The sequence below is a fragment of the Rhizobium sp. F40D2 genome, assembly GCF_051810745.2.
In the GTDB taxonomy this organism is placed as follows: domain Bacteria; phylum Pseudomonadota; class Alphaproteobacteria; order Rhizobiales; family Rhizobiaceae; genus Rhizobium.
The window spans coordinates 278,686-393,390 of the sequence record NZ_JBPWQX020000004.1; the positions used below are offsets into that span (position 1 = coordinate 278,686).

Genomic DNA, 114,705 nt, shown 5'->3' on the forward strand with positions numbered 1-114,705 from the left:
TGGTGATCGCGCCACCAGCCTCAGCCATGGAGAGACGCTCAGGAATGCGATCGATGGCCAGCACCTGCCTGGCGCCCAGAAGCACGGCACTCCGGATCGTCATCTGGCCAACCGGGCCGCAGCCCCAAACCACCACTGTGTCGGTGGGTTCGATGTCGCACTGGGCGGCGGCCTGCCAGCCTGTCGGGAAAATGTCGCCGAGGAAGAGCACCTGCTCATCGGTAAGACTCTCGGGAACCTTGATGTGGGTCTTGTCAGCAAACGGCACCCTCAGATACTCGGCCTGACCGCCAGGGTAGCCGCCGGTGAGGTGGGTATAGCCGAAGAGCCCGGCCGTGGCGTGGCCGAACGCCTTGTCGGCTAGGTCCTTCTTGCGGTTCGTTCGTTCGCAGATGGAAAAATTGCCGCGTTTGCATTGATCGCATTCACCACAAGTGATTGTGAATGGGACGACGATCCGGTCGCCCTTCTTGAGACTGCCGCTCGTTTCAGTGCCCACCTCGACCACTTCGCCCATCATCTCGTGCCCCATGATGTCGCCCGACTTCATCGCCGGGATAAAATTGTGGAACAGGTGAAGGTCGGATCCGCAAATCGCGCAGCTTGTTACCTTGATGATTGCATCGCGCGGATGCTCGATTTCGGGGTCGGATACTGTGTCGCACCGGATGTCTTCCTTGCCGTGCCAGACTAAAGCGCGCATGGGTCTCTCCTATCTGCGTTTGATGGTTTTGCCAGTGAGACGGCGCCAGAACGCGGAAGGGTTGGGTATGTGAGCGACTCACCGATCACCAAGCGAACTGGCGTCGGCAGCAAAGGTTCCGAGCGACGCTTCGAAATGGCAACTGAAAGTCGCCGGCGCCCAGACCTTTGCATCGGACTAGGACAAAGACGCACCTCCCGACGATCGATCTATGGGCGGCGAAATAGACCGACTGTCAGATATTCAAGGACCCTTTTTTGGGAGCTCAGGCCGTAGGCGCGAAGGCGGGTACGTCGATTTTTGCAAAAAAGACAAAGTCCTTTAGTGAATAGTGCTGATCGGAACCCAGAACTGCGACGCTTAGGTATTCATAGGTTTCGCCGAATACGGTCGAGATCTGAACGATCTCTAGTTCGTCGGCGCCATCCGAGAGGAATATATCTCGAAGCGCCCAATAGTACCCACTAGGCTCGAGGTCTGCGAGGTCGATCGGCTTCATGATTGCTCCGTTTGCGCCTGAACAGCCGCCTACATGGATCCGACCTGGACGCAAATGCGGCGACAGCGCGGTGCCCCTGTTTGGTACGATATCGCACGATGGGACATTGCCATATTGGTTGGCTCCGCGTCATAGGGGTCGAGTGTCGCCGAAACGCATTCAGCGTTCAGCGTCCCTGACCGTCGTTCAAGAGGCCTTGGCAATTTCGACACGACTGCAAGGCGATTTCAACGAATACAACACTTTCGATAACAATAACAAAACCCGGCATGTGGCTCGATGAGCGTGGCGCGATCCAGTGGCAACGTAGCTTCCGTCTATCCCGTGGTCTTGGCATTCGCTGGTTGAAGTAAGCAGCCCTTCGACCGACGCTAGTGCTAGCGATGGGAAATTGGGACCGCCCAAGTCGGTTCAAGCCTGCCGTCGCAGTCGCGACCATTGATCGGATAGATCCGGCTTGCTCCCGGGGCAACATCACCGTCATTTCAACGCTTGGCAGCGCAATATTCAACGCGCCGTAACAGCGAAGTCTAACTGGCCGGATGCCAGGCTGCGACCACCGCTCAGCGTATCGGACCAAGGTCTTACCTATGGAACACGCGGCGAGTTTGGCCGTTGATTGCCCGCGGTCAAATGCGCGTATTCAGATGGAGGTTCAAATGCTTCGCAAGATTATCGCAGGCGCGGCTGTTTCTGCAGCGCTCATGTCAAGCTCAGCGTTCGCCCAGTCTTCAACAGTTAACGGTGCTGCCGGAGGTGCTGTTACGGGTGCAATCGTCGGAGGTCCGGTCGGAGCTGCCGTTGGCGGCGTCGCGGGCGCAATCGTCGGCACGGCCATTGATCCGCCGCCACAGAAGGTAGTAACCTATGTTCGGGATGCCCCCGCTCCCTCGACCCGCGTCGTCGTCAAGGAAAAGGTGGTGGTTGGTCAGCCACTCCCCGAAACAGTTGTCGTGAGGCCCATCCCCGATGATCCGACCTATGCCTATGCGGTTGTGAACGACGAGCGGGTAATCGTCGAGCCGTCCTCCAGGAAGGTAATCCAGGTCATCAAGTGAGTCAGTAAGTTGCGGGCGCGGCGCTCGACGCGCCTGCATCTCAATGTCGACAGCGCATCTAGATTGGTGCGCTGAACATTATCATTCATTGATCCTGCGACCAACAGCTACCGCTCCTACGGCGGTGAAACACATAGCTGCAGGTCGCCATATGTCGCATGGCAACCCCGTTGGGATAGGCGCACAGTGAAGATCGATGCTCCCATTAACGAACCCGCCGCCGCAGACCATGCCACAACTGCCTGGTGCGCCGCCCGGTATACATCCGATAGAGAAGAGGACAACAGTTATCAGCCCTACGCAGGTCCGCGCCACAGACGCTTTCTGCTTCGCATGCAGATATCGCATCGGCTCAAAGCGAGAATGGTAACCGTTAGCCGGTTGGACAAGGTCGTCGCGGCTGAGACTATTTCTTATCGTCCTCTCCAATCAAGGATCCGAAGCGACGACGTCAGGGCTCTGCATTCCTGGGACTGGCCGCAAGAGGCTCTCCGTTTCCGGTTACAGTTGGCGTTCAGAAATATGAAGTGCGTCGGCGAGGCGAGAAGGTCGTATTTCCCGAGATCAGGCCAGTTCGAAAGCCTTGACTCAATTTGGGTTTCATCATTCAAAGTTGCGCGGCGTCCCGCGCACCGAGACGGACTAAGGAAAATTAATGTCGGAACTGCTTCAACCATCCTCCAATATCTGGCGGGCGGAGCGGGCTGACGAGTTCGCGATAATAATTGACGCGGACGACTACTTCGCCGCCGCCCGGACGGCGATGGCGTCGGCCCAAAAGTCAATTTTCCTCGTCGGATGGGATTTCGATGCGTCGATTACCCTCGGCCGTCCAGGCGACCATTATGAAGGACCGAGCCATGTCGGAGATTTTCTTCTGTGGCTGACCAAGAAAAACCCGGACCTTGAGATTCGGCTTCTCCTCTGGAACCCCGGTTTCCTCTCGAGCTGGGCGAAACTGTCGAACCTTCCCTATCTCCTTCGATGGAAGCTCCATCGCCAAATAACCGTTCTTCTGGACGGCAATCATCCGATCGGCAGTTCGCACCACCAAAAGATCCTTGTGATTGACGATGCGATTGCTTTTTGTGGCGGCATCGACGTCACGGCAGGGCGCTGGGATACGCGTAAGCACCTGGATGACGATCCGCTTCGCAGGCGGCCCAATGGAACGTCTTATGGCCCTTGGCATGATGTCTCGAGTTTCTGCGCGGGGCCGGCCGCAGAAGCGCTTGGCGATCTCTGCCGTTCAAGATGGCGATCTGCGGGCGGTGAACAGCTGGCACCGGTCGATTTCCCACATGAGCCCCCGTTCATCAACGGCGCCATTTCGTTCGGACCCGTCACTCTCGCAATTTCTCGCACAATGCCTGCCTATGGAGATCAGGCAGGTGTTGCGGAGATCGAGCGGCTCTATGTAGATATGATAATGTCAGCCGAGCGGTTGATTTACGCGGAGAGTCAATATTTCGCCTCCCGGGTTATCGCCCAGGCTCTTGCCAAACGTCTCGAGGAAAACGACGGTCCGGAAGTTATTCTCATCAACCCGGTTAAAGCAGACAACTGGCTGGGCGAGCTTGCAATGGACACAGCACGAGCGCGCCTGAGGGAAGCTCTGCGCCCGCACGATCGCCATAAGCGATTTCGAATTTATCATCCGATAACAACCGATGGTGTGCCGGTTTACGTCCATTCAAAGTTGATGATCGTAGATGATAAAGCGTTACGCGTCGGATCATCAAACTTCAACAACCGATCGATGCGGTTTGATAACGAATGTGACGTTGCCTTTGAGGCCGGGCAAACCAAACGACTATCGAGCCGACTGGTCGACCTACGCAATATTCTCTTGGCGGAACACCTCGGCGTTGATCCGGATGAAGTGGCTCAGACAATTAGACGCTCGAAGTCAGTTATTGCAGCCATCGAGGAATTAAGACATACGCCCAACGGGGATCGATCCGGAAACAGGCCAACCCTGGTCCCCTATGACACCCCGGCGATATCGGACCTGGAGGAATGGCTGGCGGATAACGAGATCCTCGACCCCGAAGGTCCTGAGGCGGTGATGGAGCCGATGGAACGGCGAGGGCTATTCCGTGGGTTCCTGACAACCCCGTTAAAAAGAAAGTCCAGATTGAGATCGCGTTAGGTTTACCTTGAAGGTGGGGTTCGCGCCGCCCCAGCTCAACAAAAGCGTCCTGTCGTAACGTGAAAAAGGCGATCGAGCCGGAAACCCGCCGACGTATCGGCGGGTTGTTTAGTCCCGGTAGCGTGGCGACGCTCAAGGTGTTCCTCAGATACCGGTGCTGCGGTCATAACGACGACGTTCTTGCTCGACTTCCGCCGGCGTATAGGGATCAAGCGTAGGATCGAACGATTTCCAGCCGCCTTCTGAATAAGCGTTGCGGCGAGCGGCAATATCGACACGGGGCGACTTTGCCAGGATGTCCTCTGCCGCACCGATTAGCGTATCGGGAACGCGAGCCGTGACCAAGGTACCGCCGCGACGAACTCCTTCAGCGTAAACATGAGCGTCTCTCTCATCGACGCCGGCATCCGTCAGGGCACCGATTAGACCGCCAGCAGCGCCCCCGACGACCGCGCCGGTTGCAGCACCAGCTAAGGTCGCTGCCAGCCAGCCTGCGGCGACCACAGGGCCGACGCCCGGAATGGCCATGATGCCAAGGCCGGTGAGGAGGCCGCCGGTGCCGCCGAGCACGGCGCCGATTCCTGCGCCTTTACCAGCATCTTCTGCGACATCATTACCGTCGGCATCGATTTTGTGGCGGCTATCGCTGTTGTTGGAAACGATACTGATCTCGTCGTGATCAATGCCGAGGGATCGAAGCTCTGAGACAGCGCTCTCGGCATCGGCATAAGAGTCGAAAAGTCCTGTTACGGTTCTCATGGGAAGTCTCCTTCAAGTTTCTCTAAGCGGTGCGCTGGCTACTTCGCGACGATGTTGCCCTGGTAGTCCAAACCGACCATGACGGACCTCGCACCCTTCTTGGCGCTGGCCTGCCAGATGCCCTTGTCATTGAGCTTAAGCCCCTTAACGTCGGAATAGCCGGCGTCTTCGATCCGCGACTTGGCCTGGCTTTCGGTAAAGCTGTTAGCTCCCTCGACCGGGGCAGTCGGGTTTTTCTCCGCCGGCGTCGCAACCGCCGGTGTTTTCGGATCCGTCGCCGGCTTGGGGGCGGTCTGGGCAAGTGCGGATGAGGCAGCAAGCGCGGCAGTGAAGGTCGCGAAAATTAACCTATTCATTGAGGTTCCTCCTGATTTCTTGAGATGATGACAGGGAGGGAACTCAATGCAGCTCTCTAGGTTCCACCAGATAAGGGGTCCCGGACTTTGGTCTGAGTGCGATGAATTTCAAGAAGTTAGCCATTTCGCCGGCGCATGGCATGTTGATCGCGGAGGGGCCGTCGGGGGGCTACGCAGAACCAAAAAGGACTGTCATCTTTCGTGGCACCCAGGGAGGTCCTTCTCAGTGACCTACAGATAGTGTTCCGTCAAAACACCCCGGGACTTGCCTAACCGTCAAATGCCAGTTGCCAAACAGCCAAACTTAGTCGGCGGCATACTGCGTCGGAATTTCGTGTGTTTCCGACCAAGCAGACGGGAACGTCGGCCTCGCGCTCATTTCGCTCGTCGAGCTGCAAAACGTCGGCTTTGTCTTGGCCTTCCCGCGAGCCCTTGTAGGATCGATGGCGCAGTTACGGTCCGCCGTCCAGACTGCTCACAAGGCATTAGCTGTGATCGCGTTCAGAACAGCCATTGCGGGTTGATCACACCGAATTGGTGCGGTTCAGAAGGGCAGTTTGAGGCAAACCTCCTTCGTATGGGAATTGATCAGTGATCAGGCCACGGGGATCAACTGTTCAAAGATGGACTAGCAAGGGCCTCGAACGCGGGCGATGCCGGTAGCGATGCTTGCGACATGGCCGTCAAGGCTTTTCGCCTGGCCCATCAGGTGGATGGATACCTTGTCGCCGGGGTGGATGCGCTGCAGCTTGGTCTCTTCAAAATAACCTTCGACGCGGAGCGAATCCGTATCGATCAGCGCGATCTTGGCGGTTCCGGCGCTGACATAATCGCCCGGACGCAAGCTGAGATTGGAGACCGTTCCATTGACCGTCGCTTTGATCTCCGAGCGTTCAAGGTTGATTGAAGCGAGGTCGCGGTTGGCGGTCGCCTGACGAAAGGCGGCCTCGGCCTGCTGTTCGGCCGTATGAGCTTGTTCCTTTTGCTGCAGCGAGGCGGCTTCGCCAAGGCGCTCTTGGCGCTCGCGCTCACGGTGTGCCTGATCGAGTGCGGCCTTGCTGCCTTCGAGTGCCGCTTCGGATTGTGCGAGCGCGATCGAGAAACGTGCGCGATCGACGCGGAAGAGGATATCGCCCTTCTTCACCGCCTGATTATCTCTGACGAGCACCTCGCTGACAAGGCCGGAGACATCGGGCGCCAGGCCGACGACATCTGCGCGCAGTCGCGCATCGCGCGTCCAGGGTTCGTCCATGTAGTGGCCCCAAAGACCGCGGCCGACGAAAACCGCGGCGACGACTACGGCAAGAGTGACTATGATGCGACCAATGAATTTCAGAAAAACGTTCATGCAAAATATCAGCGTGTGAAGGAGGAAACGGCTCCAAGGACAAGCACCATTCTCACAGAGATTGACGAGCTTTCCAGTTCTGGTTCCGTGGACACTGCCGCCTGCACGCTCGCAAGCCGATCGTGGGCGAGGCTTTCCGGCTCAAAAGTCATGACAGTCCTCCTTCGTATTGCGAAGGAAACAGCGGGAAGTTAATTTGGTTCGGAAGCCGGGACTTAGGTCCTAGCGACGGAATTACACAAGGACGACTTACACGTAGGCGGGTGAACCGTTCGTCGGCCCGCTCTGATGATCGCTCGGCAGATCGAAGGCCGCGGACGAGATGACCGACGGGAACCCGACGCCTCGTGATGAGTTCGCTCTGGCATCGCCGCCTAGATCGGAAGCGGGTTCGAGAAACACCGCCGCATGAAGGTTCGAAGATGACAAGCCAGTACAACGAGACGACGACACCCGCGCTCACTGGGATCAGGGGGCTCTGCCCGCGTTGTCAGCGGGGCCATCTCTTCAATGGCCTGCTGACCCTGGCCCCGGCCTGTGAAGTTTGTGGCCTGGACTATTCATTCGCGGACCCCGCTGACGGACCAGCATTTTTTGCGATGAGCATTGTCGCCGTGCCTGCGCTCGCATTTGCCTTGTGGCTCCAACTCACCTTCGATACCCCGCTTTGGGTGCATATCGTGTTGACGTTGCCGCTGTCGGTTTTGGCATGCGTTGCGTTGCTGAGGCCTTTGAAAGGCTGGTTGGTTTGTTCCCAGTATTTTCACAAGGCGGAGGAAGGAAAGATTGATAGGGAATGGCGAGGGTAGGAGGCGTTGCCAACGTAGCTGTCAAGGACGTCGGCAACACCTGCACGAGTGTCGCGGCCGTCCGACGTGTGGCTCTGTATTTGACCTGCAGGAATTTACTCCTGCTTGATGCCCATGACGGGCAGCGGAAACGGGTCACCTGTTCAAGGCTAAGGGCATTTCCCCCAAAGGATCAGGGGTCTGCCAATTGAGGTGAACGGGGAAGTCATAGGCGCGTCCGGCATAGCCTCGGGTACGGACGATGAGGACTTTGCCCTAGCAGAAGGGGCGGCTAGGGATGCCAGTTTGACCGGGGTAAGTGCCCCAGCGCTTGCCCCAGACAATCTTCCGGCCAAGCCAATCAGGGCCTCGGCGGTGGAACGAAATGCGCCTCCATGCCTTTCTCCCCGACTGAACCGAACCGAGAGATCGATCATGGGAAGCGCGTCCGACCAGTTCAAGGGCAAGGCCAACGAAGTCGCCGGGCAAGCGCGACAGCCGTTGGCAAAGCAGTAGGCAACCACCAAGTGCAGGCAAAGGGCAGCTCCAGGAAGCCAAGGGCAAGTCCCAAGTGGCAAAGGCGACGCCAAGGACGCCGTCAGGACGGTCGTCGATAAAACCTGATCTGACTAGGAAGCCCGGCGATCGCGCGGGGATTGCTGTTTTGGGGGACCCGATGAAGACCATACTGATGACATCAGTTGCTGTGCTTGCGTTTTCGATTGCCGCAGGAAGCGCGCCCGCGCAGGCGCCGGCCGATCCCGCTGTCGACGCCTGCAAATCGACAGGACTTCTTGCCCTTCAGGAACGATCACCCGATATTACCGATCTCGTCATGGATATGGAAAGCCTGGCGGTTACCAAGGCGGACACCAAGGTTGGCGACGTGCCCGTGAAGATGGTGGTGCTTGGCGAGGCGTACATAGCCCGCAAGGAGAAGACCGGAACGCCCGATCGCTTCGTGTGCCTGCTCGGCGAAAAGGGCAAAGTCCTTCTAACCTTCTTCACAGCACAATGAGCGAGCCCCCAATGAGTAGCGGCGACCTGATCGGAAAGCAGACCGGGGGCTGGCCTGCAAAGAAGCGATCATTCGACCTGAACGAGGCCAACGCCACCAAGGCGCCCGATAATTACTCGTTCGAAGGTGCCCCGCCCAGATCGATCCCTGCGCCGGAACTGCCCTTCGATCTCCACCCAGTTCCGAAGGTGATCAGGCGCTCCTGAATTCCAGCGATGCCGATCTTGCGTTCGTCGATGTAAATCTCGAGGACGGACCGACTGGACCGATCATCGGCCGAACGCTGGTGGACGCAAACGTTTCGGTGCTATTCATGACGAGTGATCCCGGGGCGATCAGAGGCGGTGTACCGGGCGCGTTGGGTGTCATTCAGAAGCCGGTCCTAGACCTCGACCTTGTAGAAGCGCTCCAATATGTTGCCGATCGGCGGGCGGGAAATACCAACGTCCCGCCGCCGAGATGCTTAATCGAGTTTTCGAGGGTCGACCCAGGCGCAAGCCCGTCTCGGCTGTAGAAAACATGCGCTGCTCCCGCATGAGCCGTAATCGCTCAACATCCAGGGGAGCATCGGGGGCAATGAGGGGGCGTAGCAGGTTCGGATGGGGCGACAAAGTCGCCGACGATCGCTGCAACGTCTAAGTCAGCAAAGCCCGCTTCTTCGAATTTTGGGCCAGGACGCATTAGGGGAAGCGAGTGGTCGAGTTTTGTAGGTTTACGGGGAATAGTGGCTAAACACGAAATCCGCTGATTGGTTCCAACTTGGAATGACAGGCAAAGCAGGAATTTAACAGAAGTTCGCTTGGCTTGCGATGCCGTTCTCGAACTGTCCGTATCCCCAGCCGCCGCGTCAGCATAGGCCTTCGAGTCCTTCACGCTGATCTGCACGTTCGTAGGGTCGCCCGCCACAAAGGACTGTGGCGCCGGGAACACCGCGTCGGTTTGGGGAGACGACTTGTAGACGTACGCCAGGCGGGCGATCACGGACCCATCGGGGAAAGGTCGCGTCCCGTCGCGAAATGCCTTCGCCGCGATGTACTTTGAACGCCTTCTGTTTGGTACCAAGCATCGGAACCATTTCGACGATGGCCGAACCGGGTGCGTCGTTGCTCAAAAGATATTCAAAGGACTGACTCCATCGACAGCACATCGCCGAATTGTTGGTATTTTATTAAAGATGTCAGTAAATACTCCCACCGAGGGGCGATCTAAATCTGGGCACGCGAGTTCAACTCGTAACCAGAACGGAGACGGCCATGTACAAGCGTACCGTACTTATCGTCGAAGACGAGCTTTTGATCCGCATCGTGCTTGCAGACACTCTTGCCGACGAGGGATACGACGTCATCGAAGCAGGAAATGTCCTCGAAGCTGTTGCAGTGCTTGGTCGAAGGAAAATCGACGCTGTCATCACAGACGTCGACATGCCGGGCGGACTGAGCGGCCTCGATCTCGCGCGCATGATATCGTCCTCCGACATGAAAGTACCTGTGATCATCACTTCAGGCGGCAGCATCGTTCGACCCGAGGAACTGCCCTCTGATACGGTCTTCATGCCCAAGCCCTATGGAATGAATGTCATCTCGGCGATGGTCAGAGAGATGACTGCGGCCGAAACCCGTAAAATGGCTAGCTGACGAAGGCACAGGGCAAAGCGGCCGCGAGCGATCTGTCGCCTGCTCACGATGACGAGGCGGCACCAATCATTTTCCTTGTGGGCTTACCCGCATTTTGGCAGCTTCGCGCACAAGCCGAAATCGCTCAAGTTCCAGCAGCGAGTCCGGGAGGGCGCGGTGAGCGGACGTTGCAGGCTCAGATTGGGCGATGACGTCGTCGACGAGGGCGGGAACGTCGGTGTCAGCCATACCCGCTTCTTCGAAGATGGCTTTAGCAACCTCGATGAAAAGATCGTCCGACTTCCGAACGCGAAGCGCATGGCGAGGTATGCCGCCGGCTCGGAGTAGAACGCTCAGCCACTTTCCATCCCAAGAGGGGGAGCTTGCGTAAAGGTCATGACCGGAAAGCGCCATCATCATTTCTTTTACGACGAAAGCGACTGAGACGCCTTGGCGAGCCAGTTGTTCGCGAGAAATGCCGTGGATCCTTTCCGCATCGGACGACCAGTCCGTCCAATTTGCGGCCGGCCGTATCAGTAGCGAACGTGACCGGCCGTCTTCGAACACCCAGGCAATTTCGACCGGGTAGCTGTGCTTGCCGAGCGACGAGGCTTCGAAGTCCAGAAATACAATCATCTTTGCTATCTCTAGTCGAAGTCGCCGGTCTTCCCTAACCGGAAGATGATTTCAGGATCGCCTTCCTCTCCGACCGAGGGCCTTCCGTCTCGCCGGACGCCGAGGACACCTGCATGATGGGTAGCGGCGTCTTTCGCATCTGCGATTGCTTCCGCTTCCGTCTCGCCGACTACGGTTTCCCACGTCCGAATCGGATCGCCGTGTTCGTTGAGATCGTAAGCGAATACGCTGATCGAGGAAAACGTCCCTGGCACCACCCGGTGCCGTGCTTCGGACGGGTGATCTGCTTTATAAAGTCGTCAGCGTCAGCCTTCGCATTTTCGTCGGCCATTCGCTCGAGCTTTGCCCGAATTTGCAGCGCTTCCTCTTCAGTTGCTTCGATGGGTTGGTCGGAATCGTCCGGAAGGCTGGGACCGGGTTGGCCTATCGTGGTGTCCTTGGGAGCGTCGTTGAGACCTGTCGCTATCTTTGTCATCTGGATGCTCCTATTCGGAAATCACAGGCCGAGGAGCGCGCTGGGCTTCCTCGTCTGCGTCGCCAGAAGCGGCGTCGCTGGTCGAAGTCCGGCGCTCGTCCTTATTGTCCGAGGATGGTCGCGGCAACAGGCGATCGTCAGCCTGTCGCTCAGCCGTATTCACTCTCGATTTGACGTCACCGGGGCCGAGACGCGATCTTGTGCTCCGCGACGTCCTGTCATCGGATCAGCCACCGAATTCGCGACTATTACCCCGTTGATCGGCAGAGAGCGCGGCGGTCGTCTAGGTTCGTTTAAGGGTTCGCCGTTCTCCATGTGTTTGTCGACGGACCTCGGAGGAGGCTTTGCAGAGCTGGGGACAGGGTCCTTCGCCATGGAGGCCCTCTTTCTTCGAAAAGAACTCTTAGGCACGGAGACAGCCCGCCGCTTGGGCCGGATACGCCTGAAATGGGCTCGCAGATCTCCAGCGCGACCCGATCCGTAGCGCCCGCGTAACGTGTTCCACGCCGAAACGCCGTTGAGTAATTAGCGACCCCTGAAATTATATTTACTCCAAATGCTTAGGCGGAAGGCTGCGGTTTCGTACCAAGCAGCCGGTCACCATGCAGTTTCTTATATTACTCTGTTCGCCGCTCAACGATCTGCTAGACCCTCGGCATTTACTTCTCCTGTGCGTTGGGCGGCCGCTGATCTTTAATAATTACCTCGCGGAAAGAGGGCGACGATGGCTCCGTTTCAAACCGCGCAAAAGAGACGCCGAGCGTGAGGAGTTGGCGAGCCGGATTATCCAGTCATTTCGACATGGAGAGAAGGACGAGGAATCCTTGGTGCGGCTCTTTATAATGATTCCAGCATGGTGCGGAACCCGTGGGACCTTAGCCGGTCAGGACTTGGATCGATCGGCCTTCCATACCAGAGCCATTTTAGTTCCTGCTGCAAGATGCGCTTCAACTCTCATATTTCCCCCAACTGCCCCTCTTCGGTGGGCCTTTTTTAACTGCCGGTAGCCTGACCAAGAGGATTGGATTTCTCGCAGGAGAAGCGTTAGCTAGAGGTATCGTCAGCAACCGAGAACGTGGGCGCCGGCGGCTGAAGGTGCTCATGTGCCTCCGCCTGCAAGTAGCGGGGTGCACCTATGGACAAGGGCCTTTTTCCAAGCTCCGGTTTCATCCTGACTTTCTCGACTGGGAAATCATCCAAACTGCTGAAATCGACCGGAAGGGACTGACTTCACCCTTAGATTTCAGCGAAAGGCAACTCCGCTGCACTTGGTTCAGAGCAACCAGATACTGGGTCTCGCGAAAGGCGACGCTCCCCGGGAAGAGAGGTGCAGACGAGGGGCCGGCACGCCTGGACGCGCTATTACTGTCGGCGGATCAGTTGCCGCTTAGGTCTAAGGCCGCGATGAGCCCCTTTCGCGGCAACCTTTTGCCTCGACGGAGTGGAACTGCGGAAGCAAAACTCCGTTTAGCTAGCTCTCGGAGGGCAGGCGATGCTGAAATTCCACTTCAATGTAAGGAGGGGCGAAAGGCTAGAATTGGACGAGGAAGGCGCTGAGTTTGCCAGTCTTGAAGAAGCATACGAGGATGCCTTAGAGGCCGCGCGCGAGATACTTGCTGAAGCGATCATGACTAGGCAGTCTATCGATGGTGACTCTTTCGAAATCGCATCCGAGGATGGCACGCTTCTGGCGATAATCCCTTTCACCTCGGTTATCCCGAACGGCTGAGTGCGCACTCAGGCCCAGTCCGTCTTGCGACGCGAGGACGCGCAACAGATCTCAGCTACACCAATCCATTCCCACTCTTGGCTGCCACTGCCGAACGAAACTCCAGAGGCGGCGACGCCGTGGCAGAAGCGCATCGGAACAAATTACCGCTGCTTATGGTTTATTAAGTGATTCCGGCTGGCCGGATGTCTCGAACCCAATCCTTTAGGGGGAAGTCTTTATGGAAGACGCAGGTATCGGCTGGATTGCAGCAATCATTATCGGAGGCATTGCAGGTTGGCTTGCCGAGATGTTCATGAAGAGCAACATGGGCGTCGTCATGAACATTCTCCTAGGCATTGTCGGCGCGATCATTGCCAATTTTATCCTGTCGCTTTTCGGCGTCGCGCTCGGAGGATGGGTCGGCTATCTGATCGCCGGCTTTATCGGCGCATGTATTCTGATCGCGCTTGCGCGAATGGTGAGGCGGACGACCTGACGGCCGCTCCGCTTTCGAGGCCGGTACGGTTGAGTTCGGCGGTCTCTCACCACGATCTTCACTCATAGCGAAACCTCGGTGATGGAGGGGAATAGCCTCCATCCACCAAAGCTTCCCCCTTGGTCGTATCTCTTACGGCACATTCGGATTTGCTCCTTCTTCTTCATGAGGACCGCATCGCGCGCTACCTCGCGGCTGGCAACAAATGCGAGCAAGTGGTCAGTTCGACGAGCGCCGTCGCCACTGAAGACTGCTGTAGTCTCTGAGAAGATGCCTGTCACCTTGAATGCCGACGTCATCAGCCAGGCTACTTCAGCGCTTGCTCGATCCGCTCGAGGTGATGCGCCGGAACGTCGTCACCGCGCTCAGCCGCGGCGATCTCGGCGGTCGTCAGGCCAGTGGTGATCGCCAGCTCTTCCATGCTGTATCCCTTGGCAACTCGTCCCTTCCGCAGGGCATTTGCCGGCTCGAAATTCTTCGATACGTGATCCATTTCATTCTCCGGTGTTTGAGATTGCATTGTTGAACGAGGATTTCTCTCTCGACGCAGCCTCTGATTGCTTCTGCGGCGTCGCCCCGGCCGCTGCTAGCCTAAGTCTGCGCAGCCGTTCGGTCTTCTCCTCGCGGCGGCAGCGTTCTTCGTCTGTTGCCTCTTGCGCGATTGTGTTCGTGCGCTCGACCGCGGCCGCGCGCTGGCCGACGGTCAAGGTTCGTTTGATCCTTGAAACCATGATGTTCATCTCATGTGAGTGGTTCCCAAAATATGGTGATCCGCGCCTGGATTCACAACGCATGGCTGCCCTTCGCTGCACGCGTAGATCGGCCTCTTGAAGCAATCGGCGATTCTCATCATCTAGGGTTCACACCCCGTATTGATGACCGTGCCGCCACGATCCCCTCTGTCGAACGTGCGCAGTCGTCCGGGTTGGGAGGGCGCTCCCCCGCGACGGGTCGAGCGCCCTTTGTGTTTCAGTGGGCCACGATGATCGGAATACGCCGTGATGAACGATCCATGTTTGGCAGTTGCTTCGCGTTCAAGCGGGCGCGCGGATTGCAGTATGGGTTGAAGAAGCTCGACGGCAATCTCGATGCCAGTGTGAGGAATGCCGAGCGCTTCAAGCGAGGAAGGCGCGCCAAGCGGCTGCCGAGATTCTGCAGGCAGCTTGCGGCGTCCGGCACTCTGAGCGCCCGCGCAAGGCAGGCATGGCGTCCAGCGCGGATCGAGCGTTGTAGGGCGGCGGCAAAGGGCAGCACTGCAGCAATGTTTCGGCATGCGGCAGGTTGAAAGCGCCGCCAAGGACATGACAGGCATTGTCGTGCAGACCCGTCGAGACGTCGGCCAAGCAGTAGAGGCGTAGCAAGGAGCCGTAGAGGGCTTGCCCGCCTGCACCTGCGGCGTCCTCCGCCGTCATTGCCGGCAGGCCGCCGCCCTGGGTCTTGATCCTTGCTGTCGCTATGATCGCGATAATAGTTTGCGTCCGGCTCATAGATTGCTTCGACTGCGGGAGCGATCGCATTGCCGAAATCGTGTGTCGGGCGTTCGATCCATCGAGAATGCGAAACGCTGGCTTGCGCCGAATTGAACCGTTTACCGCGATTGCTTCGAGTCTTTCTCGCAACACCTAAGCAGGAACTTTGATTCTGGACGGATTCGGCTGGATTAGAGCGTTACAGTTACGGTATCCGTGCGAGGGCAAAGCGATTTTCGCGAGCGGGACAGCTAGAGATGGCACGTCCTTATCTCCTAAAGCAGGACCTTGATGAACGCGGATATGATAGCCGCCTGGGCGGTTGAGAATGGATTCCAAGCAATGGATTCCGGAAATTATCGTCGCCATGACAATGCAGGCGTGATCACGATAGAGATAAAAAGGATGTCATTCCTCCTGATCGATGAGAGGCAAGGATTGCGACCGCGCCTCATATCGCGGTTGTTCAATGACATATCGCTCACAAGCGCGAGTGGCCGCTTGCAGAGTCTTCTTGATCGCAAATACAACCACTGAGCGCTGACGTTATCCGGCAGACCAGCCAATACAAATGGTGGATCGTTGTTGGGGCCGATGAGCACCGTCGCAGATTTCCGACACTTCAATATTTCTTCATGCGAACGATCTTGTTGCCGCGCGTCCGCTCACGACACGTGTTCGGTCGCGGTTTTCGCCAAGCAGGTTCCACCAGCGTTCCAAGCGATCAGCGCCGAAGGCACCGCTTGTGACCGCCGCCATGGCGGCGGGTTCAAACGCGCTGACTGCGAAGCTCGCATCGGTATAATTGTCGAAATACCCCGTTGATTTTCATAGTCATTCTCTTAAAGCGCGGTGTCTTTGCCTGATTTGCTGTTGAACTCATAGATCCAGCGCACGGGTTGATGCGTCAATTGTAGGTAGGATCGGGCGGCGATATCGGATAGAAAACACCCGTCTGTCGATGGCGGAGCATGCCGGGGGAACGCGTCGAGGACGTCTTTGAAAAGGGCGTATCGATGAAATTCAAGTTCCCGAAATCCTTGTCGCAAATCCTTAAATCGCAAAAGAGACTGCGCCGGATCCTGGAGAAAAATCTGCTTCAGCCGTCAATAGGACCCAAGAAAGCGCGGCGCCCTTCTGCAAAAATTGGACTAATTGAAGTTAAGGGTTTCGGCAGCAATCCGGGACGGCTCTTCATGAAGCTCTACGCGCCAAGTCGGATGGCCGCCAAGCTGCCTCTGGTGGTGATATTGCACGGATGTCGGCAGACACCCGAAGGCTTCGATGCCGCGAGCGGGTTCTCCGCACTCGCGCGCCAATGCGGATTTGTCCTCCTCTATCCGCAACAGAGCGAAGGAAACAACCCGCAGCGATGCTTCAATTGGTTTCGTCCGAGCGCGATTGCCCGGGATCGGGGCGAGTTGATGTCGGTGCGCCAGATGATCGAATTCACTTGCGACCGGCATCGGATTGACCGTTCCCGGATCTACCTCGCGGGATTGTCGGGAGGAGGCGCGCTTACCTCTGCCTTGGTTGCTACATATCCCGGACTTTTCGCGGGAGCCGCGATTTTCGCGGGCATGCCACTGGGAGCCGCCAGGGATGCGATGTCGGCCCTGCGTGCAATGAAATCCGGTGTGTCGCGCTCGCCCAGTGAATGGGGTGATCTCGTTCGCAACGTCTCGCCCGACCAAAAAGCGTGGCCGCCAATTTCGATCTGGCATGGAACTGATGACAGGGTGGTAAACTCGTCAAACGCGCGGGCGTCCGTCGCTCAATGGCTCACGGTCGGTGGTATCAACGAGGATGCCGGCCAAACGACGTTAAAGCCATGGGGTGAGCTCACCCACTGGAAATCTAAAAATAAGGTCCAGGTCTCGTTTTATTCGTTGAAAGGTTTCGGGCACGGATTGCCGGTTCGCCGTTCAGCGAAGGAGGGTCAAACAGCGCGGTTCGATCCCTATATACTCGATGCGAGCATTTCCGGGCCGCTGACGCTGCTGCGGACATGGGGGTTGAAGAAGCGACCTGGCCAGGCCCCTGAATGATGCCTTCGAGTCCCAGCTCGCAGGTATTCGCCAAATTGCTGCAGCATCCCCCTTGACGCGGCGAATGCCATAAACGTCGGGCATGAGAGTCCGTTGTGCGGGGGGAGTGCAAGCTGTCGGGATGCAGCGCGTATGACGTGCAGGAGTTTTAAGTCGATCAGGCACCAGTCCCTGAGATCTGATTTTGATGTCAGTACGGGGCGAGCGTGAGTCTTAGCGAATAAATGTCGCCCCTCGACGCTTTACTTGAAAGCCCTACGTTTCCGCGCAATGTCCACCTCGTCGGATTTCCATGGCACGAATTAGATCAGTCGTTCTTTTAGCGCTAGCGGCGACTATGCCCGTCGTTCTGCTAGGCGGCTTTTTCGGACAATATCTTCTAGAGCAGCAGAAGGCTTCATTCGATCAGGAGGTCTCGGGTAAGGCGACTGCGCTTGCCGTCGCCCTGGAAAGGGAGCTGGCTACGAACATCCAGCTGCTGGCAATCCTTTCTGAGTCTCCTCGCCTCGACGGCCCGATCGACGTCGGCGCGTTTGCTGAAATCGCCAGGCGCCTTCAAATACGGGTTCCTAATTGGTCACTTCTTCGCATAACCGACCTCGACGGATCTATTATCGCCACAGTACCCGCGCGCGACGCGAAGACTGTTGCAGAAAAGAGCAGCCTTCGTCGGTTGAAGCTGACGGGGGAGCCTGTTGTTGGCAATCTCGTTAAAGGCCCGGTTGGGAATTTCGGATTTCCAGTGAGGGTTCCTATCACCCGCAATGGCAAGGCTTCTCTTGCACTAACCGCCGTGGTCCGGCCCGGCGCGCTATCGGCAGTTCTCTCCAAAGTAGGCCTGAAGGAGGGCCAGATCGCGTGGGTTACCGACGGTGCCGGGCTCATCGCAGCGTCGTCAGATGGTGCAAAGTCGGTTGGACTGCCCGAAGCCGCCTACGGCCTGCGATCCAATGACACTTCGGATGGACACGAAACGTCCGTGGCCGGCACTCTTCTCCGAACCCATTCCATGGCCATCGGCGATTATCCGTGGCGGGTCACCGTCGGAATGCCGCTTTCCCAGTTTAGCACATTATCTGAGATGACAACCGGGCTGCTCTGGGCCACCATTCTTGCGACAGTCTGCTGTGCCGGCTTTGCCTACCATCTCTTTCAGCGGGAGCGCACAAGCCTGAGGGAGCAGGAGAATACGGTTGCAAACGCCCAGCGAATGGATGCGCTTGGCAAGCTGACCGGCCAGGTCGCGCATGATTTTAACAATCTGCTCATGGTATTCCAGGCGGGCACCAGCGCCATACAGCGCGTGCCAGACGACGTCGCCCGCCGCGACAAGGTACTTGAATCGATGGCTGATGGCGTCGCGCGAGGCAGGGAACTGACCCAGAGGCTGATGTCCTTTTCAAGCAAGTCCAATAAGGCTGCCGAAGTGGCTGACCTCGTGCGCGCGCTTCAGGACGTCAAGCCCCTGCTGAGGCAGGCCGTCAACGACCTCATAACCTTTGAGCTCGCCGTGGATTCAGATCTCTGGACCTCGAAGATCGAGCGAAAGTCGCTGGAGATCGCGCTGATCAATATCGTATCGAACGCGCGCGACGCCATAACTGGGACGGGCCGCATCACGCTGCAGGCGAGAAACGTGCTTGACGGGGCGCGCGAGGCTGCACTCCCAAAGGGCCAGTATGTCGCGCTGACAGTCGTAGACACTGGAAAGGGAATGGAGCCTGCAGTGGCGGCTCGGGCGGTGGAGCCGCTTTTCTCTACCAAGGCCGGCTTGGGCGCGGGCCTTGGGCTGACGCAAGCATCGCGCTTCGCGGAGAGAAGCGGGGGGCGGCTTATCATATCGAGCGTCAACGGAGTCGGCACTTCGGTCACCATCTACCTGCCGCGCGCTCGCGATCTGGAAGGCCATAGCTACCCTGCGGAGGCAGGTACGATGCCACGGCGGCTGCTTGTCGTCGACGACACACCGGCGTCTCTGGAGTCCGCCAAGCTTTCGGTGGAAGGGGAAGTTGAGGAAGTGATCACCGCGAGCAACGCGCAGGACGCGCTGGTGCTTCTTCGGACACGCACCGACATCGATGGCCTGCTGAGCGACGTGATGATGCCCGGCATGTCCGGGATCGAACTTGCTGAGATTGCGCGGCGGATCCGGCCGTCCCTGCAGATCGTGCTGATGACAGGCTACAGCGACAAGATCGAAGACGGGCAGAAGATCGACTTTCAGCTCGTCGGAAAGCCGTTCACGCTCAGCGAACTTGTCAGCACGTTCGCAAATGCCAGTCGGGAACGTCATGCTCATACCTAACGGCGAACTTGATCCTGACACCTGCTAGGTGTCATCGGTGCGACGCTGTACCCGGAAACAGTTCCGCCGGGACGAAACGAAACGGTCGTTATACTTCGCGGGCGTCGCCCCGAATCGCCTCTTTCTCACACTCGGCGCCTATCGTCATAGTGATATGGTCATAGACCAGCTGACGCAGAGCCAACTCGACTTCGTTCACGACGTTTGCGGCGTTTGAAGCAGGAAGCAATCGTAGCCTCTTCCCCGCCGGCTGTTTAGCGCTGAATGTGGGCAGGTGACCCCAAATGGGCCGCGCAGAGGCGTGGAGAAGGAGTGGACCATTGACCTCCGCGCGGCCCGTACCCTTGGAAAGGGTAGATCGCGAACAGTGCAGGGCATACGCTATCCAACGATCCGAAGAGCCTAACCACTGTCCGAGGCTGCAGTTCCTTGTACGGTTCCGAACCAAACGTTTCGCCGCTTTGGTTCCATCGTGATCAGCGTTAATTTGCCTAATCCCTCTTCGTTTCCCTAACCCGACGGTGTCCGAGTTCGTGCGACGTATTTTGGTGCAAGAGGCGGATCGTCGCGATTGCGATCCCGAATTATCAGTCGAAACTGACCCCATCGTGAAGATCAGTTGACCCCAACTCTTTCCGCGCGCCCGCACAAGCAGTCCACCTTCGGAAAGCCAGCCAAGTTCTATGGGCCCGAAACCGAGATTTTCCGCAAGCGCCCCAATCTCCGCCGCGGCGCCGCCATCGTCGCTCGCCAGGAACAAGACTTTCCTGCCACCGTTAACGGCCAGGTCTTGGGCAGGACGGCAGCGGCCAGATGGTTGAAGCCCTAAACAAAGGCGTCCGTCAGAGAAGGCCTGTGCTACAACTGCGCTCGAGCAACAGACGTTCCACCCCTCGAGACACATGCCATCTGACGTTTCTGTGGCAGATTGATCTTCGACGTTACACGGTTAGACGGAGTTGACATGAATTTTCGGACAAAAGCCAGTCCTGAAGCCGGGATCTCGACTATAGGCAGCGCAATTCCTCGCCCTATCGCAGACCATGGAATAATTGGCGATCTCGCCACGCTTGCCCTCGTCGCCAAGGACGGTGCAATTGACTTCATGTGCTGGCCGAACTTCGATAGCCCGACGATTTTCGCAGGGCTTCTCGATCCAGAGCGCGGGGGCGCCTTTGAACTAGCCCCCGATATCCCCGATGCGCGGGTGGTCCAGCAATATCTGCCGGACACGAACGTACTTCTCACACGCTGGATGGGCGATCACGTAAGCGCTGAGCTGATTGACTTCATGGTCGTCAAAGAAGGCAGGGCGGATATTCCGACAACGGTAGCCAGAAGGCTGAGGGTGACCCGTGGTGAGGCAAGCTTCATCATGCGCTGCGCCCCGCGCTTTGATTACGCCCGGGAAACCGTGACTGCGCATGTGACGGCGAACCAGGCGGTGTGGCAGCCAGTCAATGCACATGGAATCCGATTGACGTCGAACATACCCCTTGCCGGCGACACCGACGGCGCTCGTGCGACCGCTCGCCTCGCAGCTGGCGAAACCGCTGATTTCCTCCTCGCGGGAATTGATGAAGAGCCGATCGAGCTTCCGGATATTCACGAATTTGAGAAAGCGACGATCGAATACTGGCAAGATTGGGCGGCGCAGTCATCGTACCAAGGTCGTTGGCGCGAAATGGTGACGCGGTCTGCGTTGACACTCAAGCTCATGACATCCCGTCGGCATGGTTCCGTCATCGCGGCGGGAACGTTTGGCCTGCCGGAAACGCCAGGCGGCGCGCGCAATTGGGATTACCGCGCGACATGGATCAGGGACGCATCTTTTACAGTTTATGCTCTCATGCGCCTTGGCTATCAGCAGGAAGCCCAGGCATTTACCACATGGATCGGCAAGCGCGCCACGAAGTGCCAGGGCAGCGGAAAGCTCGACATCATGTATACGGTCGACGGACGAAGGGTGCCCGACGAAGTCGCCCTTGAACACTTCGCTGGCTACGGCGGTGCCCGCCCGGTCCGCATCGGAAACGACGCGGTGGAACAAATCCAGCTCGATATCTACGGCGAGCTCATGGACGCGGTCTATCTCAGCAACAAATATGGCCATGCCATCTCTCACGATGGCTGGAACGGCGTGCGTGACGTCATCAATTATGTCTGTGATCACTGGGAAGAGTCAGATGCTGGGATTTGGGAAATGCGCCGCGAGCCTCAGCATTTCCTGCATTCGCGCTTGATGTGCTGGGTCGCAGTCGACAGGGCGATCAGGCTTGCAAACAAACGATCACTCGCGGCGCCGTTCAGTCGATGGATCGATGTCCGAAACCTGATCTACGAGGACATCTGGGCAAACTTCTGGGATGAACAGACCGGGCATTTCGTGCAGACAAGGGGCGGGAAGAGCCTCGACGCCTCCTTGCTGTTAATGCCGCTGGTCAGGTTCGTCAGCGCAACTGACCCCCGATGGCTCTCTACTCTCGAGGCAATCGGGATGGCTCTCGTAGATGACGGCCTTGTCTATCGTTATAGGAGCGACGATGGATTACACGGTCAGGAGGGCGCATTCTCGGCCTGTTCTTTCTGGTACGCGGAATGTCTGGCGCGGGCTGGCGATATTGCGAAAGCCCGACGCGTTTTTGAGGCCGTACTGACTTATGCCAACCATCTCGGCCTTTACGCAGAGGAGTTCGACACTCGCGCAAGCCTGTCGGGAAACTTCCCACAGGCCTTCACGCACATGGCGCTGATAAGTGCAGCCTACTATCTCGATCGCGAGTTGGACGGGAAAAAGGCTCAGGAATGGCGACCTTAATTTCGGCGGGCCGCTAGACGGGCAGAGTTGTGCACAACCACCTACGTGGGGTCTATAAGGGCCGGGCGGAAATGCGGTACTGTCTCGGCGTCATTCCCGTCTGTTTTTTGAAGGCGTCGTAAAACCGTGCGGTCGATCCGAACCCGCAATCATTCATGATATTCAAGATTGGATCGTCTGTTTCAGCCAATCGTTGCATGGCTCGCGCCAGTCGATAGCGACCGAGGTACTCCATAACCGAGATGCCGAGCACGGAGCGGAACGCCCGATTGGCGGTGGTCGGATGAACATGCGCGTGCCTGGCAATCGAGGGAAGCGTCAGCTCTTCGCTATACTGTCTGCTGATGAGCTCCGTTAGAACCTGCGCGTACTTTACCTCTGGACCTGATAATTTTGGAACGGGGGGAGGAGCGGCCCTTTTTCTGACGTGGTCAAGCATCAATCGCCGCACAACGATTGATGTCTCGTCCTTGACGAGTTGTCGGCGCGCGTTATCGCCTTTCAACCAATCATCGACCCAACGCTCACGCGCGGCAGAGGTGGAGCTGAAAGTTTCCACTTCGCTGATGAATGCGCCTTGCAGCACGGCTTGCCTCGAAGCCGCGTCGATGGGTAAGGCCAGGAAATCCACGAGAGGCAGGTAGATGCAGATCAGCGGTGACTCTGGAGTGACGAAGATTGTCTGATGGGGGATCGCTGCCCAGAAGAGGACGAGGTGACCCGCCTCCACGAACTCTTGCTTTCCGTTGAAAAGATAGGTCATCGACCCTTCCAGCAACAAATTGACCTCTATGTGGTCGTGCCAGTGGGCGGAGGCCATCGTGTCCGCGACGTGTCGCTCGACAGTGAAGGCACGGGGTGACCCTAACCACTCGCCTTGGCTGACGTCCAGGTTGTTGTCCAATGCGGTGCTCCGCTTCGATTCCAGAATTTTTTTCGATATAACAGGAAGAAATTCTCGGTGAGAAGAGGCAATCAGGCATCGGCAATCAACGCTGGAGAACCACATGCCGAAAATTTGCCTTATCGGGGCTGGGAGTACCGTCTTCGCCCAGAACATTCTGGGAGATGTGCTGTCCACGCCCTCAGACCATGACTACATCATCGGCCTTTTTGACATCGATCCAGAGCGCCTCAAAACATCCGAGATCGTCGCGCGGCGCATATGCGCGTCGCTGAAGCTCGACACGGTTCGGATCGAGGCAACGCTCAACCGCCGGGAGGCGCTGAAAGGTGCCGATTTCGTGATCCTGATGATGCAGGTTGGCGGCTATAAACCGGCAACGGTCACGGATTTCAACGTGGCGAAGAACTACGGCTTGCGCCAGACCATTGCGGATACGCTTGGCATCGGCGGCATCTTCCGCGGTCTCAGGACGATCCCAGTCCTCGAAAGCATCTGCGGCGACATGGAAGAGGTGTGCCCGAATGCATTGCTAATGCAGTATGTAAACCCGATGGCGATTAATTGCTGGGCGATCAAGGAAATCGCCCCGAGCATTCGCACCGTCGGTCTCTGCCACAGTGTTCAACATACGGCAGATCACCTTGCCAGGTGCCTCGGCGAGAAAATCGACAATATCAATTACCTCTCAGCCGGCATCAACCATATCGCTTTCTTCCTTAAATATGAAAAGCTCCATGGCGATGGCAGCCGCGAAGACCTTTATCCCAAGCTGAAGGCGCTGGCCGCGGAGGGCAAGGTTCCCGCAGATGACCGTGTCCGCTTTGATGCCCTGAAAAGGCTCGGTCATTTCGTGACCGAATCCAGCGAGCATTTTGCGGAATATACGTCATGGTACATCAAGAACCACCAACCGGAATTGGTAGACCAGCTCAACATTCCACTCGACGAATATATTCGCCGTTGCGAGCTGCAGATCTCACAATGGCATGTCCTGCGGCAGGACCTCGAAGGGGGAAGACCGATCGAAGTCTGCCGCAGCAATGAATATGCTTCAGGCATTATTCATGCTGCGGTGACCGGGAAGCCGGCGCTGATTTATGGAAATGTGCCGAACAACGGCCTGATTGAAAATCTTCCGCCAGAATGCATTGTCGAAGTTCCATGCCATGTCGATCGCAATGGCGTCCAACCGACGCGGATCGGTAGGATCCCTTCTCAATTGGCCGCCGTCATGCGGCTGAGCATTTCCGTGCAGGAGCTCACTGTCGAAGCGGCGCTGACAGGCAAGCGTGACCGCATCTATCAGGCCGCGCTGCTCGATCCGCACACCTCGGCGGAACTTTCGCCTGATAAAATCTGGCATATGGTCGATGACCTCATCGAGGCACATGGCGATCTGCTGCCGAACTACCACTGACACACTCTGCAACGTATTGGGGACGCGGCGCTTCTTTCGAGAGGCGCCGTTCCTTTTGGACACTCAGACTGAATTCGATCAGCAAAAATCAGATTAATGATTGACATTGATCTTTTTAAGTGAAAATCTGACGAAACGTAAACCTAAGGAAACAAACGTGTATCAGAGCGGCGGCCTAAAAACAGATCGGCTGGACCTCATCCGCAGCCATCTCTATGCGAACGGTTTTTCGACAATTCAGGACATTGCCGATGCCGTAGGCGCGTCTCTGGCAACCATTCGCCGCGATCTTCAGGTGTTGCAGGAATCAGGCGCGATTGATCGTGTCCACGGTGGAGCACGCATTGCCGACGGATCGTCAGTCGAGCTAGCGTTCCAGGAACGTGAAAAGCGTCAACTTTCCGCCAAGCGCGCAATCGCGAACGTTGCATACGAGCAGCTTGCTCCTCGGAGCGCGATTTTCCTGGATGCCGGAACGACCGTGCTTCAGCTCGCCAAGCTGATCCGCATCAACGCCATGCCGCTGCGAATTTTCACGAACGGCCTGATCGTGGCGCAGGAATTCATGAACGTCCCTAATCTGGAGGTCGTTCTTCTGGGCGGCCAGCTTCGCAGCGAAAACGCTTCTTTCGTCGGCCCGCACGCGGAAGCGATGCTTGAGACGATCTGGTTCGACCAACTTTTTCTTGGAGCCAGTGCTGTGAGCAACGATGGCGCGATCTACAGTGTCGATAGCGCAGAGGCGAGCCTCAACCGGAAAATGCTCGCTCGATCTGCCGATCGGTTCGTGCTGGCGGATTCTTCAAAGTTCGGCATGCATGCGACCCACAAGGTTGCACTTCTCAGCAGTGCCAAGCTGATCACCGACGCGGAGCTGTCGAACGATTGGCGCGCCATGCTCACCGAGTTTGCCGTTGAAACCTTATTTGCCGATCAGGGAGCGAAGTCTTGAGCGACGATCTGATCCTTGGCGTCGACGGCGGCGGCACTAAGATGATCCTCGCGCTTGCCGACAAGAACGGCTGCATCCTCCGGACCGCGCTGGGCGGCGGCATCAACCCGATGGGTAATCCAGGTTGGAGGACGGAACTCGAAAAATATATCGAGCCTTTTCGGAGTGAAAAGAAACTAGCAGGCGTCGCTGCGGCCCTGCCGGTGTATGGCGAGGTTGCTCACCTCTCGCGCCTGCTTGAAGAAACCATCAGGCAGGCCTTTCCGAAGGCGCAAACACGCGTTCTCAACGATGTCGATGCCGCTCACCTTGGCGCATTGGCAGGCAAGCCCGGTATTCTCGTCCTTTCCGGAACCGGATCCATGGCCTGGGCTCGGAATGCCGACGGCACGCCTGCGCGGACCGGCGGCTGGGGTGATGTTATTGGCGACGAAGGCAGCAGTTACTGGGTCGGCAGACGGGCGCTCAACCTCGTCAGCCAGAGCCTTGACGGCCGCTTCTTTCCGACAGCCCTGACCGAGGCCATATTCGCGTATCTGCAGCTCGATCCAGGCGATCCGATGGACAGTCTCGGCGGGTGGGCCACCTCGTCAGCGACGCGCTCAAGCATCGCAGCTCTGTCGGCAGTGGTCGATCGAGCCGCAAGGGAGGGCGACGAGGCGGCTATCGGTTTGTTTGAGCTCGCCGCAGACGAACTCGCAAAGCACTATCGCGCGGTTGCAGGGCACTGCGAGCCGGAGGCGGACTGGACATACGCCGGCGGCACCTTCCGGAGCAGCACTCTTCTGAAGGCGCTCGAGCACCGCATTGGCCGCCCCGCGGCTGCTCCGAGACTATCACCGATCGGCGGAGCGCTCTTGGCTGCCGCCCGACTTCTCGACTGGCCCATTGACGATGGCTGGATCGGGCACGTCGCCGCCTCGTCACAAGCGGCGTTTGCGCAATAATTCACGGAAAGCATCGATAACAAAGAAGGATGGGAACATGCGTAAAAAATTCTTATCACTGCTTGCCTCCGCCGCACTGGCTGTCGCACTTCCTGCCGCCGCCCAAGACAAGCCGCTCGCCGGCAAGTCGATCACCGTATTGATGCCATCCCCGCAGGGGCCGGACATCGCGTCCGCGTTTGAAGCCGAGACCGGCATTCATGTCGATCTCCAGACACTCTCCTGGGACGACATCCGCCCGAAGTTGGTGACGGCGCTTGTCGCCGGCACCGCGCCTGCTGACGTAACCGAATTCGACTGGTCCTGGACCGGTCAGTTCGCGGCGGCAGACTGGTATATGCCGCTGAACGATTCTTTCGATGCGGATACACTCAAGGACATCAGCGTTGCCAAGATCTTCACCGTCGATGGCAAGCTGCTGGGCATACCCTACACCAACGACTTTCGGGTGATGCTCGTTAACAAGAAGCACTTCGCCGATGCCGGCATAACCGAGATGCCGAAGACACTTGAACAGCTTGAAGCTGCCGCAAAGCAGATTAAGGAGAAAGGCGTCGCCACCTATCCGATCGGTCTGCCGCTGTCGGCCACGGAAGGGGCTTCCACAAGCTGGTATCTCCTGACCAAGGCATTCGGAGGCGAGCTGTTCGACAAGGACTTCAACCCACTCTTCACCAAGCCCGATTCCGCCGGCTACAAGGCGCTCGCCTTCGAACTGAAGCTGCTCAAGGAAGGTCTTGTTGATCCCGCGTCGACCGGCCTCAAGGACAGCCAGATCAACGAAGGCATGTTCTCCCAGGGCCTGACCAGCATCATGATTTCGGGCGAACCGGGCCGTCTCGGTCAGATGAACGATCCCAAACAGTCAAAGGTTGCCGGCCAGGTCGAGGCGATCCTGGTTCCGACCGAAAGCGGCCAGACGCGCAGCTTCGGTCTACCGGAGGCCCTGGCGATCCCGAACGTCTCGTCCAACAAGGAAGCGGCCGTCGCCTTTGTCAAATGGTTTACGAGCCGCGAGTTCCAGAAGAAGAACGTCGCCAATGGCTTCCTGCCGACCAGGACATCCGCCTTGTCTGAACTAAATTCGGAAGGAAAGCTGAACAGCGGCGATGCGCTCGTGGCGCAGTCGAAGACCGTTGAAGCGCTCTTTCCGCAGGGCACGCCCCCATGGTACCCACAATTCTCGAGCGGCGTGAACACCGCGATTAACAGCGCTGCCAAGGATCAGATGACGGTTGACCAGGCGGTCGAGAGCATTGCCTCTGCAGCAAAGCAGGCGATGGCACAATGACCGCCGTTGCCTACAGGGAGGCTCCAGCAAAGAAGGGTGTCGGCTTGAATGCCGACGCCACCCTCGGCGTGCTACTCGTATCGCCAATCCTTATGACCATGACAGCGCTCGTCTTCTATCCAATGGTGCGAACGCTGTGGGATAGCCTGCACCGGGTCAACCCCATGCAGGCTGGCACCCCCTTCGTCGGATTGGAAAACTACACGCGCATGCTTTCGGACGGGCAGCTCGCTGCGACCTGGGTCAATACCCTGATCTATGTCGTACTCGCCGTGCTGGCTGAAACGGTATTCGGCGTGCTTGCCGCCGCGTTGATCAACCAGTTGAAAGTGGGCCGGCAATGGGTTCTGGCGGCCGTCATCCTGCCCTGGGCGTTGCCTGGTGTGGTGAATTCCGTCATCTGGCTGTGGATCTATCAACCGGGTGCCGGTCTTTTGAACGGTATACTGTCTTCATTCGGCCTTCCTTTTGAAAATCACGTCTGGTTCAACGATCGGACAAGCGCAATCATCGCAGTTACGGTCGTGCATGTCTGGCGCATGATGCCCCTGACAATCGTGATCGTCCTAGCGGCCATGCAAAGCATTCCCGCGGATCTCTATGAGGCAGCGCGCATCGATGGCGCGTCGCGTCCGCAGATGTTCGCACTAGTCACACTACCCCTGGTGCGCAGCGCCCTTGCCGTGGCGATGACCAACGCGACCGTTAACGCCTTCAACCTCTTCGACGAGGCCTGGGTTCTTGCCGGTTCCAGTCTCGAGACACGGCCGATCCTCGTCCAGATCTACCTTGAGACCTTCCAGAACCTGCGGTTTTCATACGGCATGGCGCTTTCCGTCGTCATTACATTTGTCTCGCTGCTCGTTTCGCTCGTCTACGTCCTTCGGGTCTATCGCAACACAAGGTTCGACTGATGAAACCCACGCTGCTTCATCGCCTGTCGATATGGACCGGTGTCGTCGTGCTGCTAGTCTGGTCGCTTGGCCCGATCTACTGGACGGTCATGAGTTCCGTAACGCCGACCGACGATTTTTCCGTAAGGCCGATCCACTTCTTTCCGCAGCATTTCACCTTTGATCACTATTCCCGCCTTCTCGGGATCGATGTCGCTCGCATCGGCGGCGTCGAGGTGTGGCGTCAGTTTCGCGCAGCTCTTGTGAACAGCGTCATCACGTCTGCCGGGGCGACGCTGCTATGCGTAGCAATTTCCGCCTTGGGCGCCTATGCTTTCGCTCGTATCCGCTTTCCCGGTCGCAATGCCTTGTTCGGTCTGGTCGTCGCAACCCTCGCGATCCCCGCCTATGCCGTTTTGATCCCGCTTTATCAGATCATGATCAAGATGCATCTCGTCGATACGTATGTCGGCGTCGCGCTAATCTATGTCTCGGCCTATCTGCCGCTTTCCCTCTGGCTGCTGCGAAGCGTCTTCGATGCCTTGCCGCTCGCGCTGGAGGAAGCAGCACAGCTTGATGGCGCTGGACGGCTTTACATCTTCTTCAAGATCGTTCTGCCACTGGCCGGCCCTGGTCTGACGGCCGCAGCGATCCTTACTTTTCTGGGAGCCTGGGGCCAATACCTCGTGCCCCTCATCTTCTCGCCGCAGGCGACCAAGCCACTGACAGTTCTCATTCCTGAGTTCGTCACCAAAAACTTCATCGACTATGGGCTGATTACGGCCAGCGGATCCATCGCGATCGTCATCCCCGCTGTCGTCGTCATCTTTCTCAACCGATACCTTGTCAGCGGATTGCTGGCCGGCTCGGTCAAGTAATCGGAGCTGATATGAACACCACCGAAAAAGTAATCCGCGAACAGTTCCCATTTTGGGAAAAGGCGCTGAGCTTAAACACCACGACCACCCGCGATGCCGTCCTCGTCTACGTCGGCTGCGGAACGTCGTACTATCTCGCCATGTCGCTTGCCGCATACGCCAACGGCGCCGGCCGCCGTGCAATCGCCGTGCCCGGCGCCGAGTGGCTGAACCGCGCCGCCTTCTTCTGGCCCGACTGGAAGAACACCCATGTTGTCGCAATATCAAGAAGCGGTGAGACGACTGAGACCGTTGCTGCCGCGAGAAACAGCCAGGCAAATGGTGCCTTTGTCACAGCTCTGACCGTTGAAGCGGACAGCTCACTTGCGAAGGCCGCCGACGCGGTCGTCGCTTCGGCGACGCATGCCGAAGAAGGTATTGTTATGACCGCCTCGGCCAGCCTCATGTTGCTGCTTGGCTTGCAGATGATCGGCAGTCACATTCCGGCATCGATCGTGTCTTCGGCTAAAGTGCTAGCGGAGAAGCTTGACGCTGCGCTCGATAAAAATGTTTTGCGGCGCAACCACTTCGTCTTCCTTGGCGGCGGCCCTCTTTTCGGCATCGCTTCTGAGGGCGCCTTGAAGCTGATGGAAATGAGCCAGGTGCTGACCCAACCCTTTCATCCGCTCGAATATCGCCATGGTCCGATCAGCCTCGTGGACGAAAACACGGCGGCGGTCATGCTCTACAGTACCGATCAGAAGGATGCGGAGACCAAGCTTGTTGACGAACTGCGCGACAAGGGAGCGGTCGTCATCGGTATCGGCGGTCCAGGTGATATAGAACTGGCGGTAGACTTCGATCTTTCGCTCGCTGGCCTCGCTCTGCTTCCTGCGCTCCAAATTCTCGGAGAGCGCGTCGCGCAGTCGAGAGGTATTGATACTGTTGAGCCACGGCACCTCACAAAGGTCGTTAAACTGGCATGAGCGGAATTCATCAAAATCGCGCCGTGGCTTTTTCCAAGCTCTTCGGAGAACGCGAGCGCCAGTTGCCTCGTGGGATCGTTTCAGTTTGTTCCGCGCATCCGTTCGTCATCGAAGCGGCCCTGCGGCGGGCGTCGAGAGAGGACAGGGTCGCTCTCGTCGAAGCAACCTGTAATCAGGTCAATCAGGAGGGCGGCTATACCGGCATGACGCCCACGGCCTTCAAGCGTTTTATCGAGGCAATCGCCGAAAAAGCGGGCTTGTCTCCTAAAGATATCATCTTCGGCGGCGATCATCTCGGACCCAATCCTTGGAGAATGCTGCGCGCCGAAGAGGCCATGTCGAGAGCGGAGCACATGGTGAAAGCCTATGTCGAAGCAGGCTTCGAGAAGTTGCATCTCGACACGTCAATGGGATGTGCGGGGGAAGCAACATCCTTGCCCGACGAGCTGACCGCTGAACGAGCAGCGCGGCTGGCCAAGGTCGCCGAAGACGCGGCGCGGCGAACGGGCCAGCGACCGCCGGTCTATATCATCGGAACGGAAGTTCCGCCCCCCGGCGGCGCAGCCCATGCGATCAAGGCGCTCGAAGTGACGCATCCAGACGCAGCTCTGAAGACTCTCGCCGTGCATCGGTCAGCCTTCGACAAGGCGGGCGTGCCGGAGGCGATGACCCGGGTGGTAGGAATGGTTGTGCAGCCCGGGGTCGAGTTCGGCAATACGAACGTGGTCTTCTACCACTCCGAAAAGGCCCGCGCACTGGCATCGACACTCGATCGGATGCCAGACCTGCTCTTTGAAGCTCATTCGACGGATTATCAAACCGCTCGTGGGCTATCCGCTCTCGTCAATGAGGGGTTTGCAATCCTCAAAGTCGGGCCAGGTCTGACATTTGCGCTGCGCGAGGCACTGTATGCTCTGGACGCGATCCGCACCGTTCTCGCCGCGGGGAACCCAAAAGACAGTTTGCCAGCCGAGATGGAGACGCTCATGCTGAGCCAACCGGAGCATTGGTCGGACCACTACCACGGCTCGGGTGATGAAGTGCGTCTGCAGCGCCACTTCAGCTACAGCGACCGCATTCGCTATTACTGGCCTGAGAGCAGGGCGCTGAGCGCAGTCGATGCTTTGTTGGACCAGCTTCCCGATCCCATCCCCGAAACCCTCATCAGTCAGTATCTTTCTCGCGTTTATCCCGAAGTTATTGCTGGCCGGGTCGCCCCGCGAGCCCGCGACCTTTGTTTGGCCGCGATCGATGCCGCACTCGATCCTTATTCTGTGGCGACGGCCAACCAACCCTAATGTCCATAGCGTCAGCCGCCATCTGCGGACAGTATTCAACTTAGTTCAGCCGGAGAAACCTATGGCGTCGGTCAGCGTCGCGAATGCCCGCAAAAATTACGGTCACCTGGAGATCCTGCATGGCGTCGATATAGAAATCCACGACGGCGAGTTCGTCATTCTCGTCGGGCCTTCAGGCTGTGGAAAGTCGACGCTTCTGCGGATGATCGCCGGGCTTGAGGAAATATCGGGCGGACGAATTTCAATCGGCGCACGTGTCGTCAACGACGTCGCTCCCAAGGAGCGAGACATCGCTATGGTGTTTCAATCGTATGCTCTCTACCCGCATATGACTGTCAGAGAGAACATGGGCTTCTCTCTCGGACTCGCGAAAGCGCCAAAGGAAGAAATCGCGGCGCGGGTCCGCGAGGCAGCGCAGATTTTGAGCCTCGAACATCTTCTCGAACGCCATCCTCGCAATCTTTCGGGAGGGCAACGACAGAGGGTCGCCATGGGCCGGGCGATCGTTCGCAACCCGCAAGTGTTCCTGTTCGACGAGCCTCTTTCTAACCTCGATGCAAAGCTACGCGTCCAAATGCGCTCCGAAATAAAGCAATTGCACCAGCGCCTCAAGACCACGACGATCTATGTGACGCACGACCAGATCGAGGCGATGACCATGGCCGACAAGATTGTCGTCATGCGCGATGGCAACGTGGAGCAGATCGGATCGCCGCTCGACCTCTACGATCGCCCAGCCAACCTGTTTGTCGCAGGGTTCATCGGTTCACCGGGAATGAATTTCATCAAGGGAAAGTGTAGCGCCGGTAACTTTGTCTCCGACAGCAACGTGAGCATGCCCCTCCCGGACGGCGTCTTTCTTGAAGATGGACAGAAGGTCACGTACGGCGTTCGGCCTGAGGATTTAGCTGTCGACCGTGGCGGTGTGAGGGGTGAAGTCCTACTTGTCGAACCGACGGGCGCCGAAACACAGGTGACCGTGAAAGTGGGATCCGACCACATCGTCGCAAGCGTTAGGGAGCGACTTGATCTGCGAGCGGGTGACAACGTCCAGCTGTCGCCCAACCGGGCAAAAGTGCATTTGTTCGACTACGCGGGCGGAAATAGGCTCTCGTGGTAATTTAGAGCGTCGTCGGGTGCCTTCGGGAAGCGGGGCTTAAACCTGTTCTCGGTGACACGCGGCTAGAGCCCGATCTCGAAGACCTACCTTTGTCGATCCCCAATCTCTTCCACCGCACCGGCGAGCGCATCCAGCGTGAGGTCGATCGTAACGAAGAGGCGCAACGGAGCGGCCAGCGCGAACAGGATGGCTCGGAGGTGAGGAGCGTGAACTCGAACGTCACGTCGCCGAGGGCATCACACTACTGGAGCGGCGCAACCTCTTTGAATGTATGCGCGATTATTCATCCGAGATGTTCGAGGCCCAGACCGGCTCTTCCTGGCGCCCGCGCACTGGTTCCAAAGTCAGCCACGCCAACCTGACGGCGGCGATGATCGACTCCAGAGATCTCCTTTCGGCCCGCCGCCGCGCCGAAACCGAGGTCTTGATCCCTGCCGGCACCAAGATCGCCTTGTCCGGCGGCATGGACTATAACGACCATGAACGGATCTCGGCAAAGCTCGAGGTCCATGCCAAGCATCCCGATATGGTCCTCCGGCATGGCGCATCTCCAAAGGGCGCCGAGCGCATTGCCGCCTGCTGGGCCGAAGCCCGCAAGGTGACGCATATCTCCTTCAAACCGAACTGGACGAAGCACGCCAAGGCTGCCCCGTTCCGAAGCAACGACGAGACCTTGTCGGTGATGCCGACCGGCGTCATCATCTTTCCCGGTTCCATGGATCAGCGGGAATCTGGCCGATAAGGCGCGTCGGCTAGGCATCCCGGTTTGGCGGGCAAGTCAATTCGGCTGACTCGTTGCTTGACCATCGAAAAACGCCCTGGCTGCCGCGCAGCGGCAGCTGGTTTGCACCCGGTTTTTCAGATCTAGTCGATGGCGGCATTGTATCGCAGCGTCGAATGCATTTGTACACACAGATGATGTACATCAAGAAGGAAGGTACCATGCACAGGACCAAGGTATTCAAAAACGGTAACTAGCAGGCTGTGCGCATTCCCGCGGATCTGGCTTACAGTCAGACCGAGATGGACCTTGAAATCGAGCGGATCGGTGACGAGCTTCGCATCCGCCTGCTGAAACCGTCTCTGGAAGGCATCCTCTCGCGTTTCGCGAGGTTTGACCGCTCATGTGCGGGACTTTTCCGTCTACGACGGGTTGCGGATCGAGAACTGGTTGTTGTCTTGAGCGTGAAAGCGCGACCGATGAACAGTTGGGGATTCGGCCAGGCCGGCTCTGTGCACTGGCTATGATTTAAGCACTCGACCGGCGGCCGCTCATCGTGACGCCCTCTTGCTCCGCTACACAATCCATGCCTCTATTTAACCTTAGAGGGGTGAGCTTCAACGTCATGGCACTACGCACCAAGATGGCCGCTTCGCGGCAGCGCAGAACTGGGGTCGACCTCCATCCCCAAGCGACAACGGAAGACTTGAGGATGAGTGTTTTGCGCAAGAATTCAACTCGGGTTGGCCCCGGCTATCCACAGGTCGTTGTGCTCGTCGGCGCGACGGGCGATCTTTCAAGGCGCAAGCTACTAACCGGGCTGTTCCATCTCACCAATGCGGGCTTCATCCCGGGATGTCGCATTATCGGCGTCTCGCTCGACGACATCGATGCCGATGCTTTCCGCACCATCGCCCGTGACTCACTAGACAAATTCTTGACTCGCAAGTTCTCGCAGTCCGAATGGGAAGCGTTTGCCGCATCGCTCGACTACGTTCCTCTCGCTGCCGGCGCCAATGCTCTCAAGCAAGCGGTCGACAGGGCCGAGGAAGCACTGGGCGCCGAGACGCGGCGCGTGCATTATTTATCCGTGCCACCTGGTGCTGCTCTTCTGGCCGTACAACTCCTCGCCCAGGCTAAGCTGACTGAACGCTCCCGTATCATCATGGAAAAGCCCTTCGGCACTGATCTTGCCAGTGCCGTTGCACTGAACAAGAAGCTGCACGAGGTCTTCGACGAGAAGCAGATATTCCGCATTGACCATTTCCTTGGCAAGGAGCCGGCGCAAAACATCCTGGCCTTCCGATTTGCCAATGGTCTGTTCGAACCAATCTGGAACCGCAACTTCATCGACCATGTGCAGATCGACGTTCCGGAGACGCTCGGCCTTGCCACCCGCGCCGCCTTTTACGAGACCACCGGCGCTTATCGCGACATGGTGGTGACCCACCTCTTCCAAATCCTCGCCTTCATGGCGATGGAGCCGCCCACTGCCCTTGAGCCTGCGCCAATCTCGGAAGAGAAGAACAAGGTGTTCCGTTCCATGTTGCCGATTGAGCCGCGCGACGTGGTGCGCGGTCAATACATCGGCTACCGTAGTGAGCCTGGCGTCGATCCCGAAAGCGACACTGACACCTTCATCGCCCTAAAATGCGCCATCGACAACTGGCGTTGGGCTGGCGTGCCCTTTTACCTGCGTACCGGCAAGCGCATGGCCGAGGGGCAGCGCATTATTTCGATCGCATTCCGCGAGCCCCCGAAATCGATGTTCCCTGCGGGCTCTGGCGTTGGGGCACAGGGCCCGGACCACCTTACCTTCGACCTTGCTGATGCCTCCAAGGTCTCGCTTTCCTTCTATGGCAAGCGCCCTGGACCAGGCTTCCGGCTCGACAAGCTCTCGCTGCAATTCGCCATGAGCGAAACCGGACTGATTGGCGAAGTTCTGGAGGCCTATGAGCGTCTGATCCTCGACGCCATGCGCGGCGACCACACGCTGTTCACTACGGCCGAGGGTATTGAGCGGCTTTGGGAGGTTTCCCAATCTCTCCTCGATAACCCGCCGCCCGTACGCCTCTACGACCAGGGCGGCTGGGGGCCGAAGTCGATCCACCAACTCATTGCCCCGCACGCTTGGCGCCTACCGTTCGAGCGCGCTTGGAGGGACGCGGCAAAGCGTGATTGAGGGTCAACAATTGGATCGGTGCCGGCCTCCCTTTGCCGGCGGCTTCCGTCCTTCACGTTGAGAGAGGTCGTCACGGCGGATCGCCGCTATAGCCGACGGAGATGCTCCTCATTCGCGGATCGCGATGAACGGTTTGTGGCGAGCCATTGCCGCGTGCGGGCCTCGGGATCCGGGTTGCGGGTGATATCGGTGACTACGGCAGCACTATCGGCGCCCTTTTCCAGCACTGCGGCGCGCGTTCGGCGGTAATCCCGCCAATGGCGACGAGCGGTATCGCGCCGACGCGCCGCCGCCAGTCCGCAACACGTTCAATGCCTTGCGGCGCCCATTTCATCTGTTTGAGAATCGTCGGCCGGACCGGTCCGAGCGCACGCAGTCCGGCTCGGCTGCCACCGCCGTCTCCAGCTCCGATATGTCGTGCATCGAAAGGCCGAGCTTCGGACCAGCACGACGAATGGCATTCCCGTCGGCGGCCATCAGGTCTTCCTGCCCGGGATGAGTGAAATCGCATCCTTCATCGATCGCCAGCTTCCAGTAGTCGTTGACGACCAACTGGGAACCTGGCGCCGCACACGCAGTCTTCGACGCCGGATCTGCTCCGAAGCCGGAGTCCGGACAATCCTTGATGCGCAGCTGGACGAGCCTGACGCCGAGCGGCACGAGATGCTCGGCCCATTCGGGGCGCTATCGACGATGAGATGGAAGGGATCGAGCTTCACAAGAAGACTGCCTTTCCGATGACGGGAGTAAAGATCGCTGTTCATGATCGAATAGTACTCAAGTCCGGCACTCCGGCGGAGATGCCAAGCCGGTCTCAGCAAGGGCGAGGCCGCCCACCTGGTGGAAGGCCGCCGCTGAGCCTCCGGTCGCAACTGAACGAAGCCTGTCTGCTTCATGCCGAAGCGGACAGGCTGTCCGGGCCGAGGCCTATCGACCCGTGCTTTGGGCTGCTGGTCGGTCGCCCATGCTGCCCAATGTCTTCAGGTAGATCGATAAAAGCTGCGTCTGCGAGGAGATGCCGAGCTTGCGGTAGACGTTGCGGCGATGGACCTTCACCGTGCCCGTCGAGATGTTGAGCCTGAGGCCGATCGATTCCGACGAATGTCCCTGCAATACCAGATCGACGATCGCGGTTTCGCGGCTCGTCAACTTGAGGTCGCGCCAGACAGTATCCGCCGGCTGCAGCGCCTGCGCCGCCGCACCGCTTTTCCTCCCCTTTCGCAAGCCGGCATCGCGTTGCGCGTCGAAGCGGGTCCCGAGCCCCGGCCAGAAATGCCGGACAAGGCTCGCCACTAAGGGTTCGGCCTTTTTCAGAAGCGCGAATTCGGCCGGCGGAAACGGACCAGTCTTTTCCCGGCGCATCAGCGACAGCACGACGGTGATGTCGTCGTCGAGTGTCACGAAGAAGCCGATCTCCTCGGCAAGTCCCGTCTGGACATAATAGCTCCGATAATATTCGCTGGAGAAGAAGCGGTCGGGCGCCAGCTCGCGCATGCGGAAGACCCCCGGGCGGCGCGCGCGAGCGGTATGGTAAAACGGATCGAGCAGGTAGGGACCGACCTGATAGAGGGTGACGAAAACGACATTTTCATCTGGATCGAAAGTGCTGTAGAGATCGATCGGGCGTTCTTTGCCGCGATAGGCAAAAACCACGACATAATCGAAGCGCACCAGCGCTGCCATCATCCCGCGGAATGCCTCTCCAAACTCCGCATCCGCCATGGCGGGCTTTCCAACGGTGACGTCGAAAGCCTGAAACAGCGCCTCGAGATCGATGCTCATCGATAGCCTCCCCAAACCGTCTCAGCAGGAATACGCCGAGTTTCATATACACCTTCCACGAAGAGATGTGAGGCAGAATACCTCTTTCGGGGTATATACCGCGCTGAGGGCCCGGGCTTACTCTTTGTCAAACGACGGTGGCAAAAAGGCAGCGCTAGACTGCCCATACCAACCAACCGCAGGGAACAGACGCGTGGCATCCGCTTCGACGAACGATATCGAATTCCGTTCGGTCACCAAGAATTATGGCGCGGTGACCGCCGTGACCGACATAAACCTGAATGTACCGAAGGGCGCTTTCCTCGCTCTGCTCGGCCCTTCTGGCTGCGGCAAGACCACGTGTCTGCGCATGATCGGCGGGTTCGAGCAGCCGAGCGAGGGCGTCGTGCTGATCGACGGGCGGGAGATGAACGGCGTTCCGGCCTATCGCCGCCCCGTCAACATGGTCTTCCAGCATTATGCTCTGTTTCCGCATTTCAACGTCGAACAGAACGTCGCCTATGGCTTGCGGCAGATGCGACCAAGGCTTGCGGCGGCCGAGATCAATCGCCGCGCGGCAGAAGCGCTCGAGATGGTGCGGCTTGGCAGTTTCGCCAAGCGGCGCATCCACGAGATGTCCGGTGGCCAGCAGCAGCGGGTGGCCTTGGCGCGCGCGATCGTCAACCGGCCTTCGGTGCTGCTGCTTGACGAGCCGCTGGCAGCGCTCGACAAGAAGCTGCGCTCGGCCATGCAGATCGAATTGCAGACGCTGCAGCGCGAGCTCGGCATCACCTTCGTGCTCGTCACCCACGATCAGGAAGAAGCGCTGTCGATGGCGGACGTCGTCTGCGTCATGAGCGCCGGGCGCATTCGTCAGCTCGGCACGCCGCAAGAGGTCTATGACCGCCCGGCCGATCTTTTCGTCGCCGATTTCGTCGGCAAGACCAACCGGATCGATGCGACGCTGGAACCCGATGGGACGACGCTGCGCCTTGCCGACGGTTCGGCGCTTGCCGCCATCGCCCGTCCTGGCCTAGCGGCGGGGGACGTCATCGTCGCGATCCGTCCTGAGGCAATCCGGCTGACGCGGGCTGCGGTCGGCAGCACGTCATTTGCCGGCACGGTCACACACCGCATCTTCCTCGGCTCCTCGGCCGAATATGCCGTCACTGTTCCGGGTCTCGGCGATTTCCTCGTCACCGCCGACCGGCGCGGCATGAATGAGAGCCATCTGGTCGAGCCAGGTGAAGCGGTCTTCCTCGGCTTCGATCCTGATGTGGCCCACGTTTTTCCAGGCGAGGCCTCTTCGCCCCAAGTTTCTTCAGCATCGAATGCAAAAACCAGAACAAGGGAACAGCATCATGAGCAAGGACTACAAGGATCATCTGCCTATTACCCCTGAAGGCTTCATGGACGAGTTCATGCGCCTGAAGCGCGGCTCCGTCAGCCGCCGCCACTTCCTCGGCGTCACCGGCCTCGGGCTTGCGACCGCCGTGTTGTCGCGTTTCCCCGGTGCGCTGTCGACGCCCGCCTACGCCGAGGACCTCGGAACCCAGATGTCGATCGCCACCTGGCCGAATTACCACGACCCTGCGACCTTCGAGAATTTCAAAGCGGCGACCGGCGTTGCCGTCGAGGTCAACGTCTTCGGCTCCAACGAAGAAATGCTGGCCAAGCTCCAAGCGGGCGCCTCCGGCTGGTCGCTTTTCGTGCCGACCAACTACACGATCTCCACCCACCACAAGCTCGGCCTGATCGACGAACTCGATCTCTCCAAGATCCCGAATTTCAGCCAGGCGACGGAAAATCCGCGCTTCACCAAGGAAGGCATGATCGACGGCAAGACCTACGCCGTGCCGAAGAACTGGGGTACGACCGGGTTCTCGGTCAACACCGCAAAGATCAAGACCAAGCTTTCGAGCTGGAAGGACTTCTTTGACATCGCCCAGACGGAAGCCGACGGCCGCGCCATGGTGCATGACTATCAGTTGACGACGATCGGCAGCGCGCTGGTTTCGCTCGGCTACGATTTCAATTCGATCAAGGCGGACGAACTCGCAAAGGCCGAGGAACTGCTGATCAAAGTCAAACCGCACCTTTTCGCCATCAATAGCGACTACCAACCGGCCATGCGCGCCACCGACGCCTGGCTCACTATGTGCTGGACCAACGACGGAGCGCAGCTAAACCGTGACGTCCCCGAGATCGCCTATGTGCTTGGCACCGACGGCGGCGAGATCTGGACCGACTATTACGCCATTCCGAAGGACGCGCCGAACAAGGCGGCGGGTTACGCGCTGCTCAACTACCTCATGGATCCGGCCAATGCCGTCAAGGAGCACGTCGCCAATGGCGCACCGACGACCGACAGCCGGGTCATCGCACTGCTGCCGAAGGAGATCACAGCGAACAAGATCGTCTATCCGGACGAGGCGTCATTGACGCCGCTGGAATTCGGCGCGGCGGTGACGTTGACCGACCCCGGCCGGGCAGAACTGATGGCGCGTTTCAAGTCGGCTTGATCGCCGTTCCCGACTCCGGCCCCGCCGCCTTGGCGCGAGGGGCCGGTCTCATGCTTAAAATCGGGGGATAAAGAACCTTTCGATGCGTTTTACTCCTGCCATCAATCGGCGCCTTGTGACTGCGGCTCTTGTCGGCCCGGCCAGCATCTGGCTGTTCGTGTTCCTGGTGCTGCCCTTCATCGCCATCATCGTCTTTGCCTTCGGCGAGCGGGCGCCAGAAGGTGGTTATCAGGCGGCTTTTACCTTCGCGCAGTTTGCCAATCTCGGTTCGCGTACCGCGGCCTTCAAGAACACGCTGATTCTTGCGCCGATCGGCGCCTTCGCTTGCCTGCTCGTCGCCTATCCGGTTGCTTATTACTTGGCCGTCAAGGCGAGCGCCAAATACCGGCTGCTGCTGGTCTCCCTCGTCGTCGTGCCCTTCTGGACGAGCCTTCTCGTGCGCACCTACGCTTGGATGTACATCTTGGGCGCGCGCGGCATTCCGCATCTCTTGGAGATGGTCGGCATCGAAAATGTCAGACTGCTGAACACACCGGGCGCCGTGCTGCTCGGCATCGTCTACGGTTACCTGCCGCTGATGATCATGCCGATCTATGTCAGCCTCGAAAAGCTCGACCGCCGTCTTCTGGAGGCCTCCGCCGATCTCGGCGCGCGGCCGCTTTCGACCTTTTTCGGCATCACGCTGCCTCTGTCGCTTCCGGGTGTGATGACCGGCATCGCCCTCGTCACCATCCTGCTGCTCGGCGAATATCTGATCCCGCAGTTGCTTGGCGGCGGCAAAGTCTTCTTCATCGGCAATGCGCTGGTCGATCTCTTCCTGCAGTCGCGCAACTGGCCGTTCGGCTCTGCAATCGCCGTGACTCTCGTCGTTGTCGTCGTCATCGTCCTGTTGATCGCCATGCGCATCGCCTGGCGTGTTGCCGGTACCCGCCAAGTGGATCTCGTCTGATGCGCGCGCTGGTCACCGCAGTCTATCTGTTCCTCTACACGCCGATCGCGCTTGTCGTGCTGTTCTCCTTTAATGCCGGCCGTAATGCCAGCGATTTCACCGGCTTCTCGACGCAATGGTATGGCAAGGCGATTGCGAACACCTTCCTGATGGAAGCGCTGCAGAACAGCCTGACCATCGCCTTTACCAGTGCCGGGCTGGCGGCCATTTTCGGCACGATGGCGGCGATCGGCATGGAGCGGCTCGGCTCCCGGGCGCGCGCGGTCTTCGACGGGCTGTTCGCCGCGGCGATCGTCGTCCCGGGCGTCGTCATCGGCATTGCAACGCTGGTGGCGCTGGTCGAGGTCTTCGGCTTCGTCAATCCACTGATCGCCGCCGTCTGGCCAGGCGAACAGGCGCCGAAGCTTTCACTCGGCTATGGCTCGATCATCGCCGCCCACGGCCTTTTCACCATGGCGCTGGTGACAATGATCGTCAAAGCACGCATCGCCAGCCTCGGCCGTGACATCGTCGAAGCGTCGAGCGATCTTTACGCCACGCCTTTCACCACTTTTCGCCAGATTGTGCTGCCGCAGATCCTGCCGTCAATCCTGGCCGGTTTCCTGCTCGCCTTCACCTTCTCCTTTGACGACTTCATCATCGCCTTTTTCGTCGCAGGTTCGAACACGACACTGCCGATTTATGTCTTCGCCTCGATCCGTCGTGGCGTGACGCCGGAGATCAACGCCATCGCCACGATGGTGCTTGTCGCATCGCTGGGACTGATTCTCATCGCGCGCTTTCTGATGCGCGAGAAAACAACAAACTGAACGGGAAGCACCAATGATTCTTGAAAATCGCGTCGCGATCGTCACCGGAGCGGGCTCGGGCATCGGCCAGGCCGGCGCGCTGATCATGGCAGGAGAAGGTGCTTTCGTCGTCGTGGCCGACCTAAATGCGGCCAGTGCCGCCGAAACCGTCGACCGAATTGAGGCGGCCGGCGGCAGGGCTGAGTGCCTTGGTCTCGACGTCACCGATGACACGGCGCTCGAAGCCGGCATCGCTGCGGTCGCCGAACGTCATGGCCGGATCGACATCCTCCACAATCATGCCGGCGCACAGGTGGCGGGCGATCTGGAACAGGTGGCTGTCGAGGGTTTCGATAGGTCCTGGAGGCTGAATGTCCGAGCGCATTTCATGGCGGCTCGCTTCGTCATGCCGCTGATGAAGAAGGCCGGCCGCGGCGTCATCCTCAACACCTCTTCCTCGTCGGGCGTACTCTACGATCGCGAGATGATTGCCTATACGACGACGAAACATGCGGTCATCGCGATGACCCGGCAGATGGCTGGCGACTACGCCAGGTTCGGAATCCGCGTTAATGCGCTCTGCCCGGGCTGGGTGGATACGCCGTTCAACGAACCATTCATCGCCCAGATGGGCGGGCGTGGCGCGATCGAGGCCTATGTCGCCGAGAAGGTGCCGCTCGGACGTTGGGCTGATGTCTCCGAAATCGCCGAGCCCATTCTCTTCCTGGTCTCGGACCGCTCGTCCTACATGACCGGGCAGATTCTCGTCGTCGACGGCGGCGAGACGATTGTTTAACGGGGTGGAAGGGGTTTTCCCCTGGGTCGGATCGGCTGACCCTCATCCGGATCCGAGATCGAATATCGGGGCGTGGACGCATGACGGCAAGCTGCGCCATGCGTCTTATAAGGGTCGCAGGAAAGAGCATGGGTGGTGCTCCGATCATCAATCATCTGCCCAGGCAATCAGCCAGTGCTCCAATATGATCGCGTCCCCGGATCCTCGCGCCTTTTTCAAGCGCACAATGCTCCGATCATCGACGTCGTCGGTGCGATCGATGTCCTTGGACTTATCAATAGGTTTTCCGATGCGCCAGGAAGACAGTGATGATCCAAGAAGCCGATATCGCCTGTGGGAGGTTGCTGGCGCCTCACACTCCTGGCTCTATCAGAATGGCTTCAACGTGACAGCATCAGGCGTGACCGAAAACCAAACCATCGAAAAGCACATCGCCGCCTGTGCTGGGCCGCATGTCATCCTTCGGACGGGAAAACTACGAGCGCGTCAGGGGCTCATTCGTTGAAACTTTGAATCCTGAATACGACCTGATCCGTGCAATAGGATCACGGGCTGTTCTGCGCGGTCCAGTCCACGGGAGTCGCTTCATGCGTCCTTAAGAAAATGATGGCAGCTTTAGTTCAAATTTGGGAGTGCATTCATGATACATGGTTTGATGTCGCGGGTTCGCATTCAGACGAAGGTGCTCGTGCTTTTGGCGCCATTCGTCATTAGCTTATGCGCAGTAGGATTGACGGGGTACTACGCGTCGAGCCTTCTCGAGGGACGGATGGAGATCTCCAACCATGTTTTGCAATCCCTGAACGGGTTCAAACATGTTTCTTCAAGCATGACAGGTTTTCTGATGAAGCCGTCGCAGGAAGCTCGTGATACTGCGCTTGCGGACGCCCAAGAGCAATTGGCAAACCTGAACGAGACGATTGAAACTCTAAGGCCGACGACCGATGTGGAGCTTCTCGAACGGGCGCTCGATCAGTCCCAAATCATCCCGCAAAAGATCGAAGCGATCTGGCAAATCGAAACGGGGCAGCACAAAATTCTCAGTGATGTAGACGCTGCTTCCGCGGCACTTCTTGACCTGCAAGGGGAGGTTGGCAAGCGCTCGTTCATACTGATGGCCAGTGCGAAAAAGATGGAAAATGCCAACAAGAGCGGCCTGAGTAATTCCGTCTCCATCATCGCGGCCGCCAGTGTTGCGACGAAATTTCGCAATGATTATACAAACGCTACAACGCCGCCTGACAAGCTTAGCCTTCTAGCAAAATATGCGCCCGATTTGCAGAACGCAAAGGAGCAGCTTTTGCCTGCGATAGGGACCGACAGACAAGCCCTCGCCACGCAGTATGCCGCTGCTGTAGAGGCCATCGCCAACGCTTCGAAGGCGTCGCCGGACACTTTGGATGTCTCGGCAACGGATGCCGCCGTCTCAAATCTTGCTGCAACTGGCGACATTCTCAAGACGATTGGCGACGACCTGATGCGGGCCTCCGTACTCGCGCTTGCCGCGTCCGATAAGGATATCTCTCAGGCGACGAATGTCGGCAACGAACTGCGTGCTATCGTTAACAGCAATAACGAGATCCGCGTCGGCTTCGCCGAACTCGCCGGCAAACCAGACGACGCGCGCGTGAAAAAAGTCCAGCAATCGATCTACATGTATCAGACCGAGCTCGGCCGTCTCGCCGGCGTTGTCACCGACGATCCGGTTTTTGCCGAAATTCCGAAGAAGGCTCAACCCGTTCTCGATCTGCTTGCGGCGAACGCTGCAGCGCTCTCTGAGGGTGCGGCGCGCAAGCTGGCTGAATTCGACAGCGCTGCGGGGCAAATCGACAACACTTGGAACCTTCTTGCGCAATTCGCCGACACGCAGAGGCAAAATGCTGGCCAGGATCGTCAACAGGCCAATAGGGTATCTGGCGGCGCGATTGTAATCGGTATTCTGATAGCTATGACCGCGGGTGCCGCGCTCGTCGTTACCCTGAAGGGACCGATCACCCAGATTACCGCAGCGATGCGCAAGATCGCAGAGGGAAGGCTCGACACAGCGATCACCGGCGAGAAACGGGGCGACGAAATCGGGGAAATGGCCCGCGCGCTTTCCGTCTTCAGAAAGAATGCGCTATCGAAGGTCGAAATGGAACAACAAGCCGAGATCGCGCGTAGCAACGCGGAATCCGAGCGCGTCCGCAACGAACTCGAGCGACGTAGCGCCAAGGTCCAGGTTGACGCCGCGATCGAAGCGCTTGCAGAAGGGCTAACACGGCTGTCGCGCGGGGACTTGAATTTTGCGATCGATACGCCCTTTGCCCCCGAACTCGACCGGATCCGCATCGATTTCAACATGTCTGTGGCGGGTCTCAGAGAGACGCTCTGCGAGATCCGCGAGACGTCTTCCCTCATCAGCGACAATGGCCGCCAGATGGCGGAAGCCGTCGATGACCTTGCCAGTCGAACGGAGAAGCAGGCGGCTGCCCTTGAGGAAACCGCAGCGGCAGTGCAGGAGATTTCTTCCGCCGTCAACACCTCTTCAGGACGGGCCGCTGCAGCACTTGCGCTTGTTCAACGGGCCAAACAGGGCGCGGACGCCTCGGCTTCAGTGGTCCGAAACGCGGTCTCGGCCATGGGGCGGATTGAGGACGCGTCGGGCAAGATCGTTCAGATTGTCAGCGCGATTGACTCCATCGCTTTCCAGACCAATCTCTTAGCCCTGAATGCGGGAGTCGAAGCGGCGAGAGCGGGCGAGGCCGGCAAGGGCTTTGCTGTCGTGGCGCAGGAAGTGCGGGAACTGGCGCAGCGATCGGCTCGCGCTGCCAAGGAAATCGACGAACTCATCAACAATTCCGTCCAAGAGGTTGCGTCGGGCTCGGAGTTCGTCGGTCGCACGGGCGATGCGCTGATGGAAATTTCTAGCGAGATCGTCCACATCGTTGGCCATATTGAACTGATTGCCTCCTCAAGCCGCGAACAGGCAACAACACTCCAGTCAATCAACGCGTCGGTGAACGATATTGATCGTATGACGCAACAAAATGCGGCGATGGTGGAAGAGACGAATGCTGCCACCCAACAGCTCTCATCAGAGACGCTCGCACTTACTGACATGATCGCACGCTTTCGGCTTGAAGGCCGCGAGAACCCGGCTTCAGCACGCTACGAGGCCGCGGCATGATGGCAGCATACATTCGCAGACCTGGTAACTTGATGTCATGAGCGCCTGCGCCAGTCGTGATCCGCGTGAGCACGGTGTACGGAGATTTCCAGTATTGCCACATGGCGGCGGGCGATCGCGATTTGGCACGATCTTTAAGCATTGAACAGTCAATCTACTGAACGCTCACGGTTATAGATTGATTGCTAGCCTCCTGCGCATCACGAGAGACGTGGCAAGGAGGAGCCACGAGTGTGAGGCAGGCGCCCGACAGGAAAGGCGCCCGAAGGAAAATCAGGCATTTAATCCGACCGAGGATGCGAGCGGCAGGTGATGCTGATATCCGCCGTCGAGAGGACAGCTGTTCCGCTACTTTGGAAGCGCTGCGCGTTGCAGGGATCGAGACGCGACCAGATGCCGATGAGTATTCGCGCAAAGCAGCAAGTGGGAACCGCTCGTTCATCGGGCTGCCCCGATGTGGGGTCACACGTCCGAAAAGATCGACTGCCGCCGTGCCTTCGGGCAATTAGCCAATTTTCATAGTCTTGATCCTAACGGCCCCTAAACCGTATTCGCCCTCATCCTTGCCTCATCCGCAGTGCGCGAACTGATCATTCGCAAATGCCGGATGGTTATCGGTTCTGCCAGCAATCTGTCGATCTGGCCCATTAGCGGCGCCAGATGCGGCATCAGCATATGGGCATCGAGGTCGGCTTGACTGGCCCAGTTTTCGTAGAAGATAAAGATGCATTCGTCATTCGCGTCAACGTGGAAATCGTAGTTGATACAGCCGGGCTCACTGCGCGTCGGCTCCACTTGAGCTGCCAGCAGCCTCTCCAGTTCATCATGCGTATCCGGACGGCCGACGACTGTTCCTATTATGGTGATGGTCATGTTCAGCTCTGCTTCTGGCTCAGGGCAACGGCCAGGATGATGATGGCGCCGCGGGCGATCAGCTGCTGGCTGAATTCGAGGCCCATCAGAATCAAGCCGTTGTTGATGAGACCGATCATGAGCGCGCCGACCACCGTCCCTATGACCGTTCCCTTGCCCCCGAACAAGCTGGTGCCGCCGAGAACGGCTGCAGCGATTACCGAGAGCTCGTCGCCTTCACCGAGTTGGAACCGGCCAGACTGCAGGCGTCCCGCGTAGAGCATGCCGGCAAGCGCTGCGGCGCAGGACGATATCACCAGGACCTTGAACTTAATGTCGCGTGTGTTGATGCCCGAATAGCGCGATGCCGTCTCGCCGCCGCCGGTCGCCAGCACACGTCGCCCGAAACCTGTACGGCGCAGTATAATGTGGCCGATCACCGCGAGGATGGCCATCCAGAAGAGCAGGACGGGAATGCGGCCGATATTACCGCCGCCGAAGAACCAGGAATAGCCGGGTGACAGTATCGGCACGGCCGCGGTCGCCGAAATCCACATGGCAACGCCCTTGGCGATACCCATCATCGCAAGGGTCGTGAGGAAGGAGGGAATGCCGACGCGCGTGGTCAGCCATCCGTTGAAAATGCCGACGGCAAGTCCTGTTCCGATACCGGCGAGAACGCCTGCGGATGGGCCGCCAACCGCAATCGCCATCGCAACGGTGACCGTCGACAACCCCGCAACGGCGCCGACGGAAAGGTCAATCTCTCCAGCCGAAAGGACAAAAGTGATCGCAATCGCCATCACCGCGATCATTGCCGTCTGCCTGACAATGTTGAGCAGGTTGTTGATGTTGAGGAAACCCTTGTCGTTGAGCGCGATGGCGAAAACGATGAAGATGACCACGAAGCCGATATAGATGATGTTCTGGCGCCAGTTCGACAGGAAGGCGTTAGGCATCTGAAGTCTCCTGGAGCCTCAAGGCCCGCTGAATCTCGATTTGAAGGCGCTGCTCGGCGGCCTGGAGCCGGTGTGCAAGATCGGTGGCGGGGAGGGACGGATCGTCGAAAGCCTCCCGTGGCAGGTCCTGATGAACACGCCCCTCAGTCATGACGAGGATCCGGTCGCATGCCGTGAGCAATTCCGACAGTTCGGATGAGACCATAATGATCGCTTTGCCCGCGGCCGCGAGTTCGCGCACAAGTTTTATGATCTCGGCCTTGGAGCCGATATCGATGCCGGCGGTCGGTTCATCCAGGATCAGGATATCCGGGTCGGTCGCCAGCCATTTGCCGATGACCACCTTCTGCTGGTTGCCGCCAGACAGCGTCGATACGGCATGATCGCGGCTTGCCGTCTTGACCGCCAGCCGCTGGATCTGGTCGTCCGTCAGCTTCCGTTCCGCGGCTGCGTCCATGAAGCCTGCCCGCGACAGCCGTCCGATCACCGCCATCACCATGTTTGCGGAAACGGAATGGGCAGGGATGATACCCTGGGTGGCGCGCGCTTCCGGAACAAGTGCCAGCCCGGCGTCGATCGCTTGTTTGGGCGTCCTGATGGAAGCGTCGGAGCCGTGGACGCGGATTGTACCGCTCGAGGCCGGCTCTATCCCGGCAAGCACTCTCGCGAGCGAAGATCGGCCGGAGCCGAGGAGCCCTGCCAGTCCGAGAACCTCGCCGCTATGCAGTGCGAACGATACGTCCCTCGGTTTGTGCGTGCCACTCAGATTCGTAACCTCGAGCACCACGTCGCCGCGCGATGCAGTCCCGCGCAACACATCGGACAGTCCCATTGAGCGACGTCCGACAATGTGTTCGATCATCGTGTCGATCGGCAATTCGCTGATCGGCGCCGTGATCACGTGCCGCCCGTCGCGCAGGATCGTGGCGCGATCAGAAATGCGGGCGATCTCGTCCATGCGATGGCTGACATAGATTATCGCGACACCCTTGTCCTTGAGCTTCCTTAGGAAGGCGAAAAGGCGTTCGACGTCGGACACGGCCAGGGCTGTCGATGGTTCGTCCAGGACCAGAATCTTCGCGTCCTGCGAAATCGCCTTGGCGATCTCCGTCAGCTGCTTCTGCCCCGCACCGATATCGCCGACAATGGCGCGCGGGTCGACGGAAACCTCCAGCATCGCAAACAGCTCGGCGGCCTTACGTTCGGCCTCGCCATCGTCGATCAGGCCCATACCGTTGCGGCTTTCACGCGTCAGGAAGATGTTCTGTGCCACCGTCAAGGTCGGTACCAGGCTCATTTCCTGGTAATTCATCGCGATCCCCGCCGCACGCGACTCCTCCGGCGTATGGGCGCTCAGGTTTCGTCCCGCGACCTCGATGTTTCCCCTATCCGGCTTGTGCACGCCGTTGAGGATCTTGAGGATCGTCGATTTACCCGCGCCATTGCCGCCGAGAAGTGCGTGGATCTCGCCTGGCCGGACTTCGAAATCGACGCCTTCGAGCGCGCGAACGCCGCCGAAGGCCTTCGATATTCCGGTCATCCGGACGGCTGAGACGCCGTTGTTCATCCGACTTTCTCCCACGTGCCGCTTTCACCGGAGCGCAGAAATGCATCCGCCACGAGTTCCGTCAGCAGGCCATCGTCAAAGTTAGGACTCGGCTGGCGGCCCTTGGCGATTGCGGAGAAGAAATCGTAGCACTCGACGATCTTCGTTTCGGAATAGCCGATGCCGAGGCCGGGGATCGGCCACAGGCCGCCGCCATAGGGATGAGCAGGACCGGTGTAGACCGTCCGGAAGCCGCGTGCATCGGCCGGATCGTCGGCAAACATCACCTGCAGCTCGTCGCGGCGTTCGTAATTGAAGTGGATCGATCCCTTGGTGCCATGGATCTCAAGCGTGATGAAGTTGTTGCGGCCATAAGCATTGCGCGTCGCCTCCAGGCTACCGATCGCGCCGTTTACGAATTTCAGCATCGACACCACTTCGTCGTCGACATCGACTTCGCCACGTTCGGCATCGGCCGCCTTTTCAGCTGCCCCCAGCTTGTCGACGCCGCCCTGCTGCAGGGGCCGCGTCTTGTTGTAGGTCGAGGTCAGCGCGATGACTTCGGCAATCGGGCCGACGAGATAATGTGCGAGGTCAACGACATGCGTGCCGATGTCGCCGACAGTGCCGGAGCCGGCGATCTTCTTCTGGAAGCGCCAGGAGAGCGGCGAATTCGGATCGGCCGACCAGTCCTGCAGATAGGTGCCGCGGAAGTTCAGGATGCGGCCGATGCGGCCCTCTTCGATATATTTCCTGGCAAGCGCCACGGCTGGCGTGCGCCGGTAGTTGAAGGCCACCATGTTGATGACGCCGGCCTTCTTGACGGCCTCCGCCATGGCGCGGGCCTCTTCGACCGTGCGCGCCAGTGGCTTTTCGCAAATGATGTGCTTGCCGGCTTTGGACGCCTCGATGGCGATCTCGGCATGGACGTTGTTCGGAGTGCAAATGTCGACGACGTCGATATCGGCGCGATTGACGACCGAACGCCAGTCGGAGGATGCTTCCTCGAAACCGAAGCGTTGACGGGCTTCGTCAGCCAGTCCGTCCGTGACGTCGACCACCACCTTGCGGCGGGGAATGGCCGGTGCCGGCCAGAAAAACATCGGCATGGAAGCATAGGCCATGGCATGCGCCTTGCCCATGAAGCCACCCCCGATCATGGCGACGTTCATAATTTTCGTCATGGGTCTGTCTCCTGAATACTGGCGCTGAGGCGCCATGTCGTCATCGACCAGTGCGGAGGAAGGCCTCCGCACTGTCATCCGTTGGCGCAGCAGGCTGCGGCGCTCATTGTAGAATTATTGGCCGAGGCTGGTCTTGATGTTGGCCGTCGCCTCGGTGGAGTAGACGGTCTTCCAGGCATCGAGCAGGTTGTCGCGGGTGACTGGTAGGGCTGGCAGCGCCACGAAGGCGGGTGCTTCCTTGCCGACGAGGGCATAGCCTGCGAGTTTCGCTTCGACAACGCCGGCATCGAACGGGCGTTGTGCTCCGAGGCCCTTGACGAAACTGCCCTGCGCCATCGAGATCGCGACATTCTCGCCGAGGTCGATCGTGGTGATAACGAGATCGTCACGGCCGGCATTGCGCGCCGCGGCGATCACGCCTTCTGCCGGTACATCCCAGACGGCCCAGATGCCCTTGACGTTGGGATTGGAGGTCAGAATTGCAGAAGCCGCCTTTTCTGCGTCACCTGAAAAGTCCGGGCCGCCGATCCCCTGTTCGGCGACGATCTTGATCTTCGGATAGTCGGAGGCGATCGTCGCCTTAAAGGCGTCGTAGCGCTGCTTCGTGACGAAGAAGTCGGCTGCGTGGAAGACCACGCCGATTTCGCCTTCGCCGTTCAACGATTTTGCCATGAGATGGGCGGAGGCGACGCCGTTGCCGTAATTGTCTGCGGAGACGACGGAAACGTAGTCACTTCCCGCCTTGAAGCCCGCCGGGACGTTGTCCATGAACACCAGCTTGACACCGGCATCGGCTGCGGCCTTGTAGGCCTTTGCCGTCGCTGCCGGGTCGGTCGGGATTGAAACGATGATATTGGGCTTCTGCGCCATGATCGTTTCGAGGTCGGCCACCTGCTTTTCCGGCTTGAAACCGGCATCGGTGACCGCGATCACCTTGATGCCCATCGTCTTGAACTGCGTCTGCAGACCGTTGATCTGCGCCCGCGACCAGTCGTTGCCGCCATAATGCATGACAATGGCCGCCGTGGCGTTCATCGCCTTGATCTTGCCGAGTTCCTCATCGCTCAAACTGATGCCTGAGGCCGGTGACGGGCTTTCGCCCGACGGTCCCTTCGACAGGACGCTTTCCTGCAGTTTTGCCAAGGCCGAGTCCGGATCGGCAAAAGCCGGTCCCACCAGGCCGATCGTCAACACGGCGGCAGCGCCGCACATAAACATTCGTCTATTGGTCATGTTCTCCTCCCAGAGTTTAGGGCTCTTGCCCCAGATCGTGGCCCTCAGGCCGATTTGAGATAGGTCATGCTGGCCGTCGCGCCCTCCAGCGGATCGGCCCAGGCATCGAGTTCCGCGCAAACCCAGCCCTTGAAGCCAACGTCGCGCATGGCAGCGATGATGCCCTCGGTGGGAACGTCACCGCGATCGAGCGGCGTGAACGCGAACGGTTCGCGCTGCAATCCCTTCAGGTGGATGTAGCTGATGCGGGTAGAATGGTCCCGGATGAGCTTAGCAGGGTCGCCGCCTGCGGCAGCGAGGTGCGCCGTATCGGGGCAGAAGTCGATCGACGTCATGGATAAAATCTTGGCAACCTCGCCAGGACCTTCGACGATTGTCGACAGGTGCGGGTGATAGTGGGCGCGAAGTCCCCTGCCGTCAGCGATCTCCTTGACGCGATCGAGCGCCGCGGCGAGCTTGTGGTAATCGGCCTCTCGCACGCCATCGAAGCGCCTAGCTCCACCGCCTACGACAAGATGGGGAGCGCCGAGTTCGGCAGCCCGATCGGCAGCGCGCGTCACGCGCGCCAGCTCTTCAGGCAAAATATCGTCGAAGATGAAGTTGCCACCGGCGTAAGTCGCAACGAGCGACAGCCCGTGATCCGTCAACAGCGAGCGCATGTCCGAGACACTGAAATCGAGCAGGTTTCCGTCAAACAGCTCGACGCCCTCATAGCCCGCGCGGGCAATGTCTTCAAATGCACGCCGCATGTCGCCGAATGTCCGGTAGGAAAGCTGGGTGATCGACGTCACACCGGCAGCGTTGCCCCCCAGGTCTCCCCAGCAATTCGCATGATACGCGAGCTTGAAGTCGGTCATCGCTGTCCTCCCGAATGCCTCCGATGCGCAAACAACTACGCAGCGAAAAAGCCGATGTCAATATATATTCAACATAAGCTGGCTATCTTTTGCTGATTTAATACAAAAGTTTGTTGTTGCGCCCCTTAAGAGTGCGTCCTATCTAGGTTGCTCGACGAAATTCAAAAGGAAGGCTGGATGTCCTCCATGGCAGATTTGGACGCCGGCACACTTGCACGAAAAAAGGGCCGTCCGAGAACATCCGAGACGGCGGCGCCAAGCTTGGTCGAGATCCTCAATCTCGTCCGCACCGAGCGCTCGACGACGCGGCAAGAGATCGAGCGCGACAGCGAGCTGGGCCGCGCCGTTGTCGCCGACCGCCTCGGTACCTTGATTGACTTGGCCCTCGTCGACGAGAGCGAGCTCGGCGCCGCGACTGGCGGCCGTGCACCACGTCTGGTCCGCTTTTCCACTGATCGCGCGAGCATCTTGGTTGCGACCCTCGACCAGACGGCGTTGGGAGTTGGCATCGCCGATCTTTCGGGACGGCTCATCATGGAACATCACGAAGAGGCGGACCTGACCGAACCAGTTTCCAGCCTGTGCGATCGCCTGACCGCCCTGTTTCGCTGGATAATAGAACGCCAAGGCGCTCAGCACGATCTGTGGGGCATATCGATTTCGACACCCGGTGCGGTGGCCGATGGACGGGAAGCATTTTTTCAAACTTCGACACCTTCCGCCTTGCCGGGCTGGGAGAGCTTTCCGATCGTCGAGCGGCTCGTCGAAACCTTTGATGCGCCGGTGTGGCTGCGTTCCAGCGTCGAGACGATGACCATGGGTGAATTGCGCGCTGGTGCCGGCATCGGCCATGAAACGATGCTGGTCATCAAGGTCGGAAAGCGGATCGGCGCCGGATTGGTCGGCGACGGCAGTCTTTTTCGGGGGGCGCAAGGGGCCGTGGGCTTGATCGGTGCGGTTCCCGTCGTCGTTGGCGACAGAACAGGGACGCTCGAGGAGATGGCGGGTTCGGACGCAATCGCCAGGGAGTGTCGGGCGGCGGCAGAACGCGGCCACAGCCCGATCATTGCCGACTTGATGCGGCGCGGTCAGGAAATAACCGCGATGGAGGTCGCACAGGCCGCACAGATGGGAGATCGCGGCGCGATCGATACCCTCTCGCAAAGTGGCCGGTTGATTGGCCAGGTCATCGCCACGCTGGCGAATATGTTGAACCCTGAGATTATTGTTCTTGCCGGCTCCATCGCCCAGTCCAATGACATTCTTCTCGCCTCCGCGCGCGAGGCAATTTACGGTGCATGCCACCCGCTCGTCAGTCGCGACCTGCAGATCATCCGCTCGCAGATGGGTAGCTCGTCAGGCTTGGTCGGCGCCGCCATCACCGCCGCCGAAGCCCTGTTCGCACCGGCGATTTTGCGGGATTGGATCATGGCAGGCAGGCCGCAGGCCCATCCCCGCTTCATCGATCTTAAAAGACGGATCTCCGCAAGAAATGGAGAAGCCGAAACACCTCACCCGCCTGGAACGAAAAAGGGGAAACGATGACGATCACAGGTCTCGGACCCCATGGAGAGCGTGCGGCAGCACCCGAACGGGTCCTCCTCTTGCCAGAAGACATGGCGCGCGCACGAGCTGGAGGGCTCCGCGTCGCGGTCGTCCTGCACACGACCGCCAGCGACTGGGCAAAGCAACTGCTAGCCGGGCTGGTCGGCACGCTTGGTGCATGTGGGGTTGTGGTCATCGACGTCGCCGACTGCGCCTTTGAACCAGACACGCAAATCCAAGCACTTGACCGGCTGGTCCGCGAAGCGCCCGATGCAATAATCTCCCTGCCCGTCGCTAACGCCAAAGTCGCGGAAGCCCACAAGCGTGTCGGCGCCGCCGGCATAAAACTCGTGCTGCTAGACAACGCGCCAACTGGCCTCTTGCCGACTAAGGACTACGTCTCACTTATTTCAGCCGATAATTTCGGCCTTGGAAAAATGGCTGCTGAGAGCCTGTCTCCCCATCTCCAAGTCGGGGCACAGGTAGGCGTTCTCGGTTATGCCGCGGACTTCTTTGCTACAAATGAGCGGGAAATCGCCTTCGTGAAATGGATGGGAATTAATCGCCGTGACCTGAAGATTACGATTCGCCGGTTCTCGGCACTGTCGGACGCCGCATCCACCGCAGAAGGGCTCCTGAGGCATATCCCCGAGCTCGATGGCCTCTTTGTGGTTTGGGACACGCCTGCCATTGCAGCGGCAAGCGCGATCGTGGAAGCTGGGATGACGATTCCGATCGCGACCATCGATCTTGGCCGAGATGCGGCCATCGAACTTGCTGCCGGCGGGCCCATCGTAGCGATAGCGGCCCAGCAACCCTTCAGACAGGGCCAGACTGCGGCGTCGACAACGGTGACTTCACTACTTGGTCGGCTTCCACCAGCGTGGGTGGCGCTACCGGGTTTGGCGGTTACGCCAGACAATGTGGTGGAATCCTTCCAGACGGTCTGGCAGACATCCGCGCCGCGGGAGCTGCTGCGTCGCAAGAAGCTGGTGCGATGATGGTTCGGTCCACTGGGCTTTGACAAGACGACAATCCACTTCACGTGCTAGGCAATCCCCATCAACCGGACTAACTCAGGTTGACCAGCAGCGGATTGGCGGCGATTTCAGTGCATCACGGATTCACGAACGACGCTTATTCGGTGGGCTCCCGCGCCTTGAAGAGATACGAACCGCTGACCCCATAATGAGTTGCTAATCCAGCGAGGCACAAATTTCGGCGCATGTCGGAGCCTATTGCTGGGGCGGGGCGGCAGGCACCTTCTTCTGGGTAAGCCCTGTCGACGACATGGTTGCCATTCTCTTCACGCAACTGCTGCCCCTCAAGCGCCATTCCGGTGCGCAAAGAGCTGCGGGCACTCGTCCACGGTGCGTTGACAGGGCCTGAAGAGCTGCTGCCCATACAAGAAGCGAAAGCAGCATTAGCGTTACGATGCCGCGAAAGCTCGCGCTACGAACCCGTCAGCCTCCTTCACCAGGTATTCCGCGGAGGCGTACGCGGAACCTTTCCACGAACATCTCGACGATGGCCGGCCGTTCTTCGACCGGGTCGGAAACAGCGCCTCACCTGCCAACGTCGGCTAGACGCCGGTCGTCTCCGTAGGTCTACAAGATTAAGGTTGGTCGCTACACGGCCCACCGGTCTGACCTCGGCTTTTCCACTGGACCATTTTTCGCCGCATAGCTGAGTCTGTCTCTTGGTCGAGGCCCCAGGCTTCACCGCCATGCACACAACCCGCGCACGGCATGCTCTCGCGGTCGAGGCCAAGTTTAACGGTTCAAGACGTAGAGGCAATCATCCCTCTCGGTGCTGGCAGCGAGCAGCGTTCGTTCGTCGCCTTTTGAACGGGTGGAAGTTACCTATCGAACATTGGGAACGAGAGTTGGGAGGGAAAGATTGGACATCGACAGTGGCTCGCTTCACAAAGACTGTCCTCTACGCTTGACGGCAAATCAAAGTTACTTAATCTAAGGGCCGTCAGGACCCGCTGGGAGGAGGGGCGGGCGATAGCGATCTCTGTCGCACCATCTTCATCTCCCAAAGCCATGATCCCGAATCGTTTGCCGCCGATTTTTCAACAGGATAAGCCATGCCTCTCACCATTGCCCAACGCCTCGACCGCCTGAAAGTCCGTATCACCGAGCTGGCGCATTGGCGGGATCGGCAGAGTAGCCCGATCGACGGCTGGACATTCGAGGGTGAGCCGATCGGCCATCAGCAGGACTGGCCGCATCGCCAAGGCGTCGTGCATTTTGCCGTAAGTGCCGCAGCGCCGGAGGGCTGGCCCCTCGAAGATATCCGTCTGCAGCTCGATCTCGGCGGCGAGAGCCTGATCACTCTGAGCTATCCCGATGGCAAAAGCGAAACATTCGGTCTCGACCCCTATCATCAGGAATTCCCGGTAAAGGGCCGCCGTTTCTCGATTGCGACGGAAAGCGTCGCGCGCTTTCCGTTCGGCGAGCCGAACCGGGCCCCGCGGCTGAACAAGGCCCGGTTCATCTGGCTCGACGGCCCGGCCCATCGCCTGCACCTTCTGTTGAAGCAGGTTTCCGAGGCGATCGACGTGCTCGGCGAGCATGAAGTCGTGCCGCATCTGATGGATGCCGCCGAACAGGCCCTGCGCAGCCTAGACTGGCCGTCGGATACGGCGGCTTACATCTCCCGCACCGCCGACGCCGCGATGCAGCAGAAAATCTGGGAGCTGCCGGAGCTTGCGGCAAACCCGGCAGGCCTGAGCGTTGAGCAGAGCGCCTCGGCAGCCTCGGCCTTCGAGGTTTTGACGGCGCGGTTGAAGGAACTGCAGAAGCGCTTTCCGCCGAATGGCGAGTTGCTGCTGACCGGTCATGCGCATATCGACCTCGCATGGCTTTGGCCCTATCGCGAGACGCGGCGCAAGATGCGGCGCACCTTCAATACGGCGCTGTCGCTGATGGAGCGCTCCGACGATTTCCGTTTCAACCAGTCGACCGCCCATTATTACGCACAGATGGAAGAGGAAGACCCGGAGCTTCTCGAACGCATCAAGGAGAAGGTCGCGGAAGGAAAATGGGAAACCGTCGGCGGCATGTGGGTGGAGCCCGATACCAATATGCCCACAGGCGAAAGCCTCGTCCGCCAGGTTCTCTACGGCCAGCGTTATTTCGAAAAGACCTTCGGCACGCGCCATACGGTGTGCTGGCTTCCGGATTGCTTCGGTTTTTCCGGCGCGCTGCCGCAGATCCTGAGACAGGGCGGCATCGACAGCTTCTTCACCATCAAGGTCAACTGGAGCGAGACCAACCATATCCCTTCCGATCTCTTCTGGTGGAAGGGCTTCGACGGCAGCCAGGTGCTGACCCACACTTTCGACAATCCGATGCAGGGATATAACGGCTTCGTGCAGGCCGATTGTTATGTGCCGACATGGAAGAATTTCCGCGGCAAGGTGCAGCACGATACTTCGCTTCTGGCGGTCGGCTATGGCGACGGCGGCGGCGGCGTGACGCCCGAAATGGTGGAGCGCGAAGTGCAATTGCGCGATTTCCCGGCCATCCCGCAGGCGCGCTGGGGCACCGTCAAAAGCTTCTATGAGAAGGCGCATCGCACCGCTAGGGAAAAGAACCTTCCGGTCTGGGACGGTGAAATCTATCTCGAACTGCACCGCGCGACGCTGACGAGCCAAAGCGGCGTCAAGCGCAAACATCGCCAGGCCGAACGGGCGTTGATCACCGCAGAAACGCTTGCTTCACTTGCCCATATGCTGGGTGCCGACAAGCCGAAAAGCCTCGAAGCGGATTGGCGCGTGGTGCTGAAGAACGAGTTTCACGATATCCTGCCGGGATCGAGCATCCGCGAGGTCTATCAGGATGCGGAGCAGGAACTCGGCGGCGTCATCGACAATGCCAAGTCCGAGCAGGCAAAGGCCTTGCAGGCGCTCTCGGCCCATCTGCCGAAGGGTGGGGTTGGCGATGCGCTCGTCGTCGTCAATCCGTCGCTTGCGCCGCGGCCGGTGAGCGCCACGCTTGCCGACGGCACGGTCATCTCGGCCGGCGATATCGTCGCTCCTCTGTCCGTGGCGGTCTTCGACAGGCAGTCCCTGCAGCCGGCCGGCGGGCTGAAAGCAAGTTCCGATCGTCTCGAAAACGATCATCTCGCCGTCGTCATCGGCAAGGACGGGGCGGTTTCAAGCCTCATCCACAAGGCGAGTGGCCGGGAAGCGGTCGATGGTTCGGCCAACCAGCTCTGGGTCTATCCGGATGACAAGCCGCGCAATTGGGACGCCTGGGATATCGATGCGGATTATGCCGAAAAGGCCGTCCGTCTCGAGGCGCCGGAGAGCATCTCGCTCGTCGAAAGCGGCCCGCACCCCGCGGCAATCCGCGTCGTTCATCGCTACCGGAATTCGAGCGTTACCCAGACTTATGTGCTGACCGCCAATTCCAAGCGGCTCGATATCGAAACGACGATCGACTGGCACGACCGCCGCACCTTGCTGCGCACCCTCAACCCGGTCGATGTAAAGGCCCGGAAGGCAACGTTCGAATGCGCCTTTGGCATCGTCGAGCGGGCGACCCACACGAACACTTCCTGGGAGCAGGCAATGTTCGAGGCCGTCGCCCATCGCTTCGTCGATATCAGTGAGCCGGGTTTCGGCGTCGCACTGCTCAACAATGCCAAATATGGTCACAGCGCCCGCGGCAATGTGATCGGCATGAGCCTGGTGCGCGGGCCGATCTATCCGGATCCGCTGGCCGATGAAGGCGAGCAGAGCTTCACCTATGCGCTGATGCCGCATGACGGCGCCTGGCATGAAGGCGGTGTGCTCGACGAGGCGATCGATCTCAACCAGCCGCTGGTCGCGGTGGAGGCCAAGGGCCTCTCCGCCGGCACGTTCGCGCCGCTTGCGGTCGCCGGCACTCCCGTCGCCTTTTCCGGTCTGAAACCGGCGGAAGCGGGCGACGGCCTGATCCTGCGCCTCTACGAACCCGCCGGCCGGCGCGGCCGCCTCTCGCTTGCCCTGCCGTCCGGATGGTCGACCTCGCCGCCGCTCAACATTCTGGAGGAACCGATGGAGCGGAAGGGGCCGGCCGAGATCATGCCATTTGAAATCAGGACGTGGCGGCTGCAAAAGGCCTGACGGTTCATTCTTGAGAGAGCCCGTCATTGCCGCTCCGATGCGGGGGCGCGGACAAGGCCGGACGACAGCGCGGCACATCGGCGGCGCGTATAGGTCGTCAGAGTACAAGACATACGGGTTGGCTGGTCGGGCAGAGGTACCGCGAAGCCGTAAGCGGCATCGTCAACCGGTTGGCCGGCTTCGCTGGAGGTATACGCGATCAGTCCTTCAAGCCGAGGCTTGCCAGCAGCCGGCCGACATAGGCCTCCAAGCCGCCGACCATGTCGAAGCGGTCGGGATCGCGCAGCCAGAGCATCTGCAGCCCGTCCATCACCGCGATCAGTTCGGCGGCCATTGCCCTGCTGTCGGTCTTGGCGTCAATCGTGCCGTCGGCAATCGCCCGTTCGAAGGTCGCGGCGACATCCTTCTGCATCTGGGTGGCGCGGCCGAGAAACCATGCTTTGGCGGGGTGGTCCTTCATCAGGCTCTCCGCATTCAAGATGGCGAAGGCCCTGACGACCTCGATCATTTCGGCGTTGCGGCGGAAGATGGCAACCATGCCCTTGAGCAGGCCGCTGAGATCGGAGCAATAGTGCTCGATGAAATCAGCACTTTCGAGGTCGCGTTGCGCGAGGATCGCCAGTAGCAGATCGACCTTTGTAGGAAAGTGGTGCAGCAAGCCGGGCAGCGACAGGCCGACATCCCGGGCGATGTCGCCGATCGCGGCATTCTGGTAGCCGTCCTCGGCAAAGCGCCGCATCGCCGCCGTCAGGATTTCCGCGCGGCGTGTTTCTCCCTTGCGGGATCGGCGCGGTCGTTTTTCCTCTCCGGCCTGATGTTCCGACAATTCTGCCATCGTCTCTTGTCTGCCTCTTGGAGCGGCGGTCGGCCGGTCCTCGGCCGATTTCTCCCATGCTTTCCATCCATACATCAGGCTTGTCCGATTGACATCTTAAAAATACCGAGTAATCGGTAGGTTTAAGGATTTCCGTGGGAGGTTTGCATGATCGATTCCATTCTCGACCAGATGACACCCGAGGAGCAGGTCTCGCTGTTATCCGGCGCCGATTTCTGGACGACCGTCCCCGTCGAGCGCCTCGGCGTGCCGAAGATCAAGGTGACGGACGGCCCGAATGGTGCGCGCGGCGCGGGTTCCCTGGTCGCCGGCGTCAAGGCCACCTGCTTTCCCGTCGGCATCGCGCTCGGCGCCACATGGAATCCCGAACTCGTCTCGCAGATGGGCAAAGCCCTTGCGCGTCAGGCAAAGAGCAAGGGTGCCGCGGTGCTGCTGGCGCCCACGGTGAATATCCATCGTTCCGGTCTCAACGGCCGCAATTTCGAATGTTATTCGGAAGATCCGATGCTGACTGCCGAGCTGGCCGTTGCCTATATCGGCGGCGTGCAGGGCGAGGGGATCGCCGCGACGATCAAGCACTTTGCCGGCAACGAGTCCGAGATCGAGCGGCAGACCATGTCGTCCGATATCGACGAGCGGTCGCTGCGCGAAATCTACCTGCTGCCCTTCGAACAGGCCGTGCGCCGCGCCGGTGTGATGGCGGTCATGTCCTCCTATAATCGCCTAAACGGCACCTATACGAGCGAACATCACTGGCTGCTGACCAAGGTGCTGCGCGAGGAATGGGGTTTCCAAGGTATTGTCATGTCCGACTGGTTCGGCTCACATTCGACTGAAGAGACGATCAATGCCGGTCTCGATCTCGAAATGCCGGGTCCGGCGCGCGATCGCGGTGAGAAACTGGTTGCGGCCGTGCGCGAGGGCAAGGTCGAGGCGGCGACGGTACGGGCTGCGGCGCGGCGGATGCTGCTTCTGCTCGAGCGGGTCGGCGCCTTCGAGAGCAAACCCGATCTGACAGAGCGGACGGTCGACCTGCCGGAAGACCGGGCGCTGATCCGGCGCCTCGGCGCGGAAGGCGCGGTGCTCCTCAAGAATGACGGCATCCTGCCGCTGGCGAAAACCTCGCTGGACCGCATCGCCGTCATCGGCCCCAATGCGGCAAGCGCGCGCGTCATGGGCGGCGGCAGCGCACAGATTGCGGCGCATTATACGGTGAGCCCGCTCGAAGGCATTCGCGCCGCCCTTGCCAATGCCAACAGCATCAGCCATGCGGTCGGCTGCCGCCATAACCGTCTGATCGACGTATTCAAGGGCAAGATCACGGTCGAATATTTCAAGGGCCGCGGCTGCAAGGGCAATCCGCTGCATGTGGAGACCGTCGACAAGGGCGAATTCTTCTGGTTCGAGCTGCCGTCGGGCGAACTCGACCCTGCCGATTTTTCGGCCAGGATGACCATGCAATTCGTGCCGGAGGAGAGTGGCGATCATGTTTTCGGCATGACCAATGCCGGCTTGGCGCGGCTCTTTGTCGACGGTGCGCTGACGGTGGACGGCCATGATGGCTGGACGCGCGGCGAAAACTATTTCGGCACGGCCAATGACGAGCAGCGCGGCACCGTGGCGCTCGAGGCCGGCCGGGCCTATGCGATGACCGTCGAATATGAGCCGTCCACCGCGAGCGGGGAGGGCATCAACCTGATCGCCGTCCGTTTCGGCGTGGAAAAGCCGCTCGGCGAGGCCGATATCGAGGCAGCCGTCGAGACGGCCCGCAATGCCGATCTGGCGCTTCTCTTCGTCGGCCGTGACGGCGAATGGGATACGGAAGGTCTTGATCTGCCCGACATGCGGCTTCCGGGCCGGCAGGAGGAACTGATCGAGCGGGTGGCCGCCGCCAATGCCAACACCGTCGTCGTGCTGCAGACCGGCGGCCCGGTGGAAATGCCCTGGCTCGGCAAGGTCCGCGCCGTGCTGCAGATCTGGTATCCGGGGCAGGAGCTGGGTAATGCCGTCGCCGACGTGCTGTTCGGTGATGTCGAGCCGGGCGGCCGCCTGCCGCAGACCTTCCCGAAGGCGCTCACCGACAATTCCGCCATCACAGGCGATCCCGCCGTCTATCCCGGCAAGGACGGGCATGTGCGCTACGCCGAAGGCGTCTTCGTCGGCTACCGTCATCACGATACTCACGCCGTCGAGCCGCTCTTTCCCTTTGGCTTCGGTCTTGGTTATACGCGCTTCAGCTGGGCTGAGCCGCGGCTGTCGACCGGCGAAATGGGATCTGAAGGGATCACCGTGAGCGTCGACCTGACCAATATCGGCGACCGGGCGGGCTCGGAACTGGTGCAGCTCTATGTGCGGTCGCCGGAGACCAAGGTGGAGCGGCCCGACAAGGAACTGCGCGCCTTCGCAAAGCTTTCGCTGCAGCCCGGCGAGACCGGCACGGCGGTGCTGAAGATCCTGCCGCGGGATCTCGCTTATTTCGATGTCGAGACCGGCGCCTTCCGCGCCGAACCCGGCAACTATCAGCTGGTCGTGGCGGTGAATGCGGCGGATATCAGGTTTGTCATTGATCTGTCCTCACCACTCACCCACGTGCTGTCGCCTTCGCATTAGAGCGGGATGATTTTAGGTGGAATCGCAATTGGGATTGAACGAAGCCGCTTTCGCGGCATTTGGAGGATCTGATTGCATGAAGCGCTCCTGATTGAAGGAATGGGCTGTTTTGCCCAACCTTCAATCAGGAGATGACGATGACGGAGATGAGCCCTCTACGCCGGCGCATGATCGATGACATGACGATCCGCAATCTTTCGCCAGCAACGCAACGATCGTATTTACATGCGGTAACGAAGTTCTCGCGCTATTTCGGGCGATCGCCAGACCGTCTTGGACTGGAAGACGTGCGCGCGTTTCAGGTGCATCTGGTTTCATCGGGCCTATCATGGCCAGCCTTGAACCAGACAGTTTGTGCCCTGCGGTTCTTCTTTGGCGTCACGCTTGGTCATGGCGAGATACCGGAGCGCATTGCCTATGCCCGGACACCGGCCAAGCTGCCGACGATCCTCAACGGCGACGAGATCGTGCGGTTTCTGGAAGCCGTTCCAAGCCTGAGGACCCGTACCGCACTGACGACAGCGTATGCGGCGGGGCTGCGCGCCTCGGAAGCTGTCCATCTCAAGGTCCGCAACATTGATGGCGAACGCGGCATCATCCGCGTCGAGCATGGCAAGGGCGGAAAGGATCGCAACGTCATGCTGTCAGCGCAGTTGCTCGCGATCCTGCGGGTCTATTGGCGGCTGGCGAGACCCGAGGTCTGGCTGTTTCCGGGTCGGGACGAGACCAAGCCCATCGACGTCCAGGTTCTGTATTCTGCCTGCCGTTCGGCGTGCGCCGCGGCCGGCATCGACAAAAGGGTAACGGTGCATACGCTGCGCCACAGCTTTGCCACCCATCTTTTGGAAAGCGGAACCGACATCCGCATCATCCAAGTTTTGCTCGGCCACAACAATCTGTCCACCACGGCACGCTACACGAAGGTTTCCAATACCCTGATCCGCAGCACGACCAGCCCGCTCGACCGACTGACGCTGGAGGTGGTGCCGCCAAGCTGAGCAAGTTTCGCCATGGCGGCGGGACTGGAGGTGGCGGATATTTTTCGCCGCCACGGGGAAAGATATCGTCAAGCCCACGACACCCATCTCGGGCGTGTCGAACGCCGGGTCATGAGTGCGGTCGAGATGTGCCGGACCGCTCGCCTGGGCGGGCATGTCCAGCAATGTCAGGACTGCGCGGCGTTCCGCATCGCCTATAATTCCTGTCGCAACCGGCATTGCCCAAAGTGCCAGGGACAGGCGAGCCGTGACTGGCTTGCTGCCCGACAGGCCGACCTTCTGCCTGTCGGCTATTTCCACGTGGTCTTCACCCTACCGCAGCAGATCGCCGCAATTGCCTTCCAGAACAAACATGCCGTTTACACGATCCTGTTTCGCGCCGTCGCCGAGACGTTGCGCAAGCTTGCTGCCGATCCCAGGCATCTGGGTGCAGAGATCGGCTTCATCGCGGTGCTGCACTCCTGGGGACAGAACCTCCATTTTCACCCTCATATCCACTGCATCGTGCCGGGCGGCGGATTGTCGGCGGACCAGTCCCGTTGGGTTCCCTGCCGGGCAAACTTCTTCCTGCCCGTGCGCGTTCTGTCATCCCTGTTCAGGCGGTTGTTTCTTGAAGAGCTGAAGCAGGCCTACGACCTGGACCAGCTTCGGTTCTTTGGCGATATCGCCGGCCTGGCCAATCCGGCGGCGTTCAATCACATTGTCAAAGAAACGCGGCGTGTCGCCTGGGTGGTCTATGCCAAGCCGCCATTTGCCGGACCCGAACAGGTGCTGGCCTATCTCGGGCGCTATACCCATCGCATTGCCATCTCCAATTCCCGCCTCGTCAGCATCGATGGCGATCGAGTCACATTCCGATGGAAGGACTATCGAACGGGCGGCAGGCAAAAGGTAATGACGCTCGATGCCCACGAGTTCATCCGCCGTTTCCTGCTTCACACCGTTCCGGACGGCTTTCACCGCATTCGTCATTATGGCCTGCTTGCCAATGGCCATCGGCAACTGAAGCTGGACCTGTGCCGAAGCCTGCTCGACGTCCCGCCGCCGGAACACCCGGTCGAAGAACCGGACACAAAGCCACCACCTTTGCTGCACCGCTGCTCCTGTTGCGGCGGAACCATGACGATCATCGGCGCGTGGACCCCGCTCCAGCCGGTACGTCGGCCAGCATGGAACGACAGTTCATGATCATACCACGCGCGCCATCATTGCAACGATCAGCGTCGGCATGCCGAAGAGCCGCGGTGCGAGTGCTTTGGCCAATCGTGCCCGAGCGACGTTTCGGTCGATGCAAACCAGCCGACAGGCGCGTCAAAGACACCGCAAATACCGGCAAGAATCTCCTTCCATACCTGTCCACGGGCTCCGGCAAGGCTCAACCCTGCAAAACGCCATCCACCGCTTCGGCTAAATCCCCATAGCGCCAAACAACCCGCGCCTTCGCTCAATCCGGCTTCAATGAGGTCCGATCAGTGAATGCCGCACGCACAGCGCCCGGACCTCACAGAACCCTCCAGATTCCCTTTTGGACGCAAATCAGATTCATCCTTCAGGCCGGTAAGGAGGCCGGTCTGGATGGCGAGACCTTTTTCGAATGATCTGCGAGAGCGTGTTGTCGGGGCGGTGACGCAGGAGGGGCTGTCGTGCCGGGCTGCGGCCAAACGGTTCGGCATTGGCATCAGCACCGCGATCGATTGGGTACGGCGGTTCCACGCAACGGGCAGCGCAGCACCCGGCCAGATGGGCGGCCACAAGCCGCGGGCGATCTGCGGTGGCCACCGGGAATGGCTTGTCGAACGCTGCCGCGCGAGTGCGTTCACGTTGCGCGGGCTGGTCGCGGAATTGGCGGAGCGGGGTCTGGACGTGGATTACCGGTCCGTCTGGGCCTTCGTCCGGGATGAAGGGCTGAGTTATAAAAAAAGACGCTGGTCGCCAGCGAACGGGAGCGACCCGACGTCGCCGCCAGGCGGGCGCGCTGGCTGAAGCATCGCCATCGCATCGATCCGGCCCGTCTTCTCTTCATCGACGAAACCTGGACGAAGACGAACATGGCGCCGCTCAGAGGCTGGGCGCCGCGTGGCGAACGGCTCTTGGGCAAAGCTCCTTTCGGCCATTGGAATACGATGACCTTCATCGCCGCGCTTCGAACCGACCGCGTCAGCGCACCATGGATCATCGATGGCCCCATCAACGCCGAGCGCTTCCTCATCTATGTCGAAAAGGTGCTGGTGCCAGAGCTCAAACCTGGCGACATCGTCGTGATGGACAATCTCGGCTCGCATAAAGCCAAGGCGATCCGGGTCGCCATCCGTTGGGCCGGCGCCCGACTATTCTTTCTGCCGCAATACTCCCCAGATCTCAATCCGATCGAGAAGCTCTTCGCCAAGATCAAACACGGGCTGCGACAGGCACAGGCCAGAACCCGCAACGCCATCGACGACGCACTGGCAGCCATCCTCCAAACCGTCTCGCCAAAAGAGTGCCTAAACTACTTCAAGGAAGCCGGATATGAACGGACGTAAAATCATCCCGCTCTAGCGGAGAATGCTGAGGCCCGTCGCTCGATCTGCGGTCAAACCGCGTCGGGCTGGGTGCGGAGATTGGTGACGACCCGCCGGTTCTGCACTTTGCAGGAGCGCTCGGTGCAGTCGCGGACTTCGCGATCGTTGCCGTAGCCCTTGGCCCACATGCGCTTGGTGTCCACGCCCTTCGAGGCGAGATAGGCCATCGCCGCGTCGGCGCGCTTCTGCGACAGCGTCTCCATCTTCGACGCGGAACCGGAATCGTCGGCAAATCCCTGCAGCTTGAGCAGCCAGGTCGGGTTCCTGTTGAGCCAATTGGCCTGGTTGTCCAAGGTTGCCATGGCGACGGAATCGAGCGCGGCCGAGTCCTGCTTGAAGTAGATCCGCCGGCCGACATTGAGGATAAAATCCTCTTCGCTGCCCGCCGCGACGTTTTCGAAGCCGGGCGCGGGATCGTTGGTCTGGCCGGTCATTGGCGCCACGGTGGGTTCTTCCAGGGAGGCGATCTCCGTGGTGGAGCAGCCGGCCAGCGCCAGGAGCATGGCCGCAGCGAGAAGGCGCCTCGTATATCCGGTCGTAGCAGACATCAGAGTTATTTTCCTCATTCGACCGGGGTTGTTTGGCTGACCTGCGTGGTGCTTTCGGCCTGGTCGGCGATATGCGGCAGAACCTGCACAGCCGTACCGATCGGGCAGCGCTGGTAAAGGTCGATGGCATCCTCGTTGAACATGCGGATACAGCCGCTGGAGGCATCCTTGCCGATGCTCCAGGGCTCAAGCGTGCCATGGAAGCGATAGCCCGTGTCGACGCCGTCGCGATGCAGGTACATGGCGCGGGGTCCGAGCGGGTTTTTCGGTGAGCCTCCCGCCACGAATTCAGGCAGTTCGGGATGGCGCTTGCGCATCTCCGGCGGCGGCGTCCATTGCGGCCAAAGCGATTTGGCATCGATCGTAGCGCGGCCAAACCATTTGAAGCCCTCGCGACCGACGCCGACGCCGTAGCGGATGGCGGTCTTGTTCTCCATGATCACGTAGAGGAAATGGTGCCTCGTATCGACGACGACGGTGCCGATCGGCTCGCTGCTGAAATATTTGACGACCTGGCGTTGCCACCGTCTGTCGATCTTGGCGAAGTTGGTCCTTCGGAACGTCACGCCATTGTCGACGGTGGTGCCGTCAAAAAAGGAAGACGCCGCGGCGAAGGCCGATTTGCCGACTGCGCCGGCGCCAAGTAACGCCAAACCACCAAGCAAAATATCCCTGCGGGTCCCCACCATCGGCAATATCCCCCTTAAAGCCAAAGCAGCGAATGTCAGTAAATCAGATTTTTCATTTGCGACAACAGAAAATTCTTCTCTTCCTTCAAGACCGGGATCGCGTCTGCGGTCTCATGATCTGTATTGCTCCGCTCATTACTCCAGGGGCCGTTCGCCCAGGGCAACCTCAGGGGAAAAGATCGGGAAGTTCGGAGAGGGCGATGCGCCGCAACCTGACCGCTTCCGCCATGTCAATCGACCGATACGGAAACCGTAAACGCGTGCCCACGGGTCCCCAATTGCCGATGGCGCTTAGAAGTTTGTCGAGAGCGGCGTTCGAATAGCCGAATTCCTGGCGAAATGGGACGATATGCGCGTCCATAAACGTGCAGATGCGTCTCTCCAGATCGAGAGCGGCGTCAAGTTCGTCTCGCATCGACACCGTCCAGGCCTGAGCACCGCGTGGACTGAGACAGGCCACGTTGGAAAAGGAGCCTGTCGCAACGCCCTCCTTGATGCCGGTTGCGAGATGATGGCCGGGGACGAGGAGCGAAAGTCCCGATAGATGCCGGCGGGCTTCGGCATACCAGGAAGCGTCGCCATCGGCGAGCTTGATGCCGATCACCGCAGGCGCTGCCGCGCAGACCATGCCCAGTTCCTTGGGCGCCAGCACCCGTTTGGCATGCGGCGGATTGTAGAGGATGAGCGGAATTCCCTCGGCGGCCTCGGCCGCCCGTTTCAGGAAGTCGACCGCTTCGGCATCGGTAAGTGGCCACCAGTCCGGCAAGATGACCTGAATGGCGCGGGGATTGAGCGCGGCGGCGCGGCTGATGCGATTGAGCATGATCAGCGGGTCGGGCTGGCAGGCGCCGATCACGAAGGGCATGGAGGAAGCCTTGCAGCGTTCGGCCAGCATCGCCTCGATCCTGTCGAATTCCTCCTCCGTCTGATTGTGGAATTCGCCGGCGGTGCCGTTCGAATAGATGCCGTCGACGCCGGCATCGATGAGGATGTCGATCTCTTCGCCGAGCTTATCGAATTCGATGCTGTCATCGGCTGCGATCGGCAGAAGCAGGCTCGCCCAGTTTCCGCCGATGGCCGGATGCGGCGTCTTGACGTTCATCTGTTTTCTCCGGTGGATGGCGGATCAGTCGAGGTCGTCGCGAATGCAGGCCTTGAAATGGCCGGGCGCAATCTCCCGCAATTGCGGAACAGCGCGGGCGCAGGCTTCGAGCGCACTCGGACAGCGCGTGCGAAAAACGCAGCCGCTCGGCGGATTGGCCGGGCTTGGAATATCGCCTTTCAGGATCTGCCGGTTCCGGCGGGCATCCGGATCGGGCGATGGAATGGCCGAGAGAAGCGCGCGCGTATAGGGATGCTGCGGTCGCGCGTAGAGATCGGCGCTCCGAGCGATCTCCATGATGCGGCCGAGATAAAGCACGATCACCCGGTCGCAGATATATTCGACGACGGCGAGGTCATGCGAAATGAACAGCATGGTAAGGCCAAGCCGCTGTTGCAACTCGCGCAGCAGGTTGATCACCTGCGCCTGGATCGACACGTCGAGTGCCGAGACCGGCTCGTCGGCAACAATGAATTCCGGCGACAAGGTCAATGCCCGGGCGATGCCGATGCGCTGGCGCTGCCCGCCGGAAAATTCATGCGCATAGCGATTGATCGCCTCAGCGGGCAAATCGACCTGGGCCAACGCGGTTTGCGCCCGTTCGAGCCTGTCGCGTGGCGATCCGATCCCCTGGATCTTCAGGCCCTCCGTCAGGATTTCCCCGATCGTCAGGCGTGGCGACAGACTGGCGAAAGGGTCCTGGAAAATATACTGCATGCGCGGCCGTTGCCGTCGGAGCGCCGAGGCGGAAAGTCCGGTGAGTTCCTGTCCGTCGAAACGGACACTGCCTGTGGAGGGTTCGACAAGCCGGAGGACGGAACGCCCGATCGTGGTCTTTCCGCTGCCGGATTCGCCGACAAGCCCGACGACTTCCCCCTTGCCGATATCGAAGGAGATACCCTCAAGAATGTTCAGCCGCGTGCCGCGGGACGTATAATGTTTCGAGAGGTCGCGGACGGAGAGCAGCGGTGCGTTCATCTAGATCTCCTGCCATCTGAGGCAGCGGCTGGCGTGCTGCGGATTGACCTGTTCGAGCACGGGGATCGCGGCGCGACAGGCATCGATCGCGAATTGGCAGCGCGGGGAAAAGGCGCAACCGCTCGGCATGTTCATCAGGCTCGGGACCATGCCGGGAATGGCAGAGAGTTTTTCGCCCGCCTGTTTCATCCGCGATGCGTCGCCGAGGCGCGGCATGGAGGCAAGAAGACCCATCGTGTAGGGATGCTTCGGATTACGGAAAACCTCCCCGACCGGCCCTTCTTCGACAATCCTTCCGGCATACATGACCGCGACGCGATGGGCGATTTCGGCGACCACGCCGAGATTGTGGGTGACGAAGAGCATCGCCATGCCGCGTTCGCGCTGCAGCTTGAGCAGCAGATCGAGGATCTGCGCCTGGATCGTCACGTCGAGCGCCGTGGTCGGCTCATCGGCGATCAGCAGCGCCGGATCGCAGGCGAGCGCCATGGCGATCGTGGCGCGCTGGCGCATGCCGCCCGACAGTTCGTGCGGGTATTGGTCGGCACGGCGCCGGGCGTCCGGTATGCCGACGCTTTCAAGCAGCGTGACGGCTGCGTCCATCGCCGCCTTGCGGTTTGCACCGCGATGGATGCGGATCGGCTCGGCGATCTGATCGCCGATCGTGAAAACGGGATTGAGGCTCGACATCGGCTCCTGGAACACCATGCCGATATCGTCACCCCGGATCCTGCGCATGCTCTCTTCATCAAGGGCAACAAGATCCCGAACCGCGCCGGAGCGCGTCGTCAGGCGAATGCTGCCGGCGGCGATCACACCGATGTTACGGGTGAGCAGCCGCATGACCGACAGGCTGGTGACCGACTTGCCGGAGCCAGATTCGCCGACGAGCGCCAGCGTCTCGCCGGCGGCAACGGTCAGGTCGATATCGTTGACTGCCGTGATCTCGCCGCCGCGGATGCGGAAGATCGTTCGCAATCCCCTGATGTCGAGTACCGGTCCGGCTGACTGTTCCATCGGCTCGCTCAGTTCAGCAGGCCGGTTGCGCGCAGGATCTCGTCGATCCGTGCCGTTTCCGCATCGTTGAGCGAGGCGCGCGGCCGGGGCATGACGGCTGTGTCGATAATGCCGAGGCGCTGCATGGCAGCCTTGAAGGCGCCGATGCCCGATGCGCCGCCGCTGACCCGGCCCTGGGCGACCCAAACGATTTCGAAGAGGCGGCAGAGGCGCTCCTGCTCCTTCCTAGCGGCGGCCCAGTCGCCGCGCTGGGCTGCATCCCAAAGCCTGATATAGCCGTGCGGATCGACATTGGCGATGCCGGGAACGACGCCGTGAGCGCCCATCAGAAGGGCGGTGTCGACGACGATCTCGGACCCGGTCATCAGGAAGACGTCCTTGTGTTCGGCGAGATCGAGGAGCGCATAACGAAAGTTGCTGTCGTCGCCGCTGGAATCCTTGAGGCCGATGATTGTGCCTTCCCTGGCGAGCGTGACCACGGTCTGGCGCTGCAGCTTGACGTGAACGCAAATGGGAATGTCATAGGCGACCAGCGGAACGTCCACGGCGTCGTGGATATAACGGAAATGGTCGAGAATCTCGGACTGGCTGGTGACCGTGTAGAAGGGTGCCGTGACCACCACGGCGTCGGCGCCGGCGGCCTTTGCGACCTTCGAATGGGCGATGACCCGATCCGTGGTCGGATCGATGACGCCGACGATCAACGGCACCCGGCCATTCACCACCTTGGCGGAATGCTCGATGATTTCGCGACGGGTTTTTTCGTCATGGAAGATCACTTCGCTCGTCGAGCCGAGCACGAATACGCCGTGGCAGCCCGCATCGATCAGATGATCGAGCACGCGGGTATAGGAGGGGTAGTCGACGGTGAAATCCGGATTGAGCGGGGTTACGACGGGGGGGACGACACCCTTGAATTTGGTCATTTTCGCTTCTTTCGATTGTCAGTTCAGTTCGGCACGCGGGTCGAAGGCATCCCTGAGGCCATCGCCGATGAAATTGATGGCAAGCACGGCAAGGATCAGCGCGCCGCCGGGGAAGAGCCATTGCCACGGATATTGTTCGAGCACGGCGGTGGAGCGGGCCGCATTCAGCATGTTGCCCCAGCTTGCCGCCGGCGGCGCGATGCCGAGACCGAGGAAGGACAGACCCGCCTCGAGCAGGATGGCATTGGCGATCTGCACCGTCGCGTAGACTACGAGAATATCGATCGAGTTCGGCAGGCCGTGGCGGAAGAGCAGATGCCCGATGCCGGCGCCCATGCCGCGGGCAGCCATGACGAAGTCGCGCTCACGCAATTCCAGCAGCCGGGAGCGGATCATGCGGGCAAGCAGCGGCCAGGAGAGCAGCGAGATGACCAGCACGGTCGGCCAGATGCCGGTACCGGCAATCGAGGCGAGCACAAGCAGGAAGATGACGGGCGGCAGGGTCATCACCAGATCGACGAAGCGCATCGAGGCGGCGTCCGCCCACCGGCCCGCAAGCGCGGAGATCGCCCCGAAGAGAAAACCGATGACGGCGGACAGCGCGGTCGAAGCGACGGCGACCAGCAGCGAAATCCGGCCGCCTTCGAACACACGCGCAAAGACATCACGGCCGACGCCGTCGGTTCCGAACCAGTGGGTTGCCGTCGGGCCGCTATTCATCGCCAGAAGATCGATGTCGTTTGGCTGGAAAGCCCACCATAGCGGATAGGAGAGGATCAGCAGCAGCATCGGCACGGCGATGCCGACGCCGGCCACGGCTGCGCGGTTGAGCAGGAAGCGGCTGAAGGCGCGGGCCAGCGGCCCCGGGCTGCGGCTTTGAGGGGAGCGTGCCAGCATGGTCAGACCACCTTGATGCGCGGGTCGACGACTGCATAGGTGATGTCGGTCAGAAGATTGACTGTGATAACGCAGATGCCGATGACGAGCGTCGCGCCCATAATGACCGGGTAATCGCGGGTCTGCACGGCATCGACGAGCAAGAGACCCATGCCCGGCCAGTTGAAGACGCTCTCGATGAAGATGGCGCCGCCGATCGCAAGCCCGATGGTGGAGCCGATCAAGGTGACGATCGGAAGAAGCGCATTGCGCAACGCATGTTTGGTGATGACCCAGAACTCGATGACGCCCTTGGCACGGGCCGTGCGCACGTAATCCTGGTTCAGGACTTCAAGCAGCGAAGCGCGCATGTAACGCATGATCAATGCGGCTTGAGCGACGGACAGAAGGGCGGCCGGCAGGATCAGATGGTGAAGGAGATCGCCGATCGAAAAATCCTCGCCCGGCGTCAGCATGCCACCCGACGGCACCCAGTGCAGCCGGACGGAGAAAATATAAAGGCCGATCAGCGCACTGAGGAATGCCGGGCTCGAAATGCCGGCAAGGGCAACCACCGACAAGGAGAGATCGGCAAGCGAATTGCGGCGGACGGCGCCGATCACCCCGCAGGCAATTCCGGCGACGATGGCGAAGGCAAGTGCGGTGCCCATCAACAGCACCGTCGGCCCGACCCGCGACAGCACCAGACTGAGAACCGGCTGGTCGAGACGCTTGATCGAATAACCGAGATTGCCCGTCAGCGCCTGCTGCAGCCAGCCCAGATACTGAACGGGCAGGGGCTGGTCGAGCCCGAGTCTTCCACGCAGATCGGCAAGATCCGACGGCGACATCGGCAGGTTCGGATCGATATAGGCATCGATCGGATCGCCGGGCGTCAGGCGCAGCAACAGGAAGATCAGCATGCTCAGGGCGACGAGCATGCCTACCCCTATGATCAGGCGTCTGAGACTGTATCGGAGCATCGTCAATCCGTTTTGTCGGGCCGTTTTGTCAGTCTGTCTTGCCAGGCCGTCCTGTCAGGGTGGCCGAAGCCACCCTTAAGTCTTTGCGGAAAACGCTATTCGGCGATCGACCATTTCTGCGGGTCGGCCTGGTAGGGGCCGCCGCCCGGCGCCGGCGTCCAGACAAAATCCTTCGCTTTGGTCGAGACGATGCCGTAACGGTTCGCCACCCAAAGCGTCGCCCAGGGCAGGTTCGTGTTCATCACCTTGCAGACATTCTGGTAGGCCGCATCCCGCTTGGCGCTGTCGGGCTCGGCAAGCGCGCTGTCGAGCGCCTTGGTGAGATCGGGCATGCGAACTCTGGCGACGTTCGGCCCGGCCGGAGGGATCTGCTTCTCGTTGAGGCCGACATTGATGCTTCCCGCATCTGGCCCGTTCTGCAGCCCGGCGTAAACCATCTGGAACTGGGCGATATCCGGCGTCGCATTGAGGACGATGCTATTATAGGTCGGCGCATCGACGGCGCGCGGCACGATGTTGATGCCGACCTCCGCAAGCATTGCCTGGACGGCTGCAAGGACGTTGGTGGCCAGCGGCGTGGTGTAATAGGTCAAAAGCGTGATCGGCTTGCCGCCGTTGATCTCATCCCAGCCGGCATCTTTCAGCAACTTCTTGGCCTTCTCGGGATCGTAGGCATAGGTGTCGATTCCCTGGGGTATCAGCTGTTCGGCGACATAAGCGCAGTTGGCCGGCTTGGCCGCGCCGCCATAGAGGCTCTGGATGATGGCATCGCGATTGATCGCATACATCACCGCCTGGCGGATGCGCACATCCCTCCAGATCGGGGAATCATGGTTGAAGCCCAGATAGTTGACGACGAAAGAGTTGCCTTCGATGACCTTGAAGTCCTTGTTATCCTTGAAGGTCGGCACGTCGTTGGAATCGACATAGGTGAACTGGATTTCGCCGGATCTCAGCGCCGCGATCGCTGCCGCCGGGTTGGCAAAATAGCGATTGATGATGCGCTCCAGGGCGGGTTTGCCACCGCGATAATCGGTGTTTGCGGCAAGCTCGACATATTGATCGGAGACGTATTTGGTGAATTTGAACGGCCCGGTGCCGATCGGCGCGGTGGACCACCACGTATTCTTTGCCAGCTGGTCGGCCGGTATCGAGGCGAGCGCATGCTCGGGCAGCAGCATCACCTTGGTCATCGTGTCGAGGAAACTGCTGCTGGGTGCGCTGAGCTTGATGACGACGGTGTGATCGTCCGGCGTCTCGACGGATGATATGCCCTTCAGCCGGGCAGCGAGCACCGAGCCGGTCTTCGCATCCATCGCAAGGCCTATAGTGAATTTCGCATCCTTGGCGGTGAAGGGCTTGCCGTCATGCCATTTGGCGTCAGCCAGCTTGAACGTGTAGGCCATCTGATCCGGGCTGACTTCGTAGGAATTCGCCAGTGCGCCGACGACCTTCTGCAGCTTCTCGTCATAGGTGATCAGCGGTTCGTAGTAGATGCTGAGCCAGGTGAAGCCGGCGGTCGCCGCCAGCGGATTGAAGTTGCCCTGGAAGCCTCCCGGGCCGACATCGAAGCCGCCCGACAGCGTGGCTGCCTGCGCCTGGATTGCCGCGCCCGAAACGACAAGAGCCGGAACGGCGGCCGTCGACAGCAGAGCGCCAAACGCGATGGCGGATAATCTAGACAGTCTTTTCATGCGTTCCTCCCATGTTTGAACTTGTCTTGTTGTTGGCAATCACCCGGGCAATTCCCTCGTAGTGACGATCCAGGCGCCGGCGCGCCTCCTCCAGATCCTTTGCCTCGACCGCATCGACGATCGCCGCGTGATCGCGCCACGTCGCCATCGGATCGGTATTTTCGAGGTTGACGAAATCCGACGCCTTGTAGAAGGCGAGCCAGAAGACATCGATCAGCCGTACGAGCGTCTCATTGTCCTGGCAGCGAAACAGCAGCCGGTGGAACAACTGGTCGTCTGCCGCAAAGGTTTCACCCCGCTCGGCATGGGCGCGCATTCGATCGACGGTGGCGCGCAATTCGGCCATGTCCGCCTCGCCGATCACATCGATCGTCTTGCCGATCAATCCCACTTCCAGGGTCCGCCGGATTTCGAGCACCTCCTCGATCTGGCGCAGGGCGCCGCCGAGGCCGTAAGCGAGGTTGTCGAGAAGCGGCTCGAAGGAAAAGGCCTTCACGAAGATGCCGACGCCGCGCCGCGTCTCCAGCACGCCGAGCGATTCCAGCGCCTTGATGCCCTCCCGCAGCGAATTGCGGCTCACGCCGAGCTGGGTGGCAAGCTCTCCTTCCGCTGGAAGCAGGGTTCCGGGCGCAAGGCCATTGTCGTCGATATAGGCGCGCAGGCTTTCCTGCACGGAGACATGCAGCAGCGGCGCGCGCGTCAGCGGCTTCATCGATTTCAATGTCATGCCGGGTCGCTTTCTCGCATCGTCGATAAAGGATGTCTGCTACATATATACTTGTAGGATATCTGTCAATTGGTCAGGTCGACCGCGACGGGTCGGGCGCCGCCGTTGCCGCCGCAAAGGCTTCTGAAAACAGCGTCCAGTGAGAGCAACTTCCGCCTCTATGTCTGGGTTGGGCGATTGAAACACTAGCCAGGGCGCGGTCTGCGCCCGGTGATGCGCACAACCTTTTCGGGAATGTCGAAAGCCGTGAATTTCATCGAGTAAAAGGTGACTAAAATTATCATCTTATGTTGACAAGAGGCCCCCCGCTCCATAGGTTCCGTCCACATCCGTGAGGTAGGGACCAAGTATGGCGCGTGTTTTTTTGAACGTTTCTAATATTGTATCGCAAGTTTACAGAAATAGCCTGTTTGCCACGACAGCTTTGGTTGCGATCGGCATTGCAGCCTCGCCGGCTGCCGCCCAGAGCGCGTCGACAGGTGACACCGCGACGGCACTGGAGCCGATCGTCATTCAAGGTGCAGCCTCTGATAGCAAGACGGACCGGACCTCGGTTACGGCCAAGAACAGCTCGGGCGCGACCAAGATCAGCGCGCCGCTCGTCGAGACGCCGCGTTCCATCTCGGTCACGACCGAGAAGGAAATCGAGCAGCGCGGCGCCCAAAGCATCATCGAGGCTGTGCGTTATACGGCCGGCGTGACCACGGGGCCGAACGGCTTCGATCCACGTTTCGACCAGATCTACATTCGCGGCTTCAACATCACGACGGTCGGCGACTTTCGTGACAGCCTGCGCCAGCCCTATATCAATTATGGCATGTTCCGCACCGATCCCTATCAGCTTCAGCGCGTCGAGGTGATCAAGGGACCGGTTTCCGTTCTCTACGGTGCGGGATCGCCGGGCGGCCTCGTCAACAAGATATCGAAGCTCCCGACCGAGGAGCCGATCCGCGAAGTCGGTATTACCTACGGCACCAAGGATCGGGTGCAGGGGATGTTCGATTTCGGCGGGCCGATCAGCGAAGGCAACGACGATTTCCTCTATCGCATTGTCGGTCTCGCCCGTCGTGGCGATACCAATTTCGACATTGCCGACGACCGCTATTTCCTGGCGCCGTCGTTCACCTGGAAGCCTGACGAGGGCACGACTTTCACGGTGTACGGTCTGGCGCAATCGGACGAGACCGACTCCAACGTTGGTGCGATCACGACCTTGGACGGCAAGATCCACGAGCTCAGGGCGAGCGATCCCGACTACGACTACCAGAAGGTCAAGCAGCAGCAGGTCGGCTATCAGTTCGAACACGAATTCGACAATGGCCTGACCTTCCGGCAGAACCTGCGTTATTCGCATCTCGACCTGGAGGCCCGCTATCTCGGCGTGACCAGCTGGACCGGGACTGTCGCGCATCGCGGCACGAATGCGATCCGCGACGAAATGAACGTTTTCCAGGTCGACAACCAGCTTGAAGTGAAGTTCGACACGGGCCCGTTGGCCCATACGATGCTGTTCGGGCTCGACTACACCAATCTCAAGTCGAGCTTTGGCTACGGGGCCGGTGCTGCTGATCCGGCGTTCGACTTCGATATCGCCAATCCGACCTATGGTGTCTCGGGCGCCACGCCGGACTATAGCATCTTGGCTTCCGATGCCGACATGCGGCAGGCCGGCATTTATGCGATGGACCAGATCGAGGTCGGAAACTGGCGGCTCAACCTCGGCGGCCGGCAGACCTGGGTGAACCAGACGCGCGATGCGACCTTGCCCGCGGTCAGCTCGGAGGAGGTCGACAAGAACGCCTTCTCCTGGCAAGCCGGTGCCCTCTACCTCTTCGATAATGGCATTGCTCCCTTCGTCTCCTACGCTACCTCGTTCGATCCGGTGACCAACCGTTCGACCTCAGGCAAGATCCTGGCGCCGACAGAGGGTGAACAGTACGAGGTCGGCGTGAAATACCAGCCGCCGGGCTCCGACATCCTCCTGTCGGCCGTTGCCTATCACATCGTCGAAAAGAACAAGCCGGTGCTGGTCGATCCGCTGTTGTTTGCCTATGGATCGATCGGTGAAGTGACCGGGAAGGGCATCGAACTCGAAGCCCGCGCGGCGGTAGCCGATGGCTGGGATCTTATTGCGGCCTACACTTACAACCAGTCGGAAGTGACGGGAGGCGCCGAAAACGAGGGCAATACGCCAGCCTTGACGCCCTCGCATGTCGCCAGCCTCTGGGCCAACTACACGTTCCAGGAAACCAACCCCTTCCATGGCCTGTCTGTCGGCGCGGGCGTTCGTTATCTCAGCGAAAACTGGACGGATACGGCCAATACGTCGAAGAACCCCTCGAGCTTCTACGTCGACGCATCCGCCTCGTATGATTTCGGCGCGGTCGACAAGAAATACGAAGGCCTGACTGCGGCCTTCAATATCCGCAACATCGCCGACGAGCGCGACACCGTCTGCAACGAAGGCTTCTGCTACCTCGGCCAGGGGCGCAACATGACGGGGACGCTGAAGTATCGGTGGTAAGGTATGGCTGCAGAGCCGAATAGGCGTCTCGGCGCCCGACTTTGATTATCCTTCATCCTGTCTCGCACCAGGCCGTTGACCTTGACGGCCTGGTGGGTGATCAAGCTCTCGAAACAGCCAAGCAGCGATTTTTTTGACCGGCCGGAGCACTGCAAAAATCGACAAACAATCGGCGGTCAACCGAGTTACGCGGCGGCGTTCGCGAGGGTCCGTGCCTGCTCGGCATATCTCGAGGGCGGCAATCCGACGAAGCGAGTAAAGGCCGTGCTGAACGCACTTGCGGAGCCATAGCCGATGCGTAGCGCTATCTCCTGAATTCCGATCCCGTCCTGCCTCAGCAGATTTTTGGCGAGCGCCATGCGCCACGATATGAGATATTCCATTGGCGCCAGGCCCATAGCGTGCCGAAAGCGATTGAAAAACGCCGACCGCGACAGGGCCGCCTCATCGGCAAGCTGTTCCACCGTCCATTCCCTGGCTGGGTCTTCATGCAGTCGACGGATGGCCAGGGCCAGACGTGCATCTCTGAGGCCTCGCAGAATGCCGCGCGGCGCCTCCTTCCCGGCATCCGAGCGCAGCGCCTCGACAAGCAGGACTTCCAACAGCCGGGCAAGGATCATGTCCTTCCCTGGGCGCTCAGCACGGGCTTCGTCGGTTACGAGATGAACGATCGCCGACAGCCTGTTTTCGCCGCGGATAGGGATGATTTGCGGCAGCAGCGAGACCAGCAACGCCGCATCAGGCGAGCCGAAAGAGAAATGGCCGACAAGCAATCGTGCATTCGGTGCACTGTCGGGGTCACCGTGGCGGGTCTCGTCCGGGAGCATTGTCACGGTAAGGGGATCGATCCCGGGCGACAACTCAGCGCCCAGACTCGACATCGTGAAGGCATGAGCCGCCGGGATCAGTACGAAGTCGCCTTCGCGCAGAATAATCCGATCGTCCTCTGCGCTGAGCTGCGCGGCACCCTCCAGGACCACGCAGTAGAATGGCTGGCCCGTCTCCTGGCGATCCACGCGCCACATCCCTGCGCCGCTGACCAGCTTTGAATAGCGTGCAGCTGGCTGCAGAAGCGTGACGATGTCCGCCAAAGGGTCGCTCATCGATACTCCTGATAATGTAATATGGACGATGCATGATATGCAGTATCGACACTGCCGTCTACATCTATGGCGGTCAACATGGACAGGAGACACATATGAAAACCGTTCTCATCACCGGCTGCTCATCAGGTTTCGGGCTGGAAACTGCCAGCTTCTTTCTTGCGCAGGACTGGAAAGTGGTTGCCACCATGCGAGCGCCGCGCCAAGATCTTTTCCCGCCGTCGCAAAATCTGAAGATCGTCGCGCTGGATGTTACGAGCCCTGAAAGCATCGATGCTGCGCTTGACGCCGCCGGTCCAGTGGGCGTGCTGGTAAACAACGCCGGCATCGGCTGGCTGAACGCGGTTGAAGGAACGTCGATGGAGACGGCCCGCGATCTTTTTGAGACGAATACGCTCGGAACCATTGCGATGATGCAGGCGGTTTTGCCGCAGATGCGGGAGCGGCAGGAAGGGGTCATCGTCAACGTCACCTCAAGCGTAACGCTCAAGCCGCTTCCGCTCCTCTCGGTCTATACGGCCAGCAAAGCCGCGGTGAATGCTTTTACTGAGTCTGCCGCGCTCGAGCTCGAGCCCTTCAACGTGCGTGTGAGGATCGTCCTTCCCGGACGTGCGCCGCAGACGCGGTTCAGCGATACGGCGCGCTCGCGGCTTCAGAAACAGGGCGGTTTCCCTGAGGCCTATTCATCGGTCGTTGCGGGCGTATTCGCGTCGTGGGACAACCAGTCTGAATCGGCCCTGACACAGCCCGGTGACGTTGCCGAGGCGGTATGGCGTGCTGCGACCGATCCTTCCTCTCCGTTGCGCATTCCCGCAGGCGCCGATGCCGAGGCAATGTCGGGCTAAGACATCCGGCGATACTGCGGCAGTCTATCGCGATGCGGAACGGTGCTGCGGACGGCGGTCAGTTTCTCACGATCGCCGGCGCAGAACGATCAGCAGCATCGGGGCTCCCACAAGGGCCGAGATCAACCCGGCGGGGATCTGATAGGGAAAAGCGATCATGCGCCCCGTCCAGTCGGCGATGACGAGAAGAGCCGCCCCAATGAGGGCGGCGGCGAGGAGCTGGCCGGCGGACCGGCGAAGGCCGAGCCCGTGGGCAAGGTGCGGCGCCATCAAGCCGACGAAGCTCAAGGGGCCGACGACCAGCGTCGCCGCCGCCGTCATGATCGCCGAGAGACCGAACAGCACCGCGCGTGCGGGAACGATTCTGAGGCCGAGTTCGCTTGCCGTCTCGGGTCCGAGCTGCAGGAGAGCAAGCCAACGGCTGGCGAGAAAGGCTACGGCCAGGCAGCCGAGCGCAATCAGCAGGGCGCTTGCCGCCACCGCATTGTCGACGAAATAGGTCGAGCCCGCCATCCAGCGGATGAGCGCCAGGCCGCGCGGATCGCCGCTCGCGGCAAGCACGCCGATCCCGGCGTCGAGTATCGCGCCGAGGGCGATTCCCGCCAGCAGCACACGGTTCGGGCCGAAGCCGGAACGCGCGCTCAACAGGAAGATCAGGGTCAGCACGACAAGGGCGCCGCCGCCGGCAAAGGCAAGCTGGATCGTCAGGCCGGGTGCCGCAAAGGCGAACATCGCGGCGGCAACGCCGAGCGTTGCGCCTGCCGATACCCCAAGCACCTCGGGGCTTGCCATTTCGTTTCCGGTCAGCCGTTGCAGAATGAGGCCCGTCACGCCGAGCACGGTGCCTGCGCCAAACGCGGCGGCGACCCGCGGCAGCCGAAGGGGAAGGATTTCGTCCCACGCGGCGGCCGGCAACCATGTCCAGGCGCCGTCGGGTGCGCGGCCGAAGAAGATTGCGGCGATCGCCAAGGCGATGACCAGGACGAGCAGGGCAGCGAAGGATGCCGTTTTGTTGTTGACTGCATGTTGGGGTGATGCCACGCCGGGCAGCGCGCGCGAGGCTGTGGCGAGGCGTGGGAGAAGAGCAATCAGGATCGGGCCGCCGAGCAGTGCCGTCACCGCCCCCGTTGGCACGAAGTCGCCTGGAGCAACAAGCTTGATCGCCTGATCCGTCAGGAGCAGAAGGCCGGCGCCTGTAATGGGCGACCAGATCAGCTGGCTGAGGATGCGCCTGGCGCCGGCAAGCCGGACGATCTGCGGAGCGACCAGCCCGATGAAGCCGATGACGCCGACGGCGCTGGTGACGAGGGCGCTGAGCGCGATGGCAATCGCCAGCATCACACTCCGTGCCCATTTGATCGGCAAGCCAAGGCTTGTCGCGCCGGCATCGCCGATCTGGCTCAGCGTCAACGGTCTCGTGGCGAGAAGGGCAAGAGCGGTGAGCAGCGCCACCTTCGGCAGCAGCGATGCCGGGATCGCCCAGCTCTGCTGCGACAGCGATCCGGCGCCCCAGATGAAGATCCCCGAGAGATATTGATCGTTCATCAGCACCAGGATGGCCGCCGCCGCCCCGCACCAGAGGCCGACGATCATGCCTGACAGGATGAGAGAAAAGGGCGAAAAACCGTGCCGGGCGCTGATCGAAAAGATGGCGAAGGCGGCCGCGGCACTTCCGGCAAGCGCGACCGCATCCCGGCCCCATCCCGTCAATGAGGGAACGGCGAGCATGACCGACACCAGCGCCAGATTGGCGCCGGTGGAAATGCCGAGCGTTGTCGGCGAGGCCAGCGGATTGCGCAGCACCTGTTGCAGGATCGTGCCGGAGAGTGCGAGTGCTGCGCCGGCGATCAGGGCTGTCGCCATGCGCGGCAGCGTCGAATAGAGGAGCAAAAGACGCTCGGCATCATAACCGCCGGTCGCTGCCTTGAGATGCGGCAGCGCCGCCCAAACCTCCAGCACGGCAAGGGCCAATCCGGAAAAGAGCAGCAGGCCCGCAAGTGCGGGCGCCCCGAACTGAGAAAATCTGGCTTTCATCGGGCTGCGGTCTCCAGCGTATCGACGACCAGGGTCGAAAACCGCAGCGCCTCCTGCACCATTCCGAACATCAGAACGCCCGGGATGACCGAGATCCGTTTCCGCTTGACGAAGGGAAGGCTGGTCCAGAGCGGACTCTCGGAAAGCTGCGTCAGCACGTCGGGTGGAAGCAGCGGCGAAACGACGATCAGATGCGCTTCCTGGTCGAGTTCGGCGAGCTGTTCCAGGCCGACCGTTTGAAATCCCCAGTAACTGGCCTCGCCCTTCCAGGCATTCTCAAGGCCGACGCGCTTCATGGCGCCGCTGAAAAGCCCCGGGCCGCCATAGATGCGTGCATGCCTGCTGTCGATGAAGTTGATGACGGCAACCGGAGGCGCAGACAGGTTTTTTGTCCGGTCGCGCAACCGATCGAAAGCGGCATCGGCATGAGACAGAAATGCCTTTGCTTCCTGTGCCCGTCCGATCAGCGCGCCGAGCCGCAGCGTTTCGGCGTAGGAACAGTCGAGCGCCTCGTTGTGTTCGGTGTAAATGGTGAACCGCTCCACCGGCGCGATCTGCGACAGTTTATCGTCCAGTGCCGCAAGGAAAGGGGTGCTCAGAATGAGCGACGGCCGGATGCTGGTGAGGACCTCGAGATTGATCTCCGACGTGGTGCCGAGATCGACGACGCCGGCCGGCATCGTCGGCGCGACCACCCATTCCCCCCAGTTTCTCAAGGAAACGACGGCACGCGGCGTCCGGCCGAGCGCAAGCATTGTCGACGCCAGCCCGTAGTCGAGCGAAACGATCCCGCCGTCTCCGGCACGCACGATTGCGGGTGCGCCGGTCATTGCCAGCGCGCCAAGCAGAAAGTCTCGTCGTCTCAAAGCGTCGTCTCACGTGCCTGAACACCGGCGAGCGGCTTGACCATGAACAGGCACGGGTGATCCTCGTGCCACAGCTTTGCTAAGACCTCCGCCCTGATAAAGCCGTTGCGGTCATAGAAGCGCCGCGTCGCCTCGAATTGCGGTTCCTCGCGGTTGCGCGGGGCGAGCGTCTTGACCGTCAGCAGCCGGGCACCCGCTTCATGGCTGAAACGTTCGGCTTCATCGAGGAGATGACGTCCGGCGCCGCGGCCGTGATGTTCGGGCCGGGTCGCGATCAATGCGATTTCGACGGCGCCGGGCAGGTGCGGCTTCAACGCCATCAGCGCGGTGACGACATCGGCTTCGATATAGCCGAAGACCGGCAGCTCTTCGATCGCCTGGGCGCTCGCTTCGATGACCTCGGGTTCTGAAAACCAGTCGGGCAAAGCCCCCATGATCGATCGGCAGAGCTCCGCCTTGCCCGTCAGGATCTCAACTGTCCTTCCCATTTTTCTCGCTTTCACTCCGTCGATTTAAACTTGACTCCTGTTATCACCTTAAAATAGACACTGCAATCAAATCGTGTACTTTTCCTGCAAAAAGGAGCGCCACGACTACGTCGACCAGTAACGACAAAGCCTGATTTTCCATTTGTAAAAAGGGTACGGGACAATGCAAGCATTGCATCGCGATGTGAATGGAAATGCCGTTGTCAACGCCATGATCGAAAACAAGGATAAGCTCCTTAAGACGATTGAAAGTGTTGTCAAATCAAGGTCATATTCCGAGGATATCTTTCAGGATGGTGTTATTAAAGCTTACGGGGTCAAAACCGATGGTATTCGTTGCCCGATCGGTTACGCCTTTCGGATGGTCTACAATCTTGCGCTCGACGAAAGCCGCCGCCGCCGTCAGCAGATGAACAACTATAGGTCGATCGACCAGGTGCAGGAGATCACGGCTCCCATCCCCACCGTGCTCGACCAGCTTGTCGCTGCCGAGACCCTGCGCGATGTGCTTGCCTCGCTCGAGGCGCTGCCGAAGCGCACCAACGATGCCTTCATTCGCCACCGCCTCAACGGCGTGCCGCAGAAGGATATTGCCGCCGAACTCGGCGTCTCAAGGACCCTCGTCAACTTCATGATCAAGGCGGCGGAGGAGCATTGCCATCTGGCGATGGCCGAACCCCTCCTGCGCCCCGATCATGCGCACCGGCAGGTTGTTAGCGTCTCGCCGCGTGCAGCGCCTGCTGCAAATCGTTCCACAGCAATTCCGGCTCTTCCAGGCCAACGGCGAAACGAACCGTCTGCTCGCTCACGCCGAACCGGATGAAAGAGGTCATCCGGTCTGGGATTTGCAGCGCCACCTTGGCGGGGACCACCAGCGTTTCCGGTCCCCCCCAGCTGACGCCGAGGCGGATGTCGCGAAGGCTATTCACAAAACGTGCGACATCGATGTCGGGATTGAGGTCGAAGGCGAACAGCCCGGCATAACCCGATAGCGTCGCCCGCCCGGGATGATCCTGAAAGGCCGGGTGACGGACGCGCGCGATCGCCGAATGCTGTATCAGCCGATCGGCCAGCAGAAGCCCGCTGCGCTCATGTTCCTTCAGCCGGACACGCAGCGTGCGCATGCCGCGTAGCAGCAGCCAGGCCTCGAACGGCGAGAGTTTGGCGCCGACATAGGGGTAGGAGGTTGCATTGATCCTGGCGATCGCCTCCTTCGAGCCGACGACGACGCCGGCGACCGTATCGCTGTGGCCGCCGAGATATTTCGAGGCGGCGTGAATGACGATATCGACGCCATGCTGTATCGGCTTCTGAAAGAGCGGCGTTGCCCAGGAATTGTCGATGATGGTGGTAACGCCCGCCTCCTTAGCCATGGCCGACAGCGCTGCAATGTCCTGCAGTTCGAAGACGAAAGATGTCGGGTTTTCAAGGTAGAGCAGCTTGGCGCCCGAGAGCGCCTTGCGGACCTCGTCGTGGTCGGCTGGGTCGACGAAGTCCACCCCGACGCCGAGCCGGCCGAGCAGTTTGACCAGAAGGCGATAGACATCATTATAGAGATGGCGGACCGCAACGACCTGGTCGCCGGCCTCTACGAGGCTCAGAATTGTCGAGGTAATGGCGGCCGTTCCGCTCGAGAAGGCGCGCCCATCCTCCGCGCCCTCGAGGCGGGCGACCAGGAGTTCGAATTCGCGGACGGTCGGATTGTCGCCGCGCGAATAGATGTAGTTGCGCTTACGGCCTGCGAAAACATCCTCCATCGCCTCGTAACTGTCATAGGTGAAGAGCGAGGTCTGGAAGATCGGCGGCGACGCGGCGTTGAATGCCGCTGGATCGACGGGGTGAAGAGATCGTCGGCGACCGCATGGGCGCCGAGATCGTGCGGGTTGATCGACTGGTTCATGGTCATCCTCTCATGGACAAAAGCTGGGATGGGGACGGAAGGAGGTCAGATGGCCGGTGGTGCGCTGCCGGAGCACGCTGAGCGTCCTCATCAGGCAGACGGCCGACAGCAGGCCGGTCAGGGCAGAGGCCAGGAACATCGCGGCCAGCAGGCCCGAAAAGCCGAAGAACGGGGGCAGGAGCGCAAGCAGCGGAAAAAGCAGATAGCCGTTCTGCGCCAGGCCGATGGCAATCGCCGCTTTCGGTCTGCCCTGGGCCTGGAAGAGGATCAGCACGGTTTGCCGCAGGCCGAACAGCAGGAGGGGAAGATGGGTGGCGATGATCGCCTGCCCCGCGATCCCAATCACTGCCGCATCGTCGGTGAAGAACGAGGCAAGCTCTTGGGAGAAGACCAGCGCGATCAGCCCGTAGACGCCGCTCACCGCACTCGTGACAGCTGTCAGGATGCGGGTTGCCGACAGCACCCTGGCCATATCGCCGCTACCCCAGGCAAAACTTAAAATGGACTGGGCCCCAAGCGAGATACCGATAACGGGAAGCGTTCCGACAGCAAGCAGCCGCAAGGCAATCCCGATGCCGGCAATGCCCGCTTCTCCGTGATAGGCGCCGGCAAGCGATACCAGGATCGCAATCGCGCCTGCGGTCGTAAGGCTGGTCAGCGTCGTCGGCGCGCCAATTGCAAGGACGGGCCTGAGATAGCGGATATCTCCCAGCCGCCAATCAAGCGTCAGCCGGACTAACCCAAGCCGCCTGGCGTGGTAAGTGCCATAGATGGAGAGCGCGACGAGCTGGGACAGGATGGTGGCGATTGCCACGCCCTGCAGGCCGAGACCGACGCCGAAGATCATGATCGGGTCGAGGATCATGTTCAGGGCAAAGCAGGCGACCAGCGTCCACATGCTGAAGCGGGCGTTACCCTCCGCGATCGCCAGGAAATCGAGAATGATCTGCGCCATCGTCAGCGGCACCGAGATCGCGATGATCATCAGATAACGCTGTGCGAGCGGCTGAAGGGCGGGCGTGACGCCGAACAGCAGCAGATCGGGAAATGCGAGGAGTGCGAGCGCACCTGCCGCGCCGAAGGCGATACCGGCAGCAAGGCTGATCGAAGCGATGGCACCGGCCCGCGACCGGTTGCCCGCTCCGAGCAGACGCCCGACCTCGGTTGCGACACCGACGCCGATGCCTTCGCCGAAGGCGGCGATGAGCATGAGGATCGGCAGGACGATCATGATCGCGGCGATCTGGTCTTCGCCGATCATGCCGACGAAGATCATGTTGATCGTGTGATGCGCGGCATTGATGGACAGGCCGAACATGGCCGGCAGCCCGAGCCGCAGCAGCAGCCTGAATAGCTGCGGGCTGGCAAGATCCTCAGGCGCAAGCCGCCGTTTCCGCAGGCTGCCGCTCATCTCGCTCATGTCGTTCATGATGCGGGCACCCAGAGATGATCGCCGAAGAAACGCTCGCGGGTCAGCATGACGAGCAGCGCCCGCTTGTGCGGAAAATTGAAATGCTTGACCTTGGCAAAGCCGGAGCGATCGAGGTTGCGGATCTGCTGCTCGTGGCTGGCGCGCGGCTCGCCGACGATGCGCTTCGTGCGTGGATCGTCGAGGAAAATGAAATGCATCAGCGAGGGAAGCCATGCGCTGATCCATTTCTTGCCGCGATAATCGGGCTCGCCGATCGCCACATGCCAGCCGCGGTCGTAGTCGTCGGCATCGTAGAAGGGACCGAGCCGGTTTTCCTTGGCCCAGTAGACCTCGAAATAACCGAAGGGGATATCCGCGAAACTGCCGATCAGCGGCAGGACATGCGGATCGGCGATCCGCTCCTCCAGGATCTCCCGATGTTTGTCGAGCGAACCCGCATCCTCCCAGATCGTGTTGACCTGTTCGTCGTTCATCCAGCGATGGAAGGCGGCAAGATCGGTCTCGGGATCGGCCACCCGGAAGCTGATGTCGCGTTCCAGCCAGGGGATGAACCGCCGATAGACCGTGCCCTTCGGCTTTGCCGGCCGGCGCGGATGATAGCGCCCCGCCGTCATCTCCTGCACGGGCGGCAGCGGATAGGTGAGCTGCGGCAGCCAGAGCGATGGCCATTGCCAGAGGATCTCTGCATCCAGCCTGCCGCCGGCGCCCGAAATATGCGGCGGGAGGCTTGCCTGATGCCCCTCGAAGACGATCGACCTGATCGAGCGATCTTCCGCCGTCACGGCTTCGGCGGCCGCCATCAGAAGCTCCGCCGATCGCGCGGGATCACCGTGGTAGAAAGTCAGCGTCGCGGTGCCGGCCTCGACCTCGAATGCGGCCTCATGGTGCCCGTGCGCGGTCTTCAGATGGATGAGATTGGGTGCGAGGCTGATGTACCTGCGCGACTGCAGAACGCGCCTTTGTTTGGCGGCGTCGAAATCCATGATGTCCTCCTTGACCGACAGGGCTTTTGATGTGGCGAGCACTAAGCCCGCTCTTGTGCCGATTTGGTAGAATGACGATCCATCTCTGGGCGGATTTAGGGGTGAACGAAGAAAAAAATTCTCAGCAATTTTCTAAACCGCAGCCATCGTGATCCGTCATTTGCGCATGACATCAATCACCGCAGGAGCTTTCGATGGACAGTTTTGAGCCTCGCGACGATCTCTGGATCGCCGTCATCGACACCGAGCGTCACTACTCGGTCTGGCCGCAGGACAAGCAGATTCCCACGGGCTGGGAGCCGGCCGGCTTTGCCGGTTCGCGCCAGGAATGCCTGGCGCATATCCGTGACGTCTGGACGGACTCGCGCCCCCTCTCGCTGCGCTCGGCAATATCAGGCGATGCGCGTCTCTGAACAACGTCCGGATCGCCAAGATGAACAAGCAAATCACCAATTTCGCCGATGCTTCCCCGACCGATGCTGCAATGGACACAGTCTTCGAGAGCTTTCCGCTGACGATCGCGCAGAAGCGCATCTGGTCGCTGGAGCAGATCGGCAATTACACCGTCTTTCCCGACCAGGTCATCGGGCTGCGATTGAGCCCGGCGGTCGACGCCGAGACGCTTGCTGCGGCCTGCCGGGCGCTCGTGGCGCAAAATCCGTCGCTTGCCAGCCGCTTCCGCCGGCTGGCGGGCGGCCGCATCGAGCAATATCGCGGCGCATCGAACGCCGTGCCGATCGAGCTCCTCGGCAAAGACGGCGCGGCCCTTTCAGAGCCGGATGCGTTGGCTGCAAGGAAAGCCTTCCGCGACAAGCGTTTCAATCTCCTGGCGGAGCCCGGCGCGCGCGTCCAGATCATCCTGCTTGCCCAGAGGCAGTCGCTGCTGACGATCGTGCTGCATCCGATCGTCTGCGACGACCACGAAAAATCCGTTCTTGCCGGGTCGCTGGCGCGGCTTCTCGACGGCGAGCCCGTTGGCGACATGCAACCAGTGGAAATCTCGGCCGGGACGCGGGAGGCCGATTGGCTGGAGACGGACGAGGCGCGGGAAGCGCTTGCCTATTGGCGCGACACCATCGGTCTCGACTATGCGGCCTCGACCTTTCCCACCCGCTTCAACAGCGGCGGGCTGGCAGGCGTGGCGCGCGCGCAGCATCGATTTTCGCTCGAGCCTGATCTCTGGAGCAAACTCGAACGGCATGCGGCGGATAAGGGCGTTCCGGTCGAGCGCGTGCTTCACGCCGGTTTCTGCGCGCTGCTGGCACGCTACAGCGGCAACTACGCTTTGCTGACCGGCCTTCTCGTCGCGCGGCCCGATAAGGAACATTTCGCCAGCCGCGGCCGTGCCGAGCAGGTGCTCCCGCTCATCCTGTCGCTGACGTCGAGACACTCTCTCGACGATGTCATCGCGGCGATCTCGTCGGCGAGCGAAGAGGGGCAGCGCCGGCTCCTGCCGCTGGAACGCATCACCCAGGAACTGGTCGTCGACGAAGCCGCCGCCCAGGAAGCCGTGGTCAAGGCGCTGTTTGAATTCCGCGGACCCTATGCGGTCCCCAGCCGGGCCACAAATCTGGAGCCGCCGGGTGCCCGCGCCGACTGCGAGCTTTCGCTGGTGGTCGAGGCGCATTCGGATGGTGCATCGGCGCTGATCGACTACGCGCAGGACCTCTATGACGGCGCCCTGGTTGCCCGCATCGCCAGGCATTTCGGCCTCGTGCTCGAACAGATGGTCGCGCAGCCGAATGTGAGGATCAAGGATATCGAACTGGTTGGGAGCGAAGAGCTCGACTGGTTGTCGGCGCCTTACGAGGATGATGCCGTCAACGACGACAGGCCGGTGCATGAGCTGATCGCAGCCCATTCGCGCCGCACGCCCGACAAAACCGCGATCGTCTACGGTGACGAGGAATGGAGCCATGGCTGGCTGGAGACGAACACCAACCGCCTCGGCCATCGGCTTCGGCAGCTCGGCGTCCGCGCCGAGGTGACTGTCGCCATCTTCATCAAGCGCTCGCCGGAGGCGCTCGTCGGCATTCTCGCGACGCTGAAAGCCGGCGGCGCCTATATTCCCGTCGAGCCCGACCACCCGCCGGTGCGCAACCACCACATTCTGCGCGACGGCGGCGTCAAGATCGTGTTGACCCATAGCTGGCTGCGCCATCGGCTGCCGGAAGAACTCGACGCCATTATCCTCGAACTCGACAAGATCGACCTCGACGGCGAGCCGGATACGCCGCTCTATATTCCCACGCACAAGGATCAGCTCGCCTATATCATGTACACGTCGGGCTCGACCGGATTGCCGAAGGGCGTCGCCGTCGAACACGGGCCGCTGACTCACCATCTGCAAAACACCTCGCGTGTCTACGGCATGAGCTCGGAATCCCGCGAGCTGCCGTTCCTGCCCTTCAGCTCGGATGGCGGCCATGAGCGGTGGATGAACCCGCTGATGGAGGGCGGCAGCATCATTCTCCCCGATCAGCCGCTCTGGACGCCGGAAGAGACATTGACGGCGATGCGCAAGCATGGCGCCAACAATGCCAGCATTCCCACAACCTATCTGCAGCAACTGGCGGAATGGGCTGACATCACCGACGGCGCGCCGCCGATGCGGCTTTACTCCTTCGGCGGCGAGGGGCTTGCACAACCGACCTTCGATCTGCTGTCGCGGGCGCTGAAGTCGGAATGGCTGATCAACGGTTACGGTCCGACGGAAACCATCATGACGCCGATGGTCTGGAAGGTCAGAGCCGGCACGAAGTTCCAGGGCGTCTATGCGCCGCTCGGCCGTGCAGTCGGGCTGCGGCGCGTCTATGTGCTGGACCCCGATCTCAACCTGTGCCCGATCGGCGTCACTGGCGAACTCCACATCGGCGGCGAGGGTATCGCGCGCGGCTATCTCGGCAAGCCGGATACGACGGCGGATCGCTTCATTCCCGACCCATTCTCCAAGGAGGGCGGCCGGCTTTATCGCTCCGGCGACCTGACGCGTTGGCGTGAGGACGGAACCGTCGAATTCGTCGGCCGCGTCGACCACCAGGTGAAGCTGCGCGGATACCGCATCGAGCTCGGCGAGATCGAAGCAGCACTCCTCCAGCAGCCCGGCGTCGGTGAAGCGCTGGTCGTGCTGCGCGATGACGATGCCGGCGAGAAGGCGCTGGTCGCCTATGTCGTTCCGAAGAAGGACGAGACGTTAAACGTCGAGACCGTCCGCACCGGCCTCGAACGCAGCCTGCCCTCCTACATGGTGCCGGCGGCAGTGGTCGAACTGGAAAAGATGCCGACCAATCCGAACAGCAAGCTCGACCGCTTCGCGCTGCCAGCACCCCAGCCGGTCCGGCGTGAAATCGTCGGGCCGGCGACCACGCTCGAAGAAGAGGTGCTGGATGTCTGGCGCCAGGTTCTCAAACTGGAAGCGATCAGCGTCGAGGACAATTTCTTCACGATCGGCGGCAATTCGCTGGGCGCGATCCGCATTCTTTCGCAGCTCAGGCAGCGCCGGCCGAAAACGCCGCTTACCGTCGCCGATATCTTCAACAACCCGACCATCCGCGCCTTTGCCGGCGTGATGGAGCAGGGCGCCGAGCGGGATCTGTCGGAGGTGATCGTGCTGCGCGCTTCCGGCGCCAAGCCGCGGCTCTATTGCTTCCCGGGGCTTCTCGTCAGCACCCGCGAATATGTGAAGCTTGTCGATTATCTCGGGGCCGACCAGCCGGCGACCGGCTTCATTTGCCATTCGCTGTCCGAAAAGAAGGAAGTCGGCGCACCGATCGAAGAGATCATCGAGAGCTATGTCGATCATGTCAGGACCCATAGCAGAGGCGCGCCCTGCACTTTCCTCGGCTGGTCCTGGGGCGGGCTTCTCGCCTATGAGGCGGCCCGCACGCTCGGCAATGAGGTCGACGTCAGGATGATGGCGATGGTGGATGTTTGCGATCTCGGCTCGGAATTCGCGATCGGCGCCAAGCCGAGGTTCCGGCCGGGCGAGCGCGACATGCTTCACCGGGACGTCGAGGCATGGCTGCAAAAGACGGAGATGCGTCCCGAATGGGACCGGCTGCTGTCGACGATGGATGGCGATACCTACGATCAGTTCCTGCGCTTCGTCGGCGACGAAAAGGACCCGCTTCCGACTGACGGGCCGGATATCAGCAGCCGCGAGCATACGTTCTGGGTGCTGATCGACAATGCCCTGATCTTCCGCAAGCACCGGCTCGTCCCTCACGATGTCCCGATCTATCCCTGGGCGGCCGACGACAGCCTCAACCGCGGCCTCAACCTGATCGATTGGCGTCGCCTGTCGCCGCGAGCGCATGCGGCCGAAATCATCACCGGCACCAACCATCTGCACATGATCGGGTCTCCCGCCTTCCATTCTAGGCTTGCCCTGCGTCTCAAGGAAACAGAGAAGGATTTCGCATGACCGTCGCTTTTACCCGCAGGGACGCCCTCAACGAGCCGCTCGATCTTGCCGGCATCGGCATCGGACCCTCCAATCTGAGCCTCGCCTGCCTGCTGGAATCGGTGCCCGAGGTCCGCAGCCGCTTCTTCGAGCGGCGGGACGCATTCGACTGGCATCCCGGCATGATGATGCCCGGCGTCGAGTTGCAATCGTCCTTCCTGAAGGACCTCGTCACCCCGGTCCTGCCGACCAGCCGCTGGTCGTTCGTTTCCTATCTGGTGGCGCATAAGAGGCTCTACGCCTTCCTCAACGCCAACTACGATGCCGTTCCCAGGCAGGAATTCGCACGTTATCTCGCCTGGGTCGCCAAGGGCGTGGCGGGGTTGCGCTTCGGGACGGAGATTCGCGACGTCGAGCACTGCGACGACCGCTTCGTCCTGCGCTTCGATAACGGCCAGGAGGAAGCGCGAAACCTGGTGATCGGCACGGGTTCCTCGCCCTTCGTACCCGACTGGGCAAAACCGTTCCTGGGCGCCGATTGCTTTCATAACAGCGAGGCCAAATCGCGCCTGCGCGATCTCGGCGTCGGCCGCATCGTCGTGGTCGGCGGCGGTCAAAGCGGCGGCGAGGTTGTCGACGCCTTGCTTGCCGATCCCGGCTCGATGAAAGAGCTGACATGGATCAGCCGGCGGCACAATTTCGAGCCGATCAACGACACGCCGTTTTCAAACCAGGTCTTTTCGCCGGAATATGTGCAGGCCTATCTGAAGCTCGGCGGCGAGCAGAAACAGGCAGCCTTGAAGAACTCGATCCTGACCAGCGACGGCCTGTCGATTTCGACGATTCACGCGATCTACCGCCGTCTCTATGCATTGCGCTACCTCGAGCCGGGCACGCTCAATGCAGCTCTGGCGCCAAATCGCGACGTGATCCAGATGGAGCGGAACGGCAATGCCTACCGGCTCATCGTCCGGAATCAATTCGATGGCGGGATCGAGGTGCTTCACGCGGATGCGGTGGTGCTCGCAACCGGCTACCGTTTCCGATTGCCGGATGCGCTCGCCTCGCTGGGTGAACGGATAACGCTCGACAGAAACGGCTATCCGATGCTCAACGACGACTACACGATGCAATGGACGGGCCCGAGGGCAAACCGGCTGCTGGCGCAGAACGCGGGTCGATACTCGCATGGTATCGCCGACTCTCAGCTCAGCCTGATGGCCTGGCGCAGCGCGACGATCGTCAATACGCTTCTCGGCCGGCAGCATTTCGACGCAGAGCCGGACAATGCGCAACTGGCCTGGGCGACGGAGACGGCATCCGCAATGCCGCATCAGCTCCGGGTCGGCTATTCGGAAGGCATGCTGTCGTCCTGAAATATCCGTGTCGAAATGTGGGGGAGCCCGGATTGGCAGCAGGCAGCCAGCGCGACGACGTGCTGGCTGCCGCTTTCGATCAGACGGTGGTGCCATCGCCGATCGCGATCGCCGCCGACCATAACGGGCACGCCATCCTTCCAGGCAAAAGCGATGTTGCGAGGATCCTCACGCAGCCCGACGCCCAGCGCCTTCAAATGGCTTTCTTTGAGCGTCCAGAGTGCGACGGCCGCTTGTGGGTGTTCGTGGGCAGGCAATTCCGCTATCCAGCGCCGCTCGTCTCTACTGCAGTAGCTCGCCACTGCCGCCTCCTCGATCTCGACGTCGATGCGTTCGCAGTCTATTCCGACGTGATCACATCCTGAAGCGACGGCGACCGTCACCAGCCCGTCAGCATTGGCGAGGCTGAATTGCGGTGTATCTCGACCCTCGAGGCTCAGCCTGCCGTTCTTGTCCGGAGACAAGACCAGCTTGCCTGGCGCTGTTCCGATAGACAAGCTCAACAGCCGCCGCAGGAGGTAGCGACCGGCCATGAACGAGGCGCGATCGCCTTCAAATTGGTAGGTCGCCGCCCGATCCCGTTCATCCTGCGAGAGCGACCGCATCCAGCGGTTCCAGTCGCGATCGTTCCTGGAATATTGCCAGAGCGCGATTTCAATTCCGGCAGGGTGATTGTCCGATTGCTGCATAGGTCCATTATCTCTTCTCAACACCGCGTCGCAAGCACCCGGTCGTATCGAAAGATTCAGCATGGATTATTTTCGCTCGCCATGGCTGTTTTTATTTAGGATTCCAGTAACTTGAGGTCGTGGTGCGGTGAATTAATCGCGGAAGTAACTGTGCGCGTAAAAGATTTGTGCAAACCGGACAGGGTCCAATGTTTAGTTAATACTAAATTATTGAATCTGGTGCGAGATTTTGCATCAACCGGCAATCCGGTCGTCCCAGCTGTCTTGGAGGAGACCCGCATGAAGCGCCCGAGCATCAAGCAAGCCCTGATCGTGAAGCTATCGATCATCAGCCTTTTCATGGTTGGCCTGTCCTATATCTCGCTGAGCACGATTTCTACGCTTCGTGCCAATACCGAGCAAATCGGGAGCATCTGGATGCAGCGGCTTGTGACCGCGCGCGAGATCAAGGATAACTTCCTCGACCTGAAGCTGGACTACGCGCAGTATCTTCTGGAGGATACGGCGGAGGAGCGAAAGGCCGGACAACAAAAAATCGATACCGCTCGCGCCGCGGTGGAAAAAGTTGTTGCAGAATACGAAAAAGGTCTCCGCACCGAGCGCGGGCGCGAATTGCTCAATCAGATCAAACCTGAACTGGACAAGTATCGCGGGCTGGCAGAGCAGATGATTGCGCTGCAAAATAGTGACAAGGCATCCGACGCGGCTCGCTTCTTCAAGGAAAATATGGAACCGCAATCCGCGCTGGTGGATAAGGGTGTCGGCGATCTGGTTGCTTTCATTCTCAGCCAGGCCGAAGGCTTTGTTGCCGCGAGCGACGGTTCCGCGACGTCCGCTTTCATGTTGACGGCCGCAATCGCAGCGCTGGCCGTAATCATCTCCATGGCTGGCATCGCATTTGCAATATTTGGCATTGCCAATCCGATCCGAAGCATCGCATCGGCCATGAGGCGTTTGTCGGACGGTGACCTTGATAGCGACATACCCGGTGCCGGCCGCGCCGACGAAGTTGGGGAAATGGCCGGCGCTGTCGAAGTCTTCCGCCAGAATGCTCTCAATGTCGTGAGGCTTGAGAAGGAAGCTGCGGCATCCCGCAGCGAGAGCGAAGCAGTGCGCGCGGCCGCCCAACAGCGCGCCGAACGTGAGGCGGAACAATTGCGCTTCGCAACCATGACATTGGGCGGAGGCCTCCGCAGGCTTGCAGCCGGCGATATATCCTTTCAGCTTTCGGAGCAATTTGCATCCGAATACGAAGCCTTGCGCCAAGACTTCAACGCTTCACTCCGGCAATTGGGGGCGACGATCGGGGCAGTGCTGCAGACGGTACACAGCATCGATAATGGCACGGGTGAGATTGCCTCTGCCGCGCAGGACCTTTCCAAACGTACCGAACAGCAAGCAGCCTCTCTCGAGGAGACGGCTGCAGCCTTGGACGAGATCACCTCGAATGTGACGATGGCGACTCAACGCACCGACGAGGCGCGCAAAGTGGCCGTGGAAGCTGATATCAGCGCTCAGCGGTCGGCAACAGTCGTGTCGGAGGCGGAGCAGGCCATGCGACGCATCGAGAACAGTTCGGAGCAGATTTCGAACATCATCGGTGCAATCGATGAAATCGCCTTCCAGACGAACCTGCTGGCGCTGAACGCCGGCGTCGAAGCTGCCCGTGCGGGTGAGGCCGGCAAAGGTTTTGCAGTGGTCGCGCAAGAAGTCCGTGAGCTCGCTCAGCGCGCCGCGCAAGCAGCCAAGGAAATCAAGGGCTTTATTCAAAAGTCGTCAACCGACGTGAAAGATGGCGTGAAACTGGTTCTCGAAACCGGTACGTCGCTCAAGTCGATCGGCGAATACGTTGCACAAATTAACCAACTGATGGACGCGATTGCCACATCGGCGCGCGAGCAGTCGACTGGACTTGCAGAGATCAATATCGCCGTCAACCAGATGGACCAGGCGACCCAGCAAAATGCTGCGATGGTTGAGCAGTCGACGGCTGCTGCCGCCTCGTTGTCCTCCGAGGCAGGCCGCCTGAGGGATCTGGTCAATCAATTTCAATTGGACGGCGACAAAGGTGCGGCGGGCGCAGAGCGCAGCGGGCGGGCCTTTGAAGGCAACATGCCGATCCGATTGGTCGCTCCGCGGCGCGTGACGCAACGATGAAGCGCGCCTGACGTTGGATCATATATACGAGATAACTCGACCCAGCCGTCCTGGCGATTGCCGAGCATAAGCAACCTGCACAAACGGCAAGTTCCGGCGGGTTGTCCCGCTCGCCCGCCAAGACGGTCGTCTTGCTCACTTCTCGCCACATCGGCGCGGTAGGCGCCGAGCTGTTCGATATAGAGCGGCCCGTTTAACGGCGCGGCCTCGCCTTTGGGCGAACGTGTCTCCATCAGCAAGTGCAGGTCAGGGAATTTATGAGCCTGATCGATAACCCTATGCAAAGAAGGGGGCCTAATCAAAGGGCGGAGGTGCACTAGCTATGCTCACGGCGTCGAGGCGCGCCTATGTCCAACGAGCAAGGTGGAGCAGTCCATGCCAAGCCAGACACGACTGGAACTTTCCCGTCGAGATTTACTTATCTCGTCGGCCGCAACGATTGCGGTAACCGCAGCCGTCACTCCCGCGGCGGCACAGTCCCCAGGAAATGAAATGGCGTATACATCGAAAGTTTCCTTCACGGTCAACGGCGAGAAATGCGATCTCGAGGTCGACAACAGAACTTCGCTGCTCGACGCGCTGCGTGAGCATCTGCATCTGACCGGCACGAAAAAGGGATGCGACCACGGCCAATGCGGCGCATGTACGGTCTTGGTCGACGGCCACCGCATCAACGCCTGTCTGACGCTGGCGGTCATGCACGAAGGCGACCGGATCACCACGATCGAAGGTCTCGGTCAGCCTGGCAATCTTCATCCGATGCAGGCAGCCTTCGTGAAACATGACGGTTTCCAATGCGGCTACTGCACGCCGGGGCAGATCTGTTCCTCCGTCGCGGTGCTCGAGGAGATCAAGGCGAATATACCGAGCCACGTCACCAGCGATCTTACGGCTGTGGCGGCCGTCACTCCCGTCGAGATCCGCGAGCGCATGAGCGGCAATATCTGTCGGTGTGGCGCCTACTCCAACATTCTCGATGCCATTTCGGAAGTCGCGGGGATTAAAGCATGAGAGCCTTCACCTATGAACGTGCCTCGTCGGTCGAGGCCGCGGCCAAGGCGGTCGCCTCCAATCCTGCAAGCAAATTCATCGCCGGCGGCACCAACCTCCTCGACCTGATGAAGCTTGAAATCGAGACGCCGGCGCATCTGATCGACATCAACGGCCTCGGCCTCGACAAGATCGAAGCCACTGAGGCGGGTGGGTTGCGTATCGGCGCCTTGGTCCGCAACACGGATCTCGCAGCCCACGAAACTGTTCGCCGCGACTACGGTCTGTTGTCCCATGCCTTGGTCGCGGGTGCGTCCGGCCAACTGCGCAACAAGGCGACGACGGCCGGCAACCTCCTTCAGCGTACACGCTGTCCTTATTTTTATGACACGAACCAGCCATGCAACAAGCGGCAGCCGGGCAGCGGCTGTTCGGCCATCGGCGGCTTCAGCCGCCAGCATGCGGTGGTCGGGGTGAGCGAGAGCTGCATCGCCACCCATCCGAGTGACATGGCCATCGCCATGCGGGCGCTCGATGCCGTCGTCGAGACGGTAAGGGCAGATGGCAGCCGGCGATCGATTCCGATCGGCGACTTTCATCGATTGCCCGGTGATACGCCTGAAGTCGAGACCGTTCTTGAGAGCGGCGAGTTCGTCACGGCGGTGCTGCTGCCGCCCCCGATCGGCGGCAAGCACATCTATCGCAAGGTGCGAGACCGTGCCTCCTACGCCTTCGCACTCGTCTCGATCGGAGCTGTTATCCAGCCGGACGGTACAGGACATGTCGCCGTCGGTGGCGTCGCCCATAAGCCGTGGCGCGTTGAGGCAGCCGAAGCCGAGCTGCCGAAAGGCGCCCGGGCGGCGGCAGGCGTCCTTCTCTCCAGCGCCCGTCCTACCGAACAGAACCGTTTCAAAGTCGATCTGGTCGAGCGCACGCTCGGCGCGGTCATTGCCGAAGCAAGGGGGTGAGCCATGCAGTTCGATAGACCCGCGACAACCAACCCGATCGACAATCTGAAGGTCGTCGGTCAGCCGATCCACCGCATCGACGGCCAGCTCAAGACGACCGGCACGGCGATGTATGCCTATGAGTGGCACGACCCCAACATGCGTTATGCCTACGGCTATCCGGTCGGCGCGGCCATCGCCAAGGGTCGCATCAAGTCCATGGACGTCTCCACCGCCAAGACAGCTCCTGGCGTGCTTGCCGTCGTTACGACGCTCGACGTCGGCGAGTTGGAAAAGGGCAAGTTCAACACCGCCAAGCTTTTCGGCGGCGACGAGATTCAGCATTATCACCAGGCAATCGCGGTCGTTGTCGCCGAGACCTTCGAGCAGGCTCGCGCCGCAGCCGCTCTGGTCAAGGTCGACTATAGCGAGGAAAAGGGTGCGTTTGATCTCGGCCAGGCAAAGGATTCGGCCGTCAAGCCGGATGAAACGCAGCAGCCTGATACCGCGGCCGGCGACTTCGATTCTGCCTTCAGCTCCGCTCCCGTCACTCTGGACGCGACTTACACGACGCCCGATCAGTCGCATGCGATGATGGAGCCGCACGCCTCGATCGCAGCCTGGAACGGCGGAGAGCTGACTGTCTGGACCTCCAGCCAGATGATCGACTGGTGGCGTTCAGACCTTGCGACGACGCTCGGCATCGACAAGGAGAAGATCCACCTCATGTCACCCTTCATCGGCGGCGGCTTCGGCGGCAAGCTCTTCCTGCGGGCGGATGCAGTGCTCGCCGTTGTCGGTGCGCGCGCGGTAAAGCGGCCCGTCAAGGTTGCCTTGCCCCGGCCCTTCCTCATGAACAACACCACCCACCGGCCGGCGACGATCCAGCGGATTCGCATCGGAAGCGAGCGTGACGGCAAGATAACCGCCATTGCCCACGAGAGCTGGTCCGGCGACCAACCCGGCGGGCAGCTTGAGACCGCCGTTAACCAGACCCGCCTTCTCTATGCCGGAGCGAACCGTATGACCGCTATGCGGCTGGCGACGCTTCATCTTCCCGAGGGTAACGCCATGCGCGCTCCCGGCGAGGCGCCGGGACTGATGGCGCTCGAGATCGCCATCGACGAGGTTGCCGAGAAAGTCGGTATCGATCCCGTGCAGTTTCGCATTATCAACGACACGCAGGTCGATCCGGAGAAGCCGCAGCGGCCCTTTTCTCAGCGCAATCTCATCGGCTGCCTCAAGCTCGGCGCTGAGCGGTTTGGCTGGAGTGAACGCGGAAGGCCGGGTTCCAAACGGGACGGCAACTGGCTGGTCGGCATGGGCGTTGCCGCTGCTTTCCGCAACAATCTGGTGCTTCCCTCGGGCGCGCGGGTAAAGCTCGACCGGGAGGGCGTCGTGACGGTTGAAACCGACATGACCGACATCGGCACGGGCAGCTACACGATCATCGCGCAGACAGCCGCTGAAATGATGGGAGTGCCGATCGACAAGGTTGCCGTCCAGCTCGGCGACTCGCGTTTTCCCGTTTCGGCGGGTTCCGGCGGACAGTTCGGCGCCAACTCTTCGACATCAGGTGTTTACGCGGCCTGCATCAAGCTGCGTGAGGCCATCGCAAAGAAGCTCGGCTTCAACTCCGAAGACAGTGTCTTCGAAAACGGCGAGGTACGCTCGGGCAATCGTTCGGTTCCTCTTGCCGAGGCCGCCGGTCCGGACGGTCTTGTCGGCGAAGACACGATCAAGTGGGGCGAGATCACCGAGACGCATCAGCAGTCGACATTCGGCGCGCACTTCGTGGAGGTTGGCGTCGACGTTGCCACTGGGGAAAGTCGCATCCGCAGGATGCTCGCGGTCTGCGCGGCCGGCCGGATCCTCAACCCGATCACCGCCCGCAGCCAGGTGATCGGCGCCATGACCATGGGGGCCGGCGGCGCGCTGTCAGAGGAGTTGGCGGTCGATACTCGCCGCGGCTTCTTCGTCAACCACGATCTCGCCAGCTACGAGGTGCCGGTGCATGCCGACATTCCACACCAGGAGGTAATTTTCCTTGACGAGACCGATCCGATGTCGTCGCCGATGAAAGCGAAGGGCGTGGGCGAACTTGGCCTTTGCGGCGTTGCAGCAGCGATCGCCAATGCCGTCTACAATGCGACCGGCGTGAGGGTCCGGCATTATCCGCTCACACTCGACAAACTCATCGGCGGCTTACCTGATGTGGCCTGATTATCGACGGCGATCTGGAAACCGGACCGCCGTTGCCTTCCCTAAGGATCTCCTATGGATCAGACACCCGCGACCATCACGGCGCCCATTCCCGTCAGGGTCTCAGATAGCGACGATCCCGCCGAACTGCTTCGCTTCGCGATTGACGCCCATGGCCGTGGAGCGGCGGCGCTCGCCACTCTTGTCGACATACGAGGCGGGGCTGCCCGCACGCTTGGCTCGCACGTGGTTGTCGCAGCTGATGGCCGTTTTTGCGGCTATGTCTCGGGCGGATGCGTAGAAGCCGCGGTCGCTTCAGAAGCGCTTCTGGCAATGACGGAAGGACGCGACCGCACGGTCAAGTTCGGCGACGGATCGCCCTTCTTTGACATCGTCCTTCCCTGCGGCGGCGGTATCTCCGTCGCAATCCATGTTCTGAGAGATGTCGGCGCTGTGCAGCATGTTCTGGATCGGATCGGACGGAGGCGGGCAGCCGGCCTTGCATATTCACCAGAGCGGCAGACGCTCGAAGTGATAGATCCACCGCCACGGGCCTGCTGGCTGGAGGGAGATTTCGTCGGCGTCTACCGTCCCGGCACCCGCGTCGTCCTTTCCGGCCAAACGATCGAAGCGCAGACCGTCGCACGACTGGCAGCGGTTGCTGGCTACGACGTGCTGATCCGCGGACAGGGTGAGGAACACAGGGCGGCGGCCGACAGCATCGATCCCTTCACGGCCGTGGTGCTCCTGCATCACGACCTCGACGCTGAAATCGCCATTCTCAAGACCGCGCTTCGGTCGCCCGCTTTCTACATCGGCGCGCTTGGGAGCACCCGGACGCATCGTCGACGTGTCGAGCGGCTGGCGACGCTCGCTTTCGGACAGGATGAGATCGATCGGATTAAGGCGCCCATCGGGATGTTCGGCCCGACGCGGGATGCAACGTCGCTCGCTTTGTCGGTCCTGGCGGATATCGCCGCAGCAAGACTGGTCGCCCATGCCTAAAACGGTCCTTTCCGGTGTCCGTCGTGTCGGAGGCTTCGATGCCGATTGAGGATGACCCGCAGCAACGCGACCTGAGCGAATTGCCGAGCACAAAGGCGTCGGTCGCGATCGTCATTCTTGCTGCCGGCAAGTCAAGCCGGATGGGTAGGGGTGGGAAGCACAAGCTGCTGGCCGAGTTCGACGGCGTTCCGCTCGTCCGACGGTCTGCATTGACCGCGCTCGGGTCGGACGCAGCCTCTGTAATTGTTGTCACGGGCCATCGCCGACTAGAGATCGAGGCCGCGCTCAGCGAGCTTCCGGTCACGCTCGTCGACAATCCTGACTATGCAGATGGCATGGCGAGTTCGCTCATAGCGGGCGTTTTGTCAAAGCGTGCAGACGGCGCCGACGGCATTCTCGTCATGCTGGCCGATATGCCCGGTATTTCCACCGTCCATATCAATGCCTTGATTTCCACTTTTCGCAACGCGGGCGGCGAGGCCGTCGTGCGCGCCGTCTCGGGCGGCAAGCCCGGTAATCCGGTTGTTCTGCCACACTCTCTCGATCACGCGGTCCTGCGACTTGAAGGCGATGTCGGCGCCCGTGATATCATCACGACGTCGGGTCTGTCGGTACTCGATGTCGACATTGGCGATGCAGCCCATCTCGACGTTGATACGCCGGATGATCTATTGGCGGCCGGCGGCGCAATGAAGAGCTGATACGCGATAATGTCCCGCCGCTCAGCATGCTAAATTTGACCTAGCCTGGAATGGCGAGAAAGCGTGTTGAAATGGTTCGGTCAGCCGTGTTGGCCCGCTTGAAGTTGGAGGCAGGCCAAAGATAATCGCCCCCAGAGGGATCTACCAGCGCAGCAGGCGAGGGCCGGTGACGGCGCCGAGCGCGCCGGTAAGCAAAATGCCGAGGGAATACCAGATCAGAACGAAGGGCATGCCGTTCTCGGTGCAGAACCACGAATAGACCCAGGCGCCCGCGGCGCCTGCGGCAATGCCGGCGACGAAGCCTGTCAGCCGCAGATCCGTTGGTGCCGCCTGGCGCAGTGCCCAGACGGCGCCGGCATAGACGGGTAGGGCAAAGCCGAGGATCAGCAGCGGGCAATGGAGCGCCGAGGAGCCGAGGATCAGCACCGGGTAAGTCTCGGTCGGAGCCATCATCAGTTGGATGGCTGCGACCGCGGCCATGGCGGCGAAGATTAAGGCAAGCACATCGAAAAACCGGCCGTCGGTACCGTCGGGGCGGGAGAGCCGATAGACGGCGAGGAGCGCCACTGCTGCAATCAGCGCGTTATAGGCCGATTTGATCCAGAAGACCGGCAGCATCAGCACATCCGGCATGTCGACTCGCGGACCGAGGATGGCAAGCATCAGCAGCAGGGAGAGCCCAAGCGCCGGCACTATGCCGAGCGCGAAGCGGCGCCGCAGCGCATCGCGCGGCACCGGCTTCAAGTCACCTGCCAGGCGTTCGATGATGTCGTCCGTTTTTGTCATGATGCGCCTCGCAATCTTTCTGCGAGCGCCTTCAGCGCCCGGTGGATACCGACCTTCACCGCCGATTCAGACTGGCCGGTGCGGCTCGCAGTGTCGGCGACCGATTGGCCCTCCAATTTCACCTGCCGGACCAGCTCACGCTGTCTCGGTGACAGGTCGTGGAGCAATCGCTCGACATCCATGCGGGCCGTCAGCGCATCCTCGCTGAAATTGCTTTCGATCTCCTCGCCAAGCTCGGTCTCGGCAAGCCTACGTCCGCCGCGGCCGCGATGATGATCGATCAGCTTGTAGCGGGCGATCGAGAAGAACCAGGCCGTGAATGGTCTTTTCCGGTCATAGGTGGATCGGCGCGAATGCAGTGCCAGCAATGTCTCCTGAACCAGGTCTTCCATATCCGCTTTCGTCGCCGCTGCCATCCTGCGGCTGTAATAACCGACAAGCAGCAGCCGCAAAGCCGCCAGCAAACGCCGATAGGCCGCCTCGTCCCCGTCAAGGGAGAGAAGCATCAATGCTTTCAGGGCTTCTTCCGAATGGGCGGTTGTCATGCTGTCAGAGAGTTCATTCGCTGGAAGGTGCCGATCGGTTACAGGGAAGATCAAAAACAATGTCGGTATCGCAGCTCTATCACAAGCGCGTGAAGCTGTAACGCATCCAGACGCTCTGCCGAATAGCTTTGTGTGAGCCATCGGCAGGCCGCCGGCGGACACGAAATCCATTTTCAGGAGAGTTCCCATGACCAAGCTTTTTCCCAGCCTTGCCGCCTGCACCTTCATCGTCGGCCTTTCGCTCGCTGGTGCCGCCTCGGCTGAGGACGCCATGAAGTCCGATACGATGAAGAAGGACAACATGAAGACGAGCACGATGTCGAAAGATGCCATGAAGATGTCGGGCACCAAGACGGACTGCATGCACAAGGCCGGCATGGAAAAGGATGCGATGAAAAAGACCGACATGATGAAGGCCTGCGACGCGATGAAGTAGGCATTCGCGTCCGCGCGGCCGCTGAAACTTTCTACAGCGCCGCGCGTCTTTTCAGACGCGCAAAGGACGCTGTAGCATCTTGAATAGGCGGTCGCGTCTTTTACTCTCAAAAGGTCCTATTCATCCGGAGACCATCATGGCGACGATCGATGCCGGCAAGAAAACCGGACGCATGCTCATCTACCGCCACAGCCTTGCCGTTCGCCTGTCGCATTGGGTGAACGTATTGTGCCTGACCGTGCTGCTGTTCAGCGGCCTGCAGATATTCAACGCCCATCCGGCGCTCTATTGGGGACAATACGGCGCCGACAACGATCCTTCGTTCATCTCTCTGGAAGCTGCCGACGACGGCGACCAGGCGAAAGGATTGACGCATGTCGGTTCATTCACCTTCGATACGACGGGCTTCCTCGGTCTTTCGAATGTCGACGGCGAGGCGACAGCGAGGGGTTTTCCAAGCTGGCTCACGCTTCCGAGCTATCAGGATCTTTCGACCGGCCGGCGGTGGCATTTCTTCTTCGCCTGGCTCTTCGTTCTCAACGGCCTCGTCTATCTCCTCTATGGGCTGATCAGCCGGCATTTCCGCCGAGATCTCGCCCCTGAGGGCAAGGAGCTGACCCTCGCCCATCTCGGCCATGAGGTCGCCAACCATGCCCGTCTGCGTTTTCCGAAGGGCGCCGAGGCACGCCACTACAACACGCTGCAGAAGTTGACCTATCTCGCGGTGATCTTCCTGCTGCTGCCGTTGATGGTCGCGACGGGACTGACGATGTCGCCGGGTTTCGACGCAGTTGCGCCCTGGCTGCTCGATGTCTTCGGCGGGCGGCAATCGGCCCGCACCCTGCATTTTCTCACGGCCTCTTCGCTCGTCGCCTTCGTCGTGGTGCATATCATCATGGTGATCCTGTCAGGTGTCATCAACAATCTGCGTTCGATGATCACCGGCTACTACGCCATCGAACAGGGAGACGAACAATGAGCCGCTTGATCACCCGCCGCCGCTTCCTGATCGGCTCAACCTTGACCGCCTCCGCGTTGGGATTGAGCGGCTGCGACGCATTGGTCGAAAGCGACCGAACGAAGTCGGTCCTGAAGATTGCCGAGGGATTCAGCATGAGGACCCAGCGCTTCCTGCTCGGCGACAAGGCGCTGGCCCGTGAATTCAGCGAGGCCGACCTGTCGCCGATCTTCCGCTCGAACGGCACCAGTATGCCCGATAACCCGCGTTATTTGGAGTGGATGAGCCAGCAGTTCTCGACCTGGAAACTTGATGTCGACGGACTGGTGGAAAAACCGGCGCAATTCTCGCTGGCGCAGCTGAAGGCGATGCCGTCGCGAACCCAGATCACCCGGCACGACTGCGTCGAAGGCTGGAGCGCGATTGGCAAATGGACCGGCCTGCCGCTCGGCGCCCTGCTGCAATCGGTCGGGCTGAAGCCCGAGGCGCGTTACATCGTGTTCCACTGCGCCGACGAATACGAAAAGACACTGGATGGCACCGGCTGGTACTATGAGAGTCTCGATCTGGTCGATGCCGTTCATCCGCAGACGATCCTTGCCTATTCGATGAACGGACGCGACCTGGAAGTGGCGCATGGGGCGCCGCTGAGGCTCAGGGTCGAGCGGCAGCTCGGTTATAAGCAGGCGAAATATCTGACCCGCATCGAAGCGGTCGCCGATCTCGGCCAGCTTTATGGCGGCAGCGGCGGCTTCTGGGAAGATCGCGGCTATGAATGGTACGCCGGCATATAAGCAGCGGGCAGGCGCCTGGTGCGCACGCCGCCGAGATCTATGTTTTTCCCCATCGATCGTCACGTCCGGACCGATGGCTTAGCCTCTCCTGTTTAAGTTTTATGCGGCGGATTGACGCACAACCCTGGCGATGATAGCTATGGGTTAATTGGTCAGGCCAGTTGACCAGATGCGTGCTTGAGGAGAAGCCGCCGGGGAGGCCACGATGTTTTCGCCTGTTGAATCCCGCCGCCTCTACAGGCAGGTGGCGGACCAGATCCGATTGATGATCGCGCGCGGCGAGCTTACCGTCGGCCAGCGGCTGCCGGCCGAACGCGACCTGGCGGAGCAACTGTCGGTGTCACGCCCGACTGTCCGCGAAGCGCTGATTGTCCTGGAGGTCGAGGGCCTCGTCAACATCCGTATGGGATCCGGCATCTATGTTGTGCGCCAGCATGCGTCAACGGTGGCGGGGAGCGATCGCGAGCCGGTGGAGGGACCATTCGAGCTCTTGCAGGCGCGCGCCATCATCGAGTGCGCCATTGCTGAGGAAGCGGCGGGCTGCGCCGGGCCGGAAGGCATCGCGTTGCTCGATGAAGCCCTGACGCGCATGAGCGGCGGCGTCAACGATGCGAGCACGGTGCTTGCCGCCGATCGCGCCTTCCACACCGGCATTGCCGCCATCGTCGGCAATGCGACCCTGATCCGGGTGACGGGCGAAATGTTCGACATGCGCATGACGCCTTATTTCGCCAAGCTCGCGAGCCACTTCGAGGGGCCGGGAACATGGCGCAGCGCCGTCGACGAACATCGGGTCATTCGCGATGCGATCGCCGCCGGCGATGGGGCAGGCGCCAAGGCGGCCATGCGCGCCCATCTCACCCTATCGCAGAAGAGGTTTTCCGAGAGCTTCGGGGAGGAGCTTTCGGGAGAGGAGGAGCGCGGCCGCAAAAGGCGGCTCGCGAAAGGAACTGACAAGATTCAACCCAAGCTCGGGAGGAGAGAGCGATGAAGAGCAGACTGGCAACGATACTTTGCACCGCAGCCGCGATCATGGCGACGACGGCGGTCGCGCATGCCCAAACGGTACTGAAATGGGCGCATGTCTATGAAACTTCCGAGCCCTTCCACACGGATTCCGTCTGGGCTGCGGAAGAGATCGCCAAGCGCACAGACGGACGCTATAAGATCGAGGTCTATCCGGCCTCGCAGCTCGGCAAGGAAGCCGACATCAATCAGGGGCTCAAGCTCGGCACGGTCGATATCATCATCTCGGGATCGAGCTTTGCCGCACGCGACTACAAGCCGATCGGCGTCACTTACTTCCCCTATATCTTTCGCAGCCCCGATCATCTGATCGCCTACACCAAGAGCGACGTCTTCAAGCGGCTTGCCAAGGGCTATGAAGACAAGACCGGCAATCACATCGCCGCCGTCAGCTATTACGGCACGCGTCATACGACATCGAACAAGCCGATCGCCAAATGCGCCGACATGCAGGGCCTGAAGATCCGCGTGCCCGACGTTCCGGCCTATCTCGCCATGCCGCGCGCCTGCGGCGCCAATACCACGCCGATCGCCTTTGCCGAGGTCTATCTCGCTCTGCAGAACGGCACGGTCGAGGCGCAGGAAAATCCGCTGACGACGATCGAGGCGAAGAAATTCTACGAAGTCCAGAAGAACATCATTCTCACCGGCCACATCGTCGATCACCTCAACACCGTGATCTCGAAGCAGCTGTGGGCGAAGCTTTCCGACGAGGACAAGAAGATCTTCGGCGAGGTCATGCAGCAGGCGGCCGAGCGTACGACCAAGACGATCGCCGGCAAGGAAAACAGCCTCGTCGCGACCTTCAAGGAAAAGGGTCTCAATGTCACCGAGGTCGACAAATCAGACTTCGAAAAGAACGTGATGGAAAAGGTCAAATTCGAGGATTTCGGCTACGAGAAGGCCGATTGGGAAGCCATTCGCGCAATCCAATAAAGCCCGTCAGCGATGGATGCCCCTCACCCTAAGCCTCTCCCCGCACGCGGGGAGAGGGGACGTGCCAAACGCTGCGTTGAGGTTCTGAGAAGCCGTTGCGGCACATCCCCTTCGCCCCGTTGACAGGGGTCCGAAGGACGGGTCGAGACCCGGGGCTCGTCCCCGGTCGGTGGCGGCAGCCGGATGAGGGGCCGCGCCTCCCAGCAAGGAACAAGGCTTGCCAACAGACCAAAGGTCGCGCTGCCAGCGCCGCGCCCTCCCAACCGGAACAAGGCCGATCATGTCGCAAGAAATTCACACACCAATCACGGCCGAGGAAATCGGTCACGAGTTCGAAGGCCATGCGCCGACAGCGAACATGTCGGATTACGCCATCGAAGACTGGATCACGCTGATCGTCTTCTGGCTGATGGCCGGATGCGTCTTCCTGCAGTTCTTCACGCGCTATGTGCTGAACGACAGCTATGCATGGACCGAGGAGATCGCGATCAACTGCCTGATCGGCGTTGTTTTCCTGGGCGCCGTGATGTGCGTGCGCACCTCGCGGCATATCCAGGTGGATGTGTTCTATCACTATATGCCGGCAGGACTGGCGCGTGTGCTCGCCACTTTCGTCGACATCGTCCGCATCGCCTTTTTCGCCTATGGCTGTCACCTGATGTGGCGTTATGTCGATATCGTCGCCGACGAGCAGATGGTCACCGTCGAGCTACCGCGCAACATCGTCTTCTACTCCGTGCTTGTCGCCTTCGTGCTGATGCTGATCCGTGCGGTCATCGTCTTCATCGCCAATATGCGCCGCGGCTACTCCGTTCTGGAGCGCCCCGAAGAATTTCAGACTGTCGAGGGGTGATCCGATGCTGCTACTTCTTGGTTCGTTTCTGGTGCTGATGCTGATCGGCGTGCCCGTTGCCATCTCGATGGCCGTCGCATCCGTGCTTTATATCGTCCTTTACGGTATCGCGCCCGACATTATCGTCGCCCAGCGCATGATCGCCGGCGTCGAAAGCTTCCCTTTGCTCGCGGTGCCGTTTTTCATCCTGGCCGGCAACCTGATGAACTCGGCCGGTGTGACGGGCCGCATCTATTCCTTTGCGGTCGCCCTCGTCGGCTGGATGAAGGGCGGGCTGGCGCAGGTCAACATCATCGGCTCCGTCATCTTCTCCGGCATGTCCGGCACAGCACTTGCCGATGCGGCCGGCATCGGCACGATCGAAATCAAGGCGATGAAGGATCACGGCTATCCCGTCGAGGCTGCCGTCGGCGTGACGGCGGCCTCGGCTACGCTCGGGCCGATCTTCCCGCCGTCGCTGCCCTTCGTGATCTACGGCATGATGGCGAACGTCTCGATCGGCGCGCTTTTCATGGCGGGCATCTTGCCCGGCCTCGTCATGACGCTGTTGATGATGATCACCGTCGCCGCCTTCGCCTACAAGAAGCGCTGGGGCTCCGATGCGCCCTTCGATATGAGGCAGCTGCTGTCGGCCGGCATGGAAATCGTCGTTGTCCTGATGGTGCCTGTGGCGATCTATCTGATGATGCGGGCCGGTCTATCGATGAACGTCGCTGCCGGCATCGCGCTTCTTACGCTTCTGGCGCTCGACTGGTATTTCGGCTTTTCCGCCGTGATGGCACTGATGACGCCGGTGATCCTGATCGGCGGAATGACGATGGGCTGGTTCACGCCGACCGAGGCCGCGGTCGCCGCCGTGCTCTGGTCGCTGTTCCTTGGTCTGGTGCGCTACCGCACCATGACGTTCTCGACGCTCGCCAAGGCAAGCTTCGACACGATCGAGACGACGGCATCGGTTCTCTTCATCGTCACCGCAGCCTCGGTCTTCGCATGGCTGCTGACGGTCAGCCAGGCCGCACAGCTGTTGTCGGATGCGATCCTGTCTATCACCGACAATAAATGGGTATTCCTGATCCTGGTGAACCTGCTGATGCTTTTCGTCGGCTGCTTCCTGGATACGATCGCGGCGATCACCATCCTCGTGCCGATCCTGCTACCGATCGTCGCCAAATTCGGTATCGATCCGGTTCAGTTCGGCCTGATCATGACGCTGAACCTGATGATCGGGCTGTTGCATCCGCCGCTCGGCATGGTGCTTTTCGTGCTGTCGAGGGTCGCAAAACTGTCCGTCGAACGCACCACCATGGCGATCCTGCCCTGGCTGGTGCCGCTCTTCCTGGCGCTGATCCTGATCACCTTCATCCCCGCCGTATCGCTCTGGCTGCCGCAACAGCTCGGGCTGCTGCGATAGGAGCATATGATGCAGACACGTCTGGCCCGGCTTTACCAGAAGGGCGATCTCAGGATCGAGACCGACACCGTTCCGGCTCCCGGTCCAGGCGAGGTGTTACTCAAAATGGCAGCCGCAGGCATCTGCGGCTCCGACCTGCACTATTACCAGGACGGCGGTTTTGGGCCGGTCAGGGTGCGCGAGCCGATCATCCCAGGCCACGAGGCCTCGGGAACGGTAAGCCAGGCGGGCGAGGGAGTCGACCTCGAAGCCGGCGTGTTGGTGGCGGTCAATCCGAGCCAGCCCTGCGGCCAATGCGAATATTGCGCGAAGGGGCTGCCGATCCATTGCCTCGATATGCGCTTCATGGGCAGCGCGATGCGTCTGCCGCATGAGCACGGCATGTTCCGGGAATGGCTGGTCGTGCCGGCCAAACAATGCTTCGAAGTGGGTGCCGCGACGACGGCTGCGGAAGCCGCCTGCAGCGAACCCTTGTCCGTTTGCCTGCACGCCGCTTCGCGTGCCGGAGAGATATCAGGCAAACGCGTCCTGATCACCGGCGCCGGCCCGATCGGCTGCCTGATGGTTGCCGCCGCCCGCCATCATGGTGCAACCGAGATCGTCGTAACAGATCTCGCTGATGCGGCGCTGGAGAGGGCAAAAGCGATGGGCGCGAGTCGCACCACTAATGTTTCCCGTGATGCTGCAGCGCTTGCGGAATTCGAGGCGGGCAAGGGCTATTTCGATCTCGTTTTCGAATGCTCGGCCGCCGCTCCGGCCATCCGCAGCGCGATCGCCGCCATCCGGCCACGCGGCACGATGGTTCAGGTCGGGGTCACGGGTGAGATCCCGATCCCGCTCAACGCCATCGTCGGCAAGGAGTTGCATATCCACGGCACGCAGCGCTTCCATGAGGAATTCGCCACCGCCGTCGCGCTGATCTCCAGTCGCAGGATCGATGTGCGGCCGATCATCAGCCACAGCCTGCCGCTGGAAGATGCCAACGCGGCCTTCACACTCGCCGGCGACCGCACGGCGGCCTGTAAGGTGCAGCTTACGTTTTAGCGCATGTCGCGCAGCTTGAGTTGCGCCAGCCCGGCCGTCGTCTTGACCCTGCCGAAGACTTTCCTCGATCCGCTTGCGGCAGTGCAGGCTGACCGCATTACCGGCACATTGCGCCACCTCTGGCGGCACCGCTGTACGGACGCGCATCCGGGTCCGTCGTCGAGGCATGCGTCTTGTTCGAGCGCTTCTCCATGCGAAAGTTGCGTTCGCCCTTGCGGCCATCATCCGGCAGCGCATCCGAACCGCCCTTGGCCCGGAAGCTCTTCATCGAGGCAAAAGCCTTCAGCATCGTCCCGTCGGCAGAAAAATGCTCCGCACTCAACAGCCGCTTGACCGCAGGCTGCGAAAGCAACGCCGACAGGAAACCCTGGGCAACCTCCGTCATCAGCAGCGGGTCCCGGTTCTTCGAAAACGACGAGGCATCCCAGACCGCATCGTCGATGCCAAGCTCGACGAACCAGCGGAACAGCAGGTCGAACTCCAGCCGTTCTATCAGTTGGTGCTCCGAGCGGATCGAATAAAGCGTCGACAACAGCACCGCCCGCAGGATCCTTTCCGGCACAATCGACGGCCGACCGGTCTTGGCATACTGCAAACGATCCATCCAACGCCGCAAGCGAAGTGTTCACCAGATCGCGCATTGCCCGAAGCGCCCGGCCAGAACCCATGCCTCAAGTCGACGTACGAAAACAGCGGCCCCGTCCGATCATCCCCGCCGCGCATCAAAACTTCTCGATATCCCTAGAAGGAGTCATGGGCTCAGCCCAAAAGCCAGGAGGCTTTTTGCAGCCTGCTAGCGCCGGGCGGCAATCTGCTCGGTGGCGGACGGCGCAGCCTGGTGCGGTCGGCGAAAGACGCAGACCTGGTTGCGGCCGGCTTCCTTAGCGCGATAAAGAGCCATGTCGGCCTCGTGCTGGAGATTGGCCAGTGAAATGTCGGCGTCGAGCGCCGATTTCAGGGCGACCCCGACGCTCAACGTCACCGAAGGGCCAACACCGGAAGAAGGATTCGGAAGGGCGGCGGCCTCAACGCTCTCGCGTATTCGCTTTGCCACCGCGATGGCTTCGTCTTCGTCGACATCCGGAAGCACGATCAAGAATTCCTCGCCGCCATGGCGCGAGACGAGGTCGCGATCGGCGCGCACGCAGCTCTGGATGATGCCGGCAACCTTGACAAGGCAGCGGTCGCCCTCGCCATGACCGAGCTTATCGTTCAGCGCCTTGAAGTGATCGATGTCGCACATGAGCATGGCTGCGACGACGCCGGTTTCACGGTCGTTGCGCCACAGGCCCTCGAGCGTTTCCATCATCCAGCGGCGGTTGGCGATCCCGGTCAGCGGATCAGTTCTGGCCAACCGCTCCAGCCGGGCGTTTGCATCGGCCAGTTCCGCAACCCGGCGCTGGTCCCTGCAGTCCAGGAGAAATGTCTTCTGCGCCAGGATGTTCATCGTGCGCCGGGCAACCACGGTGGCGATGATCCCGCAGGAAAAGAACAAGGTCGCGGCGACGACGCTACCGGCGTCCAGGATTGGGTTGTGCCATTGAAGGATGAAATAGAGACAAAGGGCATAACAGGCGATCGCAACCGTCCACGCCAGCGGTACGCTGAAGATGGTGATGGCGCTCGTTGCGACGAACAGCATGATGCTCAAATGCCGCTCGTAAAATTCGCCGCCGGCAAAGACGCCGACAAGTGCCACCGATAGAAGAATAAGGCACATTCCTGCAAGCAGCGATGCACGCTGAACCGCCGCCGCGCGCGGCTTGCTCCAGACGACCGCTGTCAAAATCGCCGCCGGCGGCAAAAGGCAGGCGGGAGCGACCATCGTCAGCACGACGTGTGGGGGAAGCAGGATAGCGTTCAACGCCAGCGTCAGGATGTCGACGAATGCCACCCAAATCATCCAGGAACGGATGACCTTCGCGGTCTGCCGCCATGACCTTTCGTCATATCGGCGGCGCAGATCCCCCGTCAGGCGGATATCACGGGTCCGGCCCGATAAAAGACGTTCGACCTCATCGGACATCGCGCCATTCAGCGGCCGCGGCGAGAAGGGCCCGGCGGCAGAACCTTCGGAGGACGTGCTTTGGGCATCATTCATCCTTGAATTATGTAGCCGCGATCGACGGCTCGGCAAGGCGCACGCCCGGATGTCCTGATTCGTATGTTGATATTTTGTAAACAAGATTCCCTGCGTGATCTGGGCCAGATCGTCCCGATCATGCTACGAACCCTTGTCCGAGAGGGAACAGGATGAGACTCAAGCTGGTTGCAGTTGCGGTCGCGGCGCTGGCGCCCGTGGTCGCAATGCTCGCATACAACGAAGTCGCGCTCCGCCATCAGCGCAACGAAGAGGTGCGCGCATCGGCAGCACAGGCCGCAAGGCAGGCATCGTCGGAAGTCGAACGGATCGTGGAGGGCCTCCACGCCCTTCTGGTGTCGGTGTCCGCTATGCCTTCCGTCCGCCATCTCGACGTCCAGGCGTGCAACGAGGCTCTCAAATCGGTTGCCGAAAGCATTCCGAACATCCGCACCATCTTCGTCGTCGGGCTCGACGGGCGACCGGTCTGCGGGAGCATGGCTTTTCCGGACGGCGTGGTGTTCTCCGATCGCGATTACTTCAAGCAGACGCTTGAGACCAAAGACTTTTCCGTCGGCACCTATACGCAGAGCCGCCTTTCCGACCGCCCCGTCCTGCCGCTCGCCATGCCTTTGTTGGAAGGCGAGAGCATCAAGGCCCTCATCGTCAGCGGCATCAGGCTGGACTGGCTGCAGAACCGCATCACCGAGCGCGGCGTCGCCCCTGGTAACGCGGTGACGATCGCCGACGGCAAGGGAACCATCGTCGCGCGCGTTCCTCTTCCGGAACAGTTCGTCGGCACGGTCATACCCGACGAATACCAGCACCTGATCCACGCCGAACAGCCCGATGTGATCGAGGTGACGAGCCAGGACGGTACCGTGCGGATCCTCGGCTATCGCCCGATAGCGCTGCCTTCCAGCCCTCTCTATGTCAGCGCCGGCTTTTCGAAACCGGAGGCTTTCGCGCCGATCAAGCGGGCGACGCTGATGAATACGCTCGCCATCATCGGCGGGGCGCTTTTCGCCTTTCTCGCCGCGATCTTCATCGGCAACCGCTTCATCCTCGCGCCGATCTCCAGGATCGCAGAGGTGATGGAGAAGTGGCGCAACGGCCAGACGACGGCGCGCACCGGCATGACGGGGCCGGACGAACTGGATGTCGTCGGCGCCACCTTCGACCGGCTGCTCGACGAACTCGACGAGCGGAGACGCCAGAACGAACGGGCGGAGGAGGAGCGAACCCTGCTCGTCCGCGAAATGGCGCACCGGGTCAAGAATGGCTTCGCCCTCGTTCAGGCGATCGCCCGGCAGACCTTCTCGCGCGCCAATCCGGAAAGCTACCACGCCTTTGCCGAAAGGCTCGCCGCACTTGCCGGCACATATGATCTCATCCTGTCAGGGGAGGGGTCGGCCGCGCCCATCCGGGAGACCATCTCCGCCGCCTTGCGGGCGCACATCGCCTCGCAGGAACGCATTCATCTCGATGGCCCCGACGTGGTTCTTCCGGCCGACATCGCCCTGCCGCTTTCGCTTGTGCTCCACG

At 60.4% G+C, this 114,705-nt stretch carries 96 protein-coding genes and 9 pseudogenes (2 of these 105 cut by a window edge); 60 read left to right on the forward strand and 45 right to left on the reverse strand.

Annotated features, from left to right (window positions below):
• On the reverse strand, positions 1-703 hold the 5' portion of the coding sequence (locus tag ACS4RS_RS29970) for an alcohol dehydrogenase catalytic domain-containing protein (protein ID WP_439011909.1). It extends 473 nt beyond the left edge of the window; 703 of the gene's 1,176 nt are visible here — the first part of the coding sequence; it begins with the start codon at positions 701-703; its stop codon lies beyond the left edge, outside the window.
• A gap of 265 nt (positions 704-968) precedes the next feature.
• The gene (locus ACS4RS_RS29975; protein WP_003592105.1) at positions 969-1,202 is read right to left on the reverse strand and encodes a hypothetical protein; all 234 of its coding nucleotides are present in this window, start codon (positions 1,200-1,202) and stop codon (positions 969-971) included.
• A gap of 659 nt (positions 1,203-1,861) precedes the next feature.
• Between ACS4RS_RS29975 and ACS4RS_RS29980 the strand changes: the two genes are divergently transcribed.
• From ACS4RS_RS29980 to ACS4RS_RS29990, 3 genes are all read left to right on the forward strand, one after another.
• Positions 1,862-2,260 (forward strand): DUF1236 domain-containing protein, encoded by a 399-nt coding sequence (locus ACS4RS_RS29980; RefSeq protein ID WP_439011910.1) that lies wholly within the window; start codon positions 1,862-1,864, stop codon positions 2,258-2,260.
• 186 nt (positions 2,261-2,446) lie between these two features.
• Positions 2,447-2,968, forward strand: coding sequence for a BA14K family protein (locus ACS4RS_RS29985; RefSeq protein ID WP_439011911.1), 522 nt, complete (start codon positions 2,447-2,449; stop codon positions 2,966-2,968).
• Positions 2,916-4,412, forward strand: a complete 1,497-nt coding sequence (locus ACS4RS_RS29990) for a phospholipase D-like domain-containing protein (RefSeq protein ID WP_179612523.1) — start codon at positions 2,916-2,918, stop codon at positions 4,410-4,412. The genes ACS4RS_RS29985 and ACS4RS_RS29990 overlap by 53 nt, the downstream gene beginning before the upstream one ends.
• Positions 4,413-4,556: 144 nt before the next feature.
• Here the strand turns inward: ACS4RS_RS29990 and ACS4RS_RS29995 are convergent, their stop codons facing one another.
• From ACS4RS_RS29995 to ACS4RS_RS30005, 3 genes and pseudogenes are all read right to left on the reverse strand, one after another.
• Positions 4,557-5,171 (reverse strand): general stress protein, encoded by a 615-nt coding sequence (locus ACS4RS_RS29995; protein ID WP_179612522.1) that lies wholly within the window; start codon positions 5,169-5,171, stop codon positions 4,557-4,559.
• 38 nt (positions 5,172-5,209) lie between these two features.
• Positions 5,210-5,527: a PepSY domain-containing protein gene (locus ACS4RS_RS30000; protein WP_439011912.1), complete on the reverse strand. Its 318-nt coding sequence runs from the start codon at positions 5,525-5,527 to the stop codon at positions 5,210-5,212.
• A 652-nt stretch (positions 5,528-6,179) separates the two neighbouring features.
• Positions 6,180-6,875: pseudogene (locus ACS4RS_RS30005) on the reverse strand (efflux RND transporter periplasmic adaptor subunit); the annotation flags it as partial.
• A 422-nt stretch (positions 6,876-7,297) separates the two neighbouring features.
• Here ACS4RS_RS30005 and ACS4RS_RS30010 point away from each other — a divergent pair.
• The 3 genes from ACS4RS_RS30010 to ACS4RS_RS30020 all read left to right on the forward strand — a co-directional run bounded on the left by ACS4RS_RS30010 (position 7,298) and on the right by ACS4RS_RS30020 (position 8,887).
• Positions 7,298-7,684 carry a DUF983 domain-containing protein gene (locus ACS4RS_RS30010; RefSeq protein WP_003592115.1) on the forward strand — a complete coding sequence of 129 codons (387 nt, stop codon included), beginning with the start codon at positions 7,298-7,300 and terminating at the stop codon, positions 7,682-7,684.
• Between the two features lie 655 nt (positions 7,685-8,339).
• A complete protein-coding gene (locus tag ACS4RS_RS30015; RefSeq protein WP_439011913.1) occupies positions 8,340-8,681 on the forward strand; it encodes a hypothetical protein in 342 nt (113 codons plus the stop codon).
• An 11-nt stretch (positions 8,682-8,692) separates the two neighbouring features.
• Positions 8,693-8,887: a hypothetical protein gene (locus ACS4RS_RS30020; protein ID WP_246714201.1), complete on the forward strand. Its 195-nt coding sequence runs from the start codon at positions 8,693-8,695 to the stop codon at positions 8,885-8,887.
• A 506-nt stretch (positions 8,888-9,393) separates the two neighbouring features.
• On the opposite strand, the pseudogene ACS4RS_RS30025 reads toward ACS4RS_RS30020, so the two are convergent.
• Positions 9,394-9,713 (reverse strand): annotated as a pseudogene (locus ACS4RS_RS30025) (cytochrome P460 family protein); the annotation flags it as partial.
• A 221-nt stretch (positions 9,714-9,934) separates the two neighbouring features.
• Between ACS4RS_RS30025 and ACS4RS_RS30030 the strand changes: the two are divergent.
• Positions 9,935-10,315 (forward strand): response regulator, encoded by a 381-nt coding sequence (locus ACS4RS_RS30030; RefSeq protein WP_439011915.1) that lies wholly within the window; start codon positions 9,935-9,937, stop codon positions 10,313-10,315.
• 66 nt (positions 10,316-10,381) lie between these two features.
• Here the strand turns inward: ACS4RS_RS30030 and ACS4RS_RS30035 are convergent, their stop codons facing one another.
• Both ACS4RS_RS30035 and ACS4RS_RS30040 read right to left on the reverse strand, forming a co-directional pair.
• The gene (locus tag ACS4RS_RS30035; RefSeq protein WP_003592123.1) at positions 10,382-10,930 is read right to left on the reverse strand and encodes a 3'-5' exonuclease; all 549 of its coding nucleotides are present in this window, start codon (positions 10,928-10,930) and stop codon (positions 10,382-10,384) included.
• Between the two features lie 169 nt (positions 10,931-11,099).
• On the reverse strand, positions 11,100-11,405 hold the full coding sequence (locus tag ACS4RS_RS30040; protein ID WP_439011916.1) for a hypothetical protein: 306 nt from the start codon (positions 11,403-11,405) through the stop codon (positions 11,100-11,102).
• A gap of 1,492 nt (positions 11,406-12,897) precedes the next feature.
• Here ACS4RS_RS30040 and ACS4RS_RS30045 point away from each other — a divergent pair.
• Positions 12,898-13,134 (forward strand): DUF6894 family protein, encoded by a 237-nt coding sequence (locus ACS4RS_RS30045; protein WP_003592124.1) that lies wholly within the window; start codon positions 12,898-12,900, stop codon positions 13,132-13,134.
• A 220-nt stretch (positions 13,135-13,354) separates the two neighbouring features.
• A complete protein-coding gene (locus tag ACS4RS_RS30050) occupies positions 13,355-13,612 on the forward strand; it encodes a GlsB/YeaQ/YmgE family stress response membrane protein (protein ID WP_003592126.1) in 258 nt (85 codons plus the stop codon).
• 307 nt (positions 13,613-13,919) lie between these two features.
• On the opposite strand, the gene ACS4RS_RS30055 is transcribed toward ACS4RS_RS30050, so the two are convergent.
• From ACS4RS_RS30055 to ACS4RS_RS30065, 3 genes are all read right to left on the reverse strand, one after another.
• Complete coding sequence (locus ACS4RS_RS30055) at positions 13,920-14,105, reverse strand: helix-turn-helix domain-containing protein (RefSeq protein ID WP_012555736.1); 186 nt, start codon at positions 14,103-14,105, stop codon at positions 13,920-13,922.
• Between the two features lies 1 nt (position 14,106).
• Positions 14,107-14,352, reverse strand: coding sequence for a hypothetical protein (locus ACS4RS_RS30060; RefSeq protein ID WP_244429871.1), 246 nt, complete (start codon positions 14,350-14,352; stop codon positions 14,107-14,109).
• 375 nt (positions 14,353-14,727) lie between these two features.
• Entirely contained in the window at positions 14,728-15,099 is a 372-nt protein-coding gene (locus ACS4RS_RS30065; RefSeq protein WP_439011918.1) for a hypothetical protein, read from the reverse strand.
• A gap of 273 nt (positions 15,100-15,372) precedes the next feature.
• On the opposite strand from ACS4RS_RS30065, the gene ACS4RS_RS30070 reads away from it, so the two are divergent.
• Positions 15,373-15,618, forward strand: coding sequence for a hypothetical protein (locus ACS4RS_RS30070; RefSeq protein WP_037073610.1), 246 nt, complete (start codon positions 15,373-15,375; stop codon positions 15,616-15,618).
• Between the two features lie 85 nt (positions 15,619-15,703).
• Here the strand turns inward: ACS4RS_RS30070 and ACS4RS_RS30075 are convergent.
• Positions 15,704-15,858, reverse strand: a pseudogene (locus ACS4RS_RS30075) (ribosome small subunit-dependent GTPase A); the annotation flags it as partial.
• Between the two features lie 239 nt (positions 15,859-16,097).
• Between ACS4RS_RS30075 and ACS4RS_RS30080 the strand changes: the two are divergent.
• Complete coding sequence (locus ACS4RS_RS30080; protein ID WP_439012576.1) at positions 16,098-17,129, forward strand: extracellular catalytic domain type 1 short-chain-length polyhydroxyalkanoate depolymerase; 1,032 nt, start codon at positions 16,098-16,100, stop codon at positions 17,127-17,129.
• Between the two features lie 337 nt (positions 17,130-17,466).
• Positions 17,467-19,434, forward strand: coding sequence for an ATP-binding protein (locus ACS4RS_RS30085; RefSeq protein ID WP_449314131.1), 1,968 nt, complete (start codon positions 17,467-17,469; stop codon positions 19,432-19,434).
• Positions 19,435-20,044: 610 nt separating this feature from the next.
• On the opposite strand, the pseudogene ACS4RS_RS30090 reads toward ACS4RS_RS30085, so the two are convergent.
• Positions 20,045-20,308 (reverse strand): annotated as a pseudogene (locus tag ACS4RS_RS30090) (NADP oxidoreductase coenzyme); the annotation flags it as partial.
• A gap of 90 nt (positions 20,309-20,398) precedes the next feature.
• On the opposite strand from ACS4RS_RS30090, the gene ACS4RS_RS30095 reads away from it, so the two are divergent.
• Positions 20,399-22,252, forward strand: coding sequence for a glycoside hydrolase family 15 protein (locus ACS4RS_RS30095; protein ID WP_439011922.1), 1,854 nt, complete (start codon positions 20,399-20,401; stop codon positions 22,250-22,252).
• Between the two features lie 52 nt (positions 22,253-22,304).
• Here ACS4RS_RS30095 and ACS4RS_RS30100 read toward each other — a convergent pair whose 3' ends face one another.
• Positions 22,305-23,156 carry a helix-turn-helix domain-containing protein gene (locus tag ACS4RS_RS30100; protein ID WP_003592138.1) on the reverse strand — a complete coding sequence of 284 codons (852 nt, stop codon included), beginning with the start codon at positions 23,154-23,156 and terminating at the stop codon, positions 22,305-22,307.
• Between the two features lie 103 nt (positions 23,157-23,259).
• Between ACS4RS_RS30100 and ACS4RS_RS30105 the strand changes: the two genes are divergently transcribed.
• From ACS4RS_RS30105 to zwf, 12 genes and pseudogenes are all read left to right on the forward strand, one after another.
• Positions 23,260-24,576 carry an alpha-glucosidase/alpha-galactosidase gene (locus tag ACS4RS_RS30105; RefSeq protein WP_439011923.1) on the forward strand — a complete coding sequence of 439 codons (1,317 nt, stop codon included), beginning with the start codon at positions 23,260-23,262 and terminating at the stop codon, positions 24,574-24,576.
• Between the two features lie 157 nt (positions 24,577-24,733).
• Positions 24,734-25,528: a DeoR/GlpR family DNA-binding transcription regulator gene (locus ACS4RS_RS30110; protein ID WP_003592142.1), complete on the forward strand. Its 795-nt coding sequence runs from the start codon at positions 24,734-24,736 to the stop codon at positions 25,526-25,528.
• Positions 25,525-26,475: an N-acetylglucosamine kinase gene (locus ACS4RS_RS30115; protein WP_012555741.1), complete on the forward strand. Its 951-nt coding sequence runs from the start codon at positions 25,525-25,527 to the stop codon at positions 26,473-26,475. Before ACS4RS_RS30110 ends, ACS4RS_RS30115 begins: the two co-directional genes overlap by 4 nt.
• A gap of 37 nt (positions 26,476-26,512) precedes the next feature.
• A complete protein-coding gene (locus ACS4RS_RS30120) occupies positions 26,513-27,766 on the forward strand; it encodes an ABC transporter substrate-binding protein (RefSeq protein WP_012555742.1) in 1,254 nt (417 codons plus the stop codon).
• Entirely contained in the window at positions 27,763-28,680 is a 918-nt protein-coding gene (locus tag ACS4RS_RS30125; protein WP_003592147.1) for a carbohydrate ABC transporter permease, read from the forward strand. The genes ACS4RS_RS30120 and ACS4RS_RS30125 overlap by 4 nt, the downstream gene beginning before the upstream one ends.
• Positions 28,680-29,537, forward strand: a complete 858-nt coding sequence (locus ACS4RS_RS30130; RefSeq protein ID WP_179612517.1) for a carbohydrate ABC transporter permease — start codon at positions 28,680-28,682, stop codon at positions 29,535-29,537. Before ACS4RS_RS30125 ends, ACS4RS_RS30130 begins: the two co-directional genes overlap by 1 nt.
• Positions 29,538-29,548: 11 nt before the next feature.
• Entirely contained in the window at positions 29,549-30,502 is a 954-nt protein-coding gene (locus ACS4RS_RS30135) for an SIS domain-containing protein (protein ID WP_012555744.1), read from the forward strand.
• Positions 30,499-31,800: a D-tagatose-bisphosphate aldolase, class II, non-catalytic subunit gene (locus ACS4RS_RS30140; protein WP_003592150.1), complete on the forward strand. Its 1,302-nt coding sequence runs from the start codon at positions 30,499-30,501 to the stop codon at positions 31,798-31,800. The genes ACS4RS_RS30135 and ACS4RS_RS30140 overlap by 4 nt, the downstream gene beginning before the upstream one ends.
• A 61-nt stretch (positions 31,801-31,861) precedes the next feature.
• The gene (locus ACS4RS_RS30145) at positions 31,862-32,920 is read left to right on the forward strand and encodes a sn-glycerol-3-phosphate ABC transporter ATP-binding protein UgpC (RefSeq protein ID WP_439011924.1); all 1,059 of its coding nucleotides are present in this window, start codon (positions 31,862-31,864) and stop codon (positions 32,918-32,920) included.
• Between the two features lie 44 nt (positions 32,921-32,964).
• Positions 32,965-33,711: pseudogene (locus ACS4RS_RS30150) on the forward strand (DUF2493 domain-containing protein); the annotation flags it as partial.
• 193 nt (positions 33,712-33,904) lie between these two features.
• Positions 33,905-34,036: pseudogene (locus ACS4RS_RS30155) on the forward strand (antitoxin); the annotation flags it as partial.
• A gap of 317 nt (positions 34,037-34,353) precedes the next feature.
• Positions 34,354-35,823 carry a glucose-6-phosphate dehydrogenase gene (gene zwf, locus ACS4RS_RS30160; RefSeq protein ID WP_003592154.1) on the forward strand — a complete coding sequence of 490 codons (1,470 nt, stop codon included), beginning with the start codon at positions 34,354-34,356 and terminating at the stop codon, positions 35,821-35,823.
• An 86-nt stretch (positions 35,824-35,909) separates the two neighbouring features.
• Here the strand turns inward: zwf and ACS4RS_RS30165 are convergent.
• Together ACS4RS_RS30165 and ACS4RS_RS30170 are read right to left on the reverse strand one after the other, a co-directional pair.
• Positions 35,910-36,542: pseudogene (locus tag ACS4RS_RS30165) on the reverse strand (thiamine phosphate synthase).
• A 208-nt stretch (positions 36,543-36,750) separates the two neighbouring features.
• A complete protein-coding gene (locus tag ACS4RS_RS30170; protein ID WP_449314132.1) occupies positions 36,751-37,605 on the reverse strand; it encodes a helix-turn-helix transcriptional regulator in 855 nt (284 codons plus the stop codon).
• A 193-nt stretch (positions 37,606-37,798) separates the two neighbouring features.
• On the opposite strand from ACS4RS_RS30170, the gene ACS4RS_RS30175 reads away from it, so the two are divergent.
• From ACS4RS_RS30175 to ACS4RS_RS30205, 7 genes are all read left to right on the forward strand, one after another.
• The gene (locus ACS4RS_RS30175) at positions 37,799-38,986 is read left to right on the forward strand and encodes an ATP-binding cassette domain-containing protein (protein WP_183691859.1); all 1,188 of its coding nucleotides are present in this window, start codon (positions 37,799-37,801) and stop codon (positions 38,984-38,986) included.
• On the forward strand, positions 38,946-40,106 hold the full coding sequence (locus ACS4RS_RS30180) for an ABC transporter substrate-binding protein (protein WP_003592159.1): 1,161 nt from the start codon (positions 38,946-38,948) through the stop codon (positions 40,104-40,106). Before ACS4RS_RS30175 ends, ACS4RS_RS30180 begins: the two co-directional genes overlap by 41 nt.
• A gap of 82 nt (positions 40,107-40,188) precedes the next feature.
• Positions 40,189-41,055, forward strand: a complete 867-nt coding sequence (locus ACS4RS_RS30185; RefSeq protein WP_012555750.1) for an ABC transporter permease — start codon at positions 40,189-40,191, stop codon at positions 41,053-41,055.
• Positions 41,055-41,864, forward strand: a complete 810-nt coding sequence (locus ACS4RS_RS30190; protein WP_183691863.1) for an ABC transporter permease — start codon at positions 41,055-41,057, stop codon at positions 41,862-41,864. Before ACS4RS_RS30185 ends, ACS4RS_RS30190 begins: the two co-directional genes overlap by 1 nt.
• Before the next feature lie 13 nt (positions 41,865-41,877).
• On the forward strand, positions 41,878-42,639 hold the full coding sequence (locus ACS4RS_RS30195; RefSeq protein WP_012555752.1) for an SDR family NAD(P)-dependent oxidoreductase: 762 nt from the start codon (positions 41,878-41,880) through the stop codon (positions 42,637-42,639).
• Between the two features lie 184 nt (positions 42,640-42,823).
• A complete protein-coding gene (locus tag ACS4RS_RS30200; protein ID WP_439012579.1) occupies positions 42,824-43,144 on the forward strand; it encodes an alpha/beta hydrolase domain-containing protein in 321 nt (106 codons plus the stop codon).
• 135 nt (positions 43,145-43,279) lie between these two features.
• Positions 43,280-45,808 carry a methyl-accepting chemotaxis protein gene (locus ACS4RS_RS30205; RefSeq protein WP_439011926.1) on the forward strand — a complete coding sequence of 843 codons (2,529 nt, stop codon included), beginning with the start codon at positions 43,280-43,282 and terminating at the stop codon, positions 45,806-45,808.
• 540 nt (positions 45,809-46,348) lie between these two features.
• On the opposite strand, the gene ACS4RS_RS30210 is transcribed toward ACS4RS_RS30205, so the two are convergent.
• The 6 genes from ACS4RS_RS30210 to ACS4RS_RS30235 all read right to left on the reverse strand — a co-directional run bounded on the left by ACS4RS_RS30210 (position 46,349) and on the right by ACS4RS_RS30235 (position 52,439).
• On the reverse strand, positions 46,349-46,681 hold the full coding sequence (locus ACS4RS_RS30210; protein WP_439011927.1) for an antibiotic biosynthesis monooxygenase: 333 nt from the start codon (positions 46,679-46,681) through the stop codon (positions 46,349-46,351).
• A 2-nt stretch (positions 46,682-46,683) separates the two neighbouring features.
• On the reverse strand, positions 46,684-47,619 hold the full coding sequence (locus tag ACS4RS_RS30215; RefSeq protein WP_439011928.1) for an ABC transporter permease subunit: 936 nt from the start codon (positions 47,617-47,619) through the stop codon (positions 46,684-46,686).
• On the reverse strand, positions 47,612-49,186 hold the full coding sequence (locus ACS4RS_RS30220) for a sugar ABC transporter ATP-binding protein (RefSeq protein WP_003592173.1): 1,575 nt from the start codon (positions 49,184-49,186) through the stop codon (positions 47,612-47,614). The genes ACS4RS_RS30215 and ACS4RS_RS30220 overlap by 8 nt, the downstream gene beginning before the upstream one ends.
• Complete coding sequence (locus ACS4RS_RS30225; RefSeq protein WP_439011929.1) at positions 49,183-50,349, reverse strand: Gfo/Idh/MocA family protein; 1,167 nt, start codon at positions 50,347-50,349, stop codon at positions 49,183-49,185. The genes ACS4RS_RS30220 and ACS4RS_RS30225 overlap by 4 nt, the downstream gene beginning before the upstream one ends.
• Positions 50,350-50,463: 114 nt before the next feature.
• On the reverse strand, positions 50,464-51,582 hold the full coding sequence (locus ACS4RS_RS30230) for a substrate-binding domain-containing protein (protein ID WP_439011930.1): 1,119 nt from the start codon (positions 51,580-51,582) through the stop codon (positions 50,464-50,466).
• 44 nt (positions 51,583-51,626) lie between these two features.
• Entirely contained in the window at positions 51,627-52,439 is an 813-nt protein-coding gene (locus ACS4RS_RS30235) for a TIM barrel protein (protein WP_439011931.1), read from the reverse strand.
• A gap of 186 nt (positions 52,440-52,625) precedes the next feature.
• On the opposite strand from ACS4RS_RS30235, the gene ACS4RS_RS30240 reads away from it, so the two are divergent.
• The 3 genes from ACS4RS_RS30240 to ACS4RS_RS30250 all read left to right on the forward strand — a co-directional run bounded on the left by ACS4RS_RS30240 (position 52,626) and on the right by ACS4RS_RS30250 (position 59,103).
• Positions 52,626-53,984 (forward strand): ROK family protein, encoded by a 1,359-nt coding sequence (locus ACS4RS_RS30240; RefSeq protein WP_244429873.1) that lies wholly within the window; start codon positions 52,626-52,628, stop codon positions 53,982-53,984.
• Positions 53,981-54,985 carry a substrate-binding domain-containing protein gene (locus ACS4RS_RS30245; protein WP_012555759.1) on the forward strand — a complete coding sequence of 335 codons (1,005 nt, stop codon included), beginning with the start codon at positions 53,981-53,983 and terminating at the stop codon, positions 54,983-54,985. The genes ACS4RS_RS30240 and ACS4RS_RS30245 overlap by 4 nt, the downstream gene beginning before the upstream one ends.
• A 1,091-nt stretch (positions 54,986-56,076) precedes the next feature.
• On the forward strand, positions 56,077-59,103 hold the full coding sequence (locus ACS4RS_RS30250; protein WP_439011932.1) for an alpha-mannosidase: 3,027 nt from the start codon (positions 56,077-56,079) through the stop codon (positions 59,101-59,103).
• Between the two features lie 199 nt (positions 59,104-59,302).
• Here the strand turns inward: ACS4RS_RS30250 and ACS4RS_RS30255 are convergent, their stop codons facing one another.
• Positions 59,303-59,938, reverse strand: coding sequence for a TetR/AcrR family transcriptional regulator (locus ACS4RS_RS30255; protein WP_037073613.1), 636 nt, complete (start codon positions 59,936-59,938; stop codon positions 59,303-59,305).
• A gap of 147 nt (positions 59,939-60,085) precedes the next feature.
• Between ACS4RS_RS30255 and ACS4RS_RS30260 the strand changes: the two genes are divergently transcribed.
• The 4 genes from ACS4RS_RS30260 to ACS4RS_RS30275 all read left to right on the forward strand — a co-directional run bounded on the left by ACS4RS_RS30260 (position 60,086) and on the right by ACS4RS_RS30275 (position 66,068).
• Positions 60,086-62,548: a glycoside hydrolase family 3 C-terminal domain-containing protein gene (locus tag ACS4RS_RS30260; RefSeq protein WP_439011933.1), complete on the forward strand. Its 2,463-nt coding sequence runs from the start codon at positions 60,086-60,088 to the stop codon at positions 62,546-62,548.
• A 137-nt stretch (positions 62,549-62,685) separates the two neighbouring features.
• Positions 62,686-63,546 carry a tyrosine-type recombinase/integrase gene (locus tag ACS4RS_RS30265; RefSeq protein WP_439008560.1) on the forward strand — a complete coding sequence of 287 codons (861 nt, stop codon included), beginning with the start codon at positions 62,686-62,688 and terminating at the stop codon, positions 63,544-63,546.
• A 12-nt stretch (positions 63,547-63,558) separates the two neighbouring features.
• Complete coding sequence (locus ACS4RS_RS30270; RefSeq protein ID WP_439008559.1) at positions 63,559-64,734, forward strand: IS91 family transposase; 1,176 nt, start codon at positions 63,559-63,561, stop codon at positions 64,732-64,734.
• A gap of 387 nt (positions 64,735-65,121) precedes the next feature.
• Positions 65,122-66,068 (forward strand): IS630 family transposase gene (locus ACS4RS_RS30275; protein ID WP_439011934.1). Its coding sequence is split into 2 segments (ribosomal slippage): positions 65,122-65,460 and positions 65,463-66,068, totalling 945 coding nucleotides; the frame shifts between segments, so codons are not numbered across the junction.
• A gap of 50 nt (positions 66,069-66,118) precedes the next feature.
• Here ACS4RS_RS30275 and ACS4RS_RS30280 read toward each other — a convergent pair.
• From ACS4RS_RS30280 to ACS4RS_RS30325, 10 genes are all read right to left on the reverse strand, one after another.
• Positions 66,119-66,655: an OmpA family protein gene (locus tag ACS4RS_RS30280; RefSeq protein WP_439011935.1), complete on the reverse strand. Its 537-nt coding sequence runs from the start codon at positions 66,653-66,655 to the stop codon at positions 66,119-66,121.
• A gap of 14 nt (positions 66,656-66,669) precedes the next feature.
• Complete coding sequence (locus ACS4RS_RS30285) at positions 66,670-67,344, reverse strand: L,D-transpeptidase (RefSeq protein WP_012555764.1); 675 nt, start codon at positions 67,342-67,344, stop codon at positions 66,670-66,672.
• A 166-nt stretch (positions 67,345-67,510) separates the two neighbouring features.
• Positions 67,511-68,446, reverse strand: coding sequence for a dihydrodipicolinate synthase family protein (locus tag ACS4RS_RS30290; RefSeq protein WP_439011936.1), 936 nt, complete (start codon positions 68,444-68,446; stop codon positions 67,511-67,513).
• Between the two features lie 24 nt (positions 68,447-68,470).
• Complete coding sequence (locus tag ACS4RS_RS30295) at positions 68,471-69,424, reverse strand: oligopeptide/dipeptide ABC transporter ATP-binding protein (RefSeq protein ID WP_439011937.1); 954 nt, start codon at positions 69,422-69,424, stop codon at positions 68,471-68,473.
• Positions 69,425-70,441, reverse strand: coding sequence for an oligopeptide/dipeptide ABC transporter ATP-binding protein (locus ACS4RS_RS30300; protein ID WP_439011938.1), 1,017 nt, complete (start codon positions 70,439-70,441; stop codon positions 69,425-69,427).
• Positions 70,442-70,449: 8 nt separating this feature from the next.
• Positions 70,450-71,367, reverse strand: a complete 918-nt coding sequence (locus ACS4RS_RS30305; RefSeq protein WP_439011939.1) for a dihydrodipicolinate synthase family protein — start codon at positions 71,365-71,367, stop codon at positions 70,450-70,452.
• A gap of 18 nt (positions 71,368-71,385) precedes the next feature.
• Positions 71,386-72,264: an ABC transporter permease subunit gene (locus tag ACS4RS_RS30310; protein ID WP_439011940.1), complete on the reverse strand. Its 879-nt coding sequence runs from the start codon at positions 72,262-72,264 to the stop codon at positions 71,386-71,388.
• Positions 72,265-72,266: 2 nt separating this feature from the next.
• Positions 72,267-73,226: an ABC transporter permease subunit gene (locus tag ACS4RS_RS30315; RefSeq protein ID WP_439011941.1), complete on the reverse strand. Its 960-nt coding sequence runs from the start codon at positions 73,224-73,226 to the stop codon at positions 72,267-72,269.
• Positions 73,227-73,321: 95 nt separating this feature from the next.
• Positions 73,322-74,920, reverse strand: a complete 1,599-nt coding sequence (locus ACS4RS_RS30320) for an ABC transporter substrate-binding protein (RefSeq protein ID WP_439011942.1) — start codon at positions 74,918-74,920, stop codon at positions 73,322-73,324.
• On the reverse strand, positions 74,904-75,647 hold the full coding sequence (locus ACS4RS_RS30325) for an FCD domain-containing protein (RefSeq protein ID WP_439011943.1): 744 nt from the start codon (positions 75,645-75,647) through the stop codon (positions 74,904-74,906). The genes ACS4RS_RS30320 and ACS4RS_RS30325 overlap by 17 nt, the downstream gene beginning before the upstream one ends.
• 349 nt (positions 75,648-75,996) lie before the next feature.
• Here ACS4RS_RS30325 and ACS4RS_RS30330 point away from each other — a divergent pair, with 349 nt between their 5' ends.
• Positions 75,997-78,171 carry a TonB-dependent siderophore receptor gene (locus tag ACS4RS_RS30330; RefSeq protein ID WP_439011944.1) on the forward strand — a complete coding sequence of 725 codons (2,175 nt, stop codon included), beginning with the start codon at positions 75,997-75,999 and terminating at the stop codon, positions 78,169-78,171.
• A gap of 185 nt (positions 78,172-78,356) precedes the next feature.
• On the opposite strand, the gene ACS4RS_RS30335 is transcribed toward ACS4RS_RS30330, so the two are convergent.
• Positions 78,357-79,274, reverse strand: coding sequence for a cupin domain-containing protein (locus ACS4RS_RS30335; RefSeq protein ID WP_439011945.1), 918 nt, complete (start codon positions 79,272-79,274; stop codon positions 78,357-78,359).
• A gap of 95 nt (positions 79,275-79,369) precedes the next feature.
• Here ACS4RS_RS30335 and ACS4RS_RS30340 point away from each other — a divergent pair, with 95 nt between their 5' ends.
• Entirely contained in the window at positions 79,370-80,119 is a 750-nt protein-coding gene (locus tag ACS4RS_RS30340) for an SDR family NAD(P)-dependent oxidoreductase (protein ID WP_439011946.1), read from the forward strand.
• Positions 80,120-80,185: 66 nt separating this feature from the next.
• On the opposite strand, the gene fhuB is transcribed toward ACS4RS_RS30340, so the two are convergent.
• Genes fhuB through ACS4RS_RS30355 form a run of 3 tightly spaced genes read right to left on the reverse strand, consistent with a single transcriptional unit; the run spans position 80,186 to position 83,507 of the window.
• Positions 80,186-82,153, reverse strand: a complete 1,968-nt coding sequence (fhuB, locus tag ACS4RS_RS30345; RefSeq protein ID WP_439011947.1) for a Fe(3+)-hydroxamate ABC transporter permease FhuB — start codon at positions 82,151-82,153, stop codon at positions 80,186-80,188.
• Positions 82,150-82,983, reverse strand: coding sequence for an ABC transporter substrate-binding protein (locus ACS4RS_RS30350; protein WP_439012580.1), 834 nt, complete (start codon positions 82,981-82,983; stop codon positions 82,150-82,152). Before ACS4RS_RS30350 ends, fhuB begins: the two co-directional genes overlap by 4 nt.
• Positions 82,984-83,015: 32 nt before the next feature.
• Positions 83,016-83,507 carry a GNAT family N-acetyltransferase gene (locus ACS4RS_RS30355; RefSeq protein ID WP_439011948.1) on the reverse strand — a complete coding sequence of 164 codons (492 nt, stop codon included), beginning with the start codon at positions 83,505-83,507 and terminating at the stop codon, positions 83,016-83,018.
• Between the two features lie 163 nt (positions 83,508-83,670).
• On the opposite strand from ACS4RS_RS30355, the gene ACS4RS_RS30360 reads away from it, so the two are divergent.
• On the forward strand, positions 83,671-84,330 hold the full coding sequence (locus ACS4RS_RS30360; protein ID WP_439011949.1) for a sigma-70 family RNA polymerase sigma factor: 660 nt from the start codon (positions 83,671-83,673) through the stop codon (positions 84,328-84,330).
• On the opposite strand, the pseudogene ACS4RS_RS30365 reads toward ACS4RS_RS30360, so the two are convergent.
• The 3 genes and pseudogenes from ACS4RS_RS30365 to ACS4RS_RS30375 form a co-directional block, all read right to left on the reverse strand.
• Positions 84,221-85,407, reverse strand: a pseudogene (locus ACS4RS_RS30365) (PLP-dependent transferase). The gene ACS4RS_RS30360 and the pseudogene ACS4RS_RS30365 overlap by 110 nt on opposite strands.
• A 10-nt stretch (positions 85,408-85,417) precedes the next feature.
• Positions 85,418-86,836, reverse strand: coding sequence for an MATE family efflux transporter (locus ACS4RS_RS30370; RefSeq protein ID WP_439011950.1), 1,419 nt, complete (start codon positions 86,834-86,836; stop codon positions 85,418-85,420).
• Positions 86,833-87,822 (reverse strand): GNAT family N-acetyltransferase, encoded by a 990-nt coding sequence (locus ACS4RS_RS30375; protein ID WP_449314133.1) that lies wholly within the window; start codon positions 87,820-87,822, stop codon positions 86,833-86,835. Before ACS4RS_RS30375 ends, ACS4RS_RS30370 begins: the two co-directional genes overlap by 4 nt.
• Before the next feature lie 194 nt (positions 87,823-88,016).
• On the opposite strand from ACS4RS_RS30375, the gene ACS4RS_RS30380 reads away from it, so the two are divergent.
• From ACS4RS_RS30380 to ACS4RS_RS30390, 3 genes are read left to right on the forward strand one after another with little or no spacing between them, the layout of a single operon-like run.
• Complete coding sequence (locus ACS4RS_RS30380) at positions 88,017-88,235, forward strand: MbtH family protein (RefSeq protein ID WP_439011952.1); 219 nt, start codon at positions 88,017-88,019, stop codon at positions 88,233-88,235.
• A 20-nt stretch (positions 88,236-88,255) separates the two neighbouring features.
• Complete coding sequence (locus tag ACS4RS_RS30385; protein WP_439011953.1) at positions 88,256-92,245, forward strand: amino acid adenylation domain-containing protein; 3,990 nt, start codon at positions 88,256-88,258, stop codon at positions 92,243-92,245.
• Positions 92,242-93,600, forward strand: coding sequence for a SidA/IucD/PvdA family monooxygenase (locus tag ACS4RS_RS30390; protein ID WP_439011954.1), 1,359 nt, complete (start codon positions 92,242-92,244; stop codon positions 93,598-93,600). Before ACS4RS_RS30385 ends, ACS4RS_RS30390 begins: the two co-directional genes overlap by 4 nt.
• Here ACS4RS_RS30390 and ACS4RS_RS30395 read toward each other — a convergent pair.
• The gene (locus ACS4RS_RS30395) at positions 93,573-94,289 is read right to left on the reverse strand and encodes a 4'-phosphopantetheinyl transferase superfamily protein (RefSeq protein ID WP_439011955.1); all 717 of its coding nucleotides are present in this window, start codon (positions 94,287-94,289) and stop codon (positions 93,573-93,575) included. The two genes, ACS4RS_RS30390 and ACS4RS_RS30395, sit on opposite strands and share 28 nt — an antisense overlap.
• Positions 94,290-94,568: 279 nt before the next feature.
• On the opposite strand from ACS4RS_RS30395, the gene ACS4RS_RS30400 reads away from it, so the two are divergent.
• The 6 genes from ACS4RS_RS30400 (at position 94,569) to ACS4RS_RS30425 (ending at position 102,291) form a co-directional block, all read left to right on the forward strand.
• On the forward strand, positions 94,569-96,446 hold the full coding sequence (locus tag ACS4RS_RS30400) for a methyl-accepting chemotaxis protein (protein WP_439011956.1): 1,878 nt from the start codon (positions 94,569-94,571) through the stop codon (positions 96,444-96,446).
• A gap of 363 nt (positions 96,447-96,809) precedes the next feature.
• A complete protein-coding gene (paoA, locus tag ACS4RS_RS30405; RefSeq protein WP_439011957.1) occupies positions 96,810-97,457 on the forward strand; it encodes an aldehyde dehydrogenase iron-sulfur subunit PaoA in 648 nt (215 codons plus the stop codon).
• Complete coding sequence (locus ACS4RS_RS30410; protein ID WP_439011958.1) at positions 97,454-98,404, forward strand: FAD binding domain-containing protein; 951 nt, start codon at positions 97,454-97,456, stop codon at positions 98,402-98,404. The genes paoA and ACS4RS_RS30410 overlap by 4 nt, the downstream gene beginning before the upstream one ends.
• 3 nt (positions 98,405-98,407) lie before the next feature.
• Positions 98,408-100,606: an aldehyde oxidoreductase molybdenum-binding subunit PaoC gene (gene paoC, locus ACS4RS_RS30415; protein WP_439011959.1), complete on the forward strand. Its 2,199-nt coding sequence runs from the start codon at positions 98,408-98,410 to the stop codon at positions 100,604-100,606.
• Positions 100,607-100,660: 54 nt separating this feature from the next.
• Positions 100,661-101,590, forward strand: coding sequence for an XdhC family protein (locus ACS4RS_RS30420; RefSeq protein ID WP_439011960.1), 930 nt, complete (start codon positions 100,661-100,663; stop codon positions 101,588-101,590).
• Between the two features lie 38 nt (positions 101,591-101,628).
• Positions 101,629-102,291 (forward strand): NTP transferase domain-containing protein, encoded by a 663-nt coding sequence (locus ACS4RS_RS30425; protein WP_439011961.1) that lies wholly within the window; start codon positions 101,629-101,631, stop codon positions 102,289-102,291.
• A gap of 141 nt (positions 102,292-102,432) precedes the next feature.
• On the opposite strand, the gene ACS4RS_RS30430 is transcribed toward ACS4RS_RS30425, so the two are convergent.
• Positions 102,433-103,077, reverse strand: a complete 645-nt coding sequence (locus tag ACS4RS_RS30430; protein WP_439011962.1) for an NrsF family protein — start codon at positions 103,075-103,077, stop codon at positions 102,433-102,435.
• The gene (locus tag ACS4RS_RS30435) at positions 103,074-103,622 is read right to left on the reverse strand and encodes a sigma-70 family RNA polymerase sigma factor (RefSeq protein ID WP_449314134.1); all 549 of its coding nucleotides are present in this window, start codon (positions 103,620-103,622) and stop codon (positions 103,074-103,076) included. The genes ACS4RS_RS30430 and ACS4RS_RS30435 overlap by 4 nt, the downstream gene beginning before the upstream one ends.
• Positions 103,623-103,809: 187 nt before the next feature.
• On the opposite strand from ACS4RS_RS30435, the gene ACS4RS_RS30440 reads away from it, so the two are divergent.
• The 8 genes from ACS4RS_RS30440 to ACS4RS_RS30475 all read left to right on the forward strand — a co-directional run bounded on the left by ACS4RS_RS30440 (position 103,810) and on the right by ACS4RS_RS30475 (position 111,080).
• Positions 103,810-104,058 carry a pentapeptide MXKDX repeat protein gene (locus ACS4RS_RS30440; RefSeq protein WP_449314135.1) on the forward strand — a complete coding sequence of 83 codons (249 nt, stop codon included), beginning with the start codon at positions 103,810-103,812 and terminating at the stop codon, positions 104,056-104,058.
• A gap of 136 nt (positions 104,059-104,194) precedes the next feature.
• Positions 104,195-105,037 (forward strand): cytochrome b/b6 domain-containing protein, encoded by an 843-nt coding sequence (locus ACS4RS_RS30445; RefSeq protein WP_439011963.1) that lies wholly within the window; start codon positions 104,195-104,197, stop codon positions 105,035-105,037.
• Positions 105,034-105,810 carry a molybdopterin-binding protein gene (locus tag ACS4RS_RS30450; protein ID WP_439011964.1) on the forward strand — a complete coding sequence of 259 codons (777 nt, stop codon included), beginning with the start codon at positions 105,034-105,036 and terminating at the stop codon, positions 105,808-105,810. Before ACS4RS_RS30445 ends, ACS4RS_RS30450 begins: the two co-directional genes overlap by 4 nt.
• Positions 105,811-106,015: 205 nt before the next feature.
• Positions 106,016-106,801: an FCD domain-containing protein gene (locus ACS4RS_RS30455; RefSeq protein ID WP_439011965.1), complete on the forward strand. Its 786-nt coding sequence runs from the start codon at positions 106,016-106,018 to the stop codon at positions 106,799-106,801.
• The gene (locus tag ACS4RS_RS30460) at positions 106,798-107,772 is read left to right on the forward strand and encodes a sialic acid TRAP transporter substrate-binding protein SiaP (RefSeq protein WP_439011966.1); all 975 of its coding nucleotides are present in this window, start codon (positions 106,798-106,800) and stop codon (positions 107,770-107,772) included. Before ACS4RS_RS30455 ends, ACS4RS_RS30460 begins: the two co-directional genes overlap by 4 nt.
• Positions 107,773-108,052: 280 nt before the next feature.
• On the forward strand, positions 108,053-108,625 hold the full coding sequence (locus ACS4RS_RS30465; protein WP_439011967.1) for a TRAP transporter small permease subunit: 573 nt from the start codon (positions 108,053-108,055) through the stop codon (positions 108,623-108,625).
• Between the two features lie 4 nt (positions 108,626-108,629).
• Positions 108,630-110,036, forward strand: a complete 1,407-nt coding sequence (locus ACS4RS_RS30470) for a TRAP transporter large permease subunit (RefSeq protein ID WP_439011968.1) — start codon at positions 108,630-108,632, stop codon at positions 110,034-110,036.
• 9 nt (positions 110,037-110,045) lie between these two features.
• Positions 110,046-111,080 (forward strand): L-idonate 5-dehydrogenase, encoded by a 1,035-nt coding sequence (locus ACS4RS_RS30475; RefSeq protein ID WP_439011969.1) that lies wholly within the window; start codon positions 110,046-110,048, stop codon positions 111,078-111,080.
• Positions 111,081-111,213: 133 nt separating this feature from the next.
• On the opposite strand, the pseudogene ACS4RS_RS30480 reads toward ACS4RS_RS30475, so the two are convergent.
• Positions 111,214-111,803: pseudogene (locus ACS4RS_RS30480) on the reverse strand (transposase); the annotation flags it as partial.
• A 70-nt stretch (positions 111,804-111,873) separates the two neighbouring features.
• Positions 111,874-113,181 (reverse strand): diguanylate cyclase domain-containing protein, encoded by a 1,308-nt coding sequence (locus ACS4RS_RS30485; protein ID WP_439011970.1) that lies wholly within the window; start codon positions 113,179-113,181, stop codon positions 111,874-111,876.
• Positions 113,182-113,333: 152 nt separating this feature from the next.
• Here ACS4RS_RS30485 and ACS4RS_RS30490 point away from each other — a divergent pair, with 152 nt between their 5' ends.
• Positions 113,334-114,705, forward strand: the 5' portion of a protein-coding gene (locus tag ACS4RS_RS30490) for a sensor histidine kinase (protein WP_439011971.1). It continues 299 nt past the right edge of the window; only the first 1,372 of its 1,671 coding nucleotides appear in the window; its start codon is at positions 113,334-113,336; its stop codon lies beyond the right edge, outside the window.

Excerpts from the sequence above, each read along its gene's own strand:
- ACS4RS_RS30260 (WP_439011933.1), top strand. The coding sequence starts at position 60,086 with ATGATCGATTCCATTCTCGACCAGATGACACCCGAGGAGCAGGTCTCG.
- ACS4RS_RS30450 (WP_439011964.1), top strand. The coding sequence starts at position 105,034 with ATGAGCCGCTTGATCACCCGCCGCCGCTTCCTGATCGGCTCAACCTTG.
- ACS4RS_RS30225 (WP_439011929.1), bottom strand. The coding sequence starts at position 50,349 with ATGACGAAAATTATGAACGTCGCCATGATCGGGGGTGGCTTCATGGGC.
- ACS4RS_RS30085 (WP_449314131.1), top strand. The coding sequence starts at position 17,467 with ATGCCCGTCGTTCTGCTAGGCGGCTTTTTCGGACAATATCTTCTAGAG.
- ACS4RS_RS30030 (WP_439011915.1), top strand. The coding sequence starts at position 9,935 with ATGTACAAGCGTACCGTACTTATCGTCGAAGACGAGCTTTTGATCCGC.
- ACS4RS_RS30370 (WP_439011950.1), bottom strand. The coding sequence starts at position 86,836 with ATGAACGACATGAGCGAGATGAGCGGCAGCCTGCGGAAACGGCGGCTT.
- ACS4RS_RS30475 (WP_439011969.1), top strand. The coding sequence starts at position 110,046 with ATGCAGACACGTCTGGCCCGGCTTTACCAGAAGGGCGATCTCAGGATC.
- ACS4RS_RS30080 (WP_439012576.1), top strand. The coding sequence starts at position 16,098 with ATGAAATTCAAGTTCCCGAAATCCTTGTCGCAAATCCTTAAATCGCAA.
- ACS4RS_RS30295 (WP_439011937.1), bottom strand. The coding sequence starts at position 69,424 with ATGAACGCACCGCTGCTCTCCGTCCGCGACCTCTCGAAACATTATACG.
- ACS4RS_RS30255 (WP_037073613.1), bottom strand. The coding sequence starts at position 59,938 with ATGGCAGAATTGTCGGAACATCAGGCCGGAGAGGAAAAACGACCGCGC.
- ACS4RS_RS30185 (WP_012555750.1), top strand. The coding sequence starts at position 40,189 with ATGCGTTTTACTCCTGCCATCAATCGGCGCCTTGTGACTGCGGCTCTT.
- ACS4RS_RS30465 (WP_439011967.1), top strand. The coding sequence starts at position 108,053 with ATGTCGCAAGAAATTCACACACCAATCACGGCCGAGGAAATCGGTCAC.
- ACS4RS_RS30400 (WP_439011956.1), top strand. The coding sequence starts at position 94,569 with ATGAAGCGCCCGAGCATCAAGCAAGCCCTGATCGTGAAGCTATCGATC.
- ACS4RS_RS30350 (WP_439012580.1), bottom strand. The coding sequence starts at position 82,983 with ATGACCGGCGCACCCGCAATCGTGCGTGCCGGAGACGGCGGGATCGTT.
- ACS4RS_RS30385 (WP_439011953.1), top strand. The coding sequence starts at position 88,256 with ATGAACAAGCAAATCACCAATTTCGCCGATGCTTCCCCGACCGATGCT.
- ACS4RS_RS30235 (WP_439011931.1), bottom strand. The coding sequence starts at position 52,439 with ATGACCGACTTCAAGCTCGCGTATCATGCGAATTGCTGGGGAGACCTG.
- ACS4RS_RS30485 (WP_439011970.1), bottom strand. The coding sequence starts at position 113,181 with ATGAATGATGCCCAAAGCACGTCCTCCGAAGGTTCTGCCGCCGGGCCC.
- ACS4RS_RS30280 (WP_439011935.1), bottom strand. The coding sequence starts at position 66,655 with ATGTCTGCTACGACCGGATATACGAGGCGCCTTCTCGCTGCGGCCATG.
- ACS4RS_RS30205 (WP_439011926.1), top strand. The coding sequence starts at position 43,280 with ATGATACATGGTTTGATGTCGCGGGTTCGCATTCAGACGAAGGTGCTC.
- ACS4RS_RS30420 (WP_439011960.1), top strand. The coding sequence starts at position 100,661 with ATGGATCAGACACCCGCGACCATCACGGCGCCCATTCCCGTCAGGGTC.
- ACS4RS_RS30300 (WP_439011938.1), bottom strand. The coding sequence starts at position 70,441 with ATGGAACAGTCAGCCGGACCGGTACTCGACATCAGGGGATTGCGAACG.
- ACS4RS_RS30330 (WP_439011944.1), top strand. The coding sequence starts at position 75,997 with ATGGCGCGTGTTTTTTTGAACGTTTCTAATATTGTATCGCAAGTTTAC.
- ACS4RS_RS30250 (WP_439011932.1), top strand. The coding sequence starts at position 56,077 with ATGCCTCTCACCATTGCCCAACGCCTCGACCGCCTGAAAGTCCGTATC.
- ACS4RS_RS30315 (WP_439011941.1), bottom strand. The coding sequence starts at position 73,226 with ATGCTCCGATACAGTCTCAGACGCCTGATCATAGGGGTAGGCATGCTC.
- ACS4RS_RS30430 (WP_439011962.1), bottom strand. The coding sequence starts at position 103,077 with ATGACAAAAACGGACGACATCATCGAACGCCTGGCAGGTGACTTGAAG.
- ACS4RS_RS30445 (WP_439011963.1), top strand. The coding sequence starts at position 104,195 with ATGGCGACGATCGATGCCGGCAAGAAAACCGGACGCATGCTCATCTAC.
- ACS4RS_RS30240 (WP_244429873.1), top strand. The coding sequence starts at position 52,626 with ATGGCAGATTTGGACGCCGGCACACTTGCACGAAAAAAGGGCCGTCCG.
- ACS4RS_RS29995 (WP_179612522.1), bottom strand. The coding sequence starts at position 5,171 with ATGAGAACCGTAACAGGACTTTTCGACTCTTATGCCGATGCCGAGAGC.
- ACS4RS_RS30230 (WP_439011930.1), bottom strand. The coding sequence starts at position 51,582 with ATGACCAATAGACGAATGTTTATGTGCGGCGCTGCCGCCGTGTTGACG.
- ACS4RS_RS30180 (WP_003592159.1), top strand. The coding sequence starts at position 38,946 with ATGAGCAAGGACTACAAGGATCATCTGCCTATTACCCCTGAAGGCTTC.
- ACS4RS_RS30265 (WP_439008560.1), top strand. The coding sequence starts at position 62,686 with ATGACGGAGATGAGCCCTCTACGCCGGCGCATGATCGATGACATGACG.
- ACS4RS_RS30015 (WP_439011913.1), top strand. The coding sequence starts at position 8,340 with ATGAAGACCATACTGATGACATCAGTTGCTGTGCTTGCGTTTTCGATT.
- ACS4RS_RS30325 (WP_439011943.1), bottom strand. The coding sequence starts at position 75,647 with ATGACATTGAAATCGATGAAGCCGCTGACGCGCGCGCCGCTGCTGCAT.
- ACS4RS_RS30070 (WP_037073610.1), top strand. The coding sequence starts at position 15,373 with ATGAACGCGGATATGATAGCCGCCTGGGCGGTTGAGAATGGATTCCAA.
- ACS4RS_RS30105 (WP_439011923.1), top strand. The coding sequence starts at position 23,260 with ATGCCGAAAATTTGCCTTATCGGGGCTGGGAGTACCGTCTTCGCCCAG.
- ACS4RS_RS30040 (WP_439011916.1), bottom strand. The coding sequence starts at position 11,405 with ATGACAAAGATAGCGACAGGTCTCAACGACGCTCCCAAGGACACCACG.
- ACS4RS_RS30145 (WP_439011924.1), top strand. The coding sequence starts at position 31,862 with ATGGCGTCGGTCAGCGTCGCGAATGCCCGCAAAAATTACGGTCACCTG.
- ACS4RS_RS30065 (WP_439011918.1), bottom strand. The coding sequence starts at position 15,099 with ATGAGCCGGACGCAAACTATTATCGCGATCATAGCGACAGCAAGGATC.
- ACS4RS_RS30410 (WP_439011958.1), top strand. The coding sequence starts at position 97,454 with ATGAGAGCCTTCACCTATGAACGTGCCTCGTCGGTCGAGGCCGCGGCC.
- ACS4RS_RS30285 (WP_012555764.1), bottom strand. The coding sequence starts at position 67,344 with ATGGTGGGGACCCGCAGGGATATTTTGCTTGGTGGTTTGGCGTTACTT.
- ACS4RS_RS30355 (WP_439011948.1), bottom strand. The coding sequence starts at position 83,507 with ATGGGAAGGACAGTTGAGATCCTGACGGGCAAGGCGGAGCTCTGCCGA.
- ACS4RS_RS30120 (WP_012555742.1), top strand. The coding sequence starts at position 26,513 with ATGCGTAAAAAATTCTTATCACTGCTTGCCTCCGCCGCACTGGCTGTC.
- ACS4RS_RS30095 (WP_439011922.1), top strand. The coding sequence starts at position 20,399 with ATGAATTTTCGGACAAAAGCCAGTCCTGAAGCCGGGATCTCGACTATA.
- ACS4RS_RS30000 (WP_439011912.1), bottom strand. The coding sequence starts at position 5,527 with ATGAATAGGTTAATTTTCGCGACCTTCACTGCCGCGCTTGCTGCCTCA.
- ACS4RS_RS30360 (WP_439011949.1), top strand. The coding sequence starts at position 83,671 with ATGCAAGCATTGCATCGCGATGTGAATGGAAATGCCGTTGTCAACGCC.
- ACS4RS_RS30020 (WP_246714201.1), top strand. The coding sequence starts at position 8,693 with ATGAGTAGCGGCGACCTGATCGGAAAGCAGACCGGGGGCTGGCCTGCA.
- ACS4RS_RS30440 (WP_449314135.1), top strand. The coding sequence starts at position 103,810 with ATGACCAAGCTTTTTCCCAGCCTTGCCGCCTGCACCTTCATCGTCGGC.
- ACS4RS_RS30170 (WP_449314132.1), bottom strand. The coding sequence starts at position 37,605 with ATGAGCATCGATCTCGAGGCGCTGTTTCAGGCTTTCGACGTCACCGTT.
- ACS4RS_RS30125 (WP_003592147.1), top strand. The coding sequence starts at position 27,763 with ATGACCGCCGTTGCCTACAGGGAGGCTCCAGCAAAGAAGGGTGTCGGC.
- ACS4RS_RS30215 (WP_439011928.1), bottom strand. The coding sequence starts at position 47,619 with ATGCCTAACGCCTTCCTGTCGAACTGGCGCCAGAACATCATCTATATC.
- ACS4RS_RS30455 (WP_439011965.1), top strand. The coding sequence starts at position 106,016 with ATGTTTTCGCCTGTTGAATCCCGCCGCCTCTACAGGCAGGTGGCGGAC.
- ACS4RS_RS30135 (WP_012555744.1), top strand. The coding sequence starts at position 29,549 with ATGAACACCACCGAAAAAGTAATCCGCGAACAGTTCCCATTTTGGGAA.
- ACS4RS_RS30390 (WP_439011954.1), top strand. The coding sequence starts at position 92,242 with ATGACCGTCGCTTTTACCCGCAGGGACGCCCTCAACGAGCCGCTCGAT.
- ACS4RS_RS30245 (WP_012555759.1), top strand. The coding sequence starts at position 53,981 with ATGACGATCACAGGTCTCGGACCCCATGGAGAGCGTGCGGCAGCACCC.
- ACS4RS_RS30130 (WP_179612517.1), top strand. The coding sequence starts at position 28,680 with ATGAAACCCACGCTGCTTCATCGCCTGTCGATATGGACCGGTGTCGTC.
- ACS4RS_RS30380 (WP_439011952.1), top strand. The coding sequence starts at position 88,017 with ATGGACAGTTTTGAGCCTCGCGACGATCTCTGGATCGCCGTCATCGAC.
- ACS4RS_RS30310 (WP_439011940.1), bottom strand. The coding sequence starts at position 72,264 with ATGCTGGCACGCTCCCCTCAAAGCCGCAGCCCGGGGCCGCTGGCCCGC.
- ACS4RS_RS30395 (WP_439011955.1), bottom strand. The coding sequence starts at position 94,289 with ATGCAGCAATCGGACAATCACCCTGCCGGAATTGAAATCGCGCTCTGG.
- ACS4RS_RS30055 (WP_012555736.1), bottom strand. The coding sequence starts at position 14,105 with ATGGATCACGTATCGAAGAATTTCGAGCCGGCAAATGCCCTGCGGAAG.
- ACS4RS_RS30200 (WP_439012579.1), top strand. The coding sequence starts at position 42,824 with ATGATCGCGTCCCCGGATCCTCGCGCCTTTTTCAAGCGCACAATGCTC.
- ACS4RS_RS30195 (WP_012555752.1), top strand. The coding sequence starts at position 41,878 with ATGATTCTTGAAAATCGCGTCGCGATCGTCACCGGAGCGGGCTCGGGC.
- ACS4RS_RS30220 (WP_003592173.1), bottom strand. The coding sequence starts at position 49,186 with ATGAACAACGGCGTCTCAGCCGTCCGGATGACCGGAATATCGAAGGCC.
- ACS4RS_RS30320 (WP_439011942.1), bottom strand. The coding sequence starts at position 74,920 with ATGAAAAGACTGTCTAGATTATCCGCCATCGCGTTTGGCGCTCTGCTG.
- ACS4RS_RS30010 (WP_003592115.1), top strand. The coding sequence starts at position 7,298 with ATGACAAGCCAGTACAACGAGACGACGACACCCGCGCTCACTGGGATC.
- ACS4RS_RS29975 (WP_003592105.1), bottom strand. The coding sequence starts at position 1,202 with ATGAAGCCGATCGACCTCGCAGACCTCGAGCCTAGTGGGTACTATTGG.
- ACS4RS_RS30460 (WP_439011966.1), top strand. The coding sequence starts at position 106,798 with ATGAAGAGCAGACTGGCAACGATACTTTGCACCGCAGCCGCGATCATG.
- fhuB (WP_439011947.1), bottom strand. The coding sequence starts at position 82,153 with ATGAAAGCCAGATTTTCTCAGTTCGGGGCGCCCGCACTTGCGGGCCTG.
- ACS4RS_RS30270 (WP_439008559.1), top strand. The coding sequence starts at position 63,559 with ATGGCGGCGGGACTGGAGGTGGCGGATATTTTTCGCCGCCACGGGGAA.
- ACS4RS_RS30140 (WP_003592150.1), top strand. The coding sequence starts at position 30,499 with ATGAGCGGAATTCATCAAAATCGCGCCGTGGCTTTTTCCAAGCTCTTC.
- ACS4RS_RS29990 (WP_179612523.1), top strand. The coding sequence starts at position 2,916 with ATGTCGGAACTGCTTCAACCATCCTCCAATATCTGGCGGGCGGAGCGG.
- zwf (WP_003592154.1), top strand. The coding sequence starts at position 34,354 with ATGAGTGTTTTGCGCAAGAATTCAACTCGGGTTGGCCCCGGCTATCCA.
- ACS4RS_RS30035 (WP_003592123.1), bottom strand. The coding sequence starts at position 10,930 with ATGATTGTATTTCTGGACTTCGAAGCCTCGTCGCTCGGCAAGCACAGC.
- paoC (WP_439011959.1), top strand. The coding sequence starts at position 98,408 with ATGCAGTTCGATAGACCCGCGACAACCAACCCGATCGACAATCTGAAG.
- ACS4RS_RS30190 (WP_183691863.1), top strand. The coding sequence starts at position 41,055 with ATGCGCGCGCTGGTCACCGCAGTCTATCTGTTCCTCTACACGCCGATC.
- ACS4RS_RS30290 (WP_439011936.1), bottom strand. The coding sequence starts at position 68,446 with ATGAACGTCAAGACGCCGCATCCGGCCATCGGCGGAAACTGGGCGAGC.
- ACS4RS_RS30050 (WP_003592126.1), top strand. The coding sequence starts at position 13,355 with ATGGAAGACGCAGGTATCGGCTGGATTGCAGCAATCATTATCGGAGGC.
- ACS4RS_RS30375 (WP_449314133.1), bottom strand. The coding sequence starts at position 87,822 with ATGGATTTCGACGCCGCCAAACAAAGGCGCGTTCTGCAGTCGCGCAGG.
- ACS4RS_RS30210 (WP_439011927.1), bottom strand. The coding sequence starts at position 46,681 with ATGACCATCACCATAATAGGAACAGTCGTCGGCCGTCCGGATACGCAT.
- ACS4RS_RS30425 (WP_439011961.1), top strand. The coding sequence starts at position 101,629 with ATGCCGATTGAGGATGACCCGCAGCAACGCGACCTGAGCGAATTGCCG.
- ACS4RS_RS30060 (WP_244429871.1), bottom strand. The coding sequence starts at position 14,352 with ATGAACATCATGGTTTCAAGGATCAAACGAACCTTGACCGTCGGCCAG.
- ACS4RS_RS30340 (WP_439011946.1), top strand. The coding sequence starts at position 79,370 with ATGAAAACCGTTCTCATCACCGGCTGCTCATCAGGTTTCGGGCTGGAA.
- ACS4RS_RS30305 (WP_439011939.1), bottom strand. The coding sequence starts at position 71,367 with ATGACCAAATTCAAGGGTGTCGTCCCCCCCGTCGTAACCCCGCTCAAT.
- ACS4RS_RS30335 (WP_439011945.1), bottom strand. The coding sequence starts at position 79,274 with ATGAGCGACCCTTTGGCGGACATCGTCACGCTTCTGCAGCCAGCTGCA.
- ACS4RS_RS29980 (WP_439011910.1), top strand. The coding sequence starts at position 1,862 with ATGCTTCGCAAGATTATCGCAGGCGCGGCTGTTTCTGCAGCGCTCATG.
- ACS4RS_RS30470 (WP_439011968.1), top strand. The coding sequence starts at position 108,630 with ATGCTGCTACTTCTTGGTTCGTTTCTGGTGCTGATGCTGATCGGCGTG.
- ACS4RS_RS30045 (WP_003592124.1), top strand. The coding sequence starts at position 12,898 with ATGCTGAAATTCCACTTCAATGTAAGGAGGGGCGAAAGGCTAGAATTG.
- ACS4RS_RS30435 (WP_449314134.1), bottom strand. The coding sequence starts at position 103,622 with ATGACAACCGCCCATTCGGAAGAAGCCCTGAAAGCATTGATGCTTCTC.